Source organism: Amycolatopsis sp. NPDC006131, from assembly GCF_040614175.1.
In the GTDB taxonomy this organism is placed as follows: domain Bacteria; phylum Actinomycetota; class Actinomycetes; order Mycobacteriales; family Pseudonocardiaceae; genus Amycolatopsis_E; species Amycolatopsis_E tucumanensis.
On the sequence record NZ_JBEXTX010000004.1, the window covers coordinates 55149 to 165649 of the forward strand.

Consider the following 110501-nt stretch of genomic DNA (forward strand, 5'->3'; position numbering starts at 1 on the left):
CGTGGAAGGGGTGCCGTCGCCGGTCGATGTCGGCGACGATCGCTTCGCGCCGCCAGTACCGGTAGGCGTCCACGACGTTGCGGCGGTCGCCTTCGGCCAGCAGCTCGGGGTCGTAGTGCGCACCGGTGGGCCACTCGCCCTCCCACGGGCCGACGCCGACCGGTTCCCGGGCGGTCCACTCGGTCGGGCCGGTCTCCTCGCTCATCGGCGGGCCCCGGACAGGTCCGCGAGCAGGTCCGCGGTCGCGGTGGTGAGGTCCTGCTGGGTCAGCTCACCGGGGAACACCGCGGCGATGTGCTCGGTGGTGAAGAACACGGTCTGGGTGGTGATCCGCTGCGCCACCTCCGCCGGGAGGTGGTTGCTCGACCCGAGGACGTCGTCGATCGTCACGAACGTCGACTGCAGCGGCGGCAGCGGTGCGTGGCCGGGCCGCCACCCGGTGCGTGCGGCAAGCGCTTGCACCCCGTCGGCGAAGGCGTCCTGCGCGGCCCGCGCGCGGGGGCGCATGACCAGCCCGGCGACCACGCCGCAGAGCAGGATGCCGAGCAGGATCAGGAGGATGACCACACGGAGGATTGTGTCCTAGGCCTGCGGCATGGCGTGCGTCGACGGGTGCTCGCGGTGCTTCCAGCGCAGGTACGCGCCCGCGTAGGAGAAGACCACCAGCGCCAGCGCGACCACGGCGACCACCGGCAGCATCGAGCGCGGGAACACCGTGTCGTAGAGGTAGTAGGCGTTGAAGCCGCCCGGCAGCGGGCCCAGGCCCTGCAGGCCGCGGAAGTAGTCCTCCAGCGCCGTCAGCGGGCAGGGGATCGGGAAGACGTTGACCGCCACACCCCAGATGGCGAAGAACACGTGCACGAAAATGCTGCGCGGCCACCGCCAGGCGAGAAACCCGCCGAGGCCGATGTAAAGCAGGGCCAGAATGTGTAATCCGACCGTTATGTCGGCCAGAACTCCCGCGATCGTCACGCCGCCCCCTTCCCGCGATTCCCCTGGTATCGAGGTTACTCCTGATCAAGGCAGGAATGTCGACTCGAATTCCGGAGATCACTTCGGGGTTTCCCCCTAGGGGGCGGCGTGAATCGGCTACAGACCCAAGTCGTCGAGGTCCAGCAGATACCGGTAGGTGAGGCCTTCCTTCTCGATGGCCTCACGCGCGCCGGTGCCGCGGTCGACGACCGTCGCCACGCCGACCACGGTCGCGCCCGCCTCGGTGAGCGCCTCGACGGCGGTCAGCACACTGCTGCCGGTGGTCGAGGTGTCCTCCACGGCGAGCACCCGCTGCCCCGCGACCTCGATGCCCTCGATGCGGCGCTGCATGCCGTGCGACTTCGTGGCCTTGCGCACCACGAACGCGTCGAGGACCTTCCCGTCCGCCGACGCCGAGTGCAGCATCGCGGTCGCGACCGGGTCCGCGCCGAGGGTGAGCCCGCCCACCGCCACGTAGTCCCAGTCCGCCGTGAGCTGCCGCATGAGCCGGCCGATGAGGGGGGCCGCCGCGTGGTGCAGCGTGGCCCGCCGCAGGTCGATGTAGTAGTCGGCCTCCTTGCCGGAGGCCAGCGTCACCTTGCCGTGCACCACCGACAGCTCGGTGATGAGACGTGCCAGTTCGAACTTCGCTGCCTGATCCAACCCGGGGTTCGCCACGCCCGGAAGTCTTACACACGACCACGACAGGCTTGCGCTCTCGACGGTCAACGTGCGGGCCATGGAGATCAACGAGCTGCTCGACCTGGTGGCGGGCTCCCGCCCCCCGCGCCTCCCGCGCGTCACCGGTCGCTGATCGTCCGTGCCACCTCGTCCACCACGGTGCGCGTCGAGGGGGGCCACACCAGCCACGTCACCAGTTCCAGCGCCGGGTCCACCACCGGCCGCCACGGCCAGCCCGGCAGCAGCCGCGTCGCGGAGTGTTCGGTCAGCAGCACGGCGTCCGACTTCGTCGCCTCGGCGCATGCCCACGCGTGCTCGGAGAACTGCGCGAACTGCCACAGCGGCACCACACCCGCGTCGTGCGCCGCGACGACCAGGCGGTCGTGCGCGACCGGCACCTGCTGCCTCCCGTGGGCGAGGATCCGCACCCCGTCCAGGTCCCGCAGCCGGCACGCCGGCCCGTCGGCCAGCGGGTGCCCTGGCCGGACGGCGACCCCGAAGGGCTGGTCGAACAGCCGCGCGCCCCGCAGGCTGCCGGCCGGCTGCTCGTGCACCAGGCCCAGGTCGAGCCTGCCCTCGCGGACCATCCGGAGCTGCTCGGTGCTGCTCGCCTCGGTGAGGGCGACCGCCGCGTGCGGGACCGCCGCGTCGAGCGCGGCCAGCGTGTCCAGCAGCCACTCCGCGGACAGCCCGGGCGGGATGCCGATCCCCACCACCTCACGGGACCGGCCCGCGGCCGCGTGCGCGGTCTCCCTGGTGGCGTCCGCCAGGCGCAGCAGGAGCACCGCGTGCGAGTGCAGCGCGGCGCCGGCCGGCGTGAGCGTCGTGCCCGTCGCCCCGCGCTCCAGCAGCGGCGCCCCGATGTCCCGTTCGAGCTGCCGGATCTGACGGCTCAGCGACGGCTGGGTGAGGTGCAGCCGTTCCGCCGCACGGGTGAGCGAGCCCTCGGTCGCGACGGCGACGAAGTACCGCAGGTGACGCAGCTCCACGCGCTTCTCCCCTGCCTGTGAGGCATGACCAGGCTGATTAACCGGCATTGGACAGGCACGTGTCAAGGCACGTGTACTACTCCCTGCCTCTGAGGCAGGACATCAATGGAGAAGGGACGCTCAACGATGAGTCGAACTCCCGGCCGGGACCCGTACCGCTGGGTGGTGCTGGTGCTGTCTTGGGCCGCGTTCACGATGACGTCGGTGGACCGGTCGACGTGGGGACCGGCGTCGGTCGCGGTGGGCGAGCACCTGGGGGTCTCGCTCACCGGTCTGGGCGTCTTCGCCACCGGCTACTACGTCGGCTACGTCATCTCGAACGCGGCCGGCGGCGTCCTCACCGACTGGCTCGGCGCGCGGGTCGTGATGGGCGCGTCGCTGTTCCTCGCCGGCGGGTTCATGATCCTGTTCGGCGAGACCGACTCCGTGCCGGTCGGCATCGCGTTCCAGGCCGCGGTCGGGATCTTCGCCGGCTGCGACTACTCGGCCGGCGTGAAGCTGATCGCGCAGTGGTTCACGCCGAAGGACCGCGGGTTCGCGATGGGCGTGTTCATGACCGCGACCTCGCTCGGCACGGTGATCGCCAACGCGGTCGTGCCGCGGCTGCTCGAATCCTCCGGGTGGCAGACGTCGTACCACGTGTTCGGCGGCGCCTCGATGGTCATCGCGGTGCTGTGCCTGCTCCTGGTGCGCACGCGAACGGAAGACGTGGCCGAACGCGCGGTGCCGGACCTGCGCCCGCTGGCCCGCTCGCGTGACCTGTGGCTGCTCGGCCTGGCCGGGTTCGGCGGTCTGTGGGGCACCTACGGGTTCATCACCTGGTCCAACGCGCTGATGGTCAAGGGCAACGGCCTGACCGGGGTGCAGGCGGGCGGGGTGGTCGCGATCTTCGGGATCGCCGCCATCGCGGCCAAGCCGTGCATCGGGTTCGTGTCCGACCTGCTCGGCGGCAGGCGGAAGGCGCTGACCGTCGTCGTGCTCGGCGCGTTCGTGGTGGCGCTGCTGGTGTTCGGCACGCGGGACAGCCTGACGGGCTTCCTGTGGGTGGCGCCGTTCCTCGGCGTCGCGGCCTACGTCTACAGCCCGCTGATGGTCGCGATGATCCCGCGCATCGCCGGGGTCGGCCTGGCCGGTTCGGCGGCCGGTGCGACGAACGCGTTCTGGCAGCTCGGCAGCACGGTCGTGCCGGTGGTGCTTGGCGCGGTGTTCCAGGCGACCCAATCGTTCTTCGCGGCGTTCGCCACGCTGGCCGCAGGCCCGCTCGTGGGAGCGCTGCTCATGCTCGGCGTCCGCGAACAGCAGCCGGCGCCGGATCGCGAGAAGGAGGCTGTGTGAACTACGACGTGATCGTCACCGGTGGCGGTTCGGCCGGGATCGCCGCGGCGGTCGGCGCGCGGCGGGCCGGGGCCAGGACGCTGCTGATCGAGCGCGGACCGTGCCTGGGCGGGGCGGCGACGTTGCGGAACGTGGTGACGTACTGCGGGTTGTTCACGCGGGAGGACCGCGAGCAGGTGGTGTTCGGCGTGGCGGGCGAGGTGCTCGACGGGCTGCGCGAGCTGGGCGCGGTGAGCGAGCCGACGCGCTTCACCGCGGTGGCGGTGGCGTTCGACCCCGAAGCGGTGAAGCGGGTCGCCGACGACCTGTGCGACGCCGCCGGGGTGGACGTGCTGCTGCACTCGCACCTGCTGGACGCGTCCAGAGTGGACGATCGCGTTCGGACGGTGCGGGTGGCCGATCACGCCGGGGTGCACGAGTACTCCGCGGACGTGTTCGTGGACGCCACCGGTGAAGCCGACCTGGCGCAGCACGCGGGCGCGGAGGTGCGGTACGGCAACGACGGCTGGGTGCAGAACGGCACGCTGGGTGTGCGGTTCGGCGGGATCGCGGCGAACGCCGAGGTCTCGCGGGATGCGGTGCGGGAGGCGGTCCGGGCGGCGAAGGCTCGTGGTCTGCCCGGCCTGACGGCGGAATCCGGGTTGATCGCGCGGATGCCGGTGTCCGGCGACCTGATCACGTACCTGGCGGACGAGGGCTACGACGCGCGCGACGCCGCGGACACGAGCCGAGCCGAACGCAGCGCACGACGGCAGGCCGCGGCGTACCTGCGGGTGATCCGGACGTTGCCGGGGTGCGCGGACGCCTACATCGTCAGCACGGGCCCGGAACTGGGCACGCGCGAGTCGCGGCACCTGGTCGGACGGGTCCAGCTGACCGAGAAGGACGTGCTGTCGCCGGCCCCCACGGACGACGCGGTGGCGATCGGCGCGTGGCCGATCGAGTACCACCCGGGGGTGGGGGTGCCGTCGGAGTGGCGGTTCATCGGCGAGCCGGGTTACTACGGCATCCCGCTCGGCGTGCTGTGGAGCCGGAACACGCCGAACCTGTTCTGCGCGGGCCGGACCGTGGACGGCGACCGTGGCGCGGGCGCTTCACTGCGCGCCATGGGGACGGCCTTCGCGACCGGCCACGCGGCCGGAGTGGCCGCGGCGCTGAGTGCCCGGGGTGCGGTGAGCGCGGCCGCCGTGCGGGAGGAACTGCAGCGCCAGGGCGCGCGGCTACCGGACTGAGCCCAGTCGCGTGGGGCTCGGGCGGGTTCCTCGCTGAGCAGCCCGCGCGGCACGTGTTGCGGCACGGCGCCTCGGCGCCGGGGCTCCGGTAGTTGGCCCGAGCCGTCGGTGCCAGCCGGCTTGGTCGGCAACGAGTGGCTGTTTGGTTGAGCTGTCCGCGCGGACATCGCACTTCGGCTCGGGCCTTCGGCTGGGCCGTCGGGTGCCAGCCGGCTTGGCCGGTCAGGGGGCTGCCCGGTCGAGCTGGCGTGGCGAGCATCGCGCCGCGGCATCGGCGCCCCGCCGCATGGGCCGGTATCGCCCGGCTGGCAGCCCAGCATGAGCGCTACGGCGGCCCGGCACTCCGACTACTGACCCTGCGGCGCCCGCACACCACCGGCGCCGCGCCCGCCACCGGCGTGGCGGGCACCGGCAATTCGCCACCGGGCCGGATCGCCGGCGCGAGCGCCACCGCTTGGCGGCCCAGCGCTCCAACTACCCATCCGCGCCACCCGCGCGGTGCCGCCCCTCCTCCGGACTGACCGCGGCCCTGCACACCAGCCACCCCGGCTACCGACCCGCACCCCCGGGAGCCAGCATCTCCGCCACCGCCCGGGCGGACGCCTCCAAATCACCGGTCACCTCGGGCGGCATCGCGCCGCTGAGCCACAGCGTCGCGAAACCGTGCACGATCGACCAGGCCGCGACTTGCGCCAGCTTCCCCTCCGACACCGCGTCCGCCATCACCGCCCACGCCCGCTGCCGCGCCGCCAGCAGGTCCGCGTCCTCGGCGTGGTGCAGGTCCGGCCGGAACATCACGTCGAAGTGCGCGCGGTGCCCCACCGCGAACCGCACGTACGCGACGCCGATCTCCACCAGGCCCTGGTCCCGGGCAGCGGTGAGGGCGTCGGCCAGCAGGTCGTACCCCTCGGTCGCCAGCGCGGTCACCACGCCCGCCTTGTCGCGGAAGTGGTGCACCGGCGCCGCGTGGGACACGCCGGCCCGTCGCGCCACCTCGCGCAGGCTCAGGGCCGCGACACCGTGCTCGCCGATCGTCTCGGCGGCGGCTTCGAGGATCGCGCGCCGCAGGTCGCCGTGGTGGTAGGAGCGCTCAGCCATGCCTCCAGCATATCTTTCCATTGACAAGATGCGGGCGCGGGAGGAATCTTGTCACTGACAAGATGTGGAGGAGACCCATGGCACCGCTGATCATCCTGGTCGTCGTCACGCTGGTCCTCGCGCTCGCCGGCGCGGCCGGGGTCCGGTGGCTCAGACCGTGGCCGATGGCCGTGCGCGGCGGCGTCGCCGCGATGTTCACCGCGACCGGCATCTCGCACTTCGTGGGCATGCGGGAGCAGCTCATCGACATGGTCCCGCCGGCGCTGCCCGCGCCTGCCCTGCTGGTGACCGTCACCGGAGTCCTGGAGCTCGCCGGCGCCGTCGGTGTGCTGTGGCCGCGCACCGCCCCGTGGGCCGCGGCCGGGCTGACCGCCATGCTCGTGCTGATGTTCCCGGCGAACGTCTACGCGGTGCAGAGCGGCGTGCTCACCGCGTGGGACGACCAGATCGTCCCGCGCACGCTCATGCAGGTCGTGTTCCTGGCCGCCACGCTGACGGTCTTCGTGCACGCCCGCCGCGGCGATCAGGCCCGGCTGAACCGGCCTGCCCACTCCCGCAGCTGATCACGCAGCTCCGGCGGCCCGACCACGCGGAACTCGGCGCACAGCGAACCCAGCGCCAGCGCGGGCCAGTCCAGGGAGGCGGTCGTCATCCGCACCCGGCACCGGCCTTCGTCGACCTCCTCGACCGTGCCCCACCGGCCGATCCGCTCGCGCGCCACCGCCGCCGGGACGTCGACGACGACTTCGACCTCGTACGGCTGCGGCAGCGCGCCGAGCGAGCTGCGGACGAACTCGGCGGCGTCGGCGGTGGGCAGTTCGCGTGGCCGGAACCGGGCGCCGGTGCCGCGTGGACCGCTGATCCGGTCGATGCGGAAGTTGCGCCACGCGTGCCGGGTGAGGTCGTAGGCGACCAGGTACCACTGCCGCCCGAGCGGGACCAGCCGCAGCGGCTCGACCTCCCGCTCGGACTCGCGGCCCCCGGCGTCGGTGTAGCCGAAGCGGATGCGTTCGCTGTCCCGGCAGGCCAGCGCGATCGTGGTGAGCAGGCCGGGGTCGATCCGGGGCGCGGACGCGCCGGGCCAGGTCGCCGGCACGGTCATCGCCCGCAGCGCGTCGACCCGGCGGCGCAGCCGGGCCGGCATCACCTGCACGACCTTCGCCAGTACCCGCACCGACGACTCGGCGATGCCGTCGACCGAGCTCTGCGCTGCCGTCTGGAGCCCGACGGTCAGGGCCACCGCCTCTTCGTCGTCCACCACGAGCGGCGGCAGCGACGCGCCCGCGGCGAGCTGGTAGCCGCCGTCGACACCGCGCTGCGCCTCCACCGGGTAGCCCAGCTCGCGCAGCCGGTCGATGTCCCGGCGCAGGGTGCGCGGCGAGACGCCCAGCCGCTCGGCCAGTTCACTGCCCGGCCAGTACCGGTGGGTCTGCAGCAGGGACAGCAACCGCAGCGTCCGCGAGCTCGTGTTCGCCATGTTCCCGATTCTCGCGCAATTGCGGTCAAAAAGTGGCCGCAAGGCGTTCTACCTTGGTCTCAACGACGACGAAGGGACTCCGAAATGACCTCCACCGAGACCGTCACCGGCGAGCGCGCGGACCTGCTGGCCATGCTGGCGAAGCACCGGTTCTTCCTGACCTTCACCACGCGCGGCCTGACCGACGACCAGGCCCGGCAGCGCACCACGGCGAGCGAGCTGTGCCTCGGCGGGCTGATCAAGCACGTGACCTCGGTCGAGCGCGGGTGGGCGAACTTCCTCGTCGAGGGCGCTCCCGCGATGCCGAACTTCGAGGAGATGACGGAGGAGGACTTCAAGCAGCGGGAGAACGAGTTCAAGCTGCTGCCGGACGAGACGCTGGCCGGCGTGATCGCCGAGTACGAAGCGGTCGCGCGCCGCACCGACGAGCTGGTCGCCACCGTCGACCTGAACGCGAGCCACGAGCTGCCGAAGGCGCCGTGGTTCACCGACACGGAGTGGTCGAACCGTCGCGCGATCATGCACATCGTCGCCGAGACCGCCCAGCACGCCGGTCACGCCGACATCATCCGCGAGTCGCTGGACGGCCAGAAGAGCATGGGCTGACCGGCGAGTCCCAGTCGATGCGGTGTCCGTACAGCCAGTCCATTGCTTCCGGTCCCGGCCGGTACAGCTTGAACAGCAACGGGAGCAGGTGCCGCATCACCGGACCGAGTGTCTTGCCGTCGCCATTGCGCTTGCCCTGCGCCACCACGCGTTCCACCCGGTGGCGGCGCAGGGATTCGTACGTGGTGAACGCGTCGTGCACGTCGCCGGCGTCGCGCAGGCACTTCGCGAGCACGACCGCGTCTTCGATGGCCATCGACGCGCCCTGGCCCGAAGCCGGTGAGGTGGCGTGCGCCGCGTCGCCGACGATGATCATGCGGTTCCGGTGCCAGACCGGCACCTTCGGGAAGTCGTAGGTGTTCCAGCCCGCGAAGAGCTCGTCGGTGGCGGTCACGAGATCGCGGGCGGGACCGTCGTCCTCGGCGAAGAGGTCGAGGAGCCGGGCGCGCCACTCTTCCGCGGTGACGGCGGCTAGTTCTTCGCGTGTCTGCTCCCGAGGCTGGCGCGGGTTCGCGAACCACCACACGTCGCCGTCGGGGTGGACGATGTAGGAGTAGAAGCAGCCGCGTCCGAACACCATGTGCATCTCGCCGGGCTCGACGTCGAGCCGCAGCCCCCTGGCGTAGCCCCGGTGTTGAGCAATGGCACGTACCGTGGCGGCGGCGCCCCGGGATCGATGATCGTGCGTACGGTCGAGCGCAGGCCGTCGGCGCCGATCAGCAGGTCGGCGTGCGCGGTGCTGCCGTCGGCGAAGGTGGCCGTCACGCCGCCGGCCTCCGGGGCGGCGGCGACCAGCCGCTTGCCGTACTCGGTCGGTACGCCGCGCCGCACCGCCTCGTCGCGCAGCGAGTCGTAGAGATCGGCCCGCCTGATGGTGTGCGTGCCGGTCCCGTCGGGCAACGCGGCGCCGAAGCCGAACTCGGCCATGGGTTTCTTCCCGCCCATGCCGATGGACATTTTCGTGGTCGCGAACCCCTTGTCGCGCACCACCGCCTGCAAGTCGAGGGCGCCGAGCGCCGCGATGCCGTTGACTGCCACCGCCGGTCCGTGCTGGCACTCGTGCTGCTCTCCTGCTGGCTGAGCAGCCAATGCACCCGTACCGCATGCGCGAGCTGATCAAGGAGCGCGGCAAGGACCGGATCGCGAACGTTGCGCAGCGCAACAGCGTGTATCAGACCATCGACCGCCTGTTGCGCGCAGAGCTGATCGCCATCCGGGAGACCGAGCGCGACGAGCGCCGTCCCGAGCGCACCGTCTACGAGATCACCGACGCCGGCCGGGCGGCCCTCCGCGACTGGACCGCGGAGATGCTCGGCAGACCAGCGCGCGAGTTCCCGGAGGACGAGGAGTACTCGATCGCCGTTCGCGAGGCGGAGCTGAAGTGGGTCGACCGCCTGCTGGCGGCGCTCCGGTCCGGTGAGCTCACCTGGTCGGAGGCCTCGATACGCGCCGTGGCGGAGAAGTTCGCGTAGGTGTCAGCGGCGGCGTCAGCGCGGTGGCGGCCCGGTGTCAGCGCTCCCGGCGAAAGTTGTCCTCGACAGCAGGAACAACGAGCACAGGAGAGCACGATGCAGAACTTCGGCACCGCCGCCCCGATCGCCGCCGTCGCCGACATTCCCGCCGGGAGCATCCGGTTCGTGGCCGCCGACCGGGCCGACACCACCGTCGAGGTCCGGCCGGGGGACGCCGCGAAGAGGCGTGACGTGCGGGCGGCCGAGCAGACGACCGTGGCCTACGCCGACGGCGTGCTGCGGATCGCCGGCCCGGCCGGGAACCAGGTCCTCGGCAGCTCCGGCTTCGTCGCGGTGACGGTACAGCTGCCCGCGGGGTCGCGCGTCGAGGCGACCGGCGCCGGCCTCGATCTGCGGGGCACCGGGCGGCTCGGCGAGGTCGTCGTCGAGGGCGCGCACGGCGAGGTCGAACTCGACGAGGCGGCGGCCGTCCGGGTCGACACGCAGGCAGGCGACGTCACGGTCGGCCGCCTGACCGGCTCCGCGCGGATCAGCACCCGCAAGGGCGACATCCGCATCGCCGAGGCCGAGCGCGGCGAGGTCGTGCTCCGCACCGAGGCCGGTGACGTGTCGATCGGCGCCGCCGCGGGGGTTTCCGCCTCGCTGGACACGGGCACCAGCTTCGGCCGGATCCGCAACGCGGTCCGCAACGACGGGACCGCCGGGCTGACGATCCGCGCGACCACGGACTACGGCGACATCCACGCGCACAGCCTGTGAAGCGGGTCAGGTCCCGAGCCCCAGGACCGCGCACGCGCCGTCCACGGCAACGCGGCGCAACGAGTCCTGGGGCACATCGGGGAACTGGACGGTGCAGTCCTGGATCCCGCCGAACGCGATCACCGCGCGGGCGGCCTGCTCCAGGGTGGGCTCGGGACCTTGCAGCAGCCTCACCAGCCGATCGCGCCAGGTGAGCACGCGGTCGATCAGGCCGAGGTCGACTTCGACTCGATCACCCGGCTCCGCATGGAAACCTGGTCCCGGGGGAGGGTGACGCTCGTCGGCGACGCGGGCTACTGTCCCGGCCCGGCCGTCGGTGGCAGCACCACGTCCTCGCGGGAGAGCTGGCGCGGGCGGGCGGCGACCACGAGCGCGCCTTCTCCGCGTACGAGCGGGCGATGGCGGAGCACGTGCGGGGCAGCCGCGCGGCGGCGCTCAGGGCGGCGAGAACCCTGGTTCCCCAGTCCCGCCTGGGCGTGCGGGCTCTGGCCCGCGTCGAGGACTACGGCGCCGCGCGTTGAGAGGTGCGGCTCAGGTGCGGTCGCGCCCCGCGACGAGGCTGGAGATCCGGCGGAGCAGGCCGCGCGGCAGCAGGCCGCCGATGGCGACGATCGCCTTGTACTGGGGTGACGGGATGGAGATGACCTTCCCGCGCCGCAGGTCGGCCAGGCCCTCGGCGACCACCCGGTCGGCCTTGAGCCAGAACGCCTTCGGGCCCGGCTTCTCCAGCCCGGCCCGCTCGTGGAACTCGGTCTCGGTGAAACCCGGGCACAGCGCGGTCATCCGAATGCCGGCAGGCAGCGCCGCCGCGATGCCCTCGGTGAACGAGGTGACCCAGTTCTTGCTCGCGGTGTACGTCGAGCCGCGGCCGGAGAAGAAACCGGCCACGCTGGACACGTTGATGATGTCGCCGCGGCCGCGCTCGATCATGCCGGGCAGGGCCGCGCGGGTCAGCCGCAGCACGGCGGTCACGTTCACGTCCAGCTGCGCCTGCAGCTCGTCCACCGGCGCGGTCCAGAACTCGCCGGCCAGGCCGAACCCGGCGTTGTTGACCAGCATGTCGACCGGCTCCGCGGCCAGCCGCTCCTCGACGGCCGCCCGGCCCTCCGCCGACGCGAGGTCCGCGGGCAACGTGACCGCCTTGATCCGGTGCCGCCGCGACAGCTCGCCGGCAAGCGCTTCCAGCCGCTCCGCGTTGCGGGCGACGAGGACCAGGTCGTAACCCTCCTCGGCGAGCCGGCGCGCGAACGCGGCGCCGATCCCGGCGGTCGCGCCGGTGACGACCGCGGTGCTCACTGGGCGGGCCCGGCCGGCGGCGGCGTGCTCAAGCCCGGCTGCTCGGACTGGCCGGGCTGCCAGTGACGACCGGCCGCCGGGTACTCCTCGTCGAACGGGTCCACGATGTCGGCGATCTCGCCGAGGTCGCGGAGCAGGCGCTCCAGCCGGGACGGCCCGGCCTGCGGCGCGACGCTGGCGAGCACCCACTCGTTCTCCAGCCACGCGACGCCGACGTCGCCGCCGAGCGCGTCGGCGGCGTCCACGAGTTCCTGGGTGATGACCGCGCGGGCGCCTTCGGGGTCGTCGGCGAACGCGTAGCGCTGGCCCACCGGACCGAGCAGCTCCGGCATGTCCGCGCGCTGGAACGGCACGCTCGCCAGCCACAGCTCGACGAGCACCGGGTGCACGCGGTTGCAGCGCACGGCGACCACGACCGCCGGGATCTGGCCGTCGGCCTCGATGTCGAACACGAACACCGGGCGGCGGCCGTCGGCGGTGAAGGTCGAGCCGACGACGACGTTGACCGCCGTCTCGGCGCGGAAGTACCCGAGCGCGCCGCCGGACCACTGCCGGACGAGCCGCTCGTCCTCCTCCACGAACTGCCATCCGCGCAGGTCGGACCAGCGCATCCGCTCCCGGTTGCGGGAGCCCTCCCTGGTCCGGTCGACGGCGAGCAGCAGCAGCCCCGCCACCAGTGCGACGGCGGCGATGACGAACCAGACCCACGCCGGAATACCCACGAGGGTGAGGGTAGCGCGCCGGGCCGCTGAACCAAGGTCAGCGGCCCGTGTCGCAACCCGTTAGTCCGCCCGGGTGACCACGAGCGTGTCGCCCGCGTTCAGGTCCGGCACGTCCACGCGCACCGTGTCACCGTCTCGGACCTCGCCTGCCAGCAGCTTCTTCGCCAGCTGGTCGCCGATCGCCGACTGCACCAGCCTGCGCAGCGGACGGGCGCCGTAGATCGGGTCGAACCCGTTCAGCGCGAGCCAGTCGCGGGCGCCGGGGGTGACGTCCAGCGTCAGGCGGCGCTGCGCCAGCCGGGTGGCCAGCTTCGCCACCTGGATGTCCACAATGGACGTCAGCTGCTCGGTGTCGAGCGAGTGGAACACCACGATGTCGTCCAGCCGGTTCAGGAACTCCGGCTTGAAGTGCCGCTGCACCGTGGACAACACCGCGTCCCGCCGCTGCTGCTCGTCCAGGGAGGCGTCCGCGATCGCCTGCGAACCGAGGTTCGAGGTCAGGATCAGGATCGTGTTGCGGAAGTCGACCGTGCGGCCCTGGCCGTCGGTCAGCCGCCCGTCGTCGAGCACCTGCAGCAGCACGTCGAACACGTCCGGGTGCGCCTTCTCGACCTCGTCCAGCAGCACCACCGAGTACGGCCGCCGCCGGACGGCCTCGGTCAGCTGACCGCCCTGGTCGTAGCCGACGTACCCCGGGGGAGCGCCGACCAGCCGCGCGACGCTGTGCTTCTCGCTGTACTCGCTCATGTCGATGCGGGTCATCGCGCGCTCGTCGTCGAACAGGAACTCCGCCAGCGCCTTGGCCAGTTCGGTCTTGCCGACGCCGGTCGGGCCGAGGAACAGGAACGAGCCGGTCGGCCGGTCCGGGTCCGCGACACCGGCGCGCGTGCGGCGCACCGCGTCCGACACCGCCTGGACCGCTTCGCGCTGGCCGACGACCCGCCTGCCCAGCTCCTCCTCCATGCGAAGCAGCTTGCCGGTCTCGCCTTCGAGCAGGCGGCCGGCCGGGATGCCGGTCCACGCGCTCACCACGTCGGCCACGTCGTCCGCGCCGACCTCTTCCTTCAGCATGACGTCGGCGCCGGACGAGCTGTTCGCGGTGTTGCGCTGCGCGGCTTCCAGGTCCTTCTCCAGCGCCGGGATCTTGCCGTAGCGCAGCTCGGCGGCGCGGCCCAGGTCGGCGTCGCGCTCGGCCCGGTCGGCCTCGCCACGCAGCTGCTCCAGCTGCTCCTTCAGCTCGCGGACCTTCTCGATCGAGCCCTTCTCGTTCTGCCACCGGGCGGTCAGCGCGGAGAGCTCCTCGCGCTTCTCGGCCAGCTCGGCGCGCAGCGCGGCCAGCCGCTCGATCGAGGCCGGGTCCTCCTCCTTGGACAGCGCCATCTCCTCGATCTCCAGGCGCCGCACGGCGCGCTCGACCTCGTCGATCTCGACGGGGCGGGAGTCGATCTCCATGCGCAGCCGGGAAGCGGCCTCGTCGACCAGGTCGATCGCCTTGTCCGGGAGGAAGCGCGCGGTGATGTAGCGGTCGGACAGCGTCGCGGCCGACACCAGCGCGGCGTCGGTGATGCGGACACCGTGGTGCACCTCGTAGCGCTCCTTGAGGCCACGCAGGATGCCGATGGTGTCCTCGACCGACGGTTCGCCGACCAGCACCTGCTGGAAGCGCCGCTCCAGGGCCGCGTCCTTCTCGATGTGCTGGCGGTACTCGTCGAGCGTGGTGGCGCCGACCATGCGCAGCTCACCGCGGGCGAGCATCGGCTTGATCATGTTCCCGGCGTCCATCGCGCCCTCGCCGGTCGCCCCCGCGCCGACGATGGTGTGCAGCTCGTCGATGAACGTGATGACCTGGCCGGCCGACTCGGTGATCTCCTTGAGGACGGCCTTGAGCCGCTCCTCGAACTCGCCGCGGTACTTCGCGCCCGCGACCATCGAACCCAGGTCCAGCGCCACGACCCGCTTGCCGCGCAACGACTCCGGCACGTCGCCGGCCACGATCCGCTGGGCGAGGCCCTCGACGATCGCGGTCTTGCCGACGCCCGGCTCGCCGATCAGGACGGGGTTGTTCTTGGTGCGCCGCGACAGCACCTGGACCACGCGGCGGATCTCCGCGTCGCGGCCGATCACCGGGTCCAGCTCGCCCTTGCGGGCGCGGTCGGTCAGGTCGACGCCGTACTTCTCCAGCGCCTTGAACGTGCCCTCGGGGTCGGGGCTGGTGATGCGGGCCGAGCCGCGCACCTTGGTGAACGCCTCGCGCAGCGCGTCCGGGGTGGCGCCGTGCCGCTTGAGCAGGTCCGCCACCTGGCCGCCCTCCGCGGCGAGGCCGACCATCAGGTGCTCGGTGGAGACGTACTCGTCACCGAGCTCGGTCGCGAGCTTCTGGGCGTGCGTCAGCGACTTCACCGCGGGCGGGTCGAACTGCGGAGTGGACACGGTCGCGCCGGTCGCGGAGGGCAGCCCCTGCGTGATCGGCTCCAGCTCCTTGTGCACCTGCCGCGGATCGGCGCCGACCGCCGTCAGCAGCGGGCCGGCCAGCCCGTCGCCCTGCGCCAGCAGCGCGCCGAGCAGGTGTGCGGCGGTGACGCTGGGGTTGCCCGCCACGGTCGCCGCCTGCGCCGCCGACGAGATCGCCTGCTGGGTCTTCGTCGTCGGGTTGAAAGCGTCCATCCCACACTCCATGTCGCATGCCTGCCGGAGACCTTCCTCCAGGTCCCTCGACATCTACAACGTCAACAAACTTGAGCGTGTTCCGCTCAACCCTAATTTTTCCCCTTGCGCAATGGTCAAGATTCGTTGACCATTGCTGGCATGCCTGCCGATGATCAGTCCGAGACGTTCCGCGTCACCACCGACGAACAACTGCGCGCCGTGTCCAACCTGACGCGCCACCGGATCATGGCCGTGCTCCGCTTCGAGCCGGCCACGATCACGCAGATCGCCGAGCGGGTCGGTCTGGCGAAGGGGAGTTCCAGCTACCACGTGCGGCTCCTGGAGAAGGCCGGCCTGGTGAAGGTCGTGCGGACGCGCAAGGTCCGGGGGGTCGTCGAGCGGTACTACGCGATGACCGCGCGGAGCATCGAGCTGCCTGATCCGGGCGAGGGCGGGCCGGACGTGCTGATGCGGCACGCCGTGGCGGACCTGGAGGCATCGCCCGCGGACGGCGAGCGGCACGTGCGGATGGCGCACCTGCGGCTCACCGACGAGCAGTTCGCGGAGCTGGGAGCGCGGCTGCACGCGCTGGCGGACGAGTACCGGAAGCTGTCCGATCCGTCGCTGCCGGACACCTCGCTCGTCTTCGCGTTGTTCCACCCGGCGCAGGGCGCCAAGCCCGAAGGAGGCGCCAGATGACCTCGGACGTCCGGAAGACGCTGCCGACCGGGTTCGGCCGGCTGTGGACCGCGCAGACGATCTCCTCGCTCGGCGACGGGGTCACGCACGCCGCGTTGCCGCTAATCGCGTTGACGCTGACACGGGAGCCGATGGCGCTCGCCGTCGTGACGGCCGCGGGAACGCTGCCGTGGCTGCTCTTCGGGGTGCTCGGCGGTGCGCTGGTGGACCGCTGGGACCGGCGCCGCACGATGTGGGTCGCGGACGCGGCACGCGCGGTGCTGCTCGCGGTCCCCGCCGCGGCGGCGGTGTTCGACCTGCTGTCCATCCCGCTGCTCGCGATCGTCGCTTTCCTGCTCGGCCTCGGCGGGCTCTTCTTCGACACGGCGGCCTCGGCCTACCTGCCGGACCTGCTCCGCCGCGACCCCGCGCTCCTGGAGCGGGCCAACTCCCGGTTGCGTGGCGCCCAGACCGCCATGTCCGGCTTCGCGGGACCGCCCGCGGGCAGTGCGCTGCTCGCGCTCGGGCGGGCCGTCCCGCTGGTCGCCGACGCGGTGTCGTTCCTGTTCTCCGCACTGCTCGTGCGGACGCTGCCCGCCATGCCCAGGCCCGTGCCGGAGGTCCGCGAGTCGCTGCTCCGGCAGGCGCGGGCCGGCGCCTCCTACGTCTTCCGGGACCGCGTGCTGCTCGGGCTCGCGCTCCGCCCGGCGGTCGGGAACGTCGCCTTCCTCGCCGTGGAAACCGTTCTCGCCCTCTTCGCGCACGACCGCCTCGGCATCGGCACCGCCGGCTTCGGCCTGCTCCTCACGGCGGAGGCCACCGGCGGCCTGCTCGGTGCGGCCATCGCCTCCCCGCTGGGCAGGCGCCTGGGCACCGGCACCGCGCTGACCTGCACGGCCGCCGTCGAGGGGCTCGCCATCCTGGGCCTGGCCACCGCTTCGAACCCGTACCTGGCCGGGCTGGCGCTCGCCGTGTGCGGGGCCGGCATGGGCGCCACGATGGTGCTCGGACCCTCCCTCCGGCAGGCCATCGTCCCGGCCCACCTCATGGGCCGGGTCGCCTCCACCTCCCGGATGCTGGCCATGTGCGCCGCCCCGCTCGGGGCCTTCCTCGGCGGCTGGCTGGCCGCCACCTACGACGTCCGCACCCCGCTCTACGCCGCGGCCATCCTCCTACTGGCGATGACCGCCGTCACGGCGTCCATGACCAGCAACCGCCGGGTCGAAGCGGCGTTGCGGGCCGCCGCCCCGGCCGCCGTGTCGTGACGCTGCCGCCCCGGAAAAGCACGAAGACCGCCTCCCGGGGGATTGAGGCGGTCTTCGCGGGTCTGTAGTTCGCGGGTCAGCGCGGGTGCGTCAGCTCCACGTCACGCGAGAGCGGGGCGCCCGCGACGACTTCCAGCGGCGCCGCGACCGGGGCGTATCCGCTGGTCACGAGCGTGTAGTCGCCCGCGGGGAGGTCGCTGAAGGAGTACCGGCCGTCCTCGTCGGTCAGCGTCATCGCGACCACCTCGCCGCCCGCGTCGAGCAGCGTCACCTGGGCCTCGGCGACCGGGCGGTCGTCCCGGCCGGCGCGAACCACTCCGCCGAGCCGGGCGGTGAGCCCGAGTTCGACGTCGTGCGTGGCCTGCTCGCCCTCGGTGGTCGCCAGCGGCACCGCGGCAGGCTGGTGACCGGCGGCCGTGACGGTCAGCGTGTGCACGCCGCCCGGCACGTCGTCGAAGTGGTACCAGCCGTCGCCACCGGTGACGACCGACGACACCACCTCGCCCCGGTCGTCGGTCAGCACGAGCGTCGCGCCGCCGACCGGCTGGCCCGCGCTCGACCGCACCACGCCGCTGAGGCCACCGGCGCCGCTCATCTCGACGTCCCGGCGCACCGGCTGCCCGTCGACCGTGACCATCACGGCGCTCGGCTGGAACCGGGCCGCCGAGGTGATCAGCAGGTAGATGGCGTTCGGCGGGGCCGGCAGCCGGTAGCTGCCGTCGGCCGCGGTCAGCGTTCGCGCCACCTGCTGCCCGGACGAGTCGGTCAGCGTCAGGGCGGCCCCGGCCAGCGGACGACCCGACTGGCCGGTCACGACGCCGTGGACGGCCGGACCGGCGACCGGGGCCGCGACCGCCTCGGTGCTCTCGGTCAGGTCGATGCTGCGGCGCAGCGGGACCTCCTTGATGAGCACTACCGCGATCAGCGTCGCGATCGCGACGATCCCGCCTGCGAAGAAGATCGAGCCGATGCTGTCGCCGTAGGCGGCCCGCACGATCGACTGGATCGGCTCCGGCAGCGCGGCCAGGTTCAGGCTGCTGCCCGCGCCTGCCGATCCGCCCTGGATGCCCAGCGCGGCCAGCGCGCTCGACACGTGGCTGCTGACCTTCGCCGCGAGCAGCGCGCCCAGCGCGGACACCCCGGCCGAACCGCCCAGCGTGCGGAAGAAGGTCACCACCGAGGACGAGGAACCCATGTCCTTCATCGCGACGGTGTTCTGCACGACCAGCACCAGGTTCTGCAGCAGGGTGCCGACGCCGAGGCCGAGCAGTGCCAGGTAGGTGCCCATCAGCACCAGGTTGGTCTGGTGGTCGATCGTGCTGAGCAGGAACAGGCTCGCCACCAGCAGCACCGCGCCGCCGAGCATCCACGCCTTGGTCTTGCCGGTGCGCGAGATGACCTGGCCCGAGATGGTCGAGGACAGGAACAGCCCCAGCATCATCGGGATGGTCATCAGCCCGGCGTGCGTCGGGGAGTAGCCGCGGGCGAGCTGGTAGTACTGCCCGAGGAACACCGCGCCGCCGAACATCGCCGTGCCGACCGACAGGCTGCCGATCACCGCCAGTGTGAAGGTGCGGTTGCGGAACAACTTCAGCGGCACCACCGGGTCCGGCACCTTCGACTCGACGAACACCGCCAGCGCCAGCGCGACCAGTCCGCCGAGCACGTAGAACAGGGTCGACCAGGACCACCAGGCGAAGCTGCCGCCCGCCAGCGACACCCAGATCAGCAGCAGCGAGACGCCGCCGACGAGCAGGGTCGCGCCCAGCCAGTCGATCTTCACCTGCTGCTTGAGGACCGGCAGGTGCAGCGTCTTGCCCAGCACGATGAACGCGACCACCGCGACCGGGACCGTGATCCAGAAGTTCCAGCGCCAGCCGAGCGGCGAGTCCACGATCACGCCACCGAGCAGCGGGCCGGCGACGGTCGCCAGCGCGAACACCGCGCCGATGTAACCGCTGTAGCGGCCGCGTTCCCGCGGCGAGATCATCGCCGCGATCACGACCTGGATCAGCGCCTGCATGCCGCCGAGGCCGAGGCCCTGGACGGCGCGGAACGCGATCAGCTCGGGCATGGACTGGGAGATGCCGCCGAGCACCGAGCCGACCGTGAAGATCACGATCGACAGCTGGTAGAGCATCTTCTTGCTGAACAGGTCCGACAGCTTGCCCCAGATCGGGGTGCTCGCCGTGGACGCCAGCAGGGTGGCGGTGACCACCCACGTGTACTGGCTCTGCGAGCCGTCGAGGTCGGCCAGGATCGTCGGGAGTGCGTTCGAGACGATCGTGGAGGACAGCACGGCGACCAGCAGTGCCAGGAGCAGGCCGACGAACGCGCGCCCGACCTGGCGCCGCGTCATCGCCTCCTGGTTCGCTGTCGTGCTCACTTCGGGGATCACTTCCTCTTCTCCGCCGCCGGGTCCGGCGGGCAGGTGACCGGCGTCTGGCCGAGGGCCTCGCGCAGTCCTTGGTTCATCAGGGTCAACCGGGCGGTGAGTGCTTCGACCTCGTCGTCGGACCAGTCCGCGAGCGCGCGCCGGATGAAGTCGACGTGCAGCTGCCGCCACCGCTCGAGCTCGGCGCGGCCGGCTTCGGACAGGCTGATCAGGCTGGCGCGCCCGTCCTCTGGCGCCGGCCTGCGCTCGACCAGCCCGGCGGCGGTCAGCTGGCCGATCTGCCTGCTGATCACCGAGATGTCGACCATCTTGCGCTTCGCGAGGTCCGACGGGCGGCTCTCGCCGTGCACGTTGAGATCGGACAGCAGCATGGCGGCCGCGGGGTGCAGGCCGTCGTGCTCGCGCTGCCAGGACTGGTTGATCCAGGCGTGCTGCAGCTGGCCGGCCGCGCGCAGTTCGCGCATCAGCTGGACGGCCTTCTCGTCGCGGTCCCCCATGGACCCACCTCCTGGTTGGTTGTCACATACAACTATAGGAGCAGTAGTTGTATGCCACAACTATCTAAGTTGGTGACTTGTCCCACTGATGGAGGGGATCTCCGAACCACCCGGAAGGAGCAACTTCGCGAGGATTGCGACTGAGGCGGTTACCCTGCGACGGATCGTGTTCGCATTACCTGGCTACGATTAACCGAGTAGGGTGGATTATTCATGATCTTTTCACACGCTCACGTGCTATTGCGTGTTCATGAATAATCGACGGCGAGCATGAACGCGCACTACGGAGCAGCCCCGATCCCATGACAGCCGACCCCGTCAGCCCCGTTCCCCGGTCCGTGCACCGGGAGGCGCCCCCTGCCGTCACCGCGATGGTGCGCCTGATCCGGGACTCCTGGGTCAAGGCGGAGCCGTACCTGCCCGAGGTGACGCAGTTCTTCTACGGGATGCTGTTCACCCTCGCGCCCGCGACGCGGGACTTCTTCCCGATCAACATGGAGGTCCAGCGCAACCGCATGGTGCGCGCGCTGGTGCACGTCGTGCAGATGGTCGACCAGCCCGACGACCTGGTGCCGTTCCTGCGGCAGCTCGGGCGCGACCACCGCAAGTTCGGCGTGGTGCCGGGCCACTACGAGGCGGTGGGCACCGCGTTGCTCGCGGCGATGAAGACGCAGCTGGGCCCGGACTGGACCGACGAGGTCGAGCGGGCGTGGGCGGAGGCGTTCACGATCATCGCCCGGCAGATGCAGGAGGCCGCGGCCACCGACACGAACCCGCCGAACTGGTCGGCGCGGGTGGCCGAGCACCGGCGGCTGAGCTGGGACCTGGCGATGGTGCGGCTGGAGCCGGAGCAGCACATCCCGTTCCGGCCGGGGCAGTACCTGAGCGTCGAGGTGCCGCAGCGGCCGCGGTTGTGGCGGTACCTGTCGCCGGCGAACGCCCCGCGCCCGGACGGCTCGCTGGAGTTCCACATCCGCGCCATCGAGGGCGGCTGGGTGTCCCGGGCGATCGTCAGCCACACCCAGGCGGGTGACGTGTGGCGGTTCGGGCCGCCGCTGGGGACGCTGGGCGTGGACCGGGAGAGCGGCCGGGACGTGCTGATGGTCGCGGGCGGCACGGGTGTCGCGCCGATGCAGGCGATGCTCGACGAGCTGGGCCAGTGGGGCGAGAACCCGAAGGTGCACCTGTTCTACGGCGGCCGGACGCGCGAGGACCTGTACGCCCTGGAGGGGCTGCGGATGGTCGCGTCGTGCAACCCGTGGCTGACGGTGACGCCGGTGGTGGAGAACGGGCCGGGCCTGGTCGGCGGCGAGCAGGGCACGCTGGCCGACGTGGTGACCCGGTACGGCGCGTGGCCCGGCCACGACGTGCTGGTGTCCGGTTCGCCCGCGATGATCCGCGCGACGGTTTCCCGGATGCTGGTGGCCGGAACGGCACTCGATCAGATCAGGTACGACCCGTTCACGATCGACTAGCCTGCGACGGATGGACATTCCTGTCGCAGACGGAACCATCCGCGGCTATCTGGCCACCCCGCAGAGGGAGGTCTCGGGCGAGCCGCCGTGGCCAGGGGTCGTGATCGTGCACGACGCGGTCGGCCTGTCGCAGGACGCGAAGAACATCACCGACCGGTTCGCCACCGCCGGATATCTCGCGCTGTCGCCGGACATGTACTCGCGTGGCGGGCTCGTGCGGTGCGTGAAGTCGGTGTTCAAGGAGCTGGCGGCCGGGAAGGGGCGGGCGTTCGACGACCTGGACGCGGCGCGGTCGTTGCTGGCTGCGCGATCCGACTGCACTGGGCGGGTCGGGATCGTCGGGTTCTGCATGGGTGGCGGGTTCGCCCTGGTGGCGGCTTCCCGGGGGTTCGACGCGTCGGCTCCGTACTACGGTCAGCTGCCGAAGGATTTGTCTGTTTTGGACGGTGCTTGCCCGGTGGTGGCTTCGTTCGGGAAGAAGGACTTTTCCTTGCGTGGAGCCGCGGCGAAGCTGGAGCGGGAGTTGTCGGCTCGGGGGGTGCCGCATGACGTCAAGGAGTACCCGGGGGTCGGGCACAGTTTCGCCAATCAGTTCCACGGGCCGGTCAATGTGCTGCTGAAGATCGCCGGGATGAGCTATGACCGGGAGGCCAGCGAGGACGCTTGGCGGCGCGTGTTGGCCTTCTTCGCGGAGCACTTGGGGCGCGAGGCGGCGTAGAGCGCGTTCTGCTGAATGAAAGAAGGGCCCCGCGTGCTGCGGGGCCCTTCTGTGTTTTCATCGCCTGCGGCGTGGTTTCCACACCACCAGGGCGGTTTCCTGCTTCATCGGCACCAGGTCCTTGCGGTAGGAACGGTGCACGGCCGCCGCGGCTTGTTCGGCTGCCGCGTACGCGGTGGCGAGTTCTTCGGTCAGTTCGGCGATCCGGGACTGCAGCGCTTCGACCTGGTTCTCCAGCTCGATGATCCGCTTGATGCCCGCCAGGTTGACGCCCTCCTCCTGGGACAGGCGCTGCACCTCACGCAGCAGCGCGATGTCCCGCATGGAGTAGCGCCGCCCGCCGCCCGCGGTCCGGCCCGGGGAGACCAGGCCCATGCGGTCGTACGAGCGCAGGGTCTGGGCGTGCAGGCCGGACAGCTGAGCGGCCACGGAGATCACGAAGACCGGCGTCTCTTCGTCGGCCCCGTGCGGCAACCCGCCGAACACCTAGATCAACCCCTTTCGCGGAGCAGCTTCGTGATCTCCGGGCGCGGGTCGTGCTTCTCGGCGATCTTGGCGTACGCCTCGAGCGCCTCCCGCTCCGAAGACTCCAACCGCGACGGCACGGCCACCTGCAACGTGACGAGCAGGTCGCCCTGCGAGCCGTCCCGCTTCTTGATGCCCTTGCCGCGCACCCGCAGGACCCGGCCGCTGCCGGTGCCCTCGGGCACCTTCACCGAAACCTTCCCGTCCAGCGTCGGCACGGTGATCGTCGCACCCAGAGCGAGTTCGGGGTAGCTCACCGGGACCGTGATCGTCAGATCATTACCCGACCGGCCGAACACCGGGTCCGGGTTCACGTGCACCCGCACGTACAGGTCACCGGCGGCCGCGCCGCCGCGGCCCGGCTCGCCCTGGCCGGCCAGCCTGATCCGCTGGTTGTCGTCCACGCCCGCCGGCACCCGCACGGTCAGCGTGCGCGTCTGGGTGCTGACACCCTCGCCGCCGCACTCCGGGCACGGGTCGTCGATGATCCGGCCGCGGCCACGGCAGTCCGGGCACGGCTCGGAGAACGCGAACGCCCCCTGGCTGCGGCTCACCAGCCCGGCGCCCTTGCAGGTGGGGCAGGTGCGCGGCGTGGTGCCCGGGCGGGCGCCGTTGCCGTGGCACGTCGAACACGTCGCCGGGCTGGACAGCCGCAGCGGCAGGGTCGCGCCCTTCACCGCCTCGGCGAAATCGATCCGCACGTCCGTCTCGACGTCGGCGCCGCGCTGGCCGCGGGCGCCGGGGTTCTGCTGGCCCCGCCGGCCGAACAGGCCGCCGAGGATGTCGCCGAGCCCGCCGAAACCGCCCTGCGCGCCCGCGCCCGCGGTCTGCCCGAAGATGTCGCCGAAGTCGAAACCACCGGTGCCGCCCGCGCCGGGGAAGCCGAAGCCACCCGGCCCGCCGCCCGAACCGAACAGCCGCCGCGCCTCGTCGTACTCCTTGCGCTTGGCCGGATCCGACAGCACGCCGTAGGCCTCGGACACGGCCTTGAACTTCTGCTCGGCCTCCGTGTTGCCGGGGTTGGCGTCCGGGTGGTTCTCCCGCGCCAGCTTGCGGTAGGCCTTCTTGATCTCGTCCTGCGAAGCGTCGGAGGAGACGCCCAGCTCACGGTAGAAGTCCTTACCGATCCACTCCCGTGCACTCACCGGACGTCTCCTCCTCTCGCCTGTTCGTTACTGCTGTGCGTTCTCATCCGACAACTGCTCGACCGGGAGCTCACCCTCGACCGGGGCCTCGCCCGGCTCGTGGTCGGTGACGCCGACCAGCGCGGCCCGCAGCGTCCGGTCGCCGAACCGGTAACCACGGCGCAGCACCGTCGTCACCGTCGGCCCCGCCACCTCCGGCGAGGTGTTGTGCTGCACGGCCTCGTGCACGCTCGGGTCGAAGGGCTCGCCCTCCGCGCCGAACGGCTCGAGCCCGATCCGCTGCAGGCTCGCGACCAGCTTGTCCGCGACCGCCTTGAACGCGCCGGTGAGGTCGCCGTGCTGCTCCGCCCGCTCGAAGTCGTCGAGCAGCGGCAGCAGCTCGTTCACCACCGACGCCTTCGCGGCGCTGACCACGGCCTCGCGGTCGCGGTCGACGCGCTTGCGGTAGTTCGCGAACTCCGCCTGCAGGCGCTGCAGGTCGGCGGTGCGTTCCGCCAGTTCCTTCTCGACCTCGGACGGAGCCGCCACCGCGTCGTCCACGATGGACTCACCGAGCGACGGGCCCGCGTGGGCCGCCGGGGCTTCCGCCTCGGAAGCCTCCGGCTGGGTCCGCACCTGGCCGGTCTCGGGGTCGATCTTGCGCCGGTCCCGCACGACCAGAGGCTCGGTGACCGGCTCCTGCTCGTCGATCTCGTTCGAGTGGCGTCCCGTCACTTCTTCTCGTCCTCGTCCACGATCTCGGCGTCCACCACGTCGTCCGCGCCCTTGTCGCCGGACGCGCCCGCCGCACCCGAGTCAGCGCCCGGGTTGGCGCCACCGGCCTGCTGCGCGTTGGCGTACAGGGCGGTGCCCAGCTCCTGCGACGCGGTGTTCAGCTTCTCGATGGCTTCCTTGATCTTGGCCGTGTCGGTGCCCTTGAGCGCCTCGTTGGCCTCGTCGATCGCGGTCTTGACCTTGCCCTTGAGGTCCTCGGGCAGCTTGTCCTCGTTGTCCTTGACGAACTTCTCGGTCTGGTAGACCAGCGTCTCGGCCTGGTTGCGGGTCTCGGCCTCCTCGCGGCGCTTGCGGTCCTCCTCCGCGTGCGCCTCGGCGTCCTTGACCATCCGCTCGATGTCCTCCTTCGGCAGCGCGGAGCCACCGGTGATGGTCATCGACTGTTCCTTGTTCGTGCCCAGGTCCTTCGCCGTGACGTGCACGATGCCGTTCGCGTCGATGTCGAAGGTGACCTCGATCTGCGGCACGCCGCGCGGGGCCGGCGGGATGCCGGTCAGCTCGAACATGCCGAGCTTCTTGTTGTGCGCGGCGATCTCGCGCTCGCCCTGGAACACCTGGATCTGCACCGACGGCTGGTTGTCGTCCGCCGTGGAGAAGATCTCGGACCGCTTCGTCGGGATGGTCGTGTTGCGCTCGATGAGCTTGGTGAACACGCCGCCCTTGGTCTCGATGCCCAGCGACAGCGGGGTCACGTCGAGCAGCAGGACGTCCTTGACCTCACCCTTGAGCACACCGGCCTGCAGCGCGGCGCCGACGGCGACGACCTCGTCCGGGTTCACGCCCTTGTTCGGCTCGCGGCCGCCGGTCAGCTCCTTGACCAGCTCGGCGACGGCGGGCATGCGGGTGGAACCGCCGACCAGCACCACGTGGTCGATCTGGCCGACCGAGATGCCGGCATCGCGGATCACGTTGTTGAACGGCGCCTTGGTGCGGTCCAGCAGGTCGGAGGTGATCCGCTGGAACTCCGCACGGGACAGCGTCTCGTCCAGGAACAGCGGGTTCTTGTCCGCGTCGACCGTGATGTAGGGCAGGTTGATGTTCGCGCTGCTCGAGCTGGACAGCTCGATCTTCGCCTTCTCCGCGGCCTCGCGGATGCGCTGCAGCGCCATCCGGTCCTTGGTCAGGTCGATGCCGTGGCTGGCCTTGAACTTGTCCACCAGCCAGTCGACGATGCGCTGGTCCCAGTCGTCACCACCGAGGTGGTTGTCACCGCTGGTGGCGCGCACCTCGACGACACCCTCGCCGATCTCCAGCAGCGACACGTCGAAGGTGCCGCCACCGAGGTCGAAGACCAGGATGGTCTGCTCCTTCTCGCCCTTGTCCAGGCCATAGGCCAGCGCGGCCGCGGTGGGCTCGTTGACGATGCGGAGCACGTTCAGGCCGGCGATCTGGCCGGCCTCCTTGGTGGCCTGCCGCTGCGCGTCCTCGAAGTAGGCGGGGACGGTGATGACCGCGTCGGTGATCTCCTCACCGAGGTAGGCCTCGGCGTCGCGCTTGAGCTTCATCAGCACGCGCGCGCTGATCTCCTGGGCCGTGTAGGCCTTGCCGTCGATCTCGGTCTTCCAGTCGGTGCCGATGTGCCGCTTCACGGACCGGATCGTCCGGTCGACGTTGGTCACGGCCTGGTTCTTCGCCGGCTGGCCCGTCAGCACCTCGCCGTTCTTGGCGAACGCGACGATCGACGGGGTCGTGCGGGAGCCTTCCGAGTTGGCGATGACCGTCGGCTCGCCGCCCTCCAGGACAGCGACGACCGAGTTGGTCGTGCCGAGGTCGATGCCGACCGCTCGCGCCATGGTGTGTTCCCTCCTGGTCATGCTGTGTGCGCAGCCCCGGTGAGCTGCGGTTTCGCGCCCGCGTTGAGCGGGTGGTACTCAAGTTCTATCTCGGGCGCGTGTTGGGCGTCAATCAGACTTGAGTGCTGCTCGCTCAACCTTTCTGACAGGGTAACGAGCGGGTCTGCGGTGTTGTTCCCGGCGTACCCGAAATCAGGTAGGCCGCCTCGTGGGACCGCGCACAGGCGGAGTTGTAGACCCCGGTGTGGCCGTCCTCGGGGTAGGTGAGCAGCACGCTGCGCTCGATCCGGGCGGCGAGGCTGCGCGCCCAGGTCAGCGGCGTGGCCGGGTCGTGCTCCCCGCCGACCACCAGGATCGGCGGGGCCCCGCGAACGGGCTCGGCGTGCGGCGGGTTCGCCGCCGGGACGGGCCAGCCGAGGCAGCCCGACGCGAAGTCCCAGAACTCGGAGTAGCGCCAGCTGTGCGGCGCGGCTTCCCGGACCCGGTCGGCCGTCCGGCGCAGGTCCGCCGGGCCGGTGAAGGGCGACGGGAAGTCCTGGCAGCCGACGGCCCGGTAGGCGGGGTACTCGGCCGAGCCGAAGGGCATGGCCGAGGTCAGCGCGCTCGCGTCCGCCGGCGCGGCGCGCAGGGCGTCCGCCAGCCGCGGCCACAGCTGCGGGAAGTAGAGGTGCGAGTAGACGCCCGCTGCCAGCTCCTCGGGCGTGGCGTGGCGGCCGAGCTGCGCGGAGGGCGCGCCGGTGGTCATGAGCGCGTCGTAGCGGGCGAGCACGTCGTCGTCGCCGCAGTTGCTCGCGCACCACCGGGCGAAGCGCAGCAGGGCGTTCTCGGTGGCCGCGGCCGCGTCGAGGACGGCCTGCCGCATCGGCAGGGCGTGGTCGACCGCGCCGTCCAGGACCATGGCACGCACGTGGTGCGGGTGGCGGGCGGCGTAGAGCGCGCCGATCTCGGTGCCGTACGAGGCGCCGAGCCAGGAGATCCGCTCCTCGCCGATGGCGAGCCGGATCCGCTCGACGTCCTCGGCGACGGTGGCCGTGTCGACGTCGCGGGGTCCGCGGCAGCCGAGGCCGGCGTTCCGGTTGTGCGCCGCGAGCCGCGCGTAGCCGGCGTCGTCGGCGGGGAAGCGGCTGACCGCGGGGTCGTGCACCGGGCCGCATGTGATCGCCGGGGTGCTGCCGCCGACGCCGCGCGGGTCGAAGCCGATGACGTCGAACCGCCGGGTGAGCTCGGCGAACTCCGGCGTGGCGAGGCCGAGCCCGCCGTAGGCGACGACGTCGGCCCCGGATCCGCCCGGGCCGCCCGGGTTGACCAGCAGCGAGCCGATGCGGCGGGCCGGGTCGAGCGCGGGCAGGCGGGCCAGCCGCAGCGTCGCGCCGGGCACGTCGAGCTCGGCGCACTGCAGGCGCTGCGCGGTCTGCGGAGTGGCGCAGTCGCGCCAGGTCAGAGCGGGCGCGGCGGGGGTGGCGACGGGTGTGACCAGCAGGGTGGCGGCGAGGGCGAGTGCCGGGATCATGCCTGCTTCACGCTCGCGTCGCCGCTGGAGGTGCTGACGTCCAGGACGTACGGGGCCGACGGGTCCTGGACGACCTCGATCGACCGGTCGCCGCTCCTGGTCTCGCCGGTGACCCGGTAGCGGTCGGCGGGCACGACGACGCGGACGTCGCCGCTCTGGGCCTCGGCGCGGACGTTCTGGGCGGTGGCGAGGTCGACCTCGATGCTGCCCGACTTGGTGCGGGTCGTGACCGGGCCGGTGACGTCCTCGACGCGGATGTCGCCGGAACTGGCGGCCAGGTCGACCGCGCCGACCCCGTAGACGGTGAGGTTGCCGGAGCGGACCTCGCCGGTCACGGTGGTCCCGCGTGGGACTACCACCTCGTAGTCGACGGTGCAGTCCCCGCCGCAGCCGTCGAGGACCAGCTGGGCGCCGTCCAGGCGGAAGGCGCGGGCGGGCTGGTCGCCGTCGTAGTGGAGGACCTGGTTGACCGACGTCGTGGCGGTGTCCTCGACGCGGATCCGCACGTCACCGGAGTTGTTGTCGATGCGGACCGAGGACACCGGCTGGGCGACGGTTTCGGTGATCTCGGCGCGGTCCGAGATGCGCCACCAGTTCCAGTTCCACCCCAGTGCGAGCCCGATCCCGGCGACGATGAGCGCGATCCCGCCTATCGCGAGTGCCGGCTTGCGCATTGCGTCCTCCCCAGTGAACTTTGCTGTGCCGGTCACGCTATGGCCTGCGCGGGGCGCGCCGGTATCAGGGAAGCCCCCGGTTCGTCCCGGGGGTCACCCCGAACGGCACTAGGGTGATCACCGGCCACTCTGTGACGAGGAGGAATCGATGCCACAACCACCGAATCCGTACGAGTTCCTGCCGTCGGTGCCCGCCTTCACGGTGCGCAGCGACGACGTGGCGGACGGGGAGACGCTCGCGGCGCCGCACCTCAGCGGCATCTTCGGCGTCCCAGGCGGCGAGGACCGGTCGCCGCACCTGGCGTGGGAGGGCTTCCCGGCCGAGACCAAGAGCTTCGCCGTGACCTGCTACGACCCGGACGCCCCGACGGCCAGCGGGTTCTGGCACTGGGCGGTGTACAACATCCCGGCCTCGGTGACTTCGCTCCCGTCGGGCGCCGGGGACGCGTCGGGGTCCGGCCTGCCGTCCGGCGCCGTGACGGTGACCAACGACGGTGGCGTGCGGCAGTTCCTCGGCGCCGCGCCGCCGCCGGGGCACGGGCCGCACCGGTACTTCTTCGTCGTGCACGCGCTGAACGTGGAGTCCCTGGACCTCCCCGAGACGGCGACGCCCGCGTTCCTTGGCTTCAACATGTTCGGGGCGACGCTGGCGCGCGCGATGGTCGTGCCGGTGTACGAGAACAAGGGCTGAGTCCTTTCACCCCCGGATGAGGCGACGTGGCGGCGGCCGCCATGGTCGCCGGACCACGGGAGGCGGGATGTCCACGACCAGCGCGGTGAAGACCGGCGGGGTGCTCGGCACCGCCTGCGCTCGTCGGGGCCGCGACGTTCGTGACGTCCGGCGCGCTCGGCGACGTCTTCGGGCGCCGCCGGATGTTCGCGCTGGGTCTCGGGCTGTTCGTGGTGTCGTGCGCCCTGATGGCGCTCGCGCGCGGCGGGTGGATGGTCGTCGTCGGCCGGGTCGGGCAGGGTGCCGCAGGCGCGGCCTGGTGGTCGGTGCCCACCGTGGTCTGCCTTGCCGTCACGGCGCTCGCCTTCCCGGTGGTGGAGCGCCCGATGGCCGCGCCGCTGGTCGACCTGCGCTGCTGCGGAACCCGGTGCTGGTCGGCGCGACGCACCCAGCGGCCGAACGCGTGACCGCGACCGCGGCGGTCGCCCACACGGTGCCGGTCCCGCACTGATCACCGGGGTTTCAGCAGGTACTCCACGGTCGGCCGGAGCTCCTCGGCGGTCGGCGGCTCGTCGTCGATCAGGCCCTGGATCAGCAGCCCGTCGATCCCGGCCAGGAACACCCGCAGCGCCACCAGGTCGTCCGGCCGCACCATCGTGGTCAGCACGTCCAGCCACCGCCGCGCCGCCGGCCGCAGCTCGGGCCGGCGCGCGGCCAGCAGGTACAGCTCGTACTCCGCCATCGTCCGGCCCCGGCGCGGGCCCAGCGCCTCCGCGAGCAGCGTCGCCACCTCGGACGCGCCCCGGCTGCCCCGCGACCTGGCCCGGTCGATCGTCCAGTACACCTCGGTCGCCATGTCGCGCGCGCACGCGATCAGGGTCGCGATCAGCAGGTCGTCGAGCGTCTCGAAGTGGTAGGTCGTGGACGTCGTCGGCACCCCGGCCTCGGCCGCGACCGTCCGGTGCGTCACCCCGGCCACGCCGTCCCGCTCGATCACCCGCAGCGTCGCGTCGATGATCTCCTGCCGCCGCTTCTCGCCGCGGGCCCGCCGCCCGTCGCGCTGGGGCTTCACGCCGAACCCACCTCGATCAGCACCACACCGCCGATGACCAGCGCCAGCCCGGCGACGATCGTCGGGTTCACCGGCTCGCCCAGGAACAGCACGCCGATGATCGCGACCGCCGCGACGCCCACCGCGGCCCAGATCGCGTACGCCACCCCGACCGGCATCCCGCGCTTCAGCACGCTCGCCAGCGCCGCGAACGCGACGAGGTACCCGGCCACGACGATCACCGACGGCCACAGTTTGGTGAAGCCCTCGGACAACTTCATCGAAACAGTGGCGGTGACCTCGGCCGCGATGGCCAGAGCGAGCAGCAGATAGGCGACCATCCCGCCAAACTACCGGTACGATCGTCCCGATATCCAGCGAGTCCTACGCCACACTCGTGGGACTCAACTCGCGCCGATCGGTTACTCATGAGTAAATCCGGTTAGGCTCCCGCCAACCCACCACATCACGGACGAAAGGCCCCGATCATGGGTGCACTGCAGATCACGCTCGGCGTGGTCGGCGTCGCCGTAAGCATCGTCGCTTGGATCATGTTCGGCACCGGCGTGTACCGGATGGTCCGGATCATCCGGCTCGGTCAACCGGACGCGACGCGCAACGGCCCGTTCGGGCCGCGCATCATGACGCTGATCAAGGAGTTCGCCGCCCACACGCGGATGAACAAGTTCCGCCACGTCGGCCCGTGGCACTGGCTGGTCATGTGGGGCTTCCTGATCGGCTCGCTGTCCTGGTTCGAGGCCTACGGCGAGACGTTCGACCCGCACTTCCACTGGCCGATCATCGGCAACTGGAGCATCTGGCTGCTGCTCACCGAACTGCTCGGCCTCGGCACCGTCGTCGGCGGTCTCGCGCTGGTGATCATCCGCCAGCTGAACCACCCGCGCCGCGCCGACCGGCAGTCGCGCTTCGCCGGGTCGAACTTCAAGCAGGCCTACTTCGTCGAGACCGTGGTGATCGTCGAGGGTCTCGGCATCCTCGGCGTGAAGGCGTTCAAGATCTCCAGCGGCATCGAGGACCCGGCGCTGTGGACGAGCTTCGTCACGAAGCCGCTCGCCGAGATCCTGCCCGCCAGCACGGTCGCCGTCACGATCACCGCGCTGGTCAAGCTGCTGTCCGGCATGATCTGGCTCTACATCGTCGGCCAGACGCTCACCATGGGCGTTGCCTGGCACCGCTTCAGCGCCTTCTTCAACATCTACTTCAAGCGCGAGGCCGACGGCGGCACCGCGCTGGGCGCGCTGAAGCCGATGATGAGCGGCGGCAAGCCGCTCGACTTCGAGGAGGCCGACCCGGAGAAGGACGTCTTCGGCGCCGGCCAGATCGAGGACTTCAGCTGGAAGGGCTGGCTCGACTTCACCACCTGCACCGAGTGCGGCCGCTGCCAGTCGCAGTGCCCGGCGTGGAACACCGGCAAGCCGCTGTCGCCGAAGCTGGTCATCACCCAGCTCCGCGACCACGCCTACGCGAAGGCGCCGTACCTGCTCGCGGGCGGCAAGAAGGACGTCACGGGTGAAGAGGTCGGCCTGACCGGCGAGAACCCGTACGCCGGCATCGACGTGCTGGCGCTGGCCGAGGCCGAGCGCCCGCTGGTCGGCGACGACGGCGGTGTGATCGACCCCGAGGTGCTGTGGTCGTGCACCACCTGCGGCGCGTGCGTGGAGCAGTGCCCGGTGGACATCGAGCACGTCGACCACATCGTCGACATGCGCCGCTACCAGGTCATGATCGAGTCGAACTTCCCGACCGAGCTGAACGGGATGTTCAAGAACCTGGAGAACAAGGGCAACCCGTGGGGCCAGAACGCCAAGGACCGGATGGCCTGGGCCGAGGACCTGGACTTCGAGGTGCCCGTGTTCGACGGCGAGCTGGGCGACACCGAGTACCTGTTCTGGGTCGGCTGCGCCGGCGCGTTCGAGGACCGGGCGAAGAAGACCACCCGCGCGGTGGCCGAGCTGCTGCACATCGCGGGGGTCAAGTACACCGTGCTCGGCCCGGAGGAGTCGTGCACCGGTGACCCGGCCCGCCGCGCCGGCAACGAGTTCCTGTTCCAGATGCTCGCGCAGCAGAACGTCGAGGTGCTGAACTCGGTGTTCGAGGGCCGGGAGGCGGGCAGCCGCAAGATCGTCGCGACCTGCGCGCACTGCTTCAACACCCTCGCCAACGAGTACCCGGACCTCGGCGGGAAGTTCGAGGTCGTGCACCACACGCAGCTGCTCAACCGCCTGGTGCGGGAGAAGCGGCTGGTGCCGGTCGCGCCGATCGCCGACGACGTCACCTACCACGACCCGTGCTACCTGGGCCGCCACAACAAGGTCTACGAGGCGCCGCGTGAGCTGGTCGGCGCGTCGGGGGCGCAGTTCCGCGAGATGCCGCGGCACGGCGACCGGTCGATGTGCTGCGGCGCCGGTGGCGCCCGCATGTGGATGGAAGAGAAGATCGGCAAGCGGATCAACATCGAGCGCGTCGACGAGGCGCTCGGCACCGCGCCGTCGAAGATCGCGACCGGCTGCCCGTTCTGCCGCGTCATGCTCACCGACGGTGTGACCGCGCGGCAGAACGACGGCAAGGCGAGCGAGAAGGTCGAGGTCGTCGACGTCTCGCAGCTGCTGCTGTCGGCGGTCAAGCGCCGCCCGCAGCCCGCGCCTGCGCCCGGCGCGGACTCGCTGCCGGCCGTCGAGTCGGACCCGCTGGAGGCCGACGCCCCGACGGACAAGGTGTCGACCGGCACGCCGCTGCCGACCGAGGACAAGTAACTTCCGGTGCACACGAAGGCCACCCCGCCGCGGCGGGGTGGCCTTCGTCGTTACCGCCCGCGGGACGGTTCGACGGGAGTGCCTCGGGTGCCGCGCGACCCGCCGGGGCGGACGTGCGGCCGGGCGGGCGCCTTCACCGTCACCACCCGTTGGGCCGCCACCGGCGGCGGAATTGCCGCCCACCGCGCTGCGGAGTGGGTGCGTCGCTGGCCGCGCGGCTCGGTGGGGCGGCCGGTCGGGCGCCCACCGCAGCGCGCCACCCGCGGGGCAGGTGCGCCGCCCGTGGGCGGGTGCGTCGCTGACTCCGAGTTCCACCCTCGCGCACGCGGGTTCCACCCCTGCGCCAGCGCGTTCCGCACGGCGGGCGCCTTCGCCGCCACCACCCGCAGGGCCGCCACCGGCGGCGGATTGCCGCCCACCGCAGCGCGCCACCCGCGGGGCAGGTGCGCGCGCGTGGGCGGGCGCGTCGCTGACTCCGAGTTCCACCCTCGCGCACGCGGGATCCACCCCCGCGCCAGCGCGTTCCGCACGGCGGGCGCCTTCACCGTCACCGCCCGTTGGGGTCTCGACACCCGGGTTATCCTGTTCGTCACGCTGCCGACGCTGCCCGCGGAGGATGCTGACGCGCGCGAACGGGGCTGAGCATGGGAGTACCCGACGGGACCGGACCGGCCGGTGAGCCGGTGGTCGCGCGCGCCGGTGCCCGGTTCCCGTCCGTGAAGCAGTTGCGGAAGCTGACCGGCGAACACGCCGACCCCCCTGGCCCGGAACCACAAGCTCCGGGCCCTGTCCCCGCCGAGACCACGACGACCAAACGGGCCGCAGGCGCGCGGTTCCCGACCGAGAAGCAGCTCGCTCGGTTCGGTGAACCGGAGCCGCGGCCCGCGCCCGAACCGGAGCCCGAACCGTTGCCGGACCCCGAACCGCGCGAGGAGTTCAAGCCCTCGCCGCGGCCTCGCCCCGAGCCCGCGCCCGCCGCCGAGCCGGAGCCCCCCGAGCTGCTCGACCCCGACGACGAGAACCGGCTGCGCGTGCGGCCGTACGTGCTGACCAAGGGGCGCACGCACTCCGTCTACGAGCTGGCGATCGAGACGCTGGTCTCGGTCCGCGCCGACGCGAAGTGGACCGGTCCCGCGCTGAGCGCGGAGTACCAGCCGGTCCGCGCGGTGGTCGACACCCCGCGCTCGCTGGCGGAGGTCGCGGCGCTGCTGTCGATCCCGCTCGGCGTGGCCAGGGTGCTGTTGTCCGACATGGCCGAACTGGGGTTGCTGCACATCCACGGCATCGAACGGACCGCCGAGGGGCGCCCGCCGCTCGAGCTGATGAAGCGCGTGCTGGACGGCCTGCAGCGGCTGTGATCCGCTCGTAGGATCGGCCGGTGAGCGAGGAACCGGAGCGCCGGGACGCCGGCGGCGAAAGCACCCTCACCGTGTTGCTGGCGGGCGGGGTGAACCTGGCCATCGCCGTGATGAAGGCCGTGGCCGGCGTGATCACCGGTTCGGGGGCGATGCTCTCCGAGGCGGCGCACTCGGTGGCCGACACGTTCACCGAGATCCTGCTCCTCACGGCGCTGCGCCGGTCCGGCCGCCCGGCGGATGTCGTGCACCCGTTCGGGTACGGCAAGGAGCGGTACTTCTGGTCGCTGCTCGCGGCGGTGTCCATCTTCGCCTCCGGTGCGACTTTCGCGCTGTACGAGGGTTTCTCGACGGTATTCGGGGAGCCGGTGGAGCAGACCAGCCCGATCGTCGGGTACGTCGTGCTGGCGCTGGCGTTCGTCCTGGAGTCGGTGTCGTGGACGCAGGCGTTCCGCCAGGTGCGGCGGGGCGCGGCGGAGCAGAACCGGACGATCTGGAAGTTCCTGCGCTACATCGACGACCCGGCGCCGAAGACGGTGTTCCTGGAGGATTCGGCCGCGCTGATCGGCCTGGTGCTGGCGTTCGCCGGGTTGTTCCTGCACCACGTCACCGGTTCCGCCGTGTACGACGGGGTCGCGTCGATCCTGATCGGCGTGCTGCTCGCCGTTGTGGCGTACGTGCTCGGCCGGACGAACCTGCGGCTGCTGATCGGGCGGCAGGCGGATCTGCCCGTCCTGCGGGGGATCCGCGAGCACCTGGCCGGGGCGCCCGAGATCGAGTCGGTGGTCGACCTGCAGACGATGCTGCTGGGGACGGACCAGATCCTGGTGTGCGCGCGCGTGGACTTCGACGACGCGCTCGGGGCGGCGGACGTGGAGCGCGCGTGCGTCCGCCTCGCCGCCGAGCTGCACGACGAGTTCTCCGACGTCACCGAGGTCTTCATCGAGCCCGTGCCGCGCAGCGATCCCGAGCTGCGCGCCGCGGTACTTGCGCGGTACGGCGAGATCGCGAAACGCTACGGGCGGTAGGTGACCTGGCTGGGGAGGGCGGAATGTCGCGTCGGTGGCTGCTGGTCTTCCCCGTGCTCTTCGCGCTGGCCCTCGTGACGTTGCCGCTCTACGGGGAAGCCCTGTTCGAGGACGAGCCGGTGTCCTCGGAACCGGCGCCGGTGCTCCCGCCGAACCCGTGCCCGCTCGGCCGCCCCGACGCCGAGGTGCGGCACCCCAACGCCTACACCGACCGCGCCGCGCCCTACAGCGGCAGCGGAGTGCACCCCGTGCTCTTCGTCAACGCGGGAGATGGCGTCGGCGATGTCGGCCGGCCCTACGACACGTGGAGCCTGCGCGTGCCCGTCGAGTGGGACGCCGAAGGCGAGCCGGAGTCCGCGGTCCAGCTGATCGTCTGCGAGTACGCCGTTTCGGCCGGCGAGGTCGCGACCACCTGCACGTACGGCGGAGCCCACGAGGTGGATTTCCTGCACACCTCCTACGCCTACCGCGTGTTCGAAGCACGCACCTCCCGGCCGGTCGCGGAGTTCACCCTGGAGAGCGGGGACGTGTGCCCGAGCTCGGTCGACGCGGACAACGGTGGCCGCCCGGACTACCGGATGCTGCAAAGCCCTCGCGAGGAAGATCTGGTGAACGCACTGCGCCCGCTGGTCGAAACCTGACGAAGCGATAGTGTGCGCCTCACCAATTCGATCATCGATCTGTGGGGAACCGACGTGCGTAAAGTCCTGAGCCTCGCCGCCGCGTTCGTGGCGTCGACGGCGCTTCTGGCCGTGCCCGCGCAAGCCGCCGAACTGCCCGACGGCATGACCGCCGGGTACACGGTGCTCGACCGTGAAACCGGTGCGGTCCATGCCGCGAACGAACACCGGCAGTACCGGTCGGCCTCGCTGGTGAAGCTGTTCATCGCGCTGGACTACCTCGAATCGCACGGACCGGACTACGAGATCCCGGCGGACGACCTCGCGCTGCTGGAACCGATGCTGCGCTCCAGCAACGACGACGCGGCCAGTGTGCTGTGGGTGCGCGACGGCTGGGAGGAGATCGTCAACCGGATGGTCGCGAAGATCGGTCTCACCGACACCGCGCCGCCGCCCGCCGAGAAGCGCGGCACGTGGGGCTACACCGCGGTCAGCGCCGCGGACATCGCGAAGACCTACTCCTACGTCCTGGAGGAGGCGCACCCGAAGTTCCGCGACTTCATCATGGACAACCTGGAGCAGTTCACGAAGTGCGGCGATGACGGGTTCGACCAGTCGTTCGGCATCCCGAGCGCGCTCCGGCGGCCGGGCGCGGTGAAGCAGGGCTGGTCCGGCTTCGGCGCGGCACCGGCCCCGGGCGAGGAGTGCGTTTCCGAGAACACCAAGCGCGTGCTCGCCTCGCCCGAGGCCCGGTCGGCACTCGCCGTCGCCTCCAGCGGCGACGTGGACCTGACCAGCCGGGTCATGCACACCAGCGGCACTGCCGACGGCGACCGGCGCATCGTCGTCGTCCTCACCTCCGAACCGACCACGCTGAGCTGGGCGGACTCCGCGGACCGGATCACCGGTCTGACTCGCGCCGTCTACCGGGAGGCCCTTGCGTGAAGCGCTGAATCAGTGCTTCACTTCTTCCCGTGCCCTACCGACGCACCCCTCAGGTCCAGGCTCGCCTCGACGCGCAGCGCGAGGCGATCCTGACCGCCGCCGGTGAGATCCTCGCCGAGCGTGGCTACGCGGGCTGCTCCGTGAGTGCCGTCGCGGAGCAGGCCGGCGTCGCCACCGGCACGGTCTACCGCCACTTCCCCGGCAAGGCCGAGCTGGTCGTCGAGCTGTTCCGCAACGTCGTGAACCACGAGGTGGAGGCCGTCCGGCAGGCCGCGGAGCGGCCCGGCAGCCCCGCCGAGCGCGTCGCCGCCATCGTCGAGACCTTCGCCGAGCGCGCGCTCAAGGTGCCCCGCCAGGCGTACGCCCTGCTGGCCGAGCCGGTCGACGCCCCGATCGAGGCCGAGCGCATCGTCTTCCGGCGCGTCTTCCGGGACGAGCTCGCCCGCCACGTCCGCGAGGGCGTCCGCACCGGCGAGCTGCCGCCGCAGGACGCCGACCTCACCGCGGCCGCACTGGTCGGTGGCGCCGCCGAGGTGCTCATCGGCCCCCTGACCACCGACAGCGCCGACGCGGTCGGCGCGCTCCGCACGTTCATCTTCCGCGCACTGGGAGGCAAGGATGCCTGACACGCACGAGGTGTTGAACCAGGTCCCGCCACTGGTCGACTACGACGTCGCCGACGACGCGGCCCTCCTCGACGGCCTCCGCCGCGAAGGTGCGGCCTGGGCCGAGAACGAGGTCCACGAGCTGGGCCGCCTCGCCGGCAGCGCCCAGGGCCAGGAGTGGGGCCGCGTCGCCAACGAGAACCCGCCGAAGCTGCACACCCACGACCGCTACGGCAACCGCGTCGACGAGGTCGAGTTCCACCCCTACTGGCACGAGCTGATGACCGTCGCCGTCGGCCACGGCCTGCACGCCACCCCCTGGCGTGACGACCGCGAAGGCGCGCACGTCGCGCGCGCCGCCAAGGTGCTGGTCTGGAACCAGGCCGAGGGCGGCCACATCTGCCCGATCTCGATGACCTACGCCGCGGTCCCGACGCTGCGCCACAACCCCGAGCTGGCGGCCGCCTACGAGCCGCTGCTCGCCGCCACCGAGTACGACTACGGCCTGCGCGTCCCGGCCACCAAGCGCGGCCTGATCGCCGGCATGTCGATGACCGAGAAGCAGGGCGGTTCCGACGTCCGCGCGAACACCACCACCGCGCGTCCCGCGGGTGACGGCACGTACGTGCTGACCGGCCACAAGTGGTTCACGTCGGCGCCGATGTCCGACATGTTCCTCACCCTCGCCCAGGCGCCCGGCGGCCTGTCCTGCTTCCTGCTCCCGCGCGTGCTGCCCGACGGCTCCCGCAACCGCATCTTCTTCCAGCGCCTCAAGGACAAGCTCGGCAACAAGTCCAACGCCTCGTCCGAGATCGAGTACGACGGCGCGGTCGGCTGGCTCGTCGGCGAGGAGGGCCGCGGCGTGCCGACCATCATCGAAATGGTCAACAACACCCGCCTCGACTGCGTCCTCGGCAGCACTTCGCTGATGCGCCAAGGCGTCGTGCAGGCCGTGCACCACGCGCGGCACCGCAAGGCGTTCGGCGCGAACCTGGTGGACCAGCCCGCGATGGCGAACGTGCTGGCGGACCTGGTCGTCGAGTCCGAGGCGGCCACCACCGTCGCGCTGCGGCTGGCCGGCGCGACCGCGAACCCGGACCAGCAGGCGTTCCGGCGGCTGGCGCTCGCGGTCACGAAGTACTGGGTGTGCAAGCGCGGCCCCGCGCACACCGCCGAGGCGCTGGAATGCCTGGGCGGCAACGGTTACGTCGAGGACTCCGGCATGCCGCGGCTCTACCGCGAGGCGCCGCTGCTGTCCATCTGGGAGGGTTCCGGCAACGTCGCGGCGCTGGATTCCCTGCGCGCCATGGGCAAGCAGCCGGAGTCGGTGGAGGCGTTCTTCGCCGAACTCGACCTCGCCGCGGGCGCCGACGCCCGGCTGGACGACGCGATCGCGCGGGTGCGCAAGGAGCTGTCCGACCTGGAGGACCTCCAGTACCGGGCGCGGCGGCTGGCCGAGATGATGGCCCTGGTGCTGCAGGGCTCGCTGCTGGTGCGCTTCGCGCCCAAGGCGATCGCGGACGCGTTCTGCGCGTCCCGCCTCGGCGGCGACTGGGGCATCGCGTTCGGCACGCTGCCCGCGGGCGCCGACACCAGGGCCATCATCGAGCGGGCGTTCGTCAGCTGACGTCCTCGATCGCGGTGCCCTTGGTCTCGCGGACGAAGCGCAGCGCGAACGGGATCGACAGCAGCGCGAACGCCGCGTAGATCCAGTAGGTGATCGACAGGTTCCAGTCGGCCATGCTCGGGAAGCTGACCGTGACCGCCCAGTTGGCGACCCAGTTCGCCGCGGTGCCCACGGCCAGCGCGGCGCCGCGGATGCGCAGCGGGAACATCTCGCCGAGCATGACCCACAGGATCACGCCCCACGACATCGCGAAGGAGATCACGAACAGGTTCGCGAACACCAGCGCGATCGGGCCCCACGCGCCCGGCAGGCTCAGCTCGCCGCCGACGGTCTGCGCGTTGCCGAACGCGATCGCCGCCACGCCGAGGCCGACCAGCATGCCGACCGAGCCGATCAGCAGCAGCGGCTTGCGGCCGACCTTGTCGATGAAGGCGATCGCGATGAACGTGCCGATGATGTTGATGACCGGGCTGACCATCGAGATCAGCAGCGAGTCGGTGTTCTGGCCGACCGAGTGCCACAGCGTGTCGCTGTAGTAGAAGATCACGTTGATGCCGACGAACTGCTGGAACACCGCCAGCGCGATGCCCACCCACACGATCGGCAGCAACCCGAACCGGCCGCCGACGAGGTCGCGGACCCGGGACCGCTTCTCGGTCTTCAGGCTGCGGCGGATGTCTTCGAGCTTGGCGTCGACGTCACCGCCCTCGACCTCGCGCAGCACCTTGCGGGCCCGCTCGATCTTGCCGTTGGCCAGCAGGAAGTGCGGGGACTCGGGGATGATCGAGGCGAGCACGAAGTAGATCACCGCGGGCACCGCCGCGGCGCCCAGCATCCACTGCCACGGCTCGATGCCGCCGAGGTTGCCGTTGAGGTCGTGCGCGCCGTCCGCGCCGATCGGGGCGAGGGCCTTGATGACCCAGTTGACCAGCGCGGACACCCCGATGCCGAGGACGATCGCCAGCTGTTGCAGCGAGGCGAGCCTGCCGCGGTAGGCGGGCGGCGCGACCTCGGCGATGTAGGCCGGGCCGATCACGGACGCGACACCGATCGCGATGCCGCCGACCACGCGCCAGATCGCCAGGTCCCACACGCTGAACGGGAACATCGCTCCGAGGGCGCTGACCAGGAACAGGACCGCCGCGAGCTGCATGGTCCGGATGCGGCCGATCCGGTCGGACAGCAGCCCGCCGAACCAGGCGCCGACGGCCGAACCGATCAGCGCGCTCGACACGGTCAGCCCGGTCACCCCGTCACCGACCTCGAAGTGCCGCTGGATGCCGAGGACGGCACCGTTGATGTTCGAGCTGTCGTACCCGAACAGGAACCCGCCGACCGCGGCCGCGCCGGCGATGAACACGACATGGGCGAGATGTTGCTGACCGGCTCGCTCCCCGGTCGTCGTCGAACTCACGACCCGTGCTCCTTTGCCTGAGGTGTTTCCTCCATTCGGAGCAACCTACAAAATGGTCCAGTCCATGCCGGACCACCGGGTGACATGGACCACCCGATCATGGGAGTTTGGACGCATGACCTTCGAAGACGAGGTGGCCGAGCGGCTGGCCGGCCTGCCCGGCGTCCAGGCCGTGACGCTGGGCGGCTCACGGGCAACGGGCACCGCGCGCCCGGACAGCGACTGGGACTTCGCGATCTACTACCGCGGGCGCTTCGACCCCGCCGACCTGCGTGCGCTGGGCTGGCCGGGTGAGGTGTCCGAGATCGGCGGCTGGGGCGGCGGCGTGTTCAACGGTGGCGCGTGGCTGACGATCGACGGGCGCCGGGCCGACGTCCACTACCGCGACCTGGACGTGGTTGAGCACGAGCTGGCCGAGGCGCGGGAGGGCCGGTTCCACTGGGAGCCGCTGATGTTCCACCTGGCCGGGATCCCGAGTTACCTGGTGGTCGCCGAGCTGGCGGTGAACCGGGTGCTGCGGGGTTCGCTGCCGGAGGTCGAGTTCCCGGAGGCGCTGCGGAAGTCGGCGCCCGCCGTGTGGCGCGAGCGGGCGTCGCTGACGCTGACCTACGCCGAGCACAACTACGCGCCGCGCGGGCAGGTGGCGGAGTTCGCGGGCGCGCTCGCCACGGCGGCGATGCAGGCCGGGCACGCGGTGCTGGCCGAGCGCGGCGAGTGGGTTCTGAACGAGAAGCGCCTGCTCGACCGCGCCGGCCTGCGTGGGGTCGACTCGCTGATCACCGGGGACCTGGTGGAGGCCGCCCGGCGGGCCCGTGAGCTGCTGGGGCTTTAGCGGTTGGTGTCGGCGATGTGGAAGTTCAGGTGGGCGCGCGACGGCGTCGGGCCGCGCTGGCCCTGGTAGCGGGAGCCGACGGCGGCCGAGCCGTACGGGTTCTCCGCCGGGCTGGTGAGCCGGAACAGGCACAGCTGGCCGATCTTCATGCCCGGCCACAGGGTGATCGGCAGGTTCGCGACGTTCGACAGCTCCAGCGTGATGTGGCCGGTGAAGCCGGGGTCGATGAACCCGGCGGTGGAGTGCGTGAGCAGCCCGAGGCGGCCGAGGGAGGACTTGCCCTCGAGGCGGCCCGCGAGGTCGTCGGGCAGCGTGACCAGCTCGAACGTCGAGGCGAGCACGAACTCACCCGGGTGGAGGACGAAGGCGTCCTCGCCGTCCTTCTCGACCAGCGACGTCAGCTCGTCCTGCTGGAGCTTCGGGTCGATGTGGGTGTACTGGCTGTTGTTGAACACGCGGAAGAACCGGTCCAGCCGCACGTCGATGCTGGACGGCTGGAGCATCGCCGGGTCGAAGGGGTCGATGCCGAGACGGCCGGCTTCGAGCTCTTTGCGGAGGTCGCGGTCACTGAGCAGCACGGCCCAACCCTAGCTAGGCCGCTTTCATGTGGCGGGCGTAGGTGGGATCGAGTTTGAAGATCTTGCCGAGGCGGTCGACGTAGCGGCGGCGTTCGAGGGTGCCGAGGTACTCCTGCAGCGCCGTCGCGCCGGGGATGAAGCGGCGCGCGGTCTCAGCGGCGAAGTTGCCCGCGGCCACCGCGAGGATGGCGCCCTGTGCGATCGGGTCGTTGGGGATCTCCAGGAAGTCGGCGTTGGACTTGCCCAGCACCAGGCGGCTGATGGAGGAGTGCACGGCGACCGAGACGTGGGAGAGGACCTTGCCGACGGCGCCGCGCCCCTCGCCGATCGCCGCGTGCGTTTCGAGCAGGGCGCGGGCGAGGCGTTTGCTGTCCTCGTCGGGGATGAACTCGGTGGACGCGAGCAGCCAGAACAGGCGCCAGGCGTCGTCTTCGGTGGCGGGCAGGAGCTCCTCGTCGACGCCGAGCAGCCAGCCGACGTAGCGCCAGAGGTGCAGGATGTCGGCGCGCTCGCGGTCGCTGTAGCGGATGCCGAGCAGCTGGGTGCCGTAGACGAAGACGAGGGAGAACAGGAGCAGCGTGCCGGCCGTCTGGACCTGGTTGACCGGCTTGTCCCACTCGTCGTAGTCCCAGTCGGGGCGGCGGTTCAGGGCGGCGCGGACGTGGGCGTGCACGAGGCGGACGCGCAGGGCGGAGGCGTAGCCGGTGCCGTGCATGGCCAGCGCGCCGGGGGTCGTGACGTCCATCCACCAGGCCGCGGTCTCCACGAGGCGCTGGCTGGCCATCCGTTCGATCTCCCCGGTGGCGACGAGGGCCTTCGTCGCGCGCGAGGCGAGGTAGCCGCCCATGAGGGACATGTCGCCGAGCGGGAAGAGGCCGAGCACGCCGGTGCGGATGATGGCCCGCGCGCCCCGGTCGAGCCGGGCGGGGTCGACCCAGTACGGGGTGGCCTCGACGTGCTCGAAGAAGTCGACGAGTTCCGGCGGCGGGTTGTCCAGGCTGTGGATGCCGTCGGCGAGCGCCTGTTCGAACAGCTGCCGCCCACGGTTCTTCGGAAGACGACGGAACAGCGCGACGACCGCGTCGGCCCTCGGGTCCTGCACCTGGGCGAACTCCCGGAAGCGGCGCACCTGGCGCTCGGTGGCGCGGATGTCGTGCTTGACGAAGAGCTTGGCCGCGAGGCTGAAACCCCCACGACGGAACAACTCGGGATCCGGCAGTCGCTCGTCCATGCACCCACCACCCTCTCGACAACGAGTGTTGTCACTTGCGACCCACAGAGTCAAGGGGGTGCTCTCACCAGGGGGCGACGTTTGTGTATGCTGTGCGTCGCTGCGGATGTAGTTCAATGGTAGAACATCAGCTTCCCAAGCTGAGAACGCGGGTTCGATTCCCGTCATCCGCTCTTCGCGCGAAGGCCCAGGTCAGCGGGTGTCTACTCCGGACCTGGGCCTTCGTCGTGTCTTGAGCATTCTCGGCGGCCGACTGATCTCTCCGCTGCGTCAGTCCGTCAACCTGACGGACGTCCCCCAGCCCACGGGGCGCAGGGCGCTGACGCGGCCGCCATCGACGGCCACCGATATTCACAAGCTGGAGTCGTCCTCCGGCCACGCTTCCACTACCACCTGGTAGACGATCCCGCTCTCGCCGACTTCGTCAAAGCGCTCCGGGACCTCCGCCAACGTTCGGAGGGCATCTGGTGCCCGACTGGCGGCAAGACGACCGAGACGCTCCGCGATCTCCCGGGCCTCGGCATGGTCAGCAGTCGGCCCGCGGCGCCAAAACCTACTGATGCCCGCCTCCCCGGAGGCTTCGGCAGACACCGCATCTGTGCCTCGTCATGGGATGGGCCTCTTGGAAGTCACTTGCGGTTCGGTGGTATCTCGAACAGCCTCGCCAGTTCGGCCAGGTCCCGGCTCCGCACCCGAAGAAACTACCTGCCCGAACCGGAACTCCCGAATGCGCGTATCGGACACAGTGATCGGGTGGACCATCGTGGCCTGGCGCCGGACGGGACGATCGCGCGCGAGGGCTCGCTGGAGCAAGTACCCGCAGAGTTCGCCGCCGTCGTCGAGGCTCTGCGGGTGCACGTCGCTGGGACTTTCGCTCGCCTGCACAGCGCCTACCTCTACGGCAGCATCCCGCGTGGCACCGCCGTCCCCGGGGTTTCCGACCTCGACGTCCTGCTCGCTCTCCACAACGAGCCCACCGACGCCGATTGCGCGGCTGCCAGGCGGATCGAGGACGCTCTCGACCGTGCGTTCCCCCAGATCAACGGCGCCGGCATCCAGCTCGCCAGTGCCCGCATGCTCCTCAGCGACGCCGAGCGCCACGACGGCGGCTTCTTCGTCGCCTGCCTGTGCACGCCGCTCCTGGGCGACGACCTGGCCGAGCACCTGCCCCGCTATCGCCCCACCTCGCTGCTCGCGCGCGAGACGAACGGTGACCTCAGGACGCTGCTCCCGGGTTGGCGCGAGCGCGCCCAGACGGCGACGGACCACGAACGCCGCACCCTGAGCCGCTCGGTGGCGCGGCGCCTCGTGCGGACCGGGTTCACCCTGGTCATGCCCCGGTGGGGCGGTTGGACGAGCGACCTCGCCCGCTCCGCCGAGCTGTTCGGGCGCTACTACCCCGAGCGGCTCGAGCAGATGCGCACCGCTGCCCAGACCGCTCGCGAACCCACCGCCGATCCCGCGATCCTGGCGATGCTGATCGACGACCTCGGCCCCTGGCTGGCCGCCGAGTACACCGCCACCCACGGCGAACGGGCGCCCCGGCCCTGACGCGGCATACTGACGCCCGTGGCGAACCAGCCGGCCGACGAGCCCTTCCCGTTCCGCGGACGGGTCGTGTGGCTCACCCCGGAGCAGGGCGGTCGTCAAACCGGCCCACCGCGGCCCGACTTCTACGCGGCCAACGCCTTCGTGCCCCCGCACACCGCCCACTCGGGTCTCGCGTCCTTCGTGCTCCGGAACCTCGTCGCCGGAGCGCTGGTCACGCCGGCTGAGGCGCGCTGGCTGGCCGTCGAGAACTCGGGCCCGTACCGCATCGCGCCCGGGACGGTGGTCGTGGTGAGCGAGGGTCCCAAGCCGGTCGGCTACTTCCACGTCGAGGAAGTGCGGGCTTAGCGGCGTCACTCCGACGTGAGCGCTGCCCTGCGCGCCGCCCGCCCCCGGCTTAGCTTGGGCCGCATGGTGCGCCGTGTCCTTGTCACGACCTTGATCGCGCTCGCTGCTGCCGGCTGCTCGTCCGGTGGCGACGACCAGGCGCCCGACCCGGCGCCGCCCAACCCAGCGCAGCCCACTTCCGCGCCGCCCGCGTCCGCGGCGCCCACCAGCGCCGGTGCCTCGATCGTCGACGTGGCCTACCGGAACGGGCAGGTCGAGCCGGCGAACCTCGTGATCGCGGGGAAGGTCGGCCAGCCGCTCCAGGTGAACGTCTCCTCGGACCGCCCGGACGACATCGTGGTCGACGGCTACCCGGACGCGAACGCCGACGTCGACCCCACCGAGCCGGAGGACCTCGACGTCACCCCGAACCGCACCGGCACGTTCACCATCCGCCTCGCCGGCGCCAACGCCACGCTTGTCACCGTCGAGGTCAGCTGACCAGGCCCCGCAGCGGCCCCGACAGCCGTGCGGCGAGCGACGCATCGACCCGGCCGGCCTCGGCGATCAGCAGCTCCACGACGACCCCGAACACGCGCCGCAGCTCGGCGGGCTCCACGGACCGGACCAGGGCGTCCGCGAACGGCGCCACGACCTCCGCCGGCAGGTCGTCCATCCCGCGCCCCTGCACGGCGCGCACCCCGTGCCGGAGGCAGGCCAGCGCGAGCACCTCGTCCCGCGCGCCGCTGATCATGTACTCCGCCTGCCACACCCGGCCCCGCGCGATCGACGACCGGGCGTGCAACGCGTACAGCCACGCCATCCCGACCACGTGCTCGGCCGACGGCGGCGAGATCCGCGGCAGGTCGTTCGGCTTCCCGAACAGCGTCCGAAATGTCGGACCCGTTGGCCCGAACTCGGACTCCGGCCAGAACGCGATGTCGACCTGCAGCGTGTCCGGCAGCAGGAACACCCGGAACACGCCGAGGTCCAGGTGGTGGACGGCGCCGTGGTCGCGGTACATCCGGTCGGTCCAGTCCGCGAGCACCTGATCGCGGTCGGCCGCCACCGCGAGCGCCAGGTCGATGTCCGACCACTGGTCCTCTCGTCCAACCGAAGCGGACCCGGTCAGCGCGGCACCGCTGATCCGGTCGTCCGAGCGAGCCGACGCGATCAGCGAGTCGCGCAGCCGCGACCGGCTGTCAGGGGTGAACACGGTCCTCCTCCCGCGGCGCGCCGACCGTCCACCGTGCGGCCGCCCGCAACGCCAGCAGCAGCGGCACCGAACCGCTGTCGGTGAGCAACGCGGGCAGCGACGGCAGGTCCGCGCCGCCGGCCAGTTCCCGGCCGTACGCGGCGAGGTCGACCTCCACGAACCGCGTCGCGGCGGTGAACTCGCGCTCCGACCGGTTCGGCCTGCGGGCCAGCAGGTCCTGCCGCGTCGCGGACAACTCCGTCAGCCCGAAGAACTCCGGCTTCGCGCCGCGGTCCATCCAGCGCGCGAACCCGGTGATCGTCGTGCACACGATCTCGTCGCGGCGCAGCCCGGTCTCCTCGCACAGCTCGCGCTCCATCCCGGCGCGGACGACGTCGTGCAGGTCGTCAACGTCCAGGTCACGCGGCTCCAGCGACCCACTGCCCGACGGGGCGAGCAGTGACTGGCTGGCCGAATTCCGGTTGGACTGGAGCACCACCAGTACCCAGCCGTCGGTCGTGACGGCCACCGTCGACACGCCGACGATGTCCGCCAGCCTGCTCTCGGCGAGCGTGTGCAGGCGGCCCGCGGTGTCGACCATCATCTGCCGCCGCAGGTCGAAGACCTCGTCGGTGTCCCGGCGGGCGATCCTCAGCGTGGCCAGCTCGTTCGAGCACTGGGCGTCGAAGAACCGGGTGCGCTGCAGCCGGATCGGCGCGCCGTGCCCGACCGACGGCAGCGGCTCGCCCCGCATCCCGACGACCTTGCCGTTGAACAGCAGCCGGCCGTGCGCGCGCAGCGGCAGCACGTACGGCGCGGTGGCCTTCAGCTCGGCGGGCAGGCGGTAAGGGTCCGGCGCGACCTCGACCGGGAACCGCTGTGTCCACAGTGCCCGGTCGATGGCGTCGCTGACCAGGGCGGTTCCACGTCCGGGCAGCTCAAGGTAGCGGGCTTCGGGGTAGCTCGCCGGGGGTGGCACGTCGGCGTGCGGGAACGGCGCGGCGATCGTGGCGAACTCCCAGGCGGCCCAGCGGCCGCGGAGCATCCGGACGTCGCGGGTGAGCGTCAGGACGCCGAGCACGAGCGCGATCACCGACAGCACGATGCCGACGGCGCTGGGCACGAGCGTGGCCAGGCCGAGCAGCACGCCCAGCGCCGAGACGAAGACCGGCCACTCGCGGGAACCGATGAACCAGAGGTAGTCGGCCTTCGCCCTGGCGCGGTTGGTCAGCTTGCCCATCGGTTCTGGTGTCTACCAGAAACCGGGTAACGATCCGGACGAAATGATCGGGATCACCGCCCCGGCACGTGCGACGATCGCGCCGGACCGACGGGAGACGCAGATGTGGGAAAAGCGCATGGAGTGGCCGCTGACGGGCGTCGCGGTGTTGTTCCTCGGCGCCTACGCCTGGCCGATCCTCCAGCCGTCGCTCGGCAGCACCGGCCGGGTGTGGTGCGAGGTCGTCACATGGCTGGCGTGGGGGCTGTTCGCGCTGGACTACGTCGTGCGACTGGTCCAGTCACCGGACAAACCGCGATTTCTCCGCCGTCACGTGCTGGACCTCCTGGTCATCGTGCTCCCGTTGCTCCGGCCGCTGCGGCTGCTGCGCCTCGTCGCGATGCTGAACGTCCTCAACCGCACGGCCGCGCTCGCCCTGCGCGGGCGGGTCGTCGTGTACTTCGTCGGCGCCACGGTGCTGATCGTCTTCTGCGCGGCGCTCGCCGTGCTCGAAGCGGAACGGCCGATCGAGGAGGCCGGCATCCGGAACTTCCCGGACGCGTTGTGGTGGGCGATCACGACGATCACGACCGTCGGCTACGGCGACCGCTACCCGGTGTCCGGCACCGGGCGGCTGATCGCGGTGGGGCTGATGGTCGCGGGCATCGCGCTGCTCGGCGTGGTGACGGCGACCTTCGCGTCGTGGCTGGTGCGCCGGGTGGAGGAGGTCGAGGCCGCGTCGCAGACCGTGACGCGCGCGGAGATCGCCGAGCTGAGCCGCGAGATCGCCGAACTGCGCGCCGCCCTCGCCGCGAGTGAGCGGAAGGAAACATGACGCACCTGTCACTGGAGCAGCTCGAGGACGACTACTGGGGCGACCCGCCGCCGGACACGACCTATCTGATCAGCGCCTGCCACCGGATGCGCCAGGTCCCGCTGGACGAGCTGGACGCCGAAGGCGTGCGCATCCTGCTCGGGCAGCAGATCGGGGTGCCGCACCTGGTGCCGCGCGCGCTGGAGATCCTCAACCGGGACCCGTTCGCGGAAACCCACTTCGGCTACCTGGTCGACGCCGTCGGCCGGATCCCGGAGGAGTACTGGGCGGCCAACCCCGTGCAGCACGCGGACTTCGAGCGCGCGCGGCGGCGTGCCGGGCGTTAGCCGCCCGAGTGCATGTCCTCCGCTTCGGGCACCAGGTCGTCGTCCGGGTTGTCGAGCCAGCCGTGCGGCAGCGTGACCTTGCCGGGCGAGCCCTGGCGGCCGCGCGGGCCGAGGGCGTCCGCCGGGAAGGGCGCCTCGTGGTCCAGCTGGCCGATCAGCTCGTCCAGCTCGTCCATCGATGACACCATCGCGAACCGCCGGCGCAGCTCGGAGCCGACCGGGAAGCCCATGAAGTACCAGGCCATGTGCTTGCGCAGGTCGCGCATCGCCTTGTCGTGGCCGTCGTGCTGGACCAGCAGCTCCGCGTGCCGCCGCAGCACCTGGGCGACCTCACCCAGGCGCGGCCCCGCCGGGATCGGGCGGCCGGCGAACGCGGCCTCCAGCTCGCCGAACAGCCACGGCCTGCCGAGGCACCCGCGGCCGACCACCACGCCGTCGCACCCGGTCTCGGCCACCATCCGCAGCGCGTCGTCGGCCGTGAAGATGTCGCCGTTGCCCAGCACCGGGATGGTCTGCACGGCTTCCTTCAGCCGGGCGATCGCGCTCCAGTCGGCCTTGCCCGAGTAGCGCTGCGCGGCCGTGCGCGCGTGCAGCGACACCGCCGCCGCGCCCTCGGCCTCGGCGATGCGGCCTGCGTCGAGGAAGGTGTGGTGGTCGTCGTCGATGCCGATCCGGAACTTCACCGTGAACGGCACGCCCGCGGCCTCGGCCGCCTCCACCGATGCGCGCACGATCTGCGCGAACAGCTTGCGCTTGTACGGCAGCGCCGCGCCGCCGCCCTTGCGGGTGACCTTGGCGACCGGGCAGCCGAAGTTGCTGTCGATGTGGTCCGCGAGGCCCTCGCCGACGATGATCTTGACGGCTTCCCGCATCGTCTTCGGGTCCACGCCGTACAGCTGCATCGACCGCGGGTACTCGCCCTGGTCGAAGGCCATCATGTGCATGGTCCCGGGGTGCCGCTCGACGACGGCGCGGGCGGTGATCATCTCGCACACGTACAGCCCGGCGCCGTACTCGCGGCACAGCCGCCGGAACGCGACGTTCGTGATGCCGGCCATCGGCGCGAGCACCACCGGGGGATCGACCTCGTACGGGCCGATCTTCAGTGCGGGCTTGCTCAGGGTGGCGGTCACGTCCTCCATTGTCGCTGGTGACTCGCGCCACCCGCAGTCAGGCCTGTTCGACCGCCGGGATGTCGGCGGCGATCCGGGATTTCGGACGCGGCGCGGTGACCGTCCACAGGATCTTGCCGTCCGGCGAGGTGCCGCCCACGCAGGTCAGGCGACGGCACACCACCTGGGCGGCGTGACCGGTGGACCCGAGCTCGATCTTCAGGTGCGGGATGTCCACGGTGGGGCTCTGCAGCACCTGGTCCTCCGCGCGGCCGACCACGAGGCCGGTGAACCACAGCTGGTCGAAGCGCATCGACAGGACGCCCTCGAACAGCAGCTCGACCGGCTCGTCGGGGTTGTCGTCGGTGCGCAGGACCAGCTCCGAGTGCTCGACGCCGTAGCGCCAGACGCGGAAGGCCCGGGACGAGCTGAACAACGGCTCCGGCTGGTTCATGGCCCCAGTATGGGTCCTGATCAGCCGCGCCGCGGCCCAGCCGTCACCGGACCAGTTGACACCGGCTCACGCCAGCAGCTTCTCCAGCGCCCGCTTCGCGTCCGAGCCGTCGGACAGCGTCTTCATCGCCAGAAAATCGGCCAGCTCGGCCGCCGGGCGGTCCAGGTAGCGCCCGGCCCGGTGCGCGGCGTCCACCGCGTCCTCGGCGAGCCCGTGCGAGACCAGCAGCGACACCGCGTCCGGCCACTTCGGCGAGCCGATCAGGTCACGAATGGTCCGCACGCGCGGCTGCGACAGGCACGGGTCGTCGACCGTCCAGCTGTGCGTGCCGTGCCGCACCTCCGCCACCGGCCCGCCCGGGACGTGCACCTCGGCCCGCGCGCCAGGCGGCACCACGACGTCGAGCGTCAGCTTCCCGTCCGCCCGGCGCCAGGCCACCGAAGCCGCACCGTAGGGCGTCTCGTGCCGGGCCGAGGCGTGGGTGAGCGCGGCGTCCGGCACCGGGCGCACGACGATCGACCGGTAGCCGGGCGCCGCGGGCGCCAGCCCGGCGACCGTGCGGTGCATCCAGTCGGCCACCGCGCCCAGCGCGTAGTGGTTGAACGAGGTCATCTCGCCCGGGTTGATCGAGCCGTCCGGCAGCATGCTGTCCCAGCGCTCCCAGATCGTCGTCGCACCCATCGTCACCGGGTACAGCCACGACGGGCAGCCCCGTTCGAGCAGCAGCCGGTAGGCCAGCTCCGGATGGCCGGCCGTGGTGAGCGCGTCCGTGATGAGCGGCGTGCCCACGAATCCGGTCGCGATGCGGAAGCCGTTGGTCCGCACGAGATCAGCCAGTCGTCGACCCGCGACCGTGCGCTGCTCCGCCGTCGGCAGCAGTGCCCACTCGATCGCCTGTGCGTACACGGTCGGCGCGTCCGAGAGCACCCGGCCCGATCCGGTGACGTACTCCCGGGCGAACGCGGCGCGCGTCTCTTCGGACAGCGTCCGGTATTTCGAACCGTCCCGGCCGAGCACCTCGGCCGCCGCCGCCACGATCTCCGCGGACCGCGCGAGGTACGCCGTCGCGACCACGTCCGAGTCGGCCTTCGCGGCGAACGGGTCGTCCGGCGGCGCGGCCGGGTCCAGCCAGTCACCGAACTGGAACCCGCCCGCCCACACGCCGTCCGTGGTCAGCGACGCGATCTTGTCGACCCACCCGCGCATGCTGTCGAACTGCCGCGCGAGCACCTCCGCGTCGCCGAACCGCTGGTAGAGCACCCACGGCACGATCACCGCGGCGTCGCCCCAGGCCGTCGCGGTGGGGCTGTCGCCGGGCAGCACGTCCGGGATCACGAACGGCACCGCGCCGTCCGGGTGCTGGTCGGCGGCCAGGTCGGCGAGCCACGAGCGGAGGAACCCGGCGCAGTCGTAGAGGAAGGACGCGGTGGGTGAGAAGACCTGGATGTCGCCGGTCCAGCCGAGCCGCTCGTCGCGCTGCGGGCAGTCGGTCGGCACGTCCAGGAAGTTGCCGCGCATGCCCCACACGACGTTCTCGTGGAACTTCTCCAGGTCCGGGTCCGAGCAGCTGAACCAGCCGGTGCGCCGCAGGTCGCTGTGCACCACGACGGCCTCCAGGTCCTCGGCCCGCAGATCGTCCACTCCGGACACTTCCGCGTACCGGAACCCGTGGAACGTCAGGCTCGGCTCCAGCACGGTTTCGGTACCGCCGGGGAGGACGTAGGTGTCCGTCGCCTTCGCCGACCGCAGCGGCCGCACGCCGAGCTCGCCGTCCTCCAGCACCTCGGCGTGCCGCACGGTGACCTCGCGCGCGTCCCGCACGCGCAGCCGCACCCAGCCGACCACGTTCTGGCCGAAGTCGACCAGCGTCTTCCCGGACGGCGACGACCACACCCGCACCGCGGGCACCACCTCCGTCACACGCACCGGCGGCCCCTCGGGCGCGACTAGCCTGCTCAGGTCGGCCTCGACCACCTCGACCTCGTCCACTTCGGACTCGGACAGCGTCAGGTCGGTGCGCTGCCCGTCGTACAGGTCGTCGGCGGTGATCCGGCTCTCCGTCGCCGACCACCGCTCGTCGGTGCCGATGACTTCGGTGGTGCCGTCGGCGTAGGTCACCTCCAGCTGGGCGAGCAACGCGAGGCGATCGCCGTAGAGCGCGCGGCGGCCGGACCAGGTGAGCCGTCCGCGGAACCAGCCGTTCCCGAGCAGGAACTCCAGGTCGTTGGTCCCCTCGCGGAGCAGCGAGGTGACGTCGTGGGTCTGGTAGCGCAGCCGGTGCTCGTAGCTGGTCCAGCCGGGCGCCAGCACCTCGTCACCGACCCGGGACCCGTTGATCGACGCCGTGTAGACGCCGTGCGCCGTCGCGTACAGCCGCGCGGACACGATCCCCGGCCGCAGTTCGACGCTGCGGGTGAGGATCGGCGCGCGCTGCCCGATGCCGCCGATCGTGCGTGGGCTGATGAACCGCGCCGACCAGTCCTCCGGGTGGAGCAGCCCGGTTTCCACCGTGGCGGGCTCGGACCACTCGTCGCCGACGCGCACCCGCACGGTCGCCCTGGTCCGCGACGGCAGCGGCTCGAACGGCCACGGCACCAGCACCTGCTCGGCGGATTCGACCCGCGCCGTCGTCGACCCGTTCAGCTCGACCTCGTACGCGGTCTGCGACCAGTCCGGGTCGTCGGTGCGCACCTGCCAGGACAGGCGTGGCGTGCCGGTGCCGATGCCCAGCGCGACGTCGTGGTGCTCGAAGCGGACGGCGGTGACGGTCAACGGTCGCTCTCCTTCTCGTGCTGTACCAGCCGCACCGGCCCGAACAGGCCCGTGCGGACCTGCCCGGCGGCCACGGCCATCGTGGGTGACGCGTCGTCGAGGTAGCCGGCGAGCGTGCCGCGGACGACGATTTCCAGTTCGTTGACGCCGTCCCGGATCGCATCCGAGATTTCGGACCGCCACGGGCCCCAGACCAGGCGGTCGACCAGCCGGCCGTTGACCACCACGTCGGCCGTGCCGCGCACCTCGCCGAGGTCGAGCACGACCCGGCCGGGCAGCGCTTCGAACGTGGTCCGGTACCGGACCAGGCCGCCCAGCGCGCGCAGCCCGAGGTCCTCCCAGCTGCGCAGTTCGACCGGTGCCTCGGCGGTCTCGACCTCGATCCCGGAGACGAGCAGCGCCCCGCCCCGGCGGCCGTCGACCGCGCGGAACCGCAGCTCCACCGTGCTGCCCGCGGCGAGCGGCGCGGGGAAGCGCACGCGCTGGTCGACCGGCTTGTACTCGGCCTCGCCGACGCGCACCACGACGTCGAGGTCGGTCGGGATCCGCAGCGCCACCGCCCCGAGCGGGGCCGGGAAGGTCAGCGTCTCGGTGCGTTCCCCGGCCGGCGCGACGTCGGGGACCACTGGCACGACGACGTCGCCGGGCGCGGCGGCGGGTTCGAGCCAGTGCGCGCCGGGCAGCGGGTGCGGCCGCGCGTGCAGGCACAGGAACCGCGGATCGCGCCGGTGCAGGCGGCGCACCTCGCCCCAGTCCGGGCCGCTGACCAGTCGCGGGTCACGCGAATCCACCGCGACCGGTCCAGTCGTGACCAGGGTGAGCGTGTTCTCACCGCGGCGGAGGTGCTCGCGCAGGTCGTAGGGGTGGATGCGGATCTCGCGGAAACCGGGGTAGGGGTTGAAGTCGCCCTGCCTGCCCACCTCGGCGCCGTTGACGAGCACCCGGCAGGCCTCCTCGCTCGCGACCTGCACGGTCGCGTCGGTGGGCACCTCGTCGAGGTGGAAGGTGCGGTTGATCTTCCCGCCCGCCAGCCATTCCGGCCTGCGGTAGCGCTCGGGATCGGTGACCACCGCGAACGACGCCCGCAGCGGCCCGTCCTGGTCCGCGGTGAACTCGATCTCCACGCACACCGTCCGGCCGGACGGCAGCGGGCTGAACGACTGGTAGCCCGGCCCGTCGACCGGAACCTCCGCGCCGTCCACGAGCACCCGTCGCGCCGCGCTCGCTCCGACGGCGAGGAACAGGCCGTCGCGCTCGGGCAGTGGCAGATACGTTCGTACGCCGACCGTCTCCCCGGCCTCGACGTGACGCCAGTCGAGGAATTCCTCGGGCACGTAACCCTTGGGCCCCAGCGCTTCCGCGTGACCGGGGTCGTCCCGGATGCCGCGGGACAGCGACCAGACCGCGGGCTGCCACCCGTCGCCGTCCCGGGCTTGCGCGAAGACGCCGTACCCGGCCAGCTCGTCACCCAGCCGCCAGACCTCCAGCGGCAGCACGCCGGTGCGGGCGGGGGCGGCCAGGTCGCCGTGCCGGTTGTCCAGAGTGGACTCCGCACGGGCGCGCCAGCCGTCGAGGTGCACCGACCGGACCACGGAACCGGGCGGGGTGTGCGTCGCCTCCGGCAGGTCGTCGCCGAACACCAGCAACGTGATCGGGCCGTCGGTGAAGACGACCTCGACCTCGCCGTCCACGACTGGGACATCCGTGCGCTCCCCGGTGCGCGGGTTCCACTGCTGGGCACGGCCGGTCACTCCGGCCACGTGCGCCACCCGGTCCGACGGGGAGACGAACTCGTACCCGTCCTCGCGCAGCTGCCGCCAGTACTCCTCCCAGGGAAACCCCTGGTCCGTCCAGCCTTCGCGGTCGAGGTCGACGATCGGCGCCCGGGTGCCGCTGCGCTCGTCGTGCGCGGTGAGCAGCAGCACGTGCCGGTCGCCGTGCCGCCGGAGCAGGAACGGCACGTCGGACCGGATCTGGGATTTCGGAAGGACCGCGGGCACGTCCTCCGGCGAGCCGACCGTGACCGCGCCCGCGACCGGGCAGCTGCCGACGCAGACGACCGTCCCGCCGGCCGCGGCGAACTCCGCGAGCCGGGCGGCCGCGGCCGGGAGCAGCAGCTCGACGTCGGGCAGGACCACCGCCCGGTAGGTCTCCGGGCCGATCCGGAGCGCGCCGTCCGACACCTCCCCGGCGGCGATCGTGGCCTCGTCGAACGTGTCGTGGTCGATCCCGGCCCGCTCCAGCACACCGCGTTCCTCGGCGAACCACGTGCCGACACCGTTCAGCGCGTGGAACGAGGCCGCGGCCCGTTCGGCTGGCGGCAGCGGTCCGTCGAGCGTCAGGTAGGCCTGGGCGGTGCTGGTCGGCGACAGCAGCACGACGTCGCAGGAGTGGGTGCCCGCCGTCAGCACCGAGCACAACCGGCTCACCGCGCCGGCGAACTGGCCGTAGGCGGGCCAGTACGGCTGCCGCCAGCACGTCGACGGCGGCGCCCACTCCCACCAGCCGCCCGCGGTCGAGTAGTACACCGCGTGCGGGTCGTAGAGCGTGGCGCCGCGTCGCAGGAACGGCGCGAGCCAGTCGTAGGTCTCCTCCAGCGTGCCGCCCCAGCCCGACGAGTGGAACGCCTCGATCCAGGTGCGCGGGTGCCCGTGCACGTGGGCGAGCGAGCTGTGCACCTTCGCGTCGCCCCAGTGGTCGCTGCCCGGCGCGCCGAACCCGGAGTGGGTACCGAGGTAGTCGCCGTAGATCCGCACGCCGCCGACCGGGTCGCCTTCGCGGGCCGGGCTCGCCTGGTCGAAACCGCAGATCAGCCCGCGGTGGCTGAACCACTGAGCCAGTGGGTCGAAGAACGCCCGGCGCGCCAGGCGGGCACGGTGTTCCTGGTAGTCCCGGCGTACCCGGGCCGACTCGGGGTCCGCGCCCTCGTACAGCGCGGACAGCCGAGGCAGCAGGTCGTAGCCGTACTCGGCGGCGAAGGTCTCCGCGAAGTCGTGCCCCCAGGTCGGCAGCGGCGGCAGCTCGTCCTGGAAGAACCCGGGGATCACCGTGCCGAACCAGCGTCCGACGTGTCGTTCCAGCTCGCCGTGCACCTGGTCGAGCAGGGCCGCGCAGGCGTCCGGGTTGAAGTAGTCGAAGCCGCTGACGTGGTGGCCGACCGTGCCGTCGGGGTTCCGGTGCAGGGCGAGCCCGGCGAACTCCGGGCGGGCCGCGGTGAGGCGGCCCTGGAAGTTCGCACCGGAGAACCCGATCTGGTCGTACATCCACAGCTGGAACCCCAGCTCGGCGGCGTCCGCGCACGCGCCGTCCAGCAGCTCGATCCACTTCGGACTCAGGAACGGCGGGTCGTCCGCAAGCGAGCCGAACATCGGGCCGGTGGGCGCCAGGCACATCACCACCGCCTGCCGGACGCCCTGCGACACCAGCTGTTCCATCTGCCACCGGACCCGGTCCCCGGTGACCCGGCCGCCGCTCCACCACCAGATCGGCAGCGGGGAGAACTCGGGGCCGGGATCGGTGAACCGGGTCAGCAGCTCGTCGGAACTCATGCGGTGGCGCGCTCCGCCTCGATCTGCTCCAGCGACTTGCCGGACGTGTTGGGCATGAAGAAGAACCCGACGCCGCCGCTGATCACCAGGAACAGCGTGAGCAGGCCGCCTGCGACGGTGAACCCGCCGCTGGCCAGCGTCGGCAGGAAGAAGCTCCACACGCCGAGCAGCGTCCGGGCGACGCCGAAGGTGAAGCCCTGCGCGGTGCCGCGCAGCATCGTCGGGAACAGTTCCTGGCTCCACACCTTGTAGAACGCCTCACCGGCGAGCGAGCAGCCGACGCCGAACAACACGATGTTCGCGATGATCACCGGGATGTTGAACGGCAGCACCACGTAGATGCCGTAGGCGACGATCTGCATGACCGCGCCGATGCCCCACATCCACTTGCGCGTGTGGTGGCTGCGGTCGGCGAAGCGCATGAACACCAGCGTGGTGACCAGGATGCCGATCAGGAACCCGGCGCAGGACAACGCGACGCTGGCCGCCTGGCTGCCCGCGTTGAGCGTTTTGATGACGTACGGGGTGAAGATGCCGCCGGTGCCTGCCGCGATGTTCCAGAACACGTAAACGAGGCCGGTGAACAGCAGCGCCTTGAGGTGCGCGCCCTGGAAAAGCGCTTTCAGCTGGTACTTGACGTCCTTGGTGGACGACGCCGACGTCCAGCGCGCGGACTCCGACAGGCCGCGGCGCATCGCCCACGTCACCAGCGCGATGACGAACAAGTGCAGGAACACGATCCGCGTGCCGAGCAGGTCCAGCGGGGTGAGCGCGAGCGACAGCAACAGCACGATCACCGGGCCGAGGTTCCACGCGACCTGCGTGAACCCGAGCAGCTTCCCGCGCGCTTTCGACGGGGAGAACTCGCCCACCAGCGCCAGCGACGTCGGCACATCCGCGCCGACCGCGACACCGACGACGAAGGTGCCGATGAACAGCATCGGCGTGTTCACCGCGAGCGCGATGCACAGGATGCCCGCCGCGTAGACCAGCAGGTCGTACTTGTAGATCCGCTTCCGGCCCAGCTTGTCGCCCAGCCTGCCGCCGATGAACGCGCCGATCGCGCAGCCGATGGCGTTCGGGCCGATCGCGGCGAGCGCGCCCACCGCGCCGTCGGAGAGGCCGAGGTAGCTTTGGAAGAGGGCGAGACCCGCGCCGAGCGCGACGATCGAACCGGCATCCAGGTAGGAGGCCATGCCCGCGAGCACGGACCACCGCCACTGCTGGCGGGTGATCGTGCCGCCGTCCTCGACCGAGCTCGTGCCGACGGTTTCGCGTGAGGTCATGTGGTTCTCCTCGTCTTCGTTGACGCAGGACACATTTTGAAACGTATTAAGGACGCAGGTTAGCGTTTGAGTGGGGGAATAACAAGCTTCCGTTCGGCCCATTGAACGTTTCATGCGTGCTACGCTGTGGTCCCTGGGAGATCGAGGGGACGCATGGTTGGCATCAAGGATGTGGCCCGGCGCGCCGGGGTCTCCATCGGCACGGTGTCCAATGTGGTCAACCGGCCGCACATCGTTTCCCCGGCCACCCGGTCACGTGTGCTGTCCGTGATCGAGGAGCTGGGGTACGTCCGCGACGAGTCCGCCCGGCAGCTCCGGGCCGGCCGCAGCCGCATCATGGCGCTGCTCGTCCTCGACCTGGCGAACCCGTTCTTCGTCGACGTCGCCCGCGGTGCCGAGCAGGCCGCGCACGACGCGGGCCTGAGCGTCATCACGTGCAACAGCGGGCAGCGCGTCGACCGCGAGGAGTCGTACCTGTCGCTGCTGGCCGAGCAGCGGGTGCGGGGGCTGCTGCTGAGCCCGGTCGACACGTCGGGCGCGGCGTTGGAGACCTTCCGCCGCAGCGGGATCCCGTACGTGTTCGTGGACCGGAAGGTGCCCGCGGACGAGGCGAGCTCGGTGTCGGTGGACGACCTCGCGGGTGGCGAGCTCGCCGGGCGGCACCTGCTGGAGACCGGGCACCGGCACGTCGCGTTCGTGAACGGGCCGCGGATACTCACGCAGTGCCGCGACCGGGAGCAGGGGCTGCGGACCGCCTTGGAGGGGTCCGGGGCGGAGCTGTCGGTGATCGAGACGAGCGAGCTGGACGTGGTGTCCGGGCGGGACGCCGGCGCGCGGCTGCTCGGGATGAGCCCCCGGCCGACGGCGGTGTTCTGCGCCAACGACCTGCTGGCGCTGGGTGTGCTGCAGGCGATGGTCGGCGCGGGCGTGCGGGTGCCGGACGAGATGGCGATCGTGGGCTACGACGACATCGAGTTCGCCGGTGCGGCTGCGGTCCCGCTGACGTCGGTGCGCCAGCCCGCGCGGCGGCTGGGGCAGACGGCGGCGGAGCTGCTGATCGCGGAGACGGCCGATCCGGAGAACCGGCCGCCGCACCGGTCGGTGGTGTTCAAGCCGGAGCTGGTCGTCCGGGCCTCGACGCAGTACCGCCGCTGAGCGGTTCGCAACCGCGGCGCCGACTGGGGTGGCCGGGGATGCCCCAGTCGGCAGTCGGCGCTTAGTGTTTGGCCACGTAGCGGCGCCAGAGCCGGCGCGGTTCCGGCTCGCGCGGGGCGGGCACCAGCAGGTGCGTCAGGCACTCCTCGCAGGTCCGGCCCGGCGGGGCGGTCATGGCGGCGGGGAGGAACCGCGCGCCGCACACCGCTTCCAGTTCCAGGCCGGGTGCCATGGCCGTGTCGGGGACCGCGTGCTCGGCCGTGCCGTCCGCGCTGGTCACCCAGACCGGGTGGTCGTCCGGGGTCGCTTCCACCGCTTCTCCCCTCCGCCGCTGCTCCGTCCGGGCCTACCCGCGGCCGTCCGGCTCATGCCGGATTCACCTGGCCGTGGCGGTCACCTCGGCCCGAACTCGAGGTTCAGGCAGGCCAGCCGCCCGCCCGCCGTCCCGGCGTGACCCGGGTCCGTGTGCGTGTGCGTTTCGTGGATCACGACGGAGCCGGGCAGCCGGTCGCCGTAGGTCCAGTCCACCCGCGACACGGCGAACCCGCTGCCGTTCGCGGAGGTGGTGAAGTCCAGCCAGATCTCGTTGCGCGGGTTGGCGTACGCGGGGTCGGTCGAGGGCTGCACCGGGTCGGGAACGTGCTGGTAGTGCGGCCCCGAATCGTTCGGGGACGCGCCGCAGGGCTTGGTGTGGACGTGGGCGCCGTACTCGCGGCCGGGCAGCAGGCCGCGCACGGAAAGCGTGGTCAGCGTGCCCGTCACCGACGCCGTGAACGCCCGCGCGCTCGCCCCCTCCGGCACGAGGGCCGTGTTGTAGCGCACGACGGAGGCGCCGACGCCCACCTGCGCGGCGGGCGCGGCGGCGGCTTCGGCCGGCCAGAGGGCCGGCAGCACGGCCGCGGCGAGGACCAAGGGGACGATTCGCATGATGTTCCATTTATCGGTCATTCTGTGACCGCGCAAATCCTCCCATAGGCTGATCTCCGTGAACGTCCGTGACGAAGAGACCCCGAACCAGCGCCTCGCGCGCAACGTGAACGAACTCCTCGGCGAGCTGCGGGTCGCGCAGGCCGGGGTGCAGATCCTGTTCGGCTTCCTCCTGACGGTGGTGTTCACTAGCGAGTTCCGCGAGGCCAGCGGGTTCGAGAAGGCCGTGCACCTGGTCGCGGTCCTCCTCGCGGTCGTCTCCACGGCGCTGCTGTCCTCGCCCGCGGCGTGGCACCGGATCCTGTTCCGCGCGGGCCGCCGCGACGACATCCTGCGCGCGGGCAACCGCGCCGTACTGGCCGGCCTGGTGTGCCTGGCGGCCGCGATCACCGCGACGGTGTCGCTGATCGCGAAGGTGGTCTACGGCCCGATCGCGATGGCCGTGGTCGGTGGGCTGGTCGGCGTCACGTTCGCGGTGCTGTGGTTCGTGGTCCCGAACTTCCTGTCCAACCACTCGGGCAACGACACGCGCCCGTCCCCGGTGCCGCCGAGCGACTCCGCGACGGCCGAATGAGGGACAGGTTGAACTGACCTCCGTAGTCGTGCCGGTCCGTTCTGCGTACCCATGGGTGGATGAAGGTCCTCATCCTCACGCACGGTAGCCGCGGCGATGTGCAGCCGTTCGCCGCGCTGGCCCGAGCCCTGCGAGCAGCCGGCCACCACGTGGTCATCGGCCTTCCCGGCTCGATGACCTCGCTGGTCGAGCCCCAGGGGGTTGATGTCGTGCGGTTCAGCGACATCGCCGCAAAGCTGGTCAACTACCCCGAATTCCAGGAGATGGCGGAGAACAACTTCCGTGGGTTGCGAGGGAAGAAGACCGCCCTGCACCTCCGGCCCAAGTACGTGGGAATCATCGCGGAGGCGCTGGACGATCTTGCGAGAGCGGGACAGCACGGAGCTGGTGCGGACCTGGTAGTCCACAACGTCAGCCTTCCCGGGCACGAGGTCGCGGAGCTGCTCGGCGTACCAGCTCTTCCGGTCGGTTTGCAGCCCTTCTGGGTGCCGACCAGTGCGTTTCCCGAGCCGCGTTTCCCGTGCCGGGTCCCGTCGGCGATGAACAGGGCCACGTACATCTGGGCCCGCCTGATGCTCGCGTACTACGAGGGAAGCTCGGTGCGCGACTGGCGTAGCGAGACGTTGCGCCTGCCTTACCGGCGAAATCACCGCAACTACCTTCGCGGCCGCGGTAGGCCTGCGGTGGGCATGCTGCATGGCTTCAGCCGGCACGTACTGCCTCGGGAGCTCGATTACCCCTCGTGGGTGCACACCACCGGGTTCTGGACCTTGCCGACCAGACCTGGTTGGTCGCCTCCGCAGGACCTGTACGAATTCCTGTCGGCCGGTGAGCCGCCCGTGTATATCGGCTTCGGCAGCAACATCGGCACGAACGCGGCGAGAACGGGCCGTGTTGTTGCGGAAGCTGTGCGCCGGGCGAAGGTTCGCGCTGTGGTTGCGACCGGTTGGGGGGCGATCACAGCGGGTGCGCGGGACGATCAGTTGTACTACGTCGACCAGGTCCCGCACGATTGGCTGCTGCCTCAGATGGCGGCGGTGGTTCACCAGTGTGGCGGTACGATCAGCGCGGCTGTGGTCTCTGGCCGGCCACAGGTCGTCTGTCCGTTCGGGTTCAGCGACATGCCCTACTACGCGAGTCGTATGCACGCTCTCGGGGTCGCGCCGCCGCCACTGCCGCAACGCAGCCTGACCGCTGCCGATCTCGGGGACGCGATCATCCGGGCCGTTTCAGACCGGGACATGGCAGCTCGGGCGCAAGAGCTGGGCAGCCTGTCGCGTGCGGAGGGGGGTGCCGCGGCGGCTGTGGAAGTGATCGAAACGATCATCTAACACCTTCTGCTTCCTAGTAGGCCTTCACCTGCAGCGCCGACAGCGCCCGGCCGGGTGGTGTCGGCGCTTCTTCTTGCGAGTCGCTTCGGCGTTGTGTCCTCGCTCCGCCGTTTGCTAACTTGTCCCTAGTTCGGCAGTTGGCACGCAGGTTCTGCTAGGAGAAACATGATTCCCAGGCCGGAGTATCCGCGTCCGCAGTTCGTCCGGCCCGACTGGCTTTGCCTCAACGGGAAGTGGCAGTTCGAGGTGGACCGCGCGGATTCGGGACTCGACCGGGGGATGGCCGAACGTGAGCTGACGGGCGAGATCGTTGTGCCCTTCTGTCCTGAATCGGAGTTGTCCGGTGTCGAGGACGTGGACTTCATGGAGGCGGTGTGGTACCGACGCACCGTCCAGATACCGGCCGATTGGCGCGGCCGGAAGGTCTTGCTGCACTTCCAGGCGGTTGATCACGACGCCACGGTGTGGGTCAACGGGCACGAGGTGACGCGGCACCGGGGCGGCTGGACGCCGTTCACTGCGGATCTGAGTCGGGTGGTCACCCCGGGCGAGGACGCGACCATCGTCGTCCGGGCGCGCGACCCGCGCACCGGTCCGCAAGCTCGGGGCAAGCAGTCTGAACGCTACGAGAACTACACCGCCTACTACACCCGTACCACTGGGATCTGGCAAACCGTCTGGCTCGAGCCGGTACCGCGCAGTCATCTCCTCCGGCCTCGGATCACGCCGGAGCTGGCCACCTCGTCGTTCACGGTCGAGGCTCGAGTCAGCGGTCCGAAACGGGGGCTGGTCGTCCGAGCCAAGCTGTCTGACTCGTCAGGGGAACTGGCATCTGCGACTGCTCGTGCGGACCTGGACTTCGCCACGAGAGTCGAACTGGCCGTTCCGGCAGGCCGCCGCCGGCTCTGGTGTCCGGAGGACCCAGCGTTGTACGACATCACGATCGAACTCGTCGACGGTGACGGACACCTGATCGACTCCGCGCAGAGTTACGCAGGATTGCGCGGGATCGCCATCGATGACAAGGCTGTTCTGCTGAACGGCCGCCCGGTGTTCCAGCGCCTCGTTCTCGACCAGGGTTACTACCCGGACGGCCTGATGACCGCACCATCCGAGGAGGCGCTGGTCAAGGACATCGAACTGGCCATGTCGGCGGGCTTCAACGGGGCGCGTCTCCACCAGAAGGTGTTCGAGGAGAGGTTTCTCTACCACTGCGATCGGTTGGGCTACCTGGTCTGGGGGGAGTTCGGCGATTGGGGTGCCTATACCGGCGCCGCGGTGGATTGCCAGCAACCGACCGCCTCCTTCACCACGCAGTGGCTCGAGGTTCTCGAGCGCGACTACTCACACCCCTCGATCGTCGGTTGGTGCCCTCTCAACGAGACCCTGCAGACCATGCATGACCGGATCACGGTGCTCGACGACGTCACCCGGGGTATGTTCTTGGCGACGAAGGCGGCTGACCGTTCCCGGCCGGTCATCGATGCTTCCGGCTACGCGCACCGCGTGCTCGAGACGGACGTGTACGACTCCCACAACTACGAACAGGACCCGGCCAGGTTCGCGGAGGCGATGGCCGGGATCGGGGTGGATCTCCCCTTCGTGAACGGCGAGAGCGACCTGCCTCTGCCGAGGCGCCTACCGGATGGTCCGTGGTCGGTGCCATACGGTGGCCAGCCTTATTTCTGCAGCGAATTCGGTGGTATCTGGTGGAATTCCGAAAGCGAACCTGGCGACGACTCGTGGGGTTACGGTGAGGCTCCCCGTTCTGTCGAGGAGTTCTACCGCCGGTTTGAGGGTTTGGTGTCGGTCCTGCTTGACAACGTGCACATGTTCGGCTACTGCTACACGCAGTTGACTGACGTTTTCCAGGAACAAAACGGCCTTTTCCGGTTCGATCGCTCCGCGAAATTCGATGTGGCTCGTATCCGGGCCGCGCAGAGCACCGTCGCCGCGATCGAAAAGGTGTCGCCGATTCCTGATCGGTTTGATCGGTCTGCATTGTGACCTCCATCGCCTGAAGTCATCGCCGTGTGCGGTTCGGCCAGATCCGGTCATGGTGTCCATCGGAGGCGGCTTTTCGTCCCGCACACCTGGTGGCGCAGAACCGGAGGTCGAGGGGAAGCATGCGGAACCGATGTCCGTCGGCCGCGGATGGGCGTGCGGGATGGCGCCAGTGGGCAGCTGTGGCGTTGCTGGCCTTGCCCATGTTGATGACGGCGCTCGACACCAGCGTTCTCTACCTCGCATTGCCGCACCTCAGCCTTGCGCTGGGGGCGACCAGCGTTCAGCAGTTGTGGATCCTGGACATCTACGTGTTCCTGGTCGCCGGCCTGCTGATGACCATGGGCACGGTGGGAGAGCGGATCGGGCGGCGCCGGTTGTTGCTGACCGGGGCGGCTGCCTTCGGCGCTGCCTCAGTGCTGGCCGCGTACTCCACGAGTGTTGCGATGCTGGTGGTCGCGCGGGCGGCGATGGGAATTGCCGGTGCTGCGCTCCTGCCGACCGCGCTCTCCCTGATCAGTTGCATATTCGTCGACGCCAGGAGGCGAGCGGCCGCCATCGCCATTGGTTCTTCCTGCGTCATGATCGGAGCGGCGATCGGCCCGGTGGTCGGAGGACTCCTGCTGGGATGGTTCTGGTGGGGATCTGTGTTCCTGGTCGGTGCCGTGGGAATGGTCGCCCTGCTAGCGGCGGGACCGCTGGTACTCCCGGAATACCGCCGTGTGGAGGTCAAACGGCCCGACCTCACGAGCGTGGTGTTGTCGTTGGTTGCCGTCCTGTCGGTGGTCTACGGCGTCAAGGAGCTGGCGCGGGGCGGTTGGCACCCGGTTCACGTGGTGATCATCGTCGCCGGAGCGGCCGTCGGCGCCGCCTTCCTCTTCCGGCAGCGCTTCCTGGCGGAACCGCTGGTGAATCTGAGCCTCTTCCGGAGGCGGAAGTTCACCGGCGCGTTCGTGGTGATGCTCGGCTCACAGATCGTCCTGGGCGGCACCTACGTGTTCATCCCCCTGTACCTCCAGCTCGTGCAGGGGTTCACACCGGTGCAAGCCGGGGCCTGGTTGGTTCCCCAGTCCGTCACGGCCGTTGTCAGCACCCAGTTGAGCCTGTACTTCGTCCGCCGGTTCCCGCTCTCCGGGGTGCTGGCCGGCGCGCTGGTCGTGTGTATGACCGGTTGTGTCCTCCTCGTGGCGAGCAGTAGCCTCCCGCTCGTCATCGCGGGTTCCCTGGTCCTCTACCTCGGCGTTCTGCCGGTCGTTACCCTGGCGTCCGACTTGGTGGTCGGGTCGGTCGACGCCGCCGGCGCTGGTTCGGTTTCGTCGCTGTTGCAGACGAACAACCACCTGGGCAGCGCAGTGGGACTGGCGTTCCTGGGAAGCATCGGCAGTGCCGTCTACCGAGGTGTGACCGACCTTCCATCCGGCCTGCGCGCCGACGAAGCCGAGCAGGCTAAGGAAGGGCTCTCGGGGGCGCTCGCGGTCGCGGCGAGGCTGCCGGCCGGTGACGGGGACAGGCTGGTCGACTCCGCCCGCCAGGGTTTCGTCATGAGCATGCATGTCGTCGGCGCGCTTGGAGCGCTCGCGATGCTTGCGCTCGCTGTGTTCGCGTTCATACTCCTGCGGCCGCAGCCCGACGCGGGAGACGGGCCACGGGGTGCCGTCAGTACAACCGGTGCAGCCAGGCGCGCCAGATCAGCGCCGTCGGCACCACGGAAGTGAACACGGTTCCGATCACGAACAGGATCACTGCCTGTGACTGGGCCGCCGCTACGAGCAGGAAAAGCCCCAGCACGGGCGAGCAGAGGATCCCGAGCACGGACAGCAGGATGCCGGACACGCGCATCGGCCGTAGTTCGGCAAGCCGCTGCGCCAGCCGTGGGTTTTCGGCGGCCAGTTGCCGCTCGATCTCCGAGAGCCGTCGCTGTTCTTCACCGTGGAGTGCCATCGCCTGCACCGCCTCTACCGACCAGTATCGCTCGCCGACGGGTCCTTGTCACGATGTGATCTGCGCTGTGCTTTGGCTGCCGTTCCGTGCGCCCTCACGGTGAGTAGGTAATATTACCTCCCGTTAACCCGATCGCGGGAACCAAAGGGCGAGGGGAGAGCGTCCGATCCTGCGAGAACGAACCGTGTGGGAGTGCACGCGCGGGCGAGGGAGAAGGTGCTGTTGATGAGCAAGACCGACGAGCGCGTCATCGGTGACACGCCGATCTTCGAGGCGCTGCGCGAGGAGTTCGACTTCGACCGCCTGCTCGAGGACCTGGTCGAGGAGCCGAAGCAGGCCGAGTGAGACGTTACGGTGGTGGCTGTGAGCGGTGATCCCGGCACGGCCACCACCACTCGCCGATCGCAGGCCCCCGTCTTGGCGGCCGTGGCGGTCGGCGGTGGGATCGGTGCGCTGGCCAGATACGAACTGGCCACCACCTGGCCCACGGCCCCGGGCCACTTCCCCTGGACCACGTTCGCCATCAACGTCAGCGGCTGCCTGCTGATCGGCGTCCTGATGGTGCTGGTCACCGAGGTCCGCGTGGCGCATCCCCTGGTCCGGCCCTTCCTCGGGGTCGGCGTCCTCGGTGGGTTCACCACGTTTTCCACCTACGCCGTGGAGATCCAGGGGCTGCTGAAGCCCGGCTCGGCGGGCGTCGCGCTCGCCTACTTCGGCGGCACGCTTCTCGCGGCTGGGCTCGCGGTCCTCACCGGGGTCGCCGTCACGCGCCGGCTGGCAGGCCGATGACGGCCGTCCTCGTCGTCGCCGGCGCGCTGGTCGGCGCGCCCCTGCGCTACCTCACCGACCGCGCTGTGCGGTCCCGGCACGACGGCCCGTTCCCGTGGGGCACGCTGCTGGTCAACCTGGCCGGATGCCTGGTGCTCGGCGGCCTCACCGGCGCCGGCACCGCGTTGCCCGCCCCGCTGCTCGCGCTGCTCGGCACCGGTTTCTGCGGCGCGCTGACCACCTACAGCACGTTCAGCTACGAGACGTTGCGGCTGGTCGAACAGAAGGCGTACTTCTACGCGGCGATGAACATCGTGGTCAGCATCGCCGCCGGGATCGGTGGCGCGTATGCCGGATTTGCCGCTGTGCAGGCGTTTTTGGCGGTGTGACGAGGACCTCGCGCCGTGCCAGGCTGACGCCATGACCGATGCGATGCGGGCCGAGACCGTCAGGATCACCGGGCACGGTGGCGACGAGATCGAGGCCTACCTGGCCACGCCACTGGACCCGGCGCCACGCGGCGGGGTGGTGGTGATCCACCACATGCCCGGCTACGACGAGGCGACCAAGGAGATCGTGCGGCGCTTCGCCGTGCACGGCTACCACGCGATCTGCCCCAACCTCTACTGGCGCGAGGCGCCGGGCGCGGACCCCGACGACGCCGCCGCGACCGCCCGCGCCCAGGGCGGCGTCCCGGACGAGCGGCTCGTCGGGGACGTCGAGGGCGCGGCGAACCACCTGAAGGGGCTGGACGGCGCCAACGGCAAGATCGGCGTGATCGGCTACTGCTCCGGTGGGCGGCAGACGTTCCTGACCGCGTGCAGCATCCGGATCGACGCCGCGGTCGACTGCTACGGCGCGTTCGTCGTCAACGACCCGCCGCCGCAGATGGCCGGGATGAAGCCGCTGCTGGGGCTCGCGCCGCAGCTGTCGTGTCCGCTGCTCGGGCTGTTCGGCGCCGAGGACAAGTTCCCCTCGCCCGAGGAGGTCGCGACGCTGTCCGCCGAGCTCGACCGGCTGGGCAAACCACACGAGTTCCACACCTACGAAGGCGCCGGACACGGGTTCTTCTCGGTCGACCGGCCCAGCTACCGCCCGGAGGCCGCGGTCGACGGGTGGCGGCGGGTCTTCGACTTCTTCGGCGAGCACCTGGTTTGAGGAGAGACGACATGTGCACCTACCTGACCGAGCAGATCGAGATCGACGGCAGCGGCAAATCGGCGCGGGGGTGGATCCCGCTGACGCACGCCTCGGTGTACGTCGACCACCCGACACACGCGCAGTACGCGCACACCGTGAACATCGACTTCCTCAACCCGGCGGAAGGGCCGTCGGCGCGGGTGCCGGTGGAGCTGACCGAGGAGGCCGCGCTGGCACTGGCGGACGCGATCCACCGGGCGATCGCCTCCGCGCCGAAGGGGCTCGCCTCGGCGAAGCAGCCGATGTGACCGTCGAGGACGGGCTGCCGACGGTGCGCCACGCTCTCGGCAGCCCCCCAGGGCGGTTTGACCGGTCGAACTCGGGGACCGCAGTGGGCGAGAACTCCTCTGAAGTTGTGCGGCCAACCGCAGATGTGACCGGATAAGCCCATGGCGTACCGCACTCTGGGATGACCTGGGCGAATGGTTCACGGAGTCTTAACGTTGTCCGTGGTTGACCCCCATGGCCCGTTTTGGAGTGCTCTGTGTCCGCTGTCACCGACCGGCCCCCGGCCGGCAACTTCCTGCTGCGCTCGCCCACCTCGTGCGCCGCGCCGATTCCGGAGCCGGAGGCGCCCGTCCGCTGGGTGCCGCTCGCGATCTCGGCCGCCGGGTCCGTCGCGCTGAGCTGGTACGTCTGGGCCACCTACGGCGGCAAGTTCGGCGCGCTGCTGGTCATCGGGCTGTTCCTCGGCCTCGCGCTGTACCACTCGCGCTTCGGCTTCACCTCCGCGTGGCGGCAGCTCATCGCGGTCGGCAACGGTGAGGGCCTGCGTGCCCACGCCCTGCTGCTCGGCACCGCCGCGACCCTGATCGCCCTGCTCATCGGCACCGGCACCGGCCTGTTCGGCACCACGCCGAAGGCCACCGCGGGACCGATCGGGCTCGCGTTGTTCGTCGGCGCCGCGTTGTTCGCCGTCGGCATGCAGCTCGGTGGCGCGTGCGCGTCCGGCACGTTGTTCGCGGTCGGGTCCGGGCAGTCGTCGATCGTGCTCACGCTGGGCGGGTTCATCGCCGGATCGGTCCTCTACACCTGGGCGTTCCCGCTCTTCGACGGCTGGCCGCAGGTGTCCGGCGTGCTGCTCGCCGACCACGTCGGCTGGTTCGGCTCGTGGGCCATCACCATCGCGGTGCTCGGGCTGGTCGTCGTCGCCACGCGGGTGGTCCAGGCGCGCCGCAACCCGCCGCCGGTCGGCGTTCCGCCCACCGCGAAGGGCTTCGCCCGCGTGTTCCGCGGCTCGTGGCCGCTGCTCGTCGGCGCGGTCGTGCTGGCCGTGCTCGCCGCCGCGGTCGTGCTCGTCTCGGGTGGCACCTGGGGCGTCACGTTCGCCTTCGCCCTGTGGGGCGCGAAGTTCCTGCAGCTGATCGGCCTGCACCCGGAAACCTGGGAGTTCTGGCAGACCACGAGCAACGCCAAGTCGCTGGCGAGTCCGATCTGGACGGACAAGACGAGCCTCACCGACATCGGCATCATCCTGGGCGCCGCCGTCGCCGCCGCGGCCGCGGGAACCTGGAAGATCCACTCGGAGATCCCGTGGCGCACGGCGATCGCGTCCGTCCTCGGTGGAATCCTGATGGGCATCGGCGCCCGGCTCGCCGGCGGCTGCAACATCGGCGCCTACCTGGCCGGCATCTCCACCGGCAGCCTGCACGGCTGGCTGTGGGGCATCTTCGCGCTGGGCGGCACGTGGATCGGCCTGAAGCTGCGGCCGCTGTTCGGGCTCGCCAACCCGAAGCCGGCCGACTCGATCTGCTGACCTTCCCAAGCCCTGGAATGGCAGGACAACCGCCGGGTTGTCCTGCCATTCTTCGTTGCGGGGAAGGAAAATCCCCGACAGAGAAAGGTGGGAACATGAAGAAGACCGTGATCCGGGGCCTCGTCGCGAGCGCCCTCGCCGGGGCGGCCGTGCTCGGCGCCGCGGCACCCGCGCTGGCCGCTCCCGCGCCGGGCGACGTGGCCGTGGTGGACGAGCCGGACACGACCAACCTCGACAACGCCTACACCTTCGCGCCGCTGGGCGTGCCGGTGATCGGCCTGGTCCGGTCGATCAACGCGGCGCCGGGCAAGCTGCTGCCGAGCTTCGGCTGAGGTTGAACACGGAGGAGCCCCGCGCCACCCACCTGGCGCGGGGCTCTTTCTGTTCGGGCCGCCGGGGACGGTTGGTGGGTGGGTCGGGCTGCGTGAGCTCGTGCGGGGGCCTGCGGCCGAGTGGCGGAGGACCGGGCTGGAGCACGGAAGAGCCCCGCGCCACCCACCTGGCGCGGGGTTCTTTCTGTTCGGGCCGCCGGGACGGTTGGCGGGGGGCGAGCCGGGCGCAGGCTGCGCGAGTTCGCGCGGGAGCCCGCTGTCGAGGTGCGGAGGGGCTGGGTGGAGCACGCAAGAGCTCCGCGCCACCGGCAGTGCCTGGCAGTGCCTGGCATGGACCGCCGCCTGCCGCCGGGCTGCGGCGGCGCCGGGCCGGAGCACGAAAGAGCCCCGCGCCACCCACCTGGCGCGGGGCTCCTCCTGGTCCCGCTCAGCCCGCCAGTTCGGTCAGCAGGCCGTAGACCGGGGCCAGCACCGTGGTCGGCGCCCCGATCGTCGGGTCGAGCAGGGGGCCCGCGTCGGCTCCCGGGCCGAGCCAGATCGGCACCTCGTCGGCGCTCGCGACGCCGCCGCCGAGCCCCAGCGCCGCGGCCGCGATCACGCCGCCCGCCAGCACCCTCGCCACACTCCTGCGCACTTGCACTCTCCTTTCTGCTCCGCCCGTCTCAACCGAGCGGAAAACTGATCGGCACGACCGTCCCCTGTGGAACGAAGAACCCGGCACCCTCACCCGGCACGTCCATGCCCGGCGCGTGCGGCTGTCCCGGCGCCATCGGCATCGCGTTGACCTGCGCCGCCGCGAACAGCTGCACCCGCGGCGGTTCGGGCTGCTCCGGGCCGAGCCACTGCCGGAACCCGGTCACCGTCGCCGCCTCGCCGGGGAACGCGTTGTCCAGCGCCACGGCGTAACTGACCGCCGCCTGCTCGCGCGGGTCGAACCGCAGCGGCACCGTCGAGCTGGCGACCGTGTTCACCAGCGGCCCGGTCAGCAACCACGGCGCGACGTACAGCCCGTACGGGTACGCCGGCCGCTCCCGCTGCGCCGCGGCCGCACCGTCCAGCGCCGACGCCGCCTGCGCCCACCCGGACACCACCACCAGCGCCGCACCGTCCGGCCGCACGGCGACACCACCAGCCGCAGCCGCGTCCCGGACCACCCGGGCCGCCTCCGTGCCCCGCGCCGACGAATCGCCGACGACCGTGATCGAGCCGGTCCCGCGGGCGGCCAGGAAACCGACGAGCTTGCGCAGCGCGTCCGCGTCCGCTTCGGACAGTGCGTCCGCCGGGCAGCTGGTCAGCACGTCCTTCCGCCCGGCGACCAGACCGCCCAGCGCGGTCGTCGCGCACTCCGGTCCGTCCGGGCCGGACGCCGTCGCGACCCCGCTCGCCGAACCGGTGTCCACCTCGATGGTCCGGCCGGACACCACAACCGAGCTGCGCCCCGCGGGCAGGTCGACCTCGGCCCAGAACCCGGAGGCCCCCGGCCGCGCCACCGCCTGGACGGCCGGCCCGTCCCCGACCGCGACCGACCCGGCCGTGGACAGGTGGACGAGGTTCCGCCCGGGCCGCTGCGGGCTCACCAGCACCGGCGTGCCACCCGCGTCGGCGAGCAACGGCACCCCGGGCACCGGCAGCTCGGCCGGCTCCGGCAGGGCGACGAACGCGCTCCACGCCACGAACGCGGCCGCGACGCCGACGACCGCGACCCGCCGCCACAACACGGCCGCCACGATCGGCAGCACGAACGCGGCCAGCAACGCGATCCCGAACCCGGTCTCGTACAGCCGCCGGTCGAACGCCACTCCGGACAGGACCAGCTGCACCGCGCCCGCCAGCGCCAGCACACCGCCGAGCGTCCAGGACAGCGGACCGAGCCGGGGCGTCTCCGCGCGCGCCAGCGCCAGCGACGCCAGCCCGAACCAGGCGGCCGTCGCCCCGACGTAGACCGTGTCGATCGCGAACTCCACCCCGGACCGGCCGAGCGCGGTCTCCAGGACCAGCAACACCAGCAGCGCGGTGGCCACCCAGCGGCCCACCGGCGGCCGCCGCGTGGTCAGCACCGGCACGGCCAGCACCAGCAGCGCGTGCACGACCGCGCCGACGACGTTGACGTCGAAGGCCACCGCCGACACCACGGCCAGCACTGCCGACAGACCGCCCAGCACGGCGGTGACCTGCCACAACCGGCGGGGCAGCGTCTCCACCCGCGGCCGCAGCAGCCCGATCCCCGCGACGAAGGCCGTGGCGGGCAGCAGCACCAGCCGCACGATCAGCGCGGCCAGATCCAGCCCGGCGGAGCCGGTGACCGGATGGGACCCGTGGTCCATGAGTTACCTCTTCCGCGCACCGTCCGTGCGGGGCCGGGGACGGCCCCGCACGGAGAGCGCTTACTTCACGTCCGCGTCGGCGACGACGAACAGTTCCGAGTGGGGCTTCGCGTTGCCGAAATCGCCGTGCGGCCACGACTTCCGGTTGAAGTTGATGCCCACCTGGCGGGTGAACTCGTCGCGGAAGTCCTGGTCCACCGTGGCCTTGCCGTCCGGCGACAGCTTCACGATGTTGACCTTGTGGTCACCGTCCAGCCCGGACCGGGCGACGAAGTAGTTCGACACCGCGAGCCGGTCCGGCGAGGTGACCTCGTGGTAGAAGCCGTCCTCGCCCAGCTCGAAGTTGTCGTACGCGCCCCAGTGCGGGCCCGCCCCGGGGGTGCCCGGGTTGATCGGCGCCGCACCGGCGAGCGTGGGCAGCACCCCGTTGTCCGCGCCGCTGCGCGCCTGCTCCTTGGTCTGGATGCCGGGGCCCGCCCAGTCCGGACCCTGCGCGAGCAGGTTCTCGATGTTCAGGATGTAGACGCCACCGGTGGTGCCGGGGTCGTCCGGCCCGAGGGTGCCCTTCTGCCGCCCCTGGATGGCGCGGTAGAGGAACCGGTCGTCCGGGCTGGTCTGGATCCAGCCGCCGTTGGAGCTGGCGCCGATGCTGTCGTTGTTGCCCAGCGCCCGGTTCGCCGCGCCGTCGTCCCACACCTGGTACCAGTGGGGCTCGGCCTTGGTGATGTCCGGCGTGTAGAACACCGCGCCGCCCTGCATGGTCTGGGCGAAGGCGCCCTTGTGCCCGGGCAGGTTGGTCACCGTGGTCTCCATGACCGCGCGGCTCTCCGCGTAGAGCGGGTCGTAGTCCCCGGCGCGCGGGCCGTCCGGCAGGTAGGACACGGCCTTGAGCTTCGGGTTGTTGCGGTCGGAGATGTCCCAGGTCCGGACCGTCGGGCGGCGCAGGTACGGGGACGGCTGCTTGACCGGGTCGAGGATGATGTTCCGCGGCTCGGCGTAGTCGCTGGTCACCAGCGTGTTCAGGTCCTCGCGGGCCTGGATGCCGTGCGGGTTGGCGCAGGTCGGCTGGCCCAGCGTCGGCAGGTTCTCGCACAGCTTCGCGTTGTCGCCCTGCGGCGTGGCGGCCGAGGTCTGCGACAGGACCTGCGCGTTCTGGTCGAACCGCACGACCTCGCCGGGGCTGCCCGCGAAGCCGTTGCTGATCACGGTCTGGCCGTTGGCGTAGGTGTACGGGCCGGGCGCGACCGGGCCACCCATGTAGGTGCCGTAGGCCGTCCCGTCCTTGAGCACCCAGTAGGCGTCCGGGACCGACCCGCCGAGGGTCTGCGTCGGCAGGCTGACGCCCTTGAGCTTGAGCTGCGGCAACGCGCTCACGTCGAACGCGTAGGTCGCGGCCGCGAACAACGCGCCGGCGTAGATCGTGTCGCCCTTGTGCCACACGTACTGCATGTGGTGCGGCTCGTTCTCGACCAGCGGGCCGACGGTGGCGGTGTTGACGACCTTGCCGTACGTCGGGGAGCCCTCGGTCGCGTCGATGACGGCGAGGAAGTCCGGTCCGGGCAGCGCGTTCTTCGCCTTGTTGAGCCCGCCGCTGATGGTGCCGGGCAGGTTCTTGACGTCCTTGACGACGGTGTCCGCGATGTTCTCGTCGCCCGCCCACACGAGCAGCCATTCCTTACGCTGCCCATTGTTTTCACTGCGAATTTTATTGACGTCGCCGCCGACCAGGTGGTTCTCCACCCAGTACTGCTTTCCGTCGGCCCCGGTTTTCGAATCGGTGACCACCTGCACGTCGGCGTAGGCGCTGCTCGTGCCCGTGTAGGTCACGGCGCCGGCGGCCAGTGCGACAGCCGCCGTGCCCGTCAGTATTTTTCGCCATGACGGCGATTTCAGGCGCATGCCTTCTCCATGTTCCGTTCCCTGAATCTGTGCCCGGGAATTGGGCGGAACGGAATGGTTCCGCGCGGCGCCGAGGGGTGTCAAAGCAGTGTCAAAGGTTGGGAATAACCCACGCAAAAAGTTCCCCGTGTCACCCTGACGAGTGACACGGGGACAGTGTCCAGTACGGACAGTCAGCCGAGCGCGTCCAAGTGCGCCCGCACCGGTGTGGAGAACGCCCAGCCCGACGAGGCGTCCCAGTTGACCGACCACGTCATCACGCCGCTGATACCGGGCCACGCGGTCGACGGCACGTAGGACCCGCAGCCGGTCCGCGTCGCCAGGCAGTCGAGCGCCGCGTTCACCACCGAGGGCGCCACGTACCCGCTGCCCGCCGCCTGCGCGGTCGCCGGCAACCCGATCGCGACCTGGTCCGGCCGCAGCACCTGCAGCAGGTGGCAGGCCTGCGCGGTGATGAAGTCGACACTGCCCTGCGACACCACCCGCCCGTCGCACCCGAGCATCGAGCCGGAGTTGTAGTACTGCGTGTGCACGACGGTGATCAGCGGTTTCACGCTCTCGATCAGCGTCAGGTACCGGCCGCCGGGCTGCACGTCGAGCGTCTGCGGCGCCATCGTGACCAGGAAGCCGTCGCCCATGCGGTCGTGCACCTGGGTCACCGCGCTCGCGGTGTTCGCCGCGTCGAAGGTGCCCTCCAGGTCGATGTCGATGCCCTGGACGCCGAACTCGGTCGCGACGCGGGTGAACGAGTCGACGAAAGCGCTCACCCGGTCGGCGCTGCTCAGGTCGATGTTGCCCCGCTCGCCGCCGATCGACAGCACGATCGACTTGCCCGCCGCCTTCTTGGCGGCGATGTCGGCCTTCAGGTCGGCGTCGGAGTAGCCGCCGAGCGCGTTCGACAAGTCCGGGTCCACGCCGAAGGTCACCGCGCCGGGCGTGGCGGGGTCGGCGTTGGCGAAGGCGAGCACGATGACGTCGTAGGCGTCGGGCACCTGCGACAGCTTCAGCGGCTGCGCCGAGTTCACGAAGTTCTGCCAGTAGCCGGTGAGCTGCTTGGACGGCAACGCGGCCTGCGCGGGCGTCCAGCCGAGCGCGACGAGGAGTCCGGCGAGCACGAGCACGATCAGTCGTTTCATGTGCGAGCCTTTCCTAGAACGGGGTGAGGGTGACGGTGCAGGACCGCGGGGCGGGGTCTTCGATGTAGGAGGCGAACCCGCCGACGTCGTCGAACGCGAAGCCGTACGCCCGCCCGTCCGCGGTGGCGGTGTGCATGATCCGGGCGTAGTGGTTGGTCACCGCCGCGCGGTAGAACGCGCCGGGGTCGGAGACCGGCTGGTTCGGGTTGTCCAGCAGCGTCGAGCGGTTCAGCGCGGCGCCGAGCAGTGCCGCGACCGGGCCGGTGAGCCCGTCGTTCGGCGCGGCCAGCGCGCCGTCGCAGAACAGGATGTCCCGTGTGGACGGTCGCCGGATCGGCGACGCGGTGCGGCCGGAGCCGTCCCGGACGACGAGGTTGCCGTCGGACCCGACGCGCCCGGTGAAGACCGCGGATCCGGTGTCCAGCCGCAGGTCCGTGCCCGCGTACTTGGCCCACACCGCGTCGGTGTAGCTGTCGAAGTAGGTGGCGGAGAACCGGCCGGCGTCCAGGCCGTGACCGGGCGCGATCACCCGCAGGTCGTCCACCACCAGGTTCGCGAAGTCCGGCTGCGCCCGGATCTGGTCGAAGATCTGCGCCCGGCCGCCCGCCTTGAGCGTGCCGGTGCTCTGTGACGCGGCGCCGGTGAGCTGGATCGACAGCGGCACGCTGAACTGGTCGACCATGGTGGTGTTGCAGTGCATGCCCAGGTCGTCGAGCGTGAACTCGACGAAGTCGTGCAGGATCCGGTAGTTCGGGTCGCTCGCCACCCACCCCGCCGGGTACTGCAGCGCCGGGCGGCCGGCGCCGTCGGTGACGGCCTTGAACTTGAGCTTCTGCCCCAGCGCGAAGTACAGGCGCCCGGACATCGGCGGCACGTTGATCGTGGTGGCGCCGCCGGCGTTCAGCGGGATCGCGTAGTCGGTGAACCCGTCAGAACCGTTGTCGGACAACGAAACCGGCGCGATGGACCCGTCCGCGCGGACCCGGAACTGGTTGCCCGCGCTGTCGGTGCCGACCAGGTAGCACCAGATCGAGGTGTTCGCGAACTCGCCGCTGTCGTTGACGATCGTCAGGGGCAGCGCGGTGGCCGCGCTCGCCGGTCTGACGGAGAGCGCCACCGCTCCGGCGCTCGCGGCGAGGAGGAAGCTCCGGCGACTCAGCATCGGCAGACCCTTTCATCCGATCGAGTGGATGGTCTATACCAATGTGAGTGGCGCGCGCGGTAACGGACAATAGGCTCATCAGGTGAAGTGCTGACAGGCGTTGTCCGGTCGCGGGACGGCCGGGAAGGGGCGGCTGCCCGATCAGGCAGGCTGGAGGGTGTCGGCCTCTTCGGTCGGCGGCGGCGTGATCGGGTCGTCCGACGGGCGGCGGCCGTGCTGGGTGATCAGGACGACCGTGGCGCCCTGCTCGGCGCCAGCCGTGCCGATGGGCGCCTGTGCGACGACCACGCCCTCCTCGGGTGCGGGCATGCCCTCGGGCCCGGCGGGGACCAGCCCGGCGCGGCGCACGATCGAGCACGCGTCGTCCGCGCCGAGGCCAACGACGTCGGGCACTTCGACTACCGGCCGGTGCCGCCGCATGTGACCAGTCTAGGCGCAGATCGACGACGTGCGCCGCGATCCGGAACCGGGTATACCGGGCATGTCGACAACGACCCAGGGAGGACGCCATGGTGCACCCCGTGCCTCCCGGTCCCGAGCCCATCCCGCCCGGGCCGGGTCCCGATCCGGTGCCGCCGCCACCGCCCGAACCGCCGGTGCCGCCGACCCCGCCGGAGCCCCCGATGCCGCCGCCCGATCCACCGCTCGGCATATCCTGATCGCGTGACGGTGACCGGCTGGCGACGAGCGGTGCTGCTGTGCCTGCTCGCGTTCGGCCTGGTCGGCATGCACCACATCGCCGGAGCGGACCACCCGGAGAGCGCGGTCGTGACCGTGGTCGCCCACACCGGGCAACCCGACGGCGACCACGGCCACGGCATGACGCACGACGTGCTGCACCTGTGCCTCGCCGTGCTGCTGGCCGGGGTGCTGCTCGGCCTGTGGACGGTGCTGCGCGCGGTGCGGAACCCGCCGCTCGCCCGTCGCCCCGCCGGCCGTCCCCGCTCGCGGGCGCCGGACCGGCCGTCCGGTCGCGCGGTGCTCGCCGGCCTCTGCGTGCTGCGGCTGTGATCGGCGCTCGTCCGCCGAATTCGCAGTAGCAAACACATGAGAGGTTTCCTTACCCATGCGCAAGACCATGGGCGGCCTGCTGCTGGCCGCCACCCTCCTGACCGGTTGCGGGACCCAGCCGCACGAGTCCCACGGCACCACCACGACCGCGGCCGAGCAGCAGGCCGGTCACAACCAGGCCGACGTCGACTTCGCCCGGATGATGATCCCGCACCACGAAGGTGCGCTCGCGATGGCGGAGCTGGCGCCCGGCCGCAGCACCGACCAGCGCGTGCTCGACCTCGCCGCCCGCATCCAGCGGGCGCAGGACCCGGAGATCCAGCAGATGCGCGGCTGGCTCACCCAGTGGGGCGCGCCGGCCACGCCGATGGACCACTCGATGCCGGGCGAGATGGGCCACGACGACATGGCCGCGCTCGAGCACGCCACCGGCGCCGAGTTCGACCGGCAGTTCCTGCGGATGATGATCGAGCACCACCAGGGCGCGATCGAGATGGCGCGGACCGAGCTGGCGGCGGGCTCGAACGCCGACGCGAAGGCACTGGCCCAGCGGATCATCGACAGCCAGCAGGCGGAGATCGCCGAAATGCAGGCGATGCTCGCCTGACCAGCGGGCGGCGGGGCGGGCGTCCGCCCCGCCGTCACGGCCGCAGCGCGCCGATCCGCAGGCACACGCCCGTGGTCAGGGCGAGGATGCCGACGAACAACAGGAACACGTTCGCGGTCACCGCGCCCAGCCCGATCAGGAGCGCGCCGAACGTCATCAACGCCAGGCACCCCAGCCTGCGGAACCGGCCGAGGTGGTGGAACCGGCCCTCGCGCAGCGCTCTGGTCAGCTCGGGATCGCTGATCTCGAACCACTGCTCGATCGCCCTGAGCTGCTGTTGCTCGTTCCGGCTCAACATGGGCCGCCCCTGGGTCGCCGTCGACTGGTCTGCACCGGCGGATACCCGGATCAGCGCAGGTCAATCCGGGTGGCGGTGGGTTCGACCGCTCGGGGTACGGCCGCTTCGCGTGTGGTGCGGCTCATCGCGGATCCCCTGGACCGGGTGGTTTTCCCGGTCCAGACCACGGGTACGCGGCGACGGTGCCAGACCAAAACGTGAGCGTCGCTGATCCGGCGGTGGTCAAGCGGGCGGTCGGCGCGGCGGCGATCGGCAACATCACCGAGTGGTACGACTTCGGCGTCTACGGCTACCTCACCACGACGATCAGCAAGGTCTTCTTCACCGACCTGTCCGGTCCGGTCGCGACGATCGCCACCTTCGGCTTGTTCGCGGTGTCGTTCCTGATCCGGCCGTTCGGCGGGTTGTTCTTCGGGCCGCTGTCCGACCGCATCGGCCGCAAGCGCGTGCTGTCGCTGACCGTCGTGCTGATGGCGCTGGGCACGTTCGCGATCGGCGTGGTGCCCGGGTACGAGGCGATCGGCATCGCCGCGCCGCTGCTGGTGCTGTTCGCCCGGCTGCTCCAGGGAGTCTCGACGGGCGGCGAGTACGGCAGCGCCATGACGTTCATCGCCGAGTACGCGCCGGACCGCCGCCGCGGGTTCCTGGGCAGCTGGCTCGAATTCGGCACCCTGACCGGGTATGCGTTCGGCGCGACGATCGCGACCGTGCTGACCGCGGTGCTCACCGAGGACCAGCTGCTGAGCTGGGGCTGGCGGATCCCGTTCCTGATCGCGCTGCCCATCGGCCTGGTCGGCCTCTACCTGCGGCTGCGGCTGGAGGAGACCCCGGCGTTCGCGAACTACGTCTCCGGCGAGGGGAAGCAGCGCGGGTCGGCCGGGCAGGAGTTCCGCACGATCTTCAGCCGCTACTGGCCCGCGATGCTGCTGTGCGCCGGGCTGGTGCTCGCCTGGAACGTCACGAACTACATGCTCACCAGCTACATGCCGACCTACCTGACCGACACGCTGCCCGGCCACGGCGAGGACGGGGTCGGGGAGACCGCGGCGCAGGTGCTGCAGATCGTGGTGCTCGTGCTGCTGATGGTGGTGGTCACGTTCCTCGGGCGGCTGTCGGACCGGTTCGGGCGCCGCCGGATCGTGATGGCGGGCTGTCTCGGGCTGGTCGTGTTGTCGTTGCCCGCCGTGCTGCTGCTCCGCGTCGGCGGGGACGTCGCGACGTTCGCCGGGCTGGCCGTGATGGGCCTGACGCTGGTGTGCTTCTCCAGCACGCTGCCCGCGACGCTGCCCGCGATGTTCCCGACGCACATCCGCGCCGGAGCGCTGTCGATCGCGTTCAACATCTCGGTGTCGCTGTTCGGCGGCACCACGTCGACCGTGATGGGAGCCCTGGTGGCCGGCACCGGCGACCTGAACTGGCCCGCGTACTACCTGATCGCGGCCGGTGTCGTCGGCGCGATCTGCATCCACCTGACGCGGGAGTCGGCGGGCCGGCCGTTGCAGGGCTCCCCGGCGATCGTCAGCCCCGACGAGCTGACCGGGTCACGCCGCTGAGGCGGCGAGCACGGGTTCGACGACCCGGCGGCGCGCCCGCTGCAGCGCGAGCGTCGCCGCACCGGTGGCGGCGAGGGTGACCACACCCGCGACCAGCAGGGCCTCGCTCGCGCCGAGCAGCTCGCACATCCAGCCGAGCAGCGGGGCGCCGGTCGCGCCCGCGGCCGCGGCGATCGCGCCGTCGATCGAGAGCACGCGGCCGCGCATGTCCTCGGCCGAGTCGAGCTGCAGCCGGGTGCTCTTCGCGGTGTCGATGAGGACCGCGCCTGCCGCGATCGGCAGGATCACCGCGCCGAAGCCGAGCATGCCGGGCAGGAAACCGCTGACGGTCTGCAGGAAGCTCGTGACCGCGGCGGCGCCGAGCAGGAGCGGGACGGTGAGCTCCCGCACGCGGGCCGCGATGATCCCGCCGATCACCGTGCCGACGGCGAACACGGACGACAGCAGCCCGTAGCCCGCGGCGCCCGAGTTCAGCGGCCCTTGGGCCATGGCGGCCATGGTGACCTGGTAGTTGCGGCCGAGGCCGGACAGCACGAAACCGAGCGTGAACAGGACGATCAGCACGTGGCTGCGGCGCACGTAGGCCACGCCGGCGCGGACCCCGGCGCGTTCGGCCTTGGCGACGGCGAGCGGGTGCAGTTCGGCCGTGCGGATCACCAGGACGGTGACGATGACGGCGACGAAGCTGGCCGCGTTGAGCACGAACAGGAGCGCGTCCCCGACCGCGGCGGCGAGCACGCCGGCCAGGCTCATGCCGAGCACGCGCCCGGCGGAGTTGATGATGCTGCCGAGGGCGAGCGCGTTGCCGAGGTCGTGGCGGGGGACGACCTGGCCCGCGAACCGGCCCAGCGCGGGGGATTCGAAGGCGCCGACCATGCCGGCGATGGCGGTGAGGCCGTAGATGGTGGCCAGCGGCATGTCCTGCCACACCATGAACGCCAGCAGCAGCGCGATGACCAGGTGGGTGGTCTGGCCGGCGAGGATGATCCGCCGGGGCGGGAACCGGTCGGCGATCGCGCCCGCCCAGGGGCCGATGAGCAGCGCCGGGAGAGTCGAGAGGAGGACCGACAGACCGACCGAGGTGGCCGAGCCGGTGCGGGCCATGACGACCCAGTTGAGGCCGAGTACCTGCATCCACGTACCGGTCACCGAGACGAAGTCGGCGGTCGCCCACAGGCGGTAGTTGTGGTTTCCGAGCGCGCGGATCATCGGCGGCATTTCTCGCCGCAAGGGTGTTTCCTTCCGAAGGAGCCGGGGTAGTCCCGAACGGGTCCCGGCGGTGGGACGTGCTTGAGGCCTGGGCCGGTCGGGGCCAAGACCTGCATTTCTGGGCACTCGCCCAGGCGCGTCACCACGCTACCGGCGGGTCAGCGAGCTGTCCTTGTGTCGATGGCTACAGCGGCCGCTGCTAACACTTCTCCCGTGTGGCGAGGGCCGCAGTCACACCCGGAACCGGAGCGGGGCGGAGTAGCGCCGGCGGGCGTGGTGCAGGCGCCGTCGCAGTGCCCAGGTGATCTTCCCGGCTTCCCGGCGCCGGTAGCCGAGGTCCACCTCCGCGCGGCAGGTGAACCAGACCGGCGCGAGCAGGTTCTGGTCGGCATCGGCCTGCAGAAAACCGACGCGCAGGTTCGTCCGGCGCACTTCGGGCTCGTGACCGAGCACGGCTCGCGCGATGCGGGTCGCGGTTTCCACGTCCGCGCTGGTCTGCACGTAGTAGCCGCCGCGGGTCCAGGCCTCGGTCATGATCCGATCCTGGCGCGATCAGGCCGCCCGTTCCAGGGCGAAGGCCGTCAGGAACCCGGCCGCCGTGATCAGGCCCGTCACCAGCTGCGCCTCCTCGAACGCCTCCGGCACCATCGTGTCCGCGATCATCGCCAGGATCGCGCCTGCCGCCACCGCCGTGATCACCGCGATGGTCTCCGGCGCCGCGCCGCCGAGGAGCAGGTTCCCCAGCAGTGCGGCGGCGCCACTGGCCAGCGCGATGCCGCCCCACACCCCGAACACGTACCGCGCGCTCCGGCCCGCCTGCTTCATGCCGGCCGCGCTCGACAACCCCTCCGGCACGTTCGAGATGAACACCGCGGCCAGCACGGACACGCCGATCCCGCCACCGCCGAGCAGCGACAGCCCCAGCACGACCGACTCCGGCACCCCGTCCAGCAGCGCCCCGATGGCGATCGCGCTGCCGCTGCCCCGCACCTCGTCCTCCGAGGGCTGCCGGCCGTGCGACCGCTTCCGGTGCCGCGCGCCGCGCCGGGCCAGCGCGACGTTCGCCAGCACGTACGCCACGGCCCCGCCGAGGAACCCGAACGCCGTCGGGAGCAGGCCGCCGGTGCGTTCGGCCTCGTCCACCAGGTCGAAGGCGAGCGCCGAGATCAGCACCCCGGCCCCGAAGGCCATGATCCAGGCGACCACCCGCGACGGTACGCGCGCGAACCACGCCACCGCGGCGCCGATCACGAGCGCCGCCCCACCGACCAGGCCCCACACCCCGGCTTCGAGCCACTCCGGCATCCGCACCTCCCGCGTCGTGTCCGGGGATCATCGTCGCGCGGCGGGCGTGGTTCTGCTCGGTACGGCGGTGGAAAGCGCTTACAACGGCGGTGGGCGGACCGTCCTAACCGGACGAGCTCTCCCGGCCCGGCCTGCGTTCACGTAGCGCGTCGAGCTGTTTGCGCACGTCCTCGACGTCCCAGCGGTACTGGCCGCCGGGAGTGACGAGCACCGGCCGGATCCAGCCGCGCTCGGCGTAACGGCTGATCGACCGCCGGGACAGGCCCAGCTCGGCCGCGAGTTCACCCGAGCCCACCGTACGTCGGCGTGCAGTCATGATCGTCACCGTATTGGGTGACCCGCCGGGGCCGCGCGGCCCATGGCCCGGTTGGCCTGCATAGCCTCCATGTCCTTGTCGGCCAAACCTTTTACCGGGTGGGGTAACGGGTCCGCCGAGCCGTCCGACTTCCGGGTCGGGAAGGGGCGACATGTCGAGATGGCGCCGGAGCGACACGGTGAGCCGCCGCGTGTTCCGGCGCGTGCGGTGTCCCCGGTGCGGACGGCGGCGGCGGGAAATGCGCGTGTTCGGCACGCTGCGGCATGACGCGTCCGGGAACCTCAAGCCGCGGTGGCAGGTCCGCCGCGAACTCGACGCGCAGGCCGACGCTTGGCACCCCGAGCCGCGCTGTGACCGCTGCCGCTAGTTTTAGAGCAGGTGCTCTGTTACTGTCCGGTCATGCCCCGGCCACGTGTGCACGACCTCGACCGGCTGCTCGACACCGCCGAGCGACTGGTCGCGGAGGACGGCGCGGTGTCGGTGCGCAGCCTGGCGAGCGCCGCCGGCGTGTCGAACGGGGCGATCTACCACGCGTTCGGCTCGATCGCGGCGTTGCTCGGCCGGGTGTGGCTGCGGGCGGCGACGGACTTCCTGGACCTGCAGTCGGAACTCGCCGACGCCGTGTCGCCCGAGGACGCGGTGGTCGCGGCCGCCGACGCCCCGGCCGTGTTCGCCGAGCGGCGCCCGCACGCGGCGCGGATGCTGCTGACCGTCGACAAGGACCAGCTGCTTGGCCCCGGTCTGCCGACCGAACTCGCCGATGCCCTGTTCGCACTGGACAAGCGCGTGGTGGCGTTGCTGGTCCGGCTGTCGCGGGCGATGTGGGACCGGCGGGACGCGGCGGCGGTCGGGGTGATGACGACGTGCGTGGTCGACTTGCCGACCGCGTTCTTCCGGCGGGAGCTGGACACCAGCGCCGACCACCGGGACCGGCTGGCCGCCGCCGTGCGGGCCGTTCTCGCTGTGCCACTTCGACCGAAGGGATGATCGTGCTGCATTTCGAAGACCCGGTGTACGCGCTCGACCTGGGCGCCGACGAGAACCGGTTCGCGCCGGACTGGCTGAAGGGCGTGCACACCGCGCTCGACACGGTCACCGGGAGTGCGTCCGCGCTGGTGACGATCGGGACCGGCAAGTTCTACTCGAACGGCCTCGACCTGGACTGGCTCTCCGCGCACGGCGACCAGGCGCAGAGCTACGTCGCCGACGTGCAGGACCTCCTCGCGCGCGTGCTGACGCTGCCGGTGCCCACGATCGCGGCGGTGAACGGCCACGCGTTCGGGGCGGGCGCGATGCTCGCCATGGCGCACGATTTCCGGATCATGCGCGCCGACCGGGGCTTCTTCTGCTTCCCGGAGGCCGACATCAACATCCCGTTCACCCCCGGCATGACGGCGTTGATCCAGGCCAAGCTGACCCCGGCCGCCGCGATCGCGTCGATGACCACGGGAACCCGCTTCGGCGGCCCGGACGCGCGCGAGCTCGGGCTGGTGGACGACACGGCGAGCGAGGCCGAGCTGCGTGACCGGGCGGTGGCGAGGGTGCGCCCCCTGGCCGGCAAGGACCCGGGCACGCTGGGCACGATCAAGGCGACGATGTTCGCGGCGGCGGTGTCCGCGCTGCGCGCCTGAGGTTCGCGACCGTCCCTTGAGGACGGCCGTTACCCGTGCTGGGGGGAGAGGACGTCCCGGTGCTTGCCGGTGGTGAGCCGCAGCCAGGCCTCGGACCAGCCGCTGGAGACGGCGATCTCGTCGATGACGCCGGTGGGCAGGCACAAGCGCCGAACCTCCCCCGCCGCGTCATCGCCCCGCGCACGAAGCCGCTCCAACTCGTCGATCAGTTGGCCGACGGATTCGTAGCGGGTCCAGGAGGTGTCGTGCTCGCCGCTGCGCAGGATCAGGAGCAGATCGTCGATCAGCGACTGGACCGGGCTCATCGGAAAATTCTGACGCCGCGGTAGAGGCGGCGGCAAGCGGCTGGCGCGCGGACCCCGCTCACGAACAGCGCGAAGACCGCATCGGCCGCGATCTCTTCGATCTCGCCCACGACCCGGGCTAAGACGGGCTGGCACCAGGATCAGCGGCGAGGGACACGGACCAATTGAGATTTGCCCGGCCAGTGGGTAGTCGTATCACCCGCCTGCTCGCTCGGCGTCCGTTGCCGGAAGCGCCTCTTCGACCGCCTGCACGACGACAGGTGCTCCAGCGACTTGTGAACGTTGGTCTCGAAGACCCACCCGCGGACCTCCTCGCTGCTCACCTGGTGCCGGTGTGACCGCAGCGCGCTGCGCCAGACAGCTTCGAACTCCTCGGCGTCGATGACGAACAACGTGAAGTCCGCATCGGCCGCGATCTCTTCGAGCGGCGGTTCCGGCTCCTGGCCCAGAAACGTCGTGCCGATGGAAGTCGACTCATCTGCGTAGTCCTGGCGGCCGTCGCGGTACAGGTCGACCTTGCGGCTCTCGTAGCCGTCGTCGCCGGTCTCGCTGTAGAGGAGAACCGGTTCGTCAGGGTGGTCGTGGTGCCAGACCACCTTCTTGTAGCTGGGGATTGGGTCCTCTTCTTCGAACGGTGCCGGGGCCAGGGGGTAGTCGTTGTCTTCACCCGTGCCGCCGAGGACGGCCCGGCGGACGCGTTCGACTTCATGGTCCGCACGCCGCGGCGCATGGCTCCGTCCCGATCAACAGAAACCCGCTACAACCCCGCTGACCAGGCGAAAGAGTGGGGCGCCTGGGGCTCGAACCCAGAACCTACGGAGTAGTTGACCACTCGGCGGGTTGTCTGCCGTTGGTTGCCGACAGTGGTGATGAGCTGCCCGGATCGCGAGTGCAAACGCTCGCCATCTCGGGCTTCTTGTCGGCGTCTGCTGTCGTTTCGTGGGGAAAAAGTGGGGAGATGATCTTGGCCCGGGAGTGCGCTGGTGGACTCAGCTCGACGCTGCCGTGAGGAGGTGCAGGACACCAATCACCGCAGCGGGCAACCCGGCTGCGCACTTCTTGATGATCTTCTTCATACGCTTGACCGCCTTCCTCGCGAGCTTGCGGAGGTCGAGGTTGGAAGCGATGTTCAGGACCAACAGAACAGCGAGCAGCGCCGAGACCCAGCTTGCCGCCGGGCTCAGCCCACCAACATCGTCAATTCTAGCGTGACCGGTCCTACTGAGGTGATCTCCTCGCGGCGCGGGTTCATCCCTGCCGGGCCGGGTGGTGCCGGTCAAGGGTCTGCCGGAGGCCGCGGAGCGCCCTTGACCGGTGCCGGCCGGTCTGGCTGCCCTCGGGCGCGCTGCGAGGAGATCACCGGGGCCTTCCCCTGATCTCTGAAGCGGTGCCGGGTCCAGGGCGGAGCCCTGACCGCCGGAGGCTGGCGGGCGCGCGATGTAACGCTCAACCAGTCGTCCGCAGATAACGTCGTCAGCGGGGTTGAAGTGCCTGCCCGGGGCGGTGGATGAGGGGACATGGATCCCAGGGAAGTACGTCGCCTGGTCAAGGTGCGCAAGTGCTCGTGTTCGATGTGCTTCTACTGTGACGAAGCCCTGGACGACCGTCATGAGCATGACCACTTCCCGGTGCCGAAGGTAGCCCGGGGTACCGAAATAGTGGCGGCTTGTCTCGATTGTCACGACCTCAAGGACCGGATCAGGTTTGAGTCCTGGCCGATTTCGGCCTGTGTGGAGGCCGTGAAGGGGCTGCTCACCGGGATTGACTTCTCAGAACAGAGGTTCTCACCGCCTGCAGACCTTGCTGCTTGGGTAGCGAGTAACCCGAGCTTGACCGATGCCGGCATCCTCGAGCGTTGGGCGGCTCTGCCACCTCTCACGCGAATCCTGTACGGGAAGCTCCGGTGGATCGAAGCGGAGCGCCAGCACCGTGCGGGCGGGCCGAGCGACGGTTCATCTGCCCTGGCGGCTCTTGTAAGCAGGAGTCGCCTTGTGTGAAGGAGTAGGAGTGGTGGCGGATAGCACGTGGGATCGATAGGCGTTGGGCGGCCGCCGGCCGAAGCGGAGCGGCAGGCCGAGCGGCCTGCGGCGCGCTTGCGCGCCGCCTTGATCCCATAGAGCTAAGTTCGGCAGCGATTACAGGAGTCGGTGCGGCTCACGGCAGAGACCAAACGCGCTGGTCACTCAGGGTGAGCGGCAGACGAGTGAAACGTTACGGCGGTCTACCTCGATGCTAGCTACGATGGAGCGGAGCATTGTAACTTAGAGCACAGGACCTAGTTGAGATCGAGGGAGGGGTAGCGCATGTACGTGCCGAAGACCGCACACATCCCCTTCCTGAGCGCGCGTGAAGACTACTTTGACTTCTTCGACGGCCTCGCTAGCGCAGTGCCTAAGAATCTTGATAAGAGATCGCTGCCAGCTGGCCTGCAGAAGTCGTACCTGTTAGAGACTGTCGGCGGCGAGCAGCCTTCACTCTCCGCGATTATAGCGCGGAGTGGGTACCGCTGCGAGACTGTAAGCGAGGACAAGGCTGTACACAGGCTCGTTGACGAGCACGGCAATGGTTTGGCTGTTCTCGAGTCCTTTAGTGGCCGGTACCTAGCCTTATACACCCTCCTGCCTTCCGCATCCTCCGACAACTTTGTGCGGAAAATGGTTGCGTCAAATCCACTCCTTGACCATCTGTGGATTTCCTCTGAGAGCTTCATGTCACTTTGGTCTCATGTGCGAGAAGTAAATAGCGGAAGACGCTACGGCAAGATCACCTTCGAGCACGAATCTGTATTCGAGTCTGCTGGCGACGCTAAAGACGAGCTCAATTTTGAGAATGAGCGCCGCGCTTCTCGGTTCACTATGGTGGATCGACTTGATACGATAGCCGCACAACTCGGTCCTTTGAGTAGCTCTTACGCGCCGCTCGCCTCGGTCACAAATTTGCGGATCCCCTCTCCGGCCGGCGGTGGCCACGAGCTGTACTATGACGGCAAGGTTACCAATCGAAGTGGCTCGTTTCTCGATCACCGAAGTGCGCTGCTTCACGTCGTCGACTTGTATGCGAATTTGACCCAGAAGGTTGAGGAAAGCTTATGGGTGGCCGGGCAGGCGACTTCGCAAGACGGACTCCTTCTCAATGGGGCGGTAGCTGAGCTAGTCTTCAACGAACCGCTTGCCGACGAGGTCTTCAAGCGATGGATGATTAACCTGTTTAACAATCGGAGAAATCGATTCAGAATCAGCGGTTACGCCACGTGGCTAAGCGCGCGTAAGGTTCATGCGAACGCGATAGATCAGCATTTGTGGCAACCCCTGCTGCTCGAGATCACTCCTGAGCGTCTTATTGCCGTCCTGCCTGAGGGTACTTGTGGAAACACGATCAATCGTCTAGTGTCCAATGTTCAACGCATGGTCGACCCGCGCGTTGTGGCATATGTTGGGGATGTCGAGTACGCGTCGCTCCTTCCTGGGGCAGGAAAGTTGGCAGGCATTGGGTAACGGATCGGCATTGACGCGAGATCCAGTGTTTCAAGTGAATTCCTGCTTGTGGTTGGTGCGGAAGTCTCCCGGGGTAGGACCCGGAGCGCGTCCGGCATACCATGCTCACGGGTATACATTGCGTGGCTTGGGAAGGAAGTTAGCATTCTCGGCTTCGGCTCGAGAAGTTCTTCAGAAAATGGGATTAAGCGCCGCCGGACCTGAGCCGGATGTCATCTTACGTCATCCCGATTCTGGCGATCACCTCGTGCTCGAATGTAAGGCGCAAAGTTTTTCAGCTACTTCCACGACTGCGCAACAAGGAAGAAAGCTACTACTCGCGTGTTCGGACTCGAGTGCCTCTCTCGGTGCTGCTGGGAACGCCTACGTTGTGTATGTTGTCGACTCGAGCGATGTCGATAAGCAGCGTGCTACCCTCAAGCAGCTATCGGCAGAGATTGCGTCACATGACGCCGGGGTTGCCAAATCCGGAACTATAGGCCTGAGTATTGACAATCGTGGGCTTTGGGCGGAGTTGAGCATCGAAGACCTTGGTGCCGAAGATTCTCCGGCCGGTCTATGCTCACGTGTCTTGGTGGTCGAAGGAGCACAAGAAGAAGTCCGACCGCTCTATCTCATACCCTTTGATCCTGCTGCCGAGAATGAACAGTCTCCCGAAGAACGCAGATACTGTGCTCGACTGCTGGCTGAGCGGCTTTTTGTTCAGGCAATAAAAATTGTCGGTCGAGCGGATCTGCCCGAGTGCGTGCAGTTGCCTGCTGACGTTCTGCTAACCGAAGCAACTTTTGGCGTCGCGCGATACTGGGAAGCTGGAGAGCTACCTAATTTCAAGGCGCGCATCGCCAAGTACCTGTATAGACGTTTGAATCGCGGCGTTTTGCGGCGTGAAAATAGAGTAAGTTTGCGTCGCAATATTGTCGTTGAACTCGATTTGGCGAACGAGAGCGACCGGGAAATAGTCATATCGATGCTTCATAGAACTGATCCAGAACGCTTAGCTGAGGATCTTCTTGATAAGCAGATTGACGTTACTGAGCAGGTGGATCCTGACGAATTTGACTGAGCGATGCAAGTTTCATTCATGCTGGCCTACTTGGACGTAGGCGAGCGACTTATCGTCATGACGCTTGGCGCGCGGTAGGGCCCGCGCCTCCGGATCCAAGTTGCCTTCCCAGGTCTGGCCTATATTGAGTAAACGTTCAAGCTTTTCGCCGTCGGTCAAATAGTCCAAAATATTGGTTTTAAGATGGGTCAAGGTGTTGTAGGCGCCGTCCGACATCATAATGACCCACGGTACTGTTTCGATCAGGTACTCTTTGAGAATCGCGTGGTGAGCGGCTGAAGGATCGGCCTCGGCGATCCAGTAACCGTCGGGCCGGTTACGGTATTGGGTCTGTTGGTTCTGTAGCTCGCGCAGCAGTGCACGATGTTCCTCGTCGAAGCCGTGGCCGGCGGCGAGGCGTTCGCGGTACTTGCGGCGGGGTTCGAGGTCCAGGCGGTCTAAGCGGTCGTCGGTCAGGATCTCGCCACCGGGGAGGATCACCGTGTTGTCGCCGAGGAGGAGCAGGTCAAGGTGCTCGTCGCGTTCGCGGGCGATCGTGACCGTGCTCGATGGGGACTCCCCTGCCTTGAGGTCGTAGTGGGCCGCGGTGGCCTTGATGCCTTCGGCGAGGATCTCTTGCAGGTCGGCGGCCGGATCACCCGTGAGGGCGTCGGCGAGGAAGCGGCCGAGGTAGTCGGCGTAGGCGGAGGCTGGGACGGGCACCGGGACGAAGGCGGATGCACCGTCGAGGAGGATGACCGCGTGCGGGGTCACGAAGATCTTGTCGGCGCTCTCCTCCATCGGCGGGAGCTGCGCGGTTGTGACTCGCATGTGTTCACCAAACGTAGGGTCCTGCGGCAAGTTCGCTGTCGGTGATGGTGAGCCCGTCGTAGGTCGCTCGGATGACCAGCGACATCGGCTGCTGTCCGACCTGCCGGAACACGTCGGCGAGATGCGCTCGGAGGTAGTGCGTCGCGCCGAGTGATCCGATTCCGTGGATACCCGCGATGTGGATGATCACACGGTTGTCGATCATGTGCCGGGCCACATACGCCACGTCGGCGGACTGCGGCGTTGGCTCGTCGCTCGGTGAGCCGATCCGTGTGCCGTCCTCGCGCTGCTCGATCCACCACCGGCTGCCGTCCTCGATCATCGTCAAGGCGGGATCACGGGACAGCAGGTCAGCGCCGATGGGAGCGGACTTCGGACCGCATACGACGATCGTGTCTCCGGCCGGCGGCTCGGTCCGATCCGGCTCGATCTGGTAGCGGGAGGTCGCAAGGGAGAGCGCGGTCAACAGGGCTTCGAGCTGGTTGGCGGTCTCGGCGTCCTCCGCCGCGATCAGCGGGCGCTCACGGTCCGTCGTCTGGTACCGATACGGCACGCCGATGCTCACCGGACCGACCCCGAAGAACGCGCGCTCGGCGGCCGGGGCGGTGCTGCGGATCTGGGTGATCCGGCCCTTGGTGATGCCGAGCGCTCCGGCAATCTCGGTGTAGCTCATGCCCAGCTCACGGTGCGCTTCCTCGATCGCGGCCTTCCGGAGCCGCGCCAGCTCGGTCGCCCGTTGCTGGTAGGTCGTGAGCAGCTCGGTTGCGCGCTTGCCCCGCCGGATCGGGTCGGGGTCGCGCCGGACGCTGTCGAAGTCCTCGGTGCTCACAAGGTCGGAGTTTAGACCCCCTTGACGCACTCCGTCAGGGGCCGGTACATTGCTGTTTAGACCCCCTAGACACGGCAGGGCGCACTATGGAGCGCGTGTTTAGGGGCCTAAACCGGCCGCGACGGCCACGACACGAGGAGTTCGAAGAGATGGCGATCAGCAGGGGGCATCGGTTCCCGGTCGAGTTCGATGAGGCGTTTCCGCAGGGTCTGGTGATGGTGGGCGAGGTGTCGCCGGACAACGAGTACCAGTCGCGGGAGGACCGGGCGGCGGGTCGTCCGGCTCGGCAGCGGGTGGACGAGATCACCGGTAAGCGGCAGTGGAAGGTCACGGTGACCGACCCGTCGGAGCCGAACGCGAAGCGGGCTTCGTTCGAGGTGACGTTGCTGGCCGATGTCCAGCCGGTGCCGACCACGGGTGAGGTGCTGCCGGGGATGCGGCCGGTCGAGCTGGAGGGCTTGACCGCGGAGCCGCGCGTGGCTGGCAACGGCGAGTTCAAGTACCAGTCGTACGTGTTCCGGGCGTCCGGGTTCAAGGCGGTCAACGCGGGTGGCGGCCGGAGCAAGTCGCAGGGCGGGCCGGCTGAGTCGGCCAAGGCCGCGTGACGGGTGTGGTCACGATGACCTGCCACGACACCAAGCCGCCCAAATTTCGGCTCAACGAGGAGCCGGGGCCGCCGGGCTACATGTACGAGAACGTCGCGAACCACGTGGCGGCGCGGATCGAGGCGGGGGAGCTGCCTCCGCACACGCCGCTGGCGAGCGAGCGGGAGTTCGCCAAGGAGTACGGCGTCTCGCTCGGCACCGCCCGGCACGCGATCGAGATCCTGCGCAAGCGCGGCCTGGTCATCACGATTCCGTCCAAGGGCACGTTCGTGACGGACCGGCGGCATTCCTGAGCCCGGCACGGGGACGAGTGAAGGAGTGTGACCGTCCCGCTCGTCCCCGTGCCATCCCACCCACGACCACGAGGGGAGGTGATGGTGGTGTCGCCGAGGCTATCGCGCTCCCGACGCCGCTGGTTCATCCGGCGTCGGTGCTGGATCTGCGGAGGACGGCAACGAGTGATGCGAGACAAAGTGCTTGTTTGTAAGGCCTGCCAACGGAAGTCGGCCGAAGGCCTCTAAGTCCGGATAGGACGAAAGCTAACGCGCGAAGGGTTCGTGCGGCGATGTCGTGCGCCCTGATTCACGTCCCGAGTTGTTAGGCGCAGAAGCGGAACCTGGCTACCAACCTTCCCGCTTCTGCGCTGTCCACACCTGACGGAGCAGACGTTGAAGACCATAGACAACCGTACACAACCAGCGTCAAGAGACCGCGTCCCGGCGCGGTGTGGTGCGTGCCGCAAGTTCGCCCGTTTGGCACCGGGGGACACTGAGTGCGCTACGTGCGCCGGGCGGCTGCCCCTGGACATTCCGTCTGGGGGTGGCCGCTGATGGACGCGCACACCTTCGGAGTTCTCCTGCTCGGCAGTGGTGCCCTGGCCGTGGTCGTGTGGGTGCTGCACAAGCTCGGCAAGGCTCTCGCTGGCCTCGCCGAAACCCTCGCCGCGGTGGCGGTGGTGTTCCTGGCGTTGTGGTGGCTGTGCAAGGGCGTGTTCTGGGTGCTCGCGCAGATCGTGATGCACCCGCGGACCAGCCTGACCGTGGTGGCGGTGGCGGCCTGGTGCTACTGGCTCGGGTGGCTGTCCTTGGTCGTCACCCTGACCGTGGTGGCGTCGGGGCTGGCGTCCTGGCGGTGGTTCCACCTCGTCTCGTACGACCAGTGGGCGGGGCGGGTGCTGCGGACGTGGTGGCAGAAGTGGGCGATCTACATGCCCAAGCTGCCGGAGTGGCTGCACGCCTGCGGTCTGAGCGTGAAGGACGACGCCATCCCCGTCGACGTGACAGTGACGTTGGTGGGGCGCAAGAAGGTGTCTCGGGAGCAGCGCTCGGCCGGGGTGCGGGTGCCGAGAGTGAAGCGGGTGCGCTCCGGGCCGTCGTGGGATGAGGTTCAGGTCCGGTTGGTGCCGGGGCAGAAGCCGGAGGACTTCGACGACGCCGCCCGTGCTCTCGCCTCCGCGCGGAAGGTCAGCCGGTGCCAGGTGCGGGAGATCGCCCCGAACGTGGTGTCGATCGACTTTCAGCGGCGCAACCTGCTCGCCGCGCCTGTGCCGTGCCCGGAGATCGGGGAGCGGGCGGTGGATCTGCGGCGGGTGTGGTCCGGGCGGACCGAGTACGGGCAGGACTGGCACGTCCCGCTGCACGGCTCCGGAAGTCACACCCTGGTCGCCGGAGCCTCGGGGGCTGGGAAGAACTCGATGATGTGGTGCCCGCTGGTGTCGATCGCTCCGGCGATCCGGGATGGCCTGGTGCGGGTCTCGGGCATCGACCCGAAGGGCATGGAGTTGGCCTACGGGCGCGGCATCTTCCACCGCTACGCGGTCACGCCCAAGGACGCGCTCGAAGTCTTGGACGAGTTGGTGGCCGCAATGGATGCCCGCAAGGCGGAGTTCGCGGGGCGGGTCCGGAACGTGGCGGTCAGCGCTGAGCATCCGTTGGAGCTGGTTGAGTTCGACGAGGTCGGGGCTTTGACCAAGTACACCGACCGCAAGACGCGTGAGCAGATCGTGGAGCGGGTGGCGCTGCTGACCACGCAGGGCCGGGCGCTCGGGTTCACCGTCCGCGGCTATGTGCAGGAACCGACGAAGGACACAGTGCCGGTGCGGGAGCTGTTCCCCCGCCGCATCTGCCTGCGCGTCACGTCAAAGTCCCACGTCGGGATGGTCCTTGGTGACCAGGCGTATGAGCGGGGTGCGTGGGCGAACCGGATCGCCGAGACCGAAGCCGGCGTCGGCTACGTCTGGGGCGAAGGACTGCGCGAACCCCTGCGGGTCCGGGCCGGATGGGTGCCCGACGACACGGTGAAGGCGCTGGAAGCGTTCGTCACCGACCGCATCGCCTCGATCGGGGGTGCGGCGGCATGACCAGCCACGACGTGGTGCCCTACCTCGATGCGCTGCGGGATCACCTCGTCCGGCATGCGGTGCCCTCGCCGCTGTCGGTGGAGTGCACGACCTGGCGGGAGCCCGTGGCAGTACACCTGCACGAAGTCGGTTTGGACGGGCTCGCCTCCGCGCTGCTGGGCTGGGCTCGAACGCTCGACGGCGTGACCGTGACCGCCATCCGGCTCGAGGATGCCCTGTCCGTGCATCTGACCGTGGTCGGTCGGATGGCGACTGGCGTTCCGGTGCACGTCTGGGGTGCCGTTCGGTACGAGCGGGCGGTGTTCCCGGATCTGCCGCGCGGGGTGGAGCAGGACGTGGAACTGGCCACCCTGCACGGCTGGGCACGGCGGGAGGTGGCTGCGTGAGCACTCGTGCTGAGCGGATGCGGCTGCCGCTGTCCACGGAGGTTATGAAGGCCACGGCGGAGAAGCACGGGGTGTGCGTGCGGCCGTTCACGATGGAGGTCGGCGACCCCGACACCGGCGAGCTCCGCTACGTCGCCGTGCCCTGCGGGTCGACCGTGGAGAGCGTGTGCGCGCCGTGTGCGAAGAAGGCGAAGGCGTTGCGAATGGCGCAGTGCCGGGAGGGCTGGCACCTGACGGAGGAACCGGACTTCACCCCGGCCCCGCCTACCGCTGAGCAGAAGGAGTTGATGGAGTTCCGCGCCGATTTGGTGGCGCGGTATCGGGAGGCGGTCGAGCACGGGGAGGAGGGCCAGGCCGACGAACTGCGGGAGGAGATCCGCGGGGTCGATGAGGAACTTCGGCAACTCGGCATGCGCGGCCGGCTGCCCTCGCCGGATCTGCCGGGCAAGCGGCCGGTGAAGCGGTCGACCAAGCGGCGGCAGGATGCACCGAACCTGCCTCGGAAGAAGGTCGCCAAGACCACCGTGGGCCGGGAGTACGCGGGGAAGTTCCGGCCGTCGATGTTCGTCACGCTGACCTGCGACACCTACGGTCGGGTGCGGGAGGACGGCACCCCGGTCAATCCCGCTGAGTACGACTACCGGCGGGCGGCGCGGGACGCGGTGCACTTCTCGTCCCTGGTGGATCGGTGGTGGCAGAACCTCCGCCGCGTCGTCGGCTGGGACGTGCAGTACTTCGCCACCGTCGAACCGCAGAAGCGCACCGCTCCGCATTTGCACGCGGCCCTGCGGGGGTCGATCCCGCATGAGGTGCTGCGGCAGGTCACCGAGGCCACCTACCACCAGGTCTGGTGGCCCCAGCACGACGAACCGATCTACGGCGGCGATCGGCTGCCGGTCTGGGACGCGCGGGTCAAGGGCTTCGTGGATCCGGAGAAGCACGAGCCGTTGACACCGTGGGAGGAGGCGGTGGACGAGGTCGAAGAACCCGCCCACGTGGTCACGTTCGGACGGCAGGTGCACTCCAAGGGCATCCTCGGCGGCACCGAAGAAGCCGGACGCCACATCGGCTACCTGACCAAATACCTGACCAAGTCCACCGGCGAGGTGGTCGAGGCGACCTCGGCACGGCAGCGGGAGCACCACGACCGACTCCACGCCGAACTCGCCACCACCCCGTGCTCGCCCCGCTGCGCAGTCTGGCTGCTCTACGGGGTCCAGCCGCTCGGCGCGACCAGCAGGATGACCCCGGGCCACTGCAAAGGACGGGCACACCGCCGGACCACTCTCGGGCTCCCCGGCCGGCGAGTCCTGGTCTCCCGGAAGTGGTCGGGCAAGTCCCTGGCTGACCACAAGGCGGACCGCAAGGCGTTCGTCCGGGACATGCTCGCGAACGTTGGCATCGTCAAACCCGAGCAGGACACCTCGCGGTTGATCTGGCGCAAGGTCCAACCCGGCGACCGGGACGCACCACCCCGCGCGCACCTGCTCATGCGGGCCATCGCAGAACGGATCACCTGGAAGGCCGAGTACGACCGGGCGCTCCTCGCCGCAGGGCCACCACCGGGCGATTCAGAAACTTCGGCAATTCCGCAAGCTGCCTGATCAGAGGGGGTCTGACATGGAGAACGTGAGCAAGATCGGCCGTCTCTGGACCGTCGACGACGTGTCCGAGTACCTGAGCGTTCCGGTGGCGACGCTGTACCAGTGGCGCAGCAAGGGCTACGGCCCCGCCGGGCGGCGAGTGGGGAAGTACCTCCGCTACCGCCCCGAGGACGTGAAGTCCTGGGTCGACGGGCTCGCGGACGAGGTGGCCTGATGCCTCGCCCACCTCTGGAGATCGGCACGTACGGGAAGATCCGGTACTCGGCGCTTCCCGGCGGGGGATGGCGGGCACGCACCCAGTTTCGCGACTTCGACGGCAAGACGCGGCCCGTGGAGCGGACGGGGAAGACGCAGGGCAAGGCGGCTCAACGGCTCCGCAACGCCCTCCGCGAGTGGACGGGATCAACGAGCGGGGAGGTCACTCGCGAAACCAAGTTGAAGGACCTGGCAGTGATCTGGATGCAGCAGGTGGAGGACGAGGTGGAGCAGGGGGAGAAGTCGCCGAACACGGCGACCACCTACCGCTCCATCTTGGACCGCCACGTCCTCCCGGGTCTGGGAGAGCTGCGGATCCGGGAGGCGACGGTGGCACGCATCGACCGCTTCTTGGCGGCCCTGCTCAGCAACGTTGGCGCGTCGTCGGCGAAGACGGCTCGCACCGTGCTGTCCGGCATGCTCGGCCTGGCCGCCCGGTACGACGCCATCACCAGCAACCCGACCAGGGACACTCGGCGGATCTCGGCCGGCCAGACGAAGCAGCCGCGGGCGTTGGACGCGGACGAGCGGGCCGAGTGGCTGGCCCAACTGGAGAAGAACGAGAAGGCGGTTCGCTGGGACCTGCCTGACCTGTCCAGGTTCATGATGGCGACCGGTGTCCGGATTGGGGAGGCGCTGGGCGTGTTCTGGGAGGACATCGACTTCGAGGCAGGCACGGTCGACGTCGCTCACACGGTCGTCCGGGTCAAGGGCAAGGGGCTCTATCGCAAGCCCCGGCCCAAGACGAAGAAGAGTGAGCGGGTCCTGCCGCTGCCGTCGTGGGCGCTGGAGATGTTGAAGGAGCGGTGGAGCGCGGAAGCCCGGCCGATGGCGAGCCCGGTCTTCGCCAGCACCACCGGCGGCCTGCGGGACCCGAACAACGTGCTCCGGGTGATCCGGCAGACGCGGGGCCGTGAGGAGTTCCTGTGGGTCACTTCGCACACCTTCCGCAAGACGACGGCGACCGCGCTGGACGATGCGGACGTGCCGACGCGGTTGATCGCCGATCACCTCGGGCACGCGCGGGTGTCCATGACGCAGGACGTCTACCTCGGCCGGAAGTCGGTCAACCCGGCGACGGCGGCCGCCCTGGAAGGGCTCCTGGATAACCCGTCCACGGGCAAAAGTGGGGATAAAGCGGGGAGGTGATCTTGCCTTGGGCGCCCCGCGACGCTCTGACCAGGCGGAAGAGTGGGGCGCCTGGGGCTCGAACCCAGAACCTACGGATTAAAAGTCCGCAGCTCTACCAATTGAGCTAACGCCCCGTGAGCTCAGCTTAGCGACCATCGCCCACCACTTCGGCCCGGGGTGGTGCCCTCACCGTCGCCGGGAGAGCTTCTAGTGTGGCCGCACGCCCGGGAAGAAGGAGCACACCGCGTGAAGCTGCTGACCGCCGTCGTGCGGCCGTTCGTTCTCGACGACGTTCGGCAGGCGCTCGAGCGGCTCGCGGTTCTCGGCATGACCGTGACCGAGGTGCAGGGCTACGGCAGGCAGAAGGGGCACCGCGAGGTCTACCGCGGCGCCGAGTACCAGGTCGACTTCGTGCAGAAGCTCCGCGTCGAAGTGCTGCTCGACGACGAACTCGTGGAACGCGCGATCGAGGCGGTCGTCGAGGCTTGCCGGACCGGGCGGATCGGCGACGGCAAGGTTTGGGTGACCCCCGTGGACACCGTCGTCCGCGTCCGGACCGGCGAGCGCGGTCCCGACGCCATCTAGCGGCGAGCCGTGCGCCGCAGCCAGAGCAGGCCGATCACCGGCAGCACCAGCGGGATGAAGAGGTACCCCTCGCCGTAACCGGACCACACCGTGGCGTCCGGGAAGGCCTCCTGGTCGAACACGCTCAGCGTCCCGACCACCAGCACGCCGAGCAGCTCGATCCCGATCGCCGCCACGGCCAGGCGGAACGAACCCTCGCCGCGGCGGGCCAGTGCCACCGTCGCCACGATGTAGATCACCGCGGCCAGCGCGGACAGCGTGTAGGCCAGCGGCGCCTCGTGCCACTTCGTCGAGATCTGCACCGCCGCGCGGGACGTCGCGGCCAGCGCGAAGATCCCGTACACCGCGACCAGGATCCGGCCCGGCCCCGTCGCGGTGGTGCGCCGCGTCCCCTGCTCCGAAGGCTCAGCCATGCCCGGCACTCCAAATCTGGTGGATCCGCTCGACCATCACCGGAATCGCCAGGCACGCGACGCCCAGGATGACCGTGCTCGACCGGCTCCGCTCGGCCAGCGCCCACGCCGCCCCGACCGGCAGGATCACCAGCGACCCCACGAGGTAGGCCAGGTACGTGACCATGCTCCCGGGTCGGTCGCCGCCGATCAGCAGCACGACCCCGACGACCAGCTGCGCGACGAGCAGGACCTCGACCACCCCGAGCGCCACCAGCAGCGCGCGCCCCGGCTCCCGGCCCCGCGCGGCGGCGACGAAGGCCCACACGGCGACCAGCGCCGCGCTCACCGCGACGGCCACGCCGAACCCAGTGATCACCGGTCCTCACCCACCGTCGAACGCCATTACCGGTCGCAGCTTAGCCGCGTGGCGCGCGCCACCAGCTGAGAGGAGCTGGGCCAGCGGAAAATCACCCACCGGTTTCCCGTCCACCCGGATGGCCGTACCGAGGCCGCTCCGCCGATACCGCCGTGACCTGTGCAGAGGGGCCGGACCCCGGGAAATACGCGGCAAACGGGTGGTGGAAAGTCCACGGGGCTCACCGTCCGTGAACCCGAAACTCTTTCCACGCCGCCGGTTCGGCGGTGCGGCAGGCCGCCGTCCGCGAGGGACCATGGCACCTGGGCAGGGCAGTGGTAGCGATCGAGGGGGATCGGGTGATCTTCCAGTTGAACTGGCGCGGAAACCCGGAACGGATATTCACGACGATCTTCGCCATGGCCACGGACCGGACACCGGGCCTGGGGCCGCCGGGCCGCTGCCCGCAGCGCGCCTGCCCGTGTCAGGCGAGCGCCTCCAGCGACTCCCGCAGCTTTCCCTCGACGGGCACCGGGCGCCTGGTCTCGCGGTCCACGAACACGTGCACGAAATGACCCTCGGCGACCGGCTCGCCCCGGTCCGGCCGGAAGATCCCGATCTCGTAGCGCACGCTGCTGCGGCCGAGGTGCGCGACCCGCAGGCCGATCGACAGCACCTCGGGGAACGCGACCGAGGCGTGGTAGTTGCAGTGCGACTCCACGCACAGGCCGATCACGCCGCCGTCGTGGATGTCGAGCCCGCCGCGCTCGATGAGGTAGGTGTTGATGACCGTGTCCATCAGCGCGTAGTGGACGACGTTGTTGACGTGCCCGTACACGTCGTTGTCCTTCCAGCGGGTGGGAACCTGCTGCCAGTGCGGGTACGAGGTCACGGCCGGAAGCTTAGGGCCTCTACTCTGGGGTGATCGTTCACTCGTAGGGAATCTCAAGATCACTTGACCGGAGTAGCGCCGCGCTGGGAACCTCTTCCCATCGGGTACCAAGAGGGATGGACCGTCGCCGAGATCACGGTCCGCGTGCTGGTCGACGCCGGGATCCGGCGTGCCTACACCGTGGCCGGTGACGCGTTCCTGGAACTGCTCGACGCCCTCCGGTTCGAGCCGCTGATGGCGTTGGTCACAGCGCGCCAGGACACCGGCGCCGCGTTCATGGCCGAAGCCGAGGGCAAGCTGCGGGAGGTCCCGGCGCTGCTGCTCGGCGGCCCCGGCCCGGGTATCGCGGACTTCCTGGTCGCCGTGCGCTCGGCCTACCAGGACGGTTCGCCGATGGTCGTGCTGGTCGAGGACCGCGCGAGCGTGCGGCTGGCCGGTCCCGGCATCCAGGACGGCCTCGCCGAGCTGGATCCGCTGACGTTGTTCGGCCCGTTCGCGAAGTGGACCGGCCGCGCCGAGACGGCCGCGCAGGTGCCGGTGCTCGCCGCGCAGGCGGCCCGCGCCGCGCGCGATGGGCGCAAGGGGCCGGCGATCCTGGCGGTGCCCGCGGACTTCTGGGTCGCACCGTTCGACGGCACGATCCCGGAGCCGGAGCAGCGCCCGGACGACACCGGCGCGGTGCTGCGGTCCGCGCACGAGGTCGCCGCCCTGCTGGCCGACTCGCGCTACCCGGTGGTGATCGCCGGCGGTATCGGGCGCAGCGCGCGCAAGGACCTGATCGCCGCCGCCGAGCAGCTCGGCCTGGCCGTCTACACCGCGTTCCGCCGCCAGGACAGCTTCCCGGAGAACCACGCGCGCTACGCGGGCCACCTCGGTGTGGGCATCCCGCCGGGGCAGCTCGACGCGCTGGAACGGGCCGACGTGGTGCTGGCCATCGGCACCCGCCTGGACGACGTGACCACGCAGAACAACCGGTACCCGCTGCCCGCGCAGACCCTCGTGGTGATCGGCCCCGGCCTGCCCGCCACGCACCGGCGCGGCCTGACGTTCCGGATCGACTGCGAGGTCGGCCCGTTCCTGCGGCAGCTGGTCGCGGTCGGCGTCGCCAGGTCGCGGCGCAGCTCGGCGGCCAACGCGGCCACGCACACGCACATGACGCCGCCGCGGACCAGCCCGGACCACCCGCTGGTGCACCCGGCGGACGTGGTGCGGGTGCTGCGCAAGGTGGCGCCCGAGGACACCGTGGTGGCCGCGGACTCGGACAAGACCGCCCGGTTCGTGCACCGGTACTGGTGCTTCACCGAGCCGCACACCCAGATCGAGCCGCCGGACGGCGTGCGGGGTTACGCCGTGCCCGCCGCACTCGGCGCGAAGCTGGCCGCCCCGAAGCGCACGGTGGTCGCGGTGATTTCGGACTCAGCGGCGATGATGACCGGCCAGGAGCTGGAGACCGCGGTGCGGTACCGGGCGCCGATCCTCGTCGTGGTGTTCCAGAACGGCCTGTACGCCGACGTCGCCATGCACCAGGCGGCCAAGCACGGCCGGCTGGACGGGGTGTCGCTCACAGCGGTGGACTTCGCGGCCTGGGCGCGCTCGTTCGGCGCGGCCGGTTACACGATCGAATCGCCCGAGCAGCTGGAGCCGACTATGCGGCGGGCGCTGCAGCACCAGCGGCCGAGCGTGATCGACGTGCGGACCGATCCGGACGTGATCGATCCGGACACCCGGCTGTCCGCGCTGTTCCAGCGGTCACGCAAGACCTAGCGTTCGCGACGGATCTGTGATCTACTGGTGTCGGTCTTCGAAGATTTTGTGTTCGTGTTCAGGCACGCTCGCAAGATTTGGCGGGCGTAGTGGTTCCCCACTCGGGGAGGCAAACCGATCCGTCATTGACCCGGCGCACCGGAGCGGTGTGCCGTTTTGTTTGCAGTATATGGAGATTTTTTCATGGCTCAGGGCACCGTGAAGTGGTTCAACTCCGAGAAGGGGTTCGGCTTCATCACTCCCGACGATGGCGGCGGCGACGTCTTCGTCCACTACTCGGAGATCCAGGGCCGCGGCTTCCGCACCCTGGAGGAGAACCAGCGGGTTGAGTTCGAGATCGGCCAGGGCCAGAAGGGCCCGCAGGCGACCGGGGTCAACGTCCTCTGATTCGACTTCGAACGGCAGCCCCCACCTCTTCGTGAGGTGGGGGCTGCCTTCGTTTTCCAGCCCTTCGAACCGGTGTGCGCAATCCCGGCGACCTCGGTCCGGAAGATCGCGCCGTCCGGTACCTTCATGCGGGTGTGGTTCGAGGGCGAGGGGTGGAACCGATGACTGCTACCGCGACGCGGCCTGCCGTGCCCGGTGGCCCCGGCGGTGGAGTGCCGGAACCCGCCGCGCCCCCGAACGCCCCGCGCGGTGGCCTGGCCGGCCTGTTCGAGCTGCCCGGCGCCGCGGTCCGCGGGATCGCGCGCTCGGCCCGCACCACACCCGGCCGCCTGACGGTGATCGCGGTCGGGCTCGTCGTGCTGGCGCTGGTCACCGGCGTGGTCGCGACGATCACGCTGCAGGAGCGCAAGAACACCATCAACGACCTCATCGACCACCGCGAGCCGCTGGCCGCGGCCTCGCAGGAGGTCTACCGCTCGCTGTCGGACGCCGACGCGACCGCGGCGAGCGCGTTCCTGGCGATCGGCGTCGAACCGCCGTCGCTGCGCCAGCGGTACGACACCGCGATCGCGCGCGCCGGCGTCGCGCTGGCGAAGGCCGCGTCCGACTCGGCAGGCGTGCCCGAGGCCGCGGCGCAGGTCGAGATCCTGACCCGCCAGCTGCCCGTCTACACCGGCCTGGTGGAGACCGCCCGCGCGAACAAGCGGCAGGGCTTCCCGGTCGGCTCGTCCTACCTGCTCGAGGCCTCCAGCCTGATGCGCACCACGATCCTGCCCGCCGCGCAGGACCTGTACCACATCGACACGGACCGGCTGGCCGAGGAGCAGGACGACGCCAGCAGCTTCCCGTGGATCACCACGTTCCTCGTGCTCGCCCTGCTCGCGGCGCTGATCACGACCCAGGTCCACCTGACCCGCAAGACCAACCGGGTGCTGAACGTCGGGCTCGTGATCGCCACCGCCGCGACGGTGCTCGCGCTGCTCTGGGGCGGCGTCGCGGTGACCGTGCAGAGCGTCCTGGTCAGCAGTGGTGACGAGGACGGCAGCCACCAGGTCGACGTGCTGGTCCGCGCCCGCATCGCGGCGCTGCAGGCCAGGGCGAACGAGATGCTGACCCTGGTCGCGCGCGGGGACGGCGGAACGTACGAACAGGACTTCAACAGGCTCGCGCCGCAGGTCACCGGCCTGCTGAACGAGGCGCGCGGGTTCGCCACCGGCGACATGGCCCGCGAGGTGCAGGGCGCGGCGGACAGCGCGGAGCGGTGGCTGAACACGCACCAGGAGATCCGCGCCAAGGACGTCGACGGCGCCTACTCCGACGCCGTGAAGCTCGCGGTCGACTCGTCGGTGCAGGGCGGCGCGGCCACGACGTTCGCCAACCTCGACGACGCGCTGGTCGCCGCGATCGGGCACGGCAGGCAGGCGTTCCTCGACGACACGCGCGGCGGTGACCGTGCGCTGACGCTGCTCGCGCCCGGCTTCGCGGTGCTCGCGGTGGTCGCCGCGGCCGGCGCCACGATGGGGATCAGGGACAGGCTGAGGGAGTACCGCTGATGGCTCGGGGGAAGGTGGCCGCACTCGTGGCGGCCGTCGCGCTGCTGGCCGCGGGTTGCGGCAGCGCCGGGACGCCGGCCGACCCGGCGCCGGTCGGTGACGTGCAGGCGCCGCTGCCTGCCGGGGTCGGCGGCGGGGACACGGGCAGCGGCAGCGGCGCGGACAACAACTGCGACACGCGCAGCCTCTCGCCGAACGGCTCGATCCCGTCCGGGTCCACGATGGACAAGATCCGCGACCGCGGCCGCCTGATCGCCGGTGTCGACCAGACCAACTTCCTGTTCGGCTTCCTCAACCCCTCCAGCGGCAACCTGGAGGGCTTCGACATCGAGATCGTCAAGCAGATCGCGGCGTCGATCTTCGGCCGCTGGGAGGGGCACATCCAGTGGGTGGCCATCCCGTCGTCGGCGCGCGAGGACGTGCTGAAGGACCACCAGGTCGACATCGTCGTCCGGACCTACAGCATCACCTGCACCCGGATGAAGGACGTCGCGTTCTCCGCGCCCTACTACCAGGCCGGGCAGGCGGTGCTGGCGGCGAAGAACTCCGGCATCCGCGGCCTGCAGGACCTCGGCGGCAAGCGGGTGTGCGCGGCGAAGAACTCGACCTCGCTGTCGACGATCAGCACCGCGCCGTCGCGCCCGGTGCCGGTGTCGGTGAACAACTGGTCGGACTGCCTGGTGCTGATCCAGCAGGGCCAGGTCGACGCCATCTCCACCGACGACGTGATCCTCGCGGGCATGGCGCGGCAGGACCCCAACCTGGAGGTCGTCGGCGAGCCGTTCACGCGCGAGTTCTACGGCGTCGGCATCCCGCTGGGCCAGGACGACATGGTCCGGTTCGTCAACGCCGTGCTGGAGAACGTCCGCAACGGCAGCGCGTGGCAGAACACGTACAAGTACTGGATCGAGCCGGCGCTCGGACCGGGTTCGCCGCCGTCCGTGTCCTACCGCTGAGGGGGTGTCCACAGTGTCCGAAGAGGAGCGTCGACCGCGCCACGCGCGCCCGGACGACCGGCCGATCACGGGTTCGCTCGCCGACGAGCCCGGCACCGGGTGGCACAGGCCTGCCGACGAGCTGAGCGGCGCCCGGCCGACGCCGATCGGCGAACCGGTGCCCTCGGCAGCCGAGACGCAGATCATCGAGCCGGTCCGCCCGCCCGCGGAACCCGTGCAGCCGGACGACGTGCAGCTCACCAGCGTGCTCGCCTCGCCTGCGCCGATGACCGAGATGATCCGGCCGCCCGCGCCGCCGCCGGAGCCGAGCGGCCCGGCCGTGCTGCCGGACCCGGGCACCGACAGCGTGCTGCCCGAGCGGTCCAGCGGGCACACCGGGTCGGGCAGCCAGCCCGGCACCGGGCCGGGCACCGGAGCGGGCACCGGCACGGGCGCGTTCCCGGGCACCTCGCGGCGCACCGGGCGGCGGACCCGCCGCGGCCGTCTCGGCGCTGGCCTGGTCGAGGTGCCGCCGGTGCCCTACCGCGACCCGGCGTCGGCCGTCCTCACGAACCCGGTGGTGTCGGAGGAGAAGCGGTACTGCGGCAACTGCTCGGCGAAGGTCGGCCGGGGCTCGGCCGGGCCGGAGGGCGTGTGCGAGAAGTGCGGCACCGCCTACTCGTTCCTGCCCACGCTGCAGCCGGGCGACCTGGTCGGCGGGCAGTACGAGGTGCTCGGCGCGATCGCCTACGGCGGGCTCGGCTGGATCTACCTCGCCAAGGACCGCAACGTCAACGACCGCTGGGTCGTCCTCAAAGGACTGATCGACACCGGCGACCCGACGGCCGTCGCGGCGGCGGTGAACGAGACCCGGTTCCTGGCCGAGGTCGAGCACCCGAACATCGTCAAGATCTACAACTTCGTGCAGCACCCGGACGCGCGCACCGGGCACGCCATCGGCTACATCGTGATGGAGTACATCGGCGGCCAGTCGCTGCGGCAGCTCGCGCTCGCGCACCAGCGCGCCGCCGGGCGGCCGGAGCCGCTGCCGATCGCGCAGGTCATCGCGTACGGGCTGGAGATCCTGCCCGCGCTGGGGTACCTGCACAGCCAGGGGCTGCTGTACTGCGACCTCAAGCCGGACAACGTGATCCAGACGCACGAGCAGCTGAAGCTGATCGACATGGGCGCGGTGCGGCGGATCGACGACTACACCAGTCCGCTGTTCTTCACCACCGGCTACAGCGCGCCGGAGCTGACCACGCACGGCGCGTCGATCGCGTCGGACCTCTACACCGTCGGCCGCACGCTGGCCGTGCTGAGCTTCGAGTTCAACGGCTACACCACGAAGTACAAGGCCGGGCTGCCGACGCCGGACGAGATCCCGCTGTTCAAGCTGTTCGGCTCGTACTACCGGTTCCTCAAGCGCGCCACGCACCCGGACCCGGACCGCCGGTTCCTCTCCGCGGAGGAGATGGCCGACCAGCTCGCCGGTGTGCTGCGCGAGATCATCTCGATGGGCACCGGGAAACCGCGGCCCGCGGTGTCCACTGTGTTCGGTCCGGAGACCAACACGTTCGGCGTGGACCTGGTGGTGCCGGAGGCGGGCTGGACGGTGCCGCTGCCGGACGCCGTCGAGGTCGTGTCCGGCCTGCCGATCCCGCAGGTCGACACCGACGACCCGGCGGCCGGTGTGCTGGCGACGACGACGGCGCTCGACCCCCGCGCCGCGATCGACGCGCTCGCCGGGGCGCCGCCGGACTCGATCGAGGTGCGGCTGCGGATCGTCCGCGCGCGCATCGAACTGGGCGAGCTGGCCGAGGCGAACCGCCAGCTGCAGGCGGCGCAGTACCTGGCCATCCGGGCCGGCTACCCGCACGACTGGCGGATCGACTGGCACCGTGGGCTGATCGAGCTCGCCGGCGGGCGGCCGCGGGTGGCGAACGTCGCGTTTGAGACCGTGTACGACGACCTGCCCGGCGAGATCGCGCCCAAGCTCGCGCTGGCGGTCAGCGCGGAGGGCATCGGCGACTACTTCACCGCGGCGCGGTTGTACGAGCAGGTGTGGCGCACGGACCGGGCGTACGTGAGCGCGGCGTTCGGGCTGGCGCGGGTGTACCTGGCGCAGGGCGCGCGGGCGGGCGCGATCGAGGTGCTGGAGTCGGTGCCCTCGACGTCGACGCACTACGTGGCGGCGCAGGTGGCGGCCATCAAGATCAAGACTCGGGCGAGCGGGCCGAACACCTCGGTCAGCGAGGCGGATCTGGTCGACGCGGGCGTGAAGCTGGAGCAGTTGCGCCTGGACGCCGAGCGGCGGACGCGCATCTCGGCGGAGGTGCTGGAAGCGGCGTTCACGTACGTGCAGGGCGCACCGCCGGGATACCGCACCAGCGCGAAGGTGCTGGGCTGCGAACTGTCCGAACGGGACATCCGCTTCGGACTGGAACGCTGCTACCGCACACTGGCGCGACTGGCCCACACGGCGGGCGAGCGGATCGAGCTGGTCGACCGGGCCAACTCGGTGCGCCCGCGCACGCTCACCTGACCCGGCCGCCGCCCACCAGCTGACGCGCCCACCCAGCCAGCTCGCCGCCCCGGGGTGGCCGACTGGCCACCGGCAAGCGCGAACACGCCACCGGGAGCGGCCAACTCGCTGCCCGGGGCGGCCACTGCCGCCCGAAAACGGTCAACCAGCCGCCCGGGCGGCCAATACGCCGCCCGCAACGGCAGACTTGCCGCTGGGAACGGCAACTCGCCGCCGGGGCGGCGAACTTGCCGCCGGGGGCGGCTAACCTGCTACCCAGGGCGTCCAACTCGCCGCCCGCGGTGGCAAACACCCTGTGGGTCCGCGTGTTTGCGGTTCGCCGCGCCGTGCTGGTCGAGGGGGGTCACGGGTTGAGCGTCAGGGGTTGATGTCCCAGTCCTCGCGGCGTTCGGTCCGCGCCTGGGAGAACTTCTGCAGCGCCTCGGGATCCCCGTGCGTCGTGAAGTGTTCCAGTCCCACCTGGACGAACAGTCCCCGTGCGCGCACGGCCACCGGGCCGTCGGCGGAGTCGAGGTGCCCGTCGGCGCTGGCGTAGATCTTGCGGCCGGCCACGCCGTCCACGCGCGCGGCGATGAACAGCGTCGTACCGACCGGAACCGGCCGCAGGAAGTCGGTTTCCAGCTTGCCGGTCACCGCGGGGCGGCGGAGCAGGTTGCCGACCGTCGAGCCGAGCGCTTCGTCGAACGCGCACGCCAGCAGGCCGCCGTGGGCGAGCCCCGGCGCGCCCTGGTGCGCGCTCGTCACCGGGAACTGCGAGTACACGACTCCGGCGTCACCGACGGTGGAGTGCATGTGCAGACCGTTGTCGACCTCACCGCACCCGAAGCACTCGGCGTAGTGCATCTCGAGTTTCGTGCCCGGCCCGGGCGCCTTGGGGTGGATCTCCGGCTGTTCGGTCTGGACTGGAGGCCACGGATTCGCAGGTCGGCGCTTGTCGCTCACATCGGACACGGTAACCGGTTCTACCCCGAAAACGACGGGCTACCCCGGCTTCGAAGAGACAAAAACCACGACAGGAGAGAAAATCACTACCCGATGGCACTAAGGTCGCAACCTTGACCGCGCTGGCACGAAACAGTTTGAGGAGGTCGGGGCGAACATGACGAACACAGCGCAGGCACCCGAGGTCGACGAGAAGACGGTCAGACGAGCCGTCATCGCGTCGGCCATGGGTAACGCAACAGAGTGGTACGACTACGGGGTGTTCACCTCGGGTGCGATTGCCGCCAGCATCGGCACCGTGTTCTTTCCCGGCGAGGGGAACGCGATTCTGAAATCGCTGGCGCTGGTGGCGATCGGGTTCGTGGTTAGGCCGTTCGGCGGAGCGTTCTTCGGCCCTCTGGGGGACAAGATCGGGCGGCAGCGCGTGCTGGCGATCACGATCCTGTTGATGTCCGGCTGCACGTTCCTCGTCGGCTGTCTGCCGACGTACTCGGGCGAGTACGCGATCGGGATCGGCGCCCCCATCCTGGTCCTGCTGCTCCGGTTGATCCAGGGCTTCTCGACCGGCGGCGAGTACGGCGGCGCGGCGACGTTCATCGCCGAGTACGCCCCGACGCGCAAGCGCGGGTTCTGGGGCAGCTTCCTGGAGATGGGCACGCTGGCCGGTTACGTGCTGGGCAACCTGGTCGTGCTGACGGTGACGTTGTCGTTCACCGCGGACCAGGTGGACAGCTGGGCGTGGCGGATCCCGTTCTGGGTGGCGCTCCCGCTCGGCATCATCGGTCTGTACCTGCGGAACAAGCTCGAGGACACGCCGGAGTTCCGGCGGCTGGAGGCCGCGGGCGAGAAGGCGGAGAAGGCGCCGCTGAAGGAGACCCTGTCCCGCAACTGGCGCATGATCATGAACCTGATCGGGATCGTGCTGCTGCTCAACATCGCCGACTACATGTTGCTGACGACGATGCCGACGTACTTCACGGACACGTTGAAGATCAGCGACAACACGGCGACGGTGATCATCATCATCGTGGAGCTGATCCAGATCGCGTTGATCGCGCCGATCGGCGCGCTCTCCGACCGGGTCGGGCGAAAACCCATGCTGCTCACCGCGGCGATCGGCTTCCTCGTGCTGAGCTACCCGTCGATCAAGCTCATGCAGAGCGGCAGCACCGTGCTGCTGTTCCTCGGGTTCCTGATCGTGGCGCTGCTGCTGGTGCTGATGCTGGCGGTGATCGGGTCGACGTTCCCGGCGATGTTCCCGACCCGCGTGCGCTACGGCGCATTCGCGATCGGCTACAACGTCTCGACGTCGATCTTCGGTGGCACCTGCGGTGTCGTCGTGACCGCGCTGATCCACGGCACCGGCAACCAGGACTGGCCCGCGTTCTACCTGATGATCGCCGCGGCGATCGCGTTGTTCCCGATCTTCAAGATCCCGGAGACGGCGCGGGTCCCGATGGACCACATCAACGAAGAGGGTGTGACCGCGCCGCCGGCGGCCAAGACCGCCGCGAACTGACGCCACACCGGAACGGAAGAGGGCCGGGTCCCCGATGGGGCCCGGCCCTCGCTCACTCGGTGACCTCGGCGGGGGCTTCGGCACGAGGAGCGAAGTGCCGCCGTGCGTAGGTGGTGAGAGCCGATGCCACCGCAACCGCCAAGCCGGCTTCCACCAGCAGAGCAGCGAACACCATTGCTTCCTCCTCGTGAGTGTTCGGGCGCGGCTGTCACCGCGCCGTGTTACAGGGGTGTGGTCGGGGGATGTTCCCCGTGTTACTCATCGCCGCGAAGTTGGTGAGTATTTCTCCGACAGACCCCCATTGAGGGGTGATCTCGCCCACGGCAGAATGAACCGTGGCAAAACCGGAATCCCAGAGGAGGCGGCTGCGGGATGGGCGAGCAACGTCGGCCCGGAGTGGGCGAAGCGGCGCGGCTGCTGGACGACATGACGCAGCAGATGGTCGTGGTGCCGCCGCTGCTCGATGTCCCGGAACCGGGCGAGGTCCCATCGGTGCCCGCGCCGCCGCCCGCCCTGGACGGCCACGCGCTCTAGAAAACAGTGAAGGCCACCCCCGTGGCGGGAGTGGCCTTCACGCCTTGACAGATCAGCCCGCGAGGGCGGACAGCTTCGTCCAGTCCGCCCAGGAGTAGGTCCAGTCCGAGTAGTCGCCGTCCTTCGCGGACAGCGTCTGGGTGCTGCCGGTGATCTCGACCGGGTCGCCGACCAGCGCGCCGTCGTAGTACTCCTTCGCCCGCGCCGGCGACAGGTTCAGGCAGCCGTGCGAGACGTTCTGCTTGCCCTGCGCCCACATCGACGACGCCAGGCCGTGGATGAACTCGCCGTTGTTGGAGATCCGCACCGCCCACGGCACGTTCACGTCGTAGTAGTCGTACCGCGGGTTGCTCATCGAGTAGGTCGCGTGCTTCGACATCACCACGTGGATGCCGCTGTGCGTGACGCGGCCGGGGTCGGAGTCCAGGCCGTAGCTCACCGGGTAGTCGGCGATCTGCACGCCGTCGCGGATGACCTGCATTCGGTGGGTCCTGGTGTCGCCCTTGACGATCTGCGAGCGGCCGATCGAGAACGCGGCCGTGACGTCCTGCTTGCCGTAGGTCCCGTCGCCGATCTTCACGCCGTAGATGTTCGCGGCGACCTTGACCTGCGTGTTCGGCTGCCAGTACTCCTTCGGCCGCCAGTGCACGCTGGTGTCGGAGACCCAGGCCCACGAGCCCTCGGTCTTCGGCGTGGTCTCGACGGTCAGCGAGCGCTCGACGGCTGCCT

At 70.4% G+C, this 110501-nt stretch carries 116 protein-coding genes and 2 tRNA genes (2 of these 118 cut by a window edge); 59 read left to right on the forward strand and 59 right to left on the reverse strand.

Annotation, left to right across the window (positions count from 1 at the left end):
* The 5 genes from ABZ215_RS03925 to ABZ215_RS03945 all read right to left on the reverse strand — a co-directional run.
* Positions 1 to 205, reverse strand: the 5' portion of a protein-coding gene (locus ABZ215_RS03925) for a TrmH family RNA methyltransferase (protein WP_020418396.1). Its footprint begins 446 nt before the window's first position; only the first 205 of its 651 coding nucleotides appear in the window; its start codon is at positions 203 to 205; its stop codon lies beyond the left edge, outside the window.
* Positions 202 to 567, reverse strand: coding sequence for a hypothetical protein (locus ABZ215_RS03930; protein ID WP_237335550.1), 366 nt, complete (start codon positions 565 to 567; stop codon positions 202 to 204). The genes ABZ215_RS03925 and ABZ215_RS03930 overlap by 4 nt, the downstream gene beginning before the upstream one ends.
* Before the next feature lie 15 nt (positions 568 to 582).
* Complete coding sequence (locus tag ABZ215_RS03935; protein WP_027935927.1) at positions 583 to 966, reverse strand: DUF2784 domain-containing protein; 384 nt, start codon at positions 964 to 966, stop codon at positions 583 to 585.
* 123 nt (positions 967 to 1089) lie between these two features.
* On the reverse strand, positions 1090 to 1650 hold the full coding sequence (pyrE, locus tag ABZ215_RS03940; protein ID WP_027935926.1) for an orotate phosphoribosyltransferase: 561 nt from the start codon (positions 1648 to 1650) through the stop codon (positions 1090 to 1092).
* A 122-nt stretch (positions 1651 to 1772) separates the two neighbouring features.
* The gene (locus tag ABZ215_RS03945) at positions 1773 to 2642 is read right to left on the reverse strand and encodes a LysR family transcriptional regulator (protein ID WP_354947602.1); all 870 of its coding nucleotides are present in this window, start codon (positions 2640 to 2642) and stop codon (positions 1773 to 1775) included.
* 126 nt (positions 2643 to 2768) lie between these two features.
* On the opposite strand from ABZ215_RS03945, the gene ABZ215_RS03950 reads away from it, so the two are divergent.
* Positions 2769 to 3977: an MFS transporter gene (locus ABZ215_RS03950; RefSeq protein WP_354947604.1), complete on the forward strand. Its 1209-nt coding sequence runs from the start codon at positions 2769 to 2771 to the stop codon at positions 3975 to 3977.
* A complete protein-coding gene (locus ABZ215_RS03955; RefSeq protein WP_354947606.1) occupies positions 3974 to 5209 on the forward strand; it encodes an FAD-dependent oxidoreductase in 1236 nt (411 codons plus the stop codon). The genes ABZ215_RS03950 and ABZ215_RS03955 overlap by 4 nt, the downstream gene beginning before the upstream one ends.
* A 549-nt stretch (positions 5210 to 5758) precedes the next feature.
* Here the strand turns inward: ABZ215_RS03955 and ABZ215_RS03960 are convergent.
* The gene (locus tag ABZ215_RS03960) at positions 5759 to 6307 is read right to left on the reverse strand and encodes a TetR/AcrR family transcriptional regulator (protein ID WP_020418387.1); all 549 of its coding nucleotides are present in this window, start codon (positions 6305 to 6307) and stop codon (positions 5759 to 5761) included.
* A gap of 77 nt (positions 6308 to 6384) precedes the next feature.
* Between ABZ215_RS03960 and ABZ215_RS03965 the strand changes: the two genes are divergently transcribed.
* Positions 6385 to 6870: a DoxX family protein gene (locus ABZ215_RS03965; protein ID WP_354947608.1), complete on the forward strand. Its 486-nt coding sequence runs from the start codon at positions 6385 to 6387 to the stop codon at positions 6868 to 6870.
* On the opposite strand, the gene ABZ215_RS03970 is transcribed toward ABZ215_RS03965, so the two are convergent.
* Complete coding sequence (locus ABZ215_RS03970; RefSeq protein WP_354708730.1) at positions 6831 to 7784, reverse strand: YafY family protein; 954 nt, start codon at positions 7782 to 7784, stop codon at positions 6831 to 6833. The two genes, ABZ215_RS03965 and ABZ215_RS03970, sit on opposite strands and share 40 nt — an antisense overlap.
* Positions 7785 to 7868: 84 nt before the next feature.
* Between ABZ215_RS03970 and ABZ215_RS03975 the strand changes: the two genes are divergently transcribed.
* On the forward strand, positions 7869 to 8390 hold the full coding sequence (locus tag ABZ215_RS03975) for a DinB family protein (RefSeq protein WP_354947610.1): 522 nt from the start codon (positions 7869 to 7871) through the stop codon (positions 8388 to 8390).
* Here ABZ215_RS03975 and ABZ215_RS03980 read toward each other — a convergent pair.
* Positions 8350 to 8970 (reverse strand): FAD-dependent monooxygenase, encoded by a 621-nt coding sequence (locus tag ABZ215_RS03980; RefSeq protein ID WP_354947612.1) that lies wholly within the window; start codon positions 8968 to 8970, stop codon positions 8350 to 8352. The genes ABZ215_RS03975 and ABZ215_RS03980 overlap by 41 nt on opposite strands.
* Positions 8862 to 9428, reverse strand: coding sequence for an FAD-dependent monooxygenase (locus ABZ215_RS03985; RefSeq protein ID WP_354947614.1), 567 nt, complete (start codon positions 9426 to 9428; stop codon positions 8862 to 8864). Before ABZ215_RS03985 ends, ABZ215_RS03980 begins: the two co-directional genes overlap by 109 nt.
* Positions 9429 to 9493: 65 nt before the next feature.
* Here ABZ215_RS03985 and ABZ215_RS03990 point away from each other — a divergent pair, with 65 nt between their 5' ends.
* Together ABZ215_RS03990 and ABZ215_RS03995 are read left to right on the forward strand one after the other, a co-directional pair.
* A complete protein-coding gene (locus ABZ215_RS03990) occupies positions 9494 to 9862 on the forward strand; it encodes a helix-turn-helix transcriptional regulator (RefSeq protein WP_354947616.1) in 369 nt (122 codons plus the stop codon).
* A 96-nt stretch (positions 9863 to 9958) separates the two neighbouring features.
* Positions 9959 to 10621, forward strand: a complete 663-nt coding sequence (locus ABZ215_RS03995; RefSeq protein WP_354947618.1) for a DUF4097 family beta strand repeat-containing protein — start codon at positions 9959 to 9961, stop codon at positions 10619 to 10621.
* Between the two features lie 6 nt (positions 10622 to 10627).
* Here ABZ215_RS03995 and ABZ215_RS04000 read toward each other — a convergent pair whose 3' ends face one another.
* From ABZ215_RS04000 to clpB, 4 genes are all read right to left on the reverse strand, one after another.
* Positions 10628 to 10795, reverse strand: a complete 168-nt coding sequence (locus ABZ215_RS04000; protein ID WP_354947620.1) for a hypothetical protein — start codon at positions 10793 to 10795, stop codon at positions 10628 to 10630.
* 357 nt (positions 10796 to 11152) lie between these two features.
* On the reverse strand, positions 11153 to 11917 hold the full coding sequence (locus ABZ215_RS04005) for an SDR family oxidoreductase (RefSeq protein ID WP_354947622.1): 765 nt from the start codon (positions 11915 to 11917) through the stop codon (positions 11153 to 11155).
* Entirely contained in the window at positions 11914 to 12639 is a 726-nt protein-coding gene (locus ABZ215_RS04010) for a hypothetical protein (RefSeq protein WP_020418377.1), read from the reverse strand. Before ABZ215_RS04010 ends, ABZ215_RS04005 begins: the two co-directional genes overlap by 4 nt.
* A 60-nt stretch (positions 12640 to 12699) precedes the next feature.
* Positions 12700 to 15303 (reverse strand): ATP-dependent chaperone ClpB, encoded by a 2604-nt coding sequence (gene clpB, locus ABZ215_RS04015; RefSeq protein WP_020418376.1) that lies wholly within the window; start codon positions 15301 to 15303, stop codon positions 12700 to 12702.
* Between the two features lie 141 nt (positions 15304 to 15444).
* Between clpB and ABZ215_RS04020 the strand changes: the two genes are divergently transcribed.
* The gene (locus ABZ215_RS04020; RefSeq protein WP_020418375.1) at positions 15445 to 15984 is read left to right on the forward strand and encodes a winged helix-turn-helix domain-containing protein; all 540 of its coding nucleotides are present in this window, start codon (positions 15445 to 15447) and stop codon (positions 15982 to 15984) included.
* Positions 15981 to 17228 carry an MFS transporter gene (locus ABZ215_RS04025; RefSeq protein ID WP_354947624.1) on the forward strand — a complete coding sequence of 416 codons (1248 nt, stop codon included), beginning with the start codon at positions 15981 to 15983 and terminating at the stop codon, positions 17226 to 17228. The genes ABZ215_RS04020 and ABZ215_RS04025 overlap by 4 nt, the downstream gene beginning before the upstream one ends.
* 76 nt (positions 17229 to 17304) lie before the next feature.
* Here the strand turns inward: ABZ215_RS04025 and ABZ215_RS04030 are convergent, their stop codons facing one another.
* On the reverse strand, positions 17305 to 19587 hold the full coding sequence (locus ABZ215_RS04030; protein WP_354947763.1) for an MFS transporter: 2283 nt from the start codon (positions 19585 to 19587) through the stop codon (positions 17305 to 17307).
* Positions 19588 to 19622: 35 nt separating this feature from the next.
* Entirely contained in the window at positions 19623 to 20120 is a 498-nt protein-coding gene (locus ABZ215_RS04035) for a MarR family transcriptional regulator (RefSeq protein WP_354708741.1), read from the reverse strand.
* Positions 20121 to 20422: 302 nt separating this feature from the next.
* Here ABZ215_RS04035 and ABZ215_RS04040 point away from each other — a divergent pair, with 302 nt between their 5' ends.
* Together ABZ215_RS04040 and ABZ215_RS04045 are read left to right on the forward strand one after the other, a co-directional pair.
* Positions 20423 to 21595, forward strand: coding sequence for a globin domain-containing protein (locus ABZ215_RS04040; RefSeq protein WP_193354354.1), 1173 nt, complete (start codon positions 20423 to 20425; stop codon positions 21593 to 21595).
* 10 nt (positions 21596 to 21605) lie between these two features.
* Positions 21606 to 22313 (forward strand): dienelactone hydrolase family protein, encoded by a 708-nt coding sequence (locus tag ABZ215_RS04045; RefSeq protein WP_237335560.1) that lies wholly within the window; start codon positions 21606 to 21608, stop codon positions 22311 to 22313.
* Positions 22314 to 22370: 57 nt separating this feature from the next.
* Here ABZ215_RS04045 and ABZ215_RS04050 read toward each other — a convergent pair whose 3' ends face one another.
* The 6 genes from ABZ215_RS04050 to ABZ215_RS04075 form a co-directional block, all read right to left on the reverse strand.
* On the reverse strand, positions 22371 to 22799 hold the full coding sequence (locus tag ABZ215_RS04050; RefSeq protein ID WP_020418369.1) for a helix-turn-helix transcriptional regulator: 429 nt from the start codon (positions 22797 to 22799) through the stop codon (positions 22371 to 22373).
* A 5-nt stretch (positions 22800 to 22804) separates the two neighbouring features.
* Positions 22805 to 23983: a molecular chaperone DnaJ gene (gene dnaJ, locus ABZ215_RS04055; RefSeq protein WP_020418368.1), complete on the reverse strand. Its 1179-nt coding sequence runs from the start codon at positions 23981 to 23983 to the stop codon at positions 22805 to 22807.
* Positions 23984 to 24010: 27 nt separating this feature from the next.
* Positions 24011 to 24697 carry a nucleotide exchange factor GrpE gene (gene grpE, locus ABZ215_RS04060; protein WP_354947626.1) on the reverse strand — a complete coding sequence of 229 codons (687 nt, stop codon included), beginning with the start codon at positions 24695 to 24697 and terminating at the stop codon, positions 24011 to 24013.
* Positions 24694 to 26550, reverse strand: coding sequence for a molecular chaperone DnaK (gene dnaK, locus ABZ215_RS04065; RefSeq protein ID WP_020418366.1), 1857 nt, complete (start codon positions 26548 to 26550; stop codon positions 24694 to 24696). The genes grpE and dnaK overlap by 4 nt, the downstream gene beginning before the upstream one ends.
* Positions 26551 to 26683: 133 nt before the next feature.
* Positions 26684 to 28060 (reverse strand): alpha/beta hydrolase, encoded by a 1377-nt coding sequence (locus ABZ215_RS04070; protein ID WP_354947628.1) that lies wholly within the window; start codon positions 28058 to 28060, stop codon positions 26684 to 26686.
* Positions 28057 to 28734, reverse strand: coding sequence for a DUF4097 family beta strand repeat-containing protein (locus ABZ215_RS04075; protein ID WP_020418364.1), 678 nt, complete (start codon positions 28732 to 28734; stop codon positions 28057 to 28059). Before ABZ215_RS04075 ends, ABZ215_RS04070 begins: the two co-directional genes overlap by 4 nt.
* A gap of 148 nt (positions 28735 to 28882) precedes the next feature.
* On the opposite strand from ABZ215_RS04075, the gene ABZ215_RS04080 reads away from it, so the two are divergent.
* On the forward strand, positions 28883 to 29425 hold the full coding sequence (locus ABZ215_RS04080; protein ID WP_237335563.1) for a YbhB/YbcL family Raf kinase inhibitor-like protein: 543 nt from the start codon (positions 28883 to 28885) through the stop codon (positions 29423 to 29425).
* A 140-nt stretch (positions 29426 to 29565) separates the two neighbouring features.
* Positions 29566 to 29871: a hypothetical protein gene (locus ABZ215_RS04085; RefSeq protein ID WP_354947630.1), complete on the forward strand. Its 306-nt coding sequence runs from the start codon at positions 29566 to 29568 to the stop codon at positions 29869 to 29871.
* Between the two features lie 44 nt (positions 29872 to 29915).
* Here ABZ215_RS04085 and ABZ215_RS04090 read toward each other — a convergent pair whose 3' ends face one another.
* A complete protein-coding gene (locus ABZ215_RS04090) occupies positions 29916 to 30476 on the reverse strand; it encodes a TetR family transcriptional regulator (protein ID WP_020418361.1) in 561 nt (186 codons plus the stop codon).
* Positions 30473 to 30796: an SMR family transporter gene (locus ABZ215_RS04095; protein WP_020418360.1), complete on the reverse strand. Its 324-nt coding sequence runs from the start codon at positions 30794 to 30796 to the stop codon at positions 30473 to 30475. The genes ABZ215_RS04090 and ABZ215_RS04095 overlap by 4 nt, the downstream gene beginning before the upstream one ends.
* A 147-nt stretch (positions 30797 to 30943) precedes the next feature.
* On the opposite strand from ABZ215_RS04095, the gene ABZ215_RS04100 reads away from it, so the two are divergent.
* The 7 genes from ABZ215_RS04100 to ABZ215_RS04130 all read left to right on the forward strand — a co-directional run bounded on the left by ABZ215_RS04100 (position 30944) and on the right by ABZ215_RS04130 (position 39409).
* Positions 30944 to 33229, forward strand: coding sequence for a (Fe-S)-binding protein (locus tag ABZ215_RS04100; protein ID WP_237335564.1), 2286 nt, complete (start codon positions 30944 to 30946; stop codon positions 33227 to 33229).
* Positions 33230 to 33873: 644 nt separating this feature from the next.
* Entirely contained in the window at positions 33874 to 34587 is a 714-nt protein-coding gene (locus ABZ215_RS04105) for a DUF742 domain-containing protein (RefSeq protein ID WP_020418358.1), read from the forward strand.
* Between the two features lie 20 nt (positions 34588 to 34607).
* Entirely contained in the window at positions 34608 to 35612 is a 1005-nt protein-coding gene (locus ABZ215_RS04110) for a cation diffusion facilitator family transporter (protein WP_354708748.1), read from the forward strand.
* Positions 35613 to 35635: 23 nt separating this feature from the next.
* Positions 35636 to 36253: a hypothetical protein gene (locus ABZ215_RS04115; RefSeq protein WP_354947632.1), complete on the forward strand. Its 618-nt coding sequence runs from the start codon at positions 35636 to 35638 to the stop codon at positions 36251 to 36253.
* 54 nt (positions 36254 to 36307) lie between these two features.
* Positions 36308 to 37177: a hypothetical protein gene (locus ABZ215_RS04120; RefSeq protein WP_235716128.1), complete on the forward strand. Its 870-nt coding sequence runs from the start codon at positions 36308 to 36310 to the stop codon at positions 37175 to 37177.
* 29 nt (positions 37178 to 37206) lie between these two features.
* Positions 37207 to 37803, forward strand: coding sequence for a TetR/AcrR family transcriptional regulator (locus ABZ215_RS04125; protein WP_020418354.1), 597 nt, complete (start codon positions 37207 to 37209; stop codon positions 37801 to 37803).
* The gene (locus ABZ215_RS04130; protein WP_354708753.1) at positions 37796 to 39409 is read left to right on the forward strand and encodes an acyl-CoA dehydrogenase family protein; all 1614 of its coding nucleotides are present in this window, start codon (positions 37796 to 37798) and stop codon (positions 39407 to 39409) included. Before ABZ215_RS04125 ends, ABZ215_RS04130 begins: the two co-directional genes overlap by 8 nt.
* On the opposite strand, the gene ABZ215_RS04135 is transcribed toward ABZ215_RS04130, so the two are convergent.
* The gene (locus tag ABZ215_RS04135; protein ID WP_202961425.1) at positions 39402 to 40823 is read right to left on the reverse strand and encodes a sugar porter family MFS transporter; all 1422 of its coding nucleotides are present in this window, start codon (positions 40821 to 40823) and stop codon (positions 39402 to 39404) included. The two genes, ABZ215_RS04130 and ABZ215_RS04135, sit on opposite strands and share 8 nt — an antisense overlap.
* Before the next feature lie 115 nt (positions 40824 to 40938).
* On the opposite strand from ABZ215_RS04135, the gene ABZ215_RS04140 reads away from it, so the two are divergent.
* Positions 40939 to 41655 carry a nucleotidyltransferase domain-containing protein gene (locus tag ABZ215_RS04140; RefSeq protein WP_354947634.1) on the forward strand — a complete coding sequence of 239 codons (717 nt, stop codon included), beginning with the start codon at positions 40939 to 40941 and terminating at the stop codon, positions 41653 to 41655.
* Here ABZ215_RS04140 and dcd read toward each other — a convergent pair.
* Both dcd and ABZ215_RS04150 read right to left on the reverse strand, forming a co-directional pair.
* Positions 41652 to 42233: a dCTP deaminase gene (gene dcd, locus ABZ215_RS04145; protein WP_020418351.1), complete on the reverse strand. Its 582-nt coding sequence runs from the start codon at positions 42231 to 42233 to the stop codon at positions 41652 to 41654. The two genes, ABZ215_RS04140 and dcd, sit on opposite strands and share 4 nt — an antisense overlap.
* A 13-nt stretch (positions 42234 to 42246) precedes the next feature.
* Positions 42247 to 43464: an oxygenase MpaB family protein gene (locus ABZ215_RS04150; protein WP_354947636.1), complete on the reverse strand. Its 1218-nt coding sequence runs from the start codon at positions 43462 to 43464 to the stop codon at positions 42247 to 42249.
* 102 nt (positions 43465 to 43566) lie between these two features.
* Here ABZ215_RS04150 and ABZ215_RS04155 point away from each other — a divergent pair.
* From ABZ215_RS04155 to ABZ215_RS04170, 4 genes are all read left to right on the forward strand, one after another.
* Positions 43567 to 43637: transfer RNA gene (locus tag ABZ215_RS04155), tRNA-Gly, on the forward strand.
* Positions 43638 to 44217: 580 nt separating this feature from the next.
* A complete protein-coding gene (locus ABZ215_RS04160; RefSeq protein WP_354947638.1) occupies positions 44218 to 45015 on the forward strand; it encodes a nucleotidyltransferase in 798 nt (265 codons plus the stop codon).
* An 18-nt stretch (positions 45016 to 45033) separates the two neighbouring features.
* Positions 45034 to 45360 carry a hypothetical protein gene (locus ABZ215_RS04165; protein WP_354947640.1) on the forward strand — a complete coding sequence of 109 codons (327 nt, stop codon included), beginning with the start codon at positions 45034 to 45036 and terminating at the stop codon, positions 45358 to 45360.
* Positions 45361 to 45423: 63 nt separating this feature from the next.
* Positions 45424 to 45840: a hypothetical protein gene (locus ABZ215_RS04170; RefSeq protein ID WP_237335574.1), complete on the forward strand. Its 417-nt coding sequence runs from the start codon at positions 45424 to 45426 to the stop codon at positions 45838 to 45840.
* On the opposite strand, the gene ABZ215_RS04175 is transcribed toward ABZ215_RS04170, so the two are convergent.
* Together ABZ215_RS04175 and ABZ215_RS04180 are read right to left on the reverse strand one after the other, a co-directional pair.
* Positions 45833 to 46555, reverse strand: a complete 723-nt coding sequence (locus ABZ215_RS04175; protein ID WP_354708771.1) for a nucleotidyltransferase domain-containing protein — start codon at positions 46553 to 46555, stop codon at positions 45833 to 45835. The genes ABZ215_RS04170 and ABZ215_RS04175 overlap by 8 nt on opposite strands.
* The gene (locus ABZ215_RS04180) at positions 46542 to 47774 is read right to left on the reverse strand and encodes a hypothetical protein (RefSeq protein ID WP_354947642.1); all 1233 of its coding nucleotides are present in this window, start codon (positions 47772 to 47774) and stop codon (positions 46542 to 46544) included. Before ABZ215_RS04180 ends, ABZ215_RS04175 begins: the two co-directional genes overlap by 14 nt.
* A gap of 43 nt (positions 47775 to 47817) precedes the next feature.
* Here ABZ215_RS04180 and ABZ215_RS04185 point away from each other — a divergent pair, with 43 nt between their 5' ends.
* Together ABZ215_RS04185 and ABZ215_RS04190 are read left to right on the forward strand one after the other, a co-directional pair.
* Positions 47818 to 48588, forward strand: coding sequence for a potassium channel family protein (locus ABZ215_RS04185; protein ID WP_020418331.1), 771 nt, complete (start codon positions 47818 to 47820; stop codon positions 48586 to 48588).
* Positions 48585 to 48914 carry a contact-dependent growth inhibition system immunity protein gene (locus ABZ215_RS04190; protein ID WP_354947644.1) on the forward strand — a complete coding sequence of 110 codons (330 nt, stop codon included), beginning with the start codon at positions 48585 to 48587 and terminating at the stop codon, positions 48912 to 48914. The genes ABZ215_RS04185 and ABZ215_RS04190 overlap by 4 nt, the downstream gene beginning before the upstream one ends.
* Here the strand turns inward: ABZ215_RS04190 and dusB are convergent.
* The 5 genes from dusB to ABZ215_RS04215 all read right to left on the reverse strand — a co-directional run bounded on the left by dusB (position 48911) and on the right by ABZ215_RS04215 (position 58086).
* A complete protein-coding gene (gene dusB / locus ABZ215_RS04195; RefSeq protein ID WP_354947646.1) occupies positions 48911 to 50056 on the reverse strand; it encodes a tRNA dihydrouridine synthase DusB in 1146 nt (381 codons plus the stop codon). The two genes, ABZ215_RS04190 and dusB, sit on opposite strands and share 4 nt — an antisense overlap.
* 28 nt (positions 50057 to 50084) lie before the next feature.
* On the reverse strand, positions 50085 to 50480 hold the full coding sequence (locus ABZ215_RS04200; protein ID WP_017985613.1) for a hypothetical protein: 396 nt from the start codon (positions 50478 to 50480) through the stop codon (positions 50085 to 50087).
* Between the two features lie 66 nt (positions 50481 to 50546).
* Positions 50547 to 53252, reverse strand: coding sequence for a family 78 glycoside hydrolase catalytic domain (locus tag ABZ215_RS04205; RefSeq protein WP_354947648.1), 2706 nt, complete (start codon positions 53250 to 53252; stop codon positions 50547 to 50549).
* Positions 53249 to 56800, reverse strand: coding sequence for a hypothetical protein (locus ABZ215_RS04210; RefSeq protein ID WP_354947650.1), 3552 nt, complete (start codon positions 56798 to 56800; stop codon positions 53249 to 53251). Before ABZ215_RS04210 ends, ABZ215_RS04205 begins: the two co-directional genes overlap by 4 nt.
* Positions 56797 to 58086 carry an MFS transporter gene (locus ABZ215_RS04215; protein ID WP_237335581.1) on the reverse strand — a complete coding sequence of 430 codons (1290 nt, stop codon included), beginning with the start codon at positions 58084 to 58086 and terminating at the stop codon, positions 56797 to 56799. The genes ABZ215_RS04210 and ABZ215_RS04215 overlap by 4 nt, the downstream gene beginning before the upstream one ends.
* A 153-nt stretch (positions 58087 to 58239) precedes the next feature.
* On the opposite strand from ABZ215_RS04215, the gene ABZ215_RS04220 reads away from it, so the two are divergent.
* Positions 58240 to 59241, forward strand: a complete 1002-nt coding sequence (locus ABZ215_RS04220; RefSeq protein WP_237335582.1) for a LacI family DNA-binding transcriptional regulator — start codon at positions 58240 to 58242, stop codon at positions 59239 to 59241.
* A 61-nt stretch (positions 59242 to 59302) separates the two neighbouring features.
* Here the strand turns inward: ABZ215_RS04220 and ABZ215_RS04225 are convergent, their stop codons facing one another.
* Positions 59303 to 59554 (reverse strand): hypothetical protein, encoded by a 252-nt coding sequence (locus ABZ215_RS04225; RefSeq protein ID WP_020418324.1) that lies wholly within the window; start codon positions 59552 to 59554, stop codon positions 59303 to 59305.
* A gap of 80 nt (positions 59555 to 59634) precedes the next feature.
* Entirely contained in the window at positions 59635 to 60168 is a 534-nt protein-coding gene (locus ABZ215_RS04230) for a superoxide dismutase (RefSeq protein ID WP_354947652.1), read from the reverse strand.
* A 58-nt stretch (positions 60169 to 60226) separates the two neighbouring features.
* Here ABZ215_RS04230 and ABZ215_RS04235 point away from each other — a divergent pair, with 58 nt between their 5' ends.
* The 4 genes from ABZ215_RS04235 (at position 60227) to ABZ215_RS04250 (ending at position 65792) form a co-directional block, all read left to right on the forward strand.
* A complete protein-coding gene (locus ABZ215_RS04235; RefSeq protein ID WP_354947654.1) occupies positions 60227 to 60742 on the forward strand; it encodes a DUF6328 family protein in 516 nt (171 codons plus the stop codon).
* Positions 60743 to 60801: 59 nt separating this feature from the next.
* Entirely contained in the window at positions 60802 to 62073 is a 1272-nt protein-coding gene (locus ABZ215_RS04240; RefSeq protein ID WP_354947656.1) for a glycosyltransferase, read from the forward strand.
* A 165-nt stretch (positions 62074 to 62238) separates the two neighbouring features.
* Positions 62239 to 64080, forward strand: a complete 1842-nt coding sequence (locus ABZ215_RS04245) for a sugar-binding domain-containing protein (RefSeq protein ID WP_354947658.1) — start codon at positions 62239 to 62241, stop codon at positions 64078 to 64080.
* Positions 64081 to 64259: 179 nt separating this feature from the next.
* Complete coding sequence (locus ABZ215_RS04250) at positions 64260 to 65792, forward strand: MFS transporter (protein WP_354947660.1); 1533 nt, start codon at positions 64260 to 64262, stop codon at positions 65790 to 65792.
* Here ABZ215_RS04250 and ABZ215_RS04255 read toward each other — a convergent pair.
* The gene (locus ABZ215_RS04255) at positions 65734 to 66018 is read right to left on the reverse strand and encodes a DUF3040 domain-containing protein (RefSeq protein WP_037324126.1); all 285 of its coding nucleotides are present in this window, start codon (positions 66016 to 66018) and stop codon (positions 65734 to 65736) included. The two genes, ABZ215_RS04250 and ABZ215_RS04255, sit on opposite strands and share 59 nt — an antisense overlap.
* A gap of 417 nt (positions 66019 to 66435) precedes the next feature.
* On the opposite strand from ABZ215_RS04255, the gene crcB (ABZ215_RS04260) reads away from it, so the two are divergent.
* From crcB (ABZ215_RS04260) to ABZ215_RS04285, 6 genes are all read left to right on the forward strand, one after another.
* Positions 66436 to 66807, forward strand: coding sequence for a fluoride efflux transporter CrcB (gene crcB, locus ABZ215_RS04260; RefSeq protein ID WP_354947765.1), 372 nt, complete (start codon positions 66436 to 66438; stop codon positions 66805 to 66807).
* Positions 66804 to 67175, forward strand: a complete 372-nt coding sequence (crcB, locus tag ABZ215_RS04265; RefSeq protein WP_354947662.1) for a fluoride efflux transporter CrcB — start codon at positions 66804 to 66806, stop codon at positions 67173 to 67175. The genes crcB (ABZ215_RS04260) and crcB (ABZ215_RS04265) overlap by 4 nt, the downstream gene beginning before the upstream one ends.
* A gap of 31 nt (positions 67176 to 67206) precedes the next feature.
* The gene (locus tag ABZ215_RS04270; protein ID WP_020418318.1) at positions 67207 to 67944 is read left to right on the forward strand and encodes a dienelactone hydrolase family protein; all 738 of its coding nucleotides are present in this window, start codon (positions 67207 to 67209) and stop codon (positions 67942 to 67944) included.
* Between the two features lie 11 nt (positions 67945 to 67955).
* Positions 67956 to 68234: a DUF6295 family protein gene (locus tag ABZ215_RS04275; protein ID WP_017985600.1), complete on the forward strand. Its 279-nt coding sequence runs from the start codon at positions 67956 to 67958 to the stop codon at positions 68232 to 68234.
* A gap of 236 nt (positions 68235 to 68470) precedes the next feature.
* On the forward strand, positions 68471 to 69742 hold the full coding sequence (locus ABZ215_RS04280) for a YeeE/YedE family protein (protein ID WP_020418316.1): 1272 nt from the start codon (positions 68471 to 68473) through the stop codon (positions 69740 to 69742).
* Positions 69743 to 69837: 95 nt separating this feature from the next.
* Positions 69838 to 70074 (forward strand): hypothetical protein, encoded by a 237-nt coding sequence (locus ABZ215_RS04285; RefSeq protein WP_020418315.1) that lies wholly within the window; start codon positions 69838 to 69840, stop codon positions 70072 to 70074.
* A gap of 427 nt (positions 70075 to 70501) precedes the next feature.
* Here ABZ215_RS04285 and ABZ215_RS04290 read toward each other — a convergent pair whose 3' ends face one another.
* From ABZ215_RS04290 to ABZ215_RS04315, 6 genes are all read right to left on the reverse strand, one after another.
* On the reverse strand, positions 70502 to 70708 hold the full coding sequence (locus ABZ215_RS04290) for a hypothetical protein (protein ID WP_354947664.1): 207 nt from the start codon (positions 70706 to 70708) through the stop codon (positions 70502 to 70504).
* Positions 70709 to 70736: 28 nt separating this feature from the next.
* Positions 70737 to 72398, reverse strand: a complete 1662-nt coding sequence (locus tag ABZ215_RS04295) for a hypothetical protein (RefSeq protein WP_354947666.1) — start codon at positions 72396 to 72398, stop codon at positions 70737 to 70739.
* 60 nt (positions 72399 to 72458) lie between these two features.
* Positions 72459 to 74297 carry a hypothetical protein gene (locus tag ABZ215_RS04300; protein WP_354947668.1) on the reverse strand — a complete coding sequence of 613 codons (1839 nt, stop codon included), beginning with the start codon at positions 74295 to 74297 and terminating at the stop codon, positions 72459 to 72461.
* Positions 74298 to 74470: 173 nt separating this feature from the next.
* The gene (locus ABZ215_RS04305; RefSeq protein ID WP_354708788.1) at positions 74471 to 75433 is read right to left on the reverse strand and encodes a chitinase; all 963 of its coding nucleotides are present in this window, start codon (positions 75431 to 75433) and stop codon (positions 74471 to 74473) included.
* A gap of 13 nt (positions 75434 to 75446) precedes the next feature.
* Complete coding sequence (locus ABZ215_RS04310; protein ID WP_354708790.1) at positions 75447 to 76595, reverse strand: beta-1,3-glucanase family protein; 1149 nt, start codon at positions 76593 to 76595, stop codon at positions 75447 to 75449.
* Positions 76596 to 76736: 141 nt separating this feature from the next.
* Positions 76737 to 77015, reverse strand: coding sequence for a PASTA domain-containing protein (locus ABZ215_RS04315; protein WP_228685023.1), 279 nt, complete (start codon positions 77013 to 77015; stop codon positions 76737 to 76739).
* A gap of 243 nt (positions 77016 to 77258) precedes the next feature.
* Between ABZ215_RS04315 and ABZ215_RS04320 the strand changes: the two genes are divergently transcribed.
* Both ABZ215_RS04320 and ABZ215_RS04325 read left to right on the forward strand, forming a co-directional pair.
* On the forward strand, positions 77259 to 77606 hold the full coding sequence (locus ABZ215_RS04320; protein WP_354947670.1) for a hypothetical protein: 348 nt from the start codon (positions 77259 to 77261) through the stop codon (positions 77604 to 77606).
* A gap of 55 nt (positions 77607 to 77661) precedes the next feature.
* Positions 77662 to 78213, forward strand: coding sequence for a DUF305 domain-containing protein (locus ABZ215_RS04325; protein WP_354947672.1), 552 nt, complete (start codon positions 77662 to 77664; stop codon positions 78211 to 78213).
* Positions 78214 to 78247: 34 nt separating this feature from the next.
* Here the strand turns inward: ABZ215_RS04325 and ABZ215_RS04330 are convergent, their stop codons facing one another.
* Positions 78248 to 78511 (reverse strand): DUF3040 domain-containing protein, encoded by a 264-nt coding sequence (locus ABZ215_RS04330; RefSeq protein ID WP_020418306.1) that lies wholly within the window; start codon positions 78509 to 78511, stop codon positions 78248 to 78250.
* A gap of 197 nt (positions 78512 to 78708) precedes the next feature.
* Here ABZ215_RS04330 and ABZ215_RS04335 point away from each other — a divergent pair, with 197 nt between their 5' ends.
* The gene (locus tag ABZ215_RS04335) at positions 78709 to 80064 is read left to right on the forward strand and encodes an MFS transporter (protein ID WP_354708793.1); all 1356 of its coding nucleotides are present in this window, start codon (positions 78709 to 78711) and stop codon (positions 80062 to 80064) included.
* On the opposite strand, the gene ABZ215_RS04340 is transcribed toward ABZ215_RS04335, so the two are convergent.
* The 4 genes from ABZ215_RS04340 to ABZ215_RS04355 all read right to left on the reverse strand — a co-directional run bounded on the left by ABZ215_RS04340 (position 80053) and on the right by ABZ215_RS04355 (position 82873).
* Entirely contained in the window at positions 80053 to 81273 is a 1221-nt protein-coding gene (locus ABZ215_RS04340; protein WP_354947674.1) for an MFS transporter, read from the reverse strand. The two genes, ABZ215_RS04335 and ABZ215_RS04340, sit on opposite strands and share 12 nt — an antisense overlap.
* A 231-nt stretch (positions 81274 to 81504) precedes the next feature.
* Entirely contained in the window at positions 81505 to 81807 is a 303-nt protein-coding gene (locus ABZ215_RS04345) for a hypothetical protein (protein WP_354947676.1), read from the reverse strand.
* A gap of 18 nt (positions 81808 to 81825) precedes the next feature.
* Positions 81826 to 82578: a ZIP family zinc transporter gene (locus ABZ215_RS04350; protein WP_020418302.1), complete on the reverse strand. Its 753-nt coding sequence runs from the start codon at positions 82576 to 82578 to the stop codon at positions 81826 to 81828.
* A gap of 103 nt (positions 82579 to 82681) precedes the next feature.
* Positions 82682 to 82873, reverse strand: a complete 192-nt coding sequence (locus ABZ215_RS04355) for a MerR family transcriptional regulator (RefSeq protein ID WP_020418301.1) — start codon at positions 82871 to 82873, stop codon at positions 82682 to 82684.
* 420 nt (positions 82874 to 83293) lie between these two features.
* Here ABZ215_RS04355 and ABZ215_RS04360 point away from each other — a divergent pair, with 420 nt between their 5' ends.
* The gene (locus tag ABZ215_RS04360; protein WP_354947678.1) at positions 83294 to 83881 is read left to right on the forward strand and encodes a helix-turn-helix domain-containing protein; all 588 of its coding nucleotides are present in this window, start codon (positions 83294 to 83296) and stop codon (positions 83879 to 83881) included.
* A complete protein-coding gene (locus tag ABZ215_RS04365) occupies positions 83878 to 84525 on the forward strand; it encodes an enoyl-CoA hydratase-related protein (protein ID WP_354947680.1) in 648 nt (215 codons plus the stop codon). The genes ABZ215_RS04360 and ABZ215_RS04365 overlap by 4 nt, the downstream gene beginning before the upstream one ends.
* Before the next feature lie 29 nt (positions 84526 to 84554).
* Here the strand turns inward: ABZ215_RS04365 and ABZ215_RS04370 are convergent, their stop codons facing one another.
* The 3 genes from ABZ215_RS04370 to ABZ215_RS04380 all read right to left on the reverse strand — a co-directional run bounded on the left by ABZ215_RS04370 (position 84555) and on the right by ABZ215_RS04380 (position 86110).
* Positions 84555 to 84830 (reverse strand): hypothetical protein, encoded by a 276-nt coding sequence (locus ABZ215_RS04370; RefSeq protein ID WP_354947682.1) that lies wholly within the window; start codon positions 84828 to 84830, stop codon positions 84555 to 84557.
* 140 nt (positions 84831 to 84970) lie between these two features.
* Positions 84971 to 85426, reverse strand: a complete 456-nt coding sequence (locus ABZ215_RS04375) for a hypothetical protein (protein ID WP_354947684.1) — start codon at positions 85424 to 85426, stop codon at positions 84971 to 84973.
* A 393-nt stretch (positions 85427 to 85819) separates the two neighbouring features.
* A complete protein-coding gene (locus tag ABZ215_RS04380) occupies positions 85820 to 86110 on the reverse strand; it encodes a hypothetical protein (RefSeq protein ID WP_354947686.1) in 291 nt (96 codons plus the stop codon).
* 1023 nt (positions 86111 to 87133) lie between these two features.
* On the opposite strand from ABZ215_RS04380, the gene ABZ215_RS04385 reads away from it, so the two are divergent.
* Both ABZ215_RS04385 and ABZ215_RS04390 read left to right on the forward strand, forming a co-directional pair.
* Positions 87134 to 88324, forward strand: coding sequence for a hypothetical protein (locus ABZ215_RS04385; protein ID WP_354947688.1), 1191 nt, complete (start codon positions 87134 to 87136; stop codon positions 88322 to 88324).
* A gap of 127 nt (positions 88325 to 88451) precedes the next feature.
* Positions 88452 to 89387, forward strand: a complete 936-nt coding sequence (locus ABZ215_RS04390; protein WP_354947690.1) for a hypothetical protein — start codon at positions 88452 to 88454, stop codon at positions 89385 to 89387.
* Positions 89388 to 89399: 12 nt separating this feature from the next.
* On the opposite strand, the gene ABZ215_RS04395 is transcribed toward ABZ215_RS04390, so the two are convergent.
* Positions 89400 to 90197, reverse strand: a complete 798-nt coding sequence (locus tag ABZ215_RS04395) for a hypothetical protein (protein WP_354947692.1) — start codon at positions 90195 to 90197, stop codon at positions 89400 to 89402.
* 4 nt (positions 90198 to 90201) lie between these two features.
* The gene (locus tag ABZ215_RS04400; protein ID WP_354947694.1) at positions 90202 to 91026 is read right to left on the reverse strand and encodes a hypothetical protein; all 825 of its coding nucleotides are present in this window, start codon (positions 91024 to 91026) and stop codon (positions 90202 to 90204) included.
* A gap of 149 nt (positions 91027 to 91175) precedes the next feature.
* Between ABZ215_RS04400 and ABZ215_RS04405 the strand changes: the two genes are divergently transcribed.
* The 7 genes from ABZ215_RS04405 (at position 91176) to ABZ215_RS04435 (ending at position 97384) form a co-directional block, all read left to right on the forward strand.
* The gene (locus ABZ215_RS04405) at positions 91176 to 91631 is read left to right on the forward strand and encodes a hypothetical protein (protein ID WP_354947696.1); all 456 of its coding nucleotides are present in this window, start codon (positions 91176 to 91178) and stop codon (positions 91629 to 91631) included.
* Between the two features lie 14 nt (positions 91632 to 91645).
* Complete coding sequence (locus ABZ215_RS04410) at positions 91646 to 91924, forward strand: winged helix-turn-helix domain-containing protein (RefSeq protein ID WP_354947767.1); 279 nt, start codon at positions 91646 to 91648, stop codon at positions 91922 to 91924.
* A gap of 536 nt (positions 91925 to 92460) precedes the next feature.
* Positions 92461 to 93990: an FtsK/SpoIIIE domain-containing protein gene (locus ABZ215_RS04415; protein WP_354947698.1), complete on the forward strand. Its 1530-nt coding sequence runs from the start codon at positions 92461 to 92463 to the stop codon at positions 93988 to 93990.
* On the forward strand, positions 93987 to 94376 hold the full coding sequence (locus tag ABZ215_RS04420; RefSeq protein WP_354947700.1) for a hypothetical protein: 390 nt from the start codon (positions 93987 to 93989) through the stop codon (positions 94374 to 94376). Before ABZ215_RS04415 ends, ABZ215_RS04420 begins: the two co-directional genes overlap by 4 nt.
* 17 nt (positions 94377 to 94393) lie before the next feature.
* Positions 94394 to 95980 (forward strand): replication initiator, encoded by a 1587-nt coding sequence (locus ABZ215_RS04425; protein ID WP_354947769.1) that lies wholly within the window; start codon positions 94394 to 94396, stop codon positions 95978 to 95980.
* A gap of 16 nt (positions 95981 to 95996) precedes the next feature.
* Positions 95997 to 96194 (forward strand): helix-turn-helix domain-containing protein, encoded by a 198-nt coding sequence (locus ABZ215_RS04430; RefSeq protein ID WP_354947702.1) that lies wholly within the window; start codon positions 95997 to 95999, stop codon positions 96192 to 96194.
* On the forward strand, positions 96194 to 97384 hold the full coding sequence (locus tag ABZ215_RS04435; RefSeq protein WP_354947704.1) for a tyrosine-type recombinase/integrase: 1191 nt from the start codon (positions 96194 to 96196) through the stop codon (positions 97382 to 97384). Before ABZ215_RS04430 ends, ABZ215_RS04435 begins: the two co-directional genes overlap by 1 nt.
* 43 nt (positions 97385 to 97427) lie before the next feature.
* Here the strand turns inward: ABZ215_RS04435 and ABZ215_RS04440 are convergent.
* A tRNA-Lys gene (locus ABZ215_RS04440) sits at positions 97428 to 97500 on the reverse strand.
* Between the two features lie 112 nt (positions 97501 to 97612).
* Here ABZ215_RS04440 and ABZ215_RS04445 point away from each other — a divergent pair.
* On the forward strand, positions 97613 to 97951 hold the full coding sequence (locus tag ABZ215_RS04445; protein WP_354947706.1) for a P-II family nitrogen regulator: 339 nt from the start codon (positions 97613 to 97615) through the stop codon (positions 97949 to 97951).
* Here ABZ215_RS04445 and ABZ215_RS04450 read toward each other — a convergent pair.
* The 3 genes from ABZ215_RS04450 to ABZ215_RS04460 all read right to left on the reverse strand — a co-directional run bounded on the left by ABZ215_RS04450 (position 97948) and on the right by ABZ215_RS04460 (position 99593).
* Positions 97948 to 98364 carry a hypothetical protein gene (locus tag ABZ215_RS04450; protein WP_039791501.1) on the reverse strand — a complete coding sequence of 139 codons (417 nt, stop codon included), beginning with the start codon at positions 98362 to 98364 and terminating at the stop codon, positions 97948 to 97950. The two genes, ABZ215_RS04445 and ABZ215_RS04450, sit on opposite strands and share 4 nt — an antisense overlap.
* On the reverse strand, positions 98357 to 98722 hold the full coding sequence (locus ABZ215_RS04455; protein WP_017985578.1) for a hypothetical protein: 366 nt from the start codon (positions 98720 to 98722) through the stop codon (positions 98357 to 98359). Before ABZ215_RS04455 ends, ABZ215_RS04450 begins: the two co-directional genes overlap by 8 nt.
* A gap of 463 nt (positions 98723 to 99185) precedes the next feature.
* Positions 99186 to 99593 carry a thioesterase family protein gene (locus tag ABZ215_RS04460; RefSeq protein ID WP_354947707.1) on the reverse strand — a complete coding sequence of 136 codons (408 nt, stop codon included), beginning with the start codon at positions 99591 to 99593 and terminating at the stop codon, positions 99186 to 99188.
* Between the two features lie 132 nt (positions 99594 to 99725).
* Here ABZ215_RS04460 and ABZ215_RS04465 point away from each other — a divergent pair, with 132 nt between their 5' ends.
* The 5 genes from ABZ215_RS04465 to ABZ215_RS04485 all read left to right on the forward strand — a co-directional run bounded on the left by ABZ215_RS04465 (position 99726) and on the right by ABZ215_RS04485 (position 106777).
* Positions 99726 to 101357 (forward strand): thiamine pyrophosphate-dependent enzyme, encoded by a 1632-nt coding sequence (locus ABZ215_RS04465; RefSeq protein WP_354947771.1) that lies wholly within the window; start codon positions 99726 to 99728, stop codon positions 101355 to 101357.
* A gap of 183 nt (positions 101358 to 101540) precedes the next feature.
* Positions 101541 to 101744, forward strand: coding sequence for a cold-shock protein (locus tag ABZ215_RS04470; protein ID WP_017985575.1), 204 nt, complete (start codon positions 101541 to 101543; stop codon positions 101742 to 101744).
* Positions 101745 to 101905: 161 nt separating this feature from the next.
* Entirely contained in the window at positions 101906 to 103297 is a 1392-nt protein-coding gene (locus tag ABZ215_RS04475; RefSeq protein ID WP_354947709.1) for a hypothetical protein, read from the forward strand.
* Positions 103297 to 104253 (forward strand): glutamate ABC transporter substrate-binding protein, encoded by a 957-nt coding sequence (locus tag ABZ215_RS04480; protein ID WP_020418289.1) that lies wholly within the window; start codon positions 103297 to 103299, stop codon positions 104251 to 104253. The genes ABZ215_RS04475 and ABZ215_RS04480 overlap by 1 nt, the downstream gene beginning before the upstream one ends.
* 13 nt (positions 104254 to 104266) lie before the next feature.
* Entirely contained in the window at positions 104267 to 106777 is a 2511-nt protein-coding gene (locus tag ABZ215_RS04485; protein WP_020418288.1) for a serine/threonine-protein kinase, read from the forward strand.
* 357 nt (positions 106778 to 107134) lie between these two features.
* Here the strand turns inward: ABZ215_RS04485 and ABZ215_RS04490 are convergent, their stop codons facing one another.
* Positions 107135 to 107620, reverse strand: coding sequence for a PaaI family thioesterase (locus ABZ215_RS04490; RefSeq protein WP_020418287.1), 486 nt, complete (start codon positions 107618 to 107620; stop codon positions 107135 to 107137).
* Between the two features lie 256 nt (positions 107621 to 107876).
* Here ABZ215_RS04490 and ABZ215_RS04495 point away from each other — a divergent pair, with 256 nt between their 5' ends.
* Positions 107877 to 109238 carry an MFS transporter gene (locus tag ABZ215_RS04495; protein WP_354947711.1) on the forward strand — a complete coding sequence of 454 codons (1362 nt, stop codon included), beginning with the start codon at positions 107877 to 107879 and terminating at the stop codon, positions 109236 to 109238.
* A gap of 52 nt (positions 109239 to 109290) precedes the next feature.
* Here the strand turns inward: ABZ215_RS04495 and ABZ215_RS04500 are convergent, their stop codons facing one another.
* Positions 109291 to 109413 carry a hypothetical protein gene (locus tag ABZ215_RS04500; protein ID WP_020418285.1) on the reverse strand — a complete coding sequence of 41 codons (123 nt, stop codon included), beginning with the start codon at positions 109411 to 109413 and terminating at the stop codon, positions 109291 to 109293.
* 197 nt (positions 109414 to 109610) lie between these two features.
* On the opposite strand from ABZ215_RS04500, the gene ABZ215_RS04505 reads away from it, so the two are divergent.
* Entirely contained in the window at positions 109611 to 109772 is a 162-nt protein-coding gene (locus ABZ215_RS04505) for a hypothetical protein (protein ID WP_157358550.1), read from the forward strand.
* A 52-nt stretch (positions 109773 to 109824) separates the two neighbouring features.
* Here the strand turns inward: ABZ215_RS04505 and ABZ215_RS04510 are convergent, their stop codons facing one another.
* On the reverse strand, positions 109825 to 110501 hold the 3' portion of the coding sequence (locus ABZ215_RS04510) for an Ig-like domain-containing protein (protein ID WP_354947713.1). It continues 526 nt past the right edge of the window; the window shows 677 of its 1203 coding nt (coding positions 527-1203); its start codon lies beyond the right edge, outside the window — the gene reads right to left on this strand; its stop codon occupies positions 109825 to 109827.

What these genes read in the sequence shown, in the direction of transcription:
- ABZ215_RS03950 (WP_354947604.1), top strand. Translation starts at nt 2,769, where the DNA reads ATGAGTCGAACTCCCGGCCGGGACCCGTACCGCTGGGTGGTGCTGGTG.
- ABZ215_RS03960 (WP_020418387.1), bottom strand. Translation starts at nt 6,307, where the DNA reads ATGGCTGAGCGCTCCTACCACCACGGCGACCTGCGGCGCGCGATCCTC.
- ABZ215_RS03965 (WP_354947608.1), top strand. Translation starts at nt 6,385, where the DNA reads ATGGCACCGCTGATCATCCTGGTCGTCGTCACGCTGGTCCTCGCGCTC.
- ABZ215_RS03970 (WP_354708730.1), bottom strand. Translation starts at nt 7,784, where the DNA reads ATGGCGAACACGAGCTCGCGGACGCTGCGGTTGCTGTCCCTGCTGCAG.
- ABZ215_RS03975 (WP_354947610.1), top strand. Translation starts at nt 7,869, where the DNA reads ATGACCTCCACCGAGACCGTCACCGGCGAGCGCGCGGACCTGCTGGCC.
- ABZ215_RS03980 (WP_354947612.1), bottom strand. Translation starts at nt 8,970, where the DNA reads ATGGTGTTCGGACGCGGCTGCTTCTACTCCTACATCGTCCACCCCGAC.
- ABZ215_RS03990 (WP_354947616.1), top strand. Translation starts at nt 9,494, where the DNA reads ATGCGCGAGCTGATCAAGGAGCGCGGCAAGGACCGGATCGCGAACGTT.
- ABZ215_RS03995 (WP_354947618.1), top strand. Translation starts at nt 9,959, where the DNA reads ATGCAGAACTTCGGCACCGCCGCCCCGATCGCCGCCGTCGCCGACATT.
- clpB (WP_020418376.1), bottom strand. Translation starts at nt 15,303, where the DNA reads ATGGACGCTTTCAACCCGACGACGAAGACCCAGCAGGCGATCTCGTCG.
- ABZ215_RS04020 (WP_020418375.1), top strand. Translation starts at nt 15,445, where the DNA reads ATGCCTGCCGATGATCAGTCCGAGACGTTCCGCGTCACCACCGACGAA.
- ABZ215_RS04025 (WP_354947624.1), top strand. Translation starts at nt 15,981, where the DNA reads ATGACCTCGGACGTCCGGAAGACGCTGCCGACCGGGTTCGGCCGGCTG.
- ABZ215_RS04030 (WP_354947763.1), bottom strand. Translation starts at nt 19,587, where the DNA reads ATGACGCGGCGCCAGGTCGGGCGCGCGTTCGTCGGCCTGCTCCTGGCA.
- ABZ215_RS04035 (WP_354708741.1), bottom strand. Translation starts at nt 20,120, where the DNA reads ATGGGGGACCGCGACGAGAAGGCCGTCCAGCTGATGCGCGAACTGCGC.
- ABZ215_RS04040 (WP_193354354.1), top strand. Translation starts at nt 20,423, where the DNA reads ATGACAGCCGACCCCGTCAGCCCCGTTCCCCGGTCCGTGCACCGGGAG.
- ABZ215_RS04045 (WP_237335560.1), top strand. Translation starts at nt 21,606, where the DNA reads ATGGACATTCCTGTCGCAGACGGAACCATCCGCGGCTATCTGGCCACC.
- dnaK (WP_020418366.1), bottom strand. Translation starts at nt 26,550, where the DNA reads ATGGCGCGAGCGGTCGGCATCGACCTCGGCACGACCAACTCGGTCGTC.
- ABZ215_RS04070 (WP_354947628.1), bottom strand. Translation starts at nt 28,060, where the DNA reads ATGATCCCGGCACTCGCCCTCGCCGCCACCCTGCTGGTCACACCCGTC.
- ABZ215_RS04075 (WP_020418364.1), bottom strand. Translation starts at nt 28,734, where the DNA reads ATGCGCAAGCCGGCACTCGCGATAGGCGGGATCGCGCTCATCGTCGCC.
- ABZ215_RS04080 (WP_237335563.1), top strand. Translation starts at nt 28,883, where the DNA reads ATGCCACAACCACCGAATCCGTACGAGTTCCTGCCGTCGGTGCCCGCC.
- ABZ215_RS04095 (WP_020418360.1), bottom strand. Translation starts at nt 30,796, where the DNA reads ATGGTCGCCTATCTGCTGCTCGCTCTGGCCATCGCGGCCGAGGTCACC.
- ABZ215_RS04100 (WP_237335564.1), top strand. Translation starts at nt 30,944, where the DNA reads ATGGGTGCACTGCAGATCACGCTCGGCGTGGTCGGCGTCGCCGTAAGC.
- ABZ215_RS04105 (WP_020418358.1), top strand. Translation starts at nt 33,874, where the DNA reads ATGGGAGTACCCGACGGGACCGGACCGGCCGGTGAGCCGGTGGTCGCG.
- ABZ215_RS04115 (WP_354947632.1), top strand. Translation starts at nt 35,636, where the DNA reads ATGTCGCGTCGGTGGCTGCTGGTCTTCCCCGTGCTCTTCGCGCTGGCC.
- ABZ215_RS04130 (WP_354708753.1), top strand. Translation starts at nt 37,796, where the DNA reads ATGCCTGACACGCACGAGGTGTTGAACCAGGTCCCGCCACTGGTCGAC.
- ABZ215_RS04140 (WP_354947634.1), top strand. Translation starts at nt 40,939, where the DNA reads ATGACCTTCGAAGACGAGGTGGCCGAGCGGCTGGCCGGCCTGCCCGGC.
- ABZ215_RS04150 (WP_354947636.1), bottom strand. Translation starts at nt 43,464, where the DNA reads ATGGACGAGCGACTGCCGGATCCCGAGTTGTTCCGTCGTGGGGGTTTC.
- ABZ215_RS04170 (WP_237335574.1), top strand. Translation starts at nt 45,424, where the DNA reads ATGGTGCGCCGTGTCCTTGTCACGACCTTGATCGCGCTCGCTGCTGCC.
- ABZ215_RS04180 (WP_354947642.1), bottom strand. Translation starts at nt 47,774, where the DNA reads ATGGGCAAGCTGACCAACCGCGCCAGGGCGAAGGCCGACTACCTCTGG.
- ABZ215_RS04185 (WP_020418331.1), top strand. Translation starts at nt 47,818, where the DNA reads ATGATCGGGATCACCGCCCCGGCACGTGCGACGATCGCGCCGGACCGA.
- ABZ215_RS04190 (WP_354947644.1), top strand. Translation starts at nt 48,585, where the DNA reads ATGACGCACCTGTCACTGGAGCAGCTCGAGGACGACTACTGGGGCGAC.
- dusB (WP_354947646.1), bottom strand. Translation starts at nt 50,056, where the DNA reads ATGGAGGACGTGACCGCCACCCTGAGCAAGCCCGCACTGAAGATCGGC.
- ABZ215_RS04200 (WP_017985613.1), bottom strand. Translation starts at nt 50,480, where the DNA reads ATGAACCAGCCGGAGCCGTTGTTCAGCTCGTCCCGGGCCTTCCGCGTC.
- ABZ215_RS04210 (WP_354947650.1), bottom strand. Translation starts at nt 56,800, where the DNA reads ATGAGTTCCGACGAGCTGCTGACCCGGTTCACCGATCCCGGCCCCGAG.
- ABZ215_RS04215 (WP_237335581.1), bottom strand. Translation starts at nt 58,086, where the DNA reads ATGACCTCACGCGAAACCGTCGGCACGAGCTCGGTCGAGGACGGCGGC.
- ABZ215_RS04220 (WP_237335582.1), top strand. Translation starts at nt 58,240, where the DNA reads ATGGTTGGCATCAAGGATGTGGCCCGGCGCGCCGGGGTCTCCATCGGC.
- ABZ215_RS04230 (WP_354947652.1), bottom strand. Translation starts at nt 60,168, where the DNA reads ATGCGAATCGTCCCCTTGGTCCTCGCCGCGGCCGTGCTGCCGGCCCTC.
- ABZ215_RS04240 (WP_354947656.1), top strand. Translation starts at nt 60,802, where the DNA reads ATGAAGGTCCTCATCCTCACGCACGGTAGCCGCGGCGATGTGCAGCCG.
- ABZ215_RS04245 (WP_354947658.1), top strand. Translation starts at nt 62,239, where the DNA reads ATGATTCCCAGGCCGGAGTATCCGCGTCCGCAGTTCGTCCGGCCCGAC.
- ABZ215_RS04255 (WP_037324126.1), bottom strand. Translation starts at nt 66,018, where the DNA reads ATGGCACTCCACGGTGAAGAACAGCGACGGCTCTCGGAGATCGAGCGG.
- crcB (WP_354947662.1), top strand. Translation starts at nt 66,804, where the DNA reads ATGACGGCCGTCCTCGTCGTCGCCGGCGCGCTGGTCGGCGCGCCCCTG.
- ABZ215_RS04270 (WP_020418318.1), top strand. Translation starts at nt 67,207, where the DNA reads ATGACCGATGCGATGCGGGCCGAGACCGTCAGGATCACCGGGCACGGT.
- ABZ215_RS04275 (WP_017985600.1), top strand. Translation starts at nt 67,956, where the DNA reads ATGTGCACCTACCTGACCGAGCAGATCGAGATCGACGGCAGCGGCAAA.
- ABZ215_RS04285 (WP_020418315.1), top strand. Translation starts at nt 69,838, where the DNA reads ATGAAGAAGACCGTGATCCGGGGCCTCGTCGCGAGCGCCCTCGCCGGG.
- ABZ215_RS04295 (WP_354947666.1), bottom strand. Translation starts at nt 72,398, where the DNA reads ATGGACCACGGGTCCCATCCGGTCACCGGCTCCGCCGGGCTGGATCTG.
- ABZ215_RS04300 (WP_354947668.1), bottom strand. Translation starts at nt 74,297, where the DNA reads ATGCGCCTGAAATCGCCGTCATGGCGAAAAATACTGACGGGCACGGCG.
- ABZ215_RS04305 (WP_354708788.1), bottom strand. Translation starts at nt 75,433, where the DNA reads ATGAAACGACTGATCGTGCTCGTGCTCGCCGGACTCCTCGTCGCGCTC.
- ABZ215_RS04310 (WP_354708790.1), bottom strand. Translation starts at nt 76,595, where the DNA reads ATGCTGAGTCGCCGGAGCTTCCTCCTCGCCGCGAGCGCCGGAGCGGTG.
- ABZ215_RS04315 (WP_228685023.1), bottom strand. Translation starts at nt 77,015, where the DNA reads ATGCGGCGGCACCGGCCGGTAGTCGAAGTGCCCGACGTCGTTGGCCTC.
- ABZ215_RS04325 (WP_354947672.1), top strand. Translation starts at nt 77,662, where the DNA reads ATGCGCAAGACCATGGGCGGCCTGCTGCTGGCCGCCACCCTCCTGACC.
- ABZ215_RS04330 (WP_020418306.1), bottom strand. Translation starts at nt 78,511, where the DNA reads ATGTTGAGCCGGAACGAGCAACAGCAGCTCAGGGCGATCGAGCAGTGG.
- ABZ215_RS04340 (WP_354947674.1), bottom strand. Translation starts at nt 81,273, where the DNA reads ATGATCCGCGCGCTCGGAAACCACAACTACCGCCTGTGGGCGACCGCC.
- ABZ215_RS04345 (WP_354947676.1), bottom strand. Translation starts at nt 81,807, where the DNA reads ATGACCGAGGCCTGGACCCGCGGCGGCTACTACGTGCAGACCAGCGCG.
- ABZ215_RS04350 (WP_020418302.1), bottom strand. Translation starts at nt 82,578, where the DNA reads ATGCCGGAGTGGCTCGAAGCCGGGGTGTGGGGCCTGGTCGGTGGGGCG.
- ABZ215_RS04360 (WP_354947678.1), top strand. Translation starts at nt 83,294, where the DNA reads ATGCCCCGGCCACGTGTGCACGACCTCGACCGGCTGCTCGACACCGCC.
- ABZ215_RS04365 (WP_354947680.1), top strand. Translation starts at nt 83,878, where the DNA reads ATGATCGTGCTGCATTTCGAAGACCCGGTGTACGCGCTCGACCTGGGC.
- ABZ215_RS04370 (WP_354947682.1), bottom strand. Translation starts at nt 84,830, where the DNA reads ATGAGCCCGGTCCAGTCGCTGATCGACGATCTGCTCCTGATCCTGCGC.
- ABZ215_RS04385 (WP_354947688.1), top strand. Translation starts at nt 87,134, where the DNA reads ATGTACGTGCCGAAGACCGCACACATCCCCTTCCTGAGCGCGCGTGAA.
- ABZ215_RS04395 (WP_354947692.1), bottom strand. Translation starts at nt 90,197, where the DNA reads ATGCGAGTCACAACCGCGCAGCTCCCGCCGATGGAGGAGAGCGCCGAC.
- ABZ215_RS04405 (WP_354947696.1), top strand. Translation starts at nt 91,176, where the DNA reads ATGGCGATCAGCAGGGGGCATCGGTTCCCGGTCGAGTTCGATGAGGCG.
- ABZ215_RS04410 (WP_354947767.1), top strand. Translation starts at nt 91,646, where the DNA reads ATGACCTGCCACGACACCAAGCCGCCCAAATTTCGGCTCAACGAGGAG.
- ABZ215_RS04415 (WP_354947698.1), top strand. Translation starts at nt 92,461, where the DNA reads ATGGACGCGCACACCTTCGGAGTTCTCCTGCTCGGCAGTGGTGCCCTG.
- ABZ215_RS04420 (WP_354947700.1), top strand. Translation starts at nt 93,987, where the DNA reads ATGACCAGCCACGACGTGGTGCCCTACCTCGATGCGCTGCGGGATCAC.
- ABZ215_RS04425 (WP_354947769.1), top strand. Translation starts at nt 94,394, where the DNA reads ATGCGGCTGCCGCTGTCCACGGAGGTTATGAAGGCCACGGCGGAGAAG.
- ABZ215_RS04430 (WP_354947702.1), top strand. Translation starts at nt 95,997, where the DNA reads ATGGAGAACGTGAGCAAGATCGGCCGTCTCTGGACCGTCGACGACGTG.
- ABZ215_RS04435 (WP_354947704.1), top strand. Translation starts at nt 96,194, where the DNA reads ATGCCTCGCCCACCTCTGGAGATCGGCACGTACGGGAAGATCCGGTAC.
- ABZ215_RS04450 (WP_039791501.1), bottom strand. Translation starts at nt 98,364, where the DNA reads ATGGCTGAGCCTTCGGAGCAGGGGACGCGGCGCACCACCGCGACGGGG.
- ABZ215_RS04470 (WP_017985575.1), top strand. Translation starts at nt 101,541, where the DNA reads ATGGCTCAGGGCACCGTGAAGTGGTTCAACTCCGAGAAGGGGTTCGGC.
- ABZ215_RS04475 (WP_354947709.1), top strand. Translation starts at nt 101,906, where the DNA reads ATGACTGCTACCGCGACGCGGCCTGCCGTGCCCGGTGGCCCCGGCGGT.
- ABZ215_RS04480 (WP_020418289.1), top strand. Translation starts at nt 103,297, where the DNA reads ATGGCTCGGGGGAAGGTGGCCGCACTCGTGGCGGCCGTCGCGCTGCTG.
- ABZ215_RS04490 (WP_020418287.1), bottom strand. Translation starts at nt 107,620, where the DNA reads ATGCACTACGCCGAGTGCTTCGGGTGCGGTGAGGTCGACAACGGTCTG.
- ABZ215_RS04495 (WP_354947711.1), top strand. Translation starts at nt 107,877, where the DNA reads ATGACGAACACAGCGCAGGCACCCGAGGTCGACGAGAAGACGGTCAGA.
- ABZ215_RS04500 (WP_020418285.1), bottom strand. Translation starts at nt 109,413, where the DNA reads ATGGTGTTCGCTGCTCTGCTGGTGGAAGCCGGCTTGGCGGTTGCGGTG.
- ABZ215_RS04505 (WP_157358550.1), top strand. Translation starts at nt 109,611, where the DNA reads ATGGGCGAGCAACGTCGGCCCGGAGTGGGCGAAGCGGCGCGGCTGCTG.